The sequence below is a fragment of the Amorphoplanes friuliensis DSM 7358 genome (genome assembly GCF_000494755.1).
Taxonomy (GTDB): domain Bacteria; phylum Actinomycetota; class Actinomycetes; order Mycobacteriales; family Micromonosporaceae; genus Actinoplanes; species Actinoplanes friuliensis.
Genome location: NC_022657.1, coordinates 3868885 through 3984227, shown reverse-complemented (window position 1 = coordinate 3984227; position 115343 = coordinate 3868885). Strand labels below are relative to the sequence as shown.

Genomic DNA, 115343 nt, shown 5'->3' with positions numbered 1-115343 from the left:
GCGGGCGAGCCGGGCGTTGGTGGCGAAGACCTGACCGGCGTGCCGTCGTGTCCAGGCCGGGTCGGCGACGAAACCGGTGTCGAGGGCCGCCGCGGCGGCCACCGCGATGCCGGAGCCGGTGGTGGACCGGGCCAGCCGGAGGGTCGACGCCAGCTGGTCGGCGGTCGGTGGACCGGCGTGCGAGTAGATCTCGGCGATGCCGAGGTTGGCCAGCTCGAGGCCCTGCTGGTCGAGTTTCAGCCCGGACCGCAGCTCGACGACGAGGACGTCACCGAGGCCGGTGAGCCCGTCGAGGAAGGCCCGGGTCGGCCAGAGCGGCGAGACCAGCGTGGTGTCGACAACGATGATCCTCGGCCGGTCGGGTGCGGACCGCCAGGCCCGGAGCAGGGCACTGACGTCGAGCACGTCGAGCTCCCAGTTGTAGCGGACCGGCTCGATCAGCAGGACGTCGTGACCACCGCGCTGCAGAGTCTCAGTGAGGTCGCCGACCCCCACCTTGTCGTAACGCAGCACCGCCGAGCCGAGGTACTCCATCAGCAGGTCGGTCTCGAAGTAGTCACCCCAGTACGCCACCGACAGTGGCCGCCGCTCGTCCGGGCGCAGCATGTGCACGAGGCTCTGGAGCACGTGGCCGAGGCCTGCCATGCAGCTGTTGAACGTGACCACCGCCCCACTCCACCCGTCGGGCGGGGTCGACGCCAGGCGGCTCTCCAGGTGGGCGACCGGGAGTCCGCGCTCGTAGCTGTGCGGGAAAGCGAGTCCGCTGGGCAGACGCCGGTCGCCGGTCGAGTCGGGTGAGCGGAAGTGCTCCTCGTCGAGGCGGTGACCGCGGCGCAGGAGCAGGGCCCGGAGCTGCTCGGACGCCGTCTCCAGCCGGTGTTCGGCGGCGAGCGGGTCCGCCGCGACGTCGATCGCGGCGAGGCGGGCCCGGAAGCGGGCCCACTGCCGCTCGTCGCCGGCACTCTGGGCCTCGGCCAGGGCGGCCAGCCCCGTCAGCAGCTCGCGTTCCAGGCTCAGCTCGTCGCGGTGGCGGCGGCCCGTCGCGGGCGCGGCCTGCGTGCCGGCGGTCATGACACCGGCCGGATCCCGGTGCCGTCGTACGCCCACTCGGCCGGCGGCTCGATCCGGTTGAACCAGCGCTTGTTGGTCGACGTGTACGCCCCCGAGGCGGTCAGCACGAGCCGGTCCCCGGGCGTACAGGGGGCGAGGTCGAAGGTGGATCGACGGCCGCGGACGTCGGTGCCAAAGAAGTCGTTCTCGTAGAGGGTGTTGCCGGCCAGCAGCGTGGCGCGACCCTCCCCCGGCGTGGCGTCCGGGTCGGCCGGCAGGACGACGGGCCGGTGCCAGGGCGCGTAGTTCCAGGCGGAGGCGTCGACCGTCACCACGTCGGCCCCGAAGGCCGGGTGGTCGCGCTCGGACGACAGCACGGAGACGAAGAGGTAGCCGTGGGGTCCGAGCACCCCGCCGCCGGGCTCGAACTGCAGCGTCATCGCGCGCCCGGTCCGCTCGCACCATTGCCGCAGGATGCGGTCGACTGCCGCGAGCGCGCCCAGGGCGGCGCTGCGCTGGGCGTAGAGGCTGAAGAAGCCGCCGCCGAGGTCGATGGTGTGCAGGTCGGGGAACGCCTCGGCGACCGCGAGCAGGTAACGGGTCTTGTGGACGAGGTGCTCCGCCGTCATCTGCCCGGTGTGCGTGTGCAGCCGGACCAGGGGGTTGCCGGTACGGCCGAGCAGGTCGTGCAGGCGCGGGTCGGTGGCGAGCAGCCCGAACCGGCTCTGGGCGCCGAACGTGCTGTGCTCGTTCTCGATGGCCTCCGGCAGCGGCACCCGCAGGCGCACCCCGACGGGCTCACCCGGGAACGCCGCGCACAGGGCTTCGAGCTGCTCGTACGAGCTGGCGTCGACCAGGACACCGTCCGCGCGCAGCTTCTCGGCGTCCGCGATCGTGAAGGCCGGCCCGGTCGCGGTGATCCGCGTGAAGCCGGCCGCCCGGGCCAGGTTGTACTCGCCGAGGGAGGCCACGTCGGCGCCGAGGCCCAGCGCCGCCAGCTCGCTCAGGACCCCGACGGTGTGACAGGCCTTGAGGGCGACGTTGAGCTGCGCACCGGCCACCGTGGCGACGTCGGCGACGAGCAGCCCGACCGAGTGACGCAGCCCTTTGAGGTCGTAGACCAGGGCAGGTGTCGGCAGTTCCAGCGCGTGCCGGAAGATGGCGGTGTCCGGGAACCGCACGAGCGGCGGCACGGCCTGCGGTGTGGTCATCCCGGGGCTCCTCTCCAAGGGGACGGGCCGGTGCCGGGCGCGCTGTGATCGCGCCCGGCACCTCGAACGCACGGGCCTACTGCCCCAGCTCGCTCGTCTTCGGGCGGTTCATCGCCAGGATCGACAGGTCGGTCCGGATCTCCCGGACGTCCCCGCTGAGCACCTCGACGTCGTCCGTCAGACCCAGGTCCTCGACCTTCAGGCCCTGCGGCTCGGCGAACATGTCCGCGAGAGACCGCTCCAGCGCCTCGATGGATTCCATTAACACTCACCTCCTTTCAGCGTCACAGTCCCGAACGGTGTTGTGCGGGTATCAGGAGGCCACGGCCACACCCGAGTAGCCCTCGGCGTGGGCGCGCAGCACCGAGCCGTCCGCCAGCGGCACCCCGGCCAGCGCGTCGACCACCTCGGCCAGCCAGGCGGTCAGGCGGCGGCCGTCGACGCCGTACTCAGCGGCGAACGCGGGTGTCTCGGCCCCGCGCGCGAAGTGGTGCGCCCGGGCCCAGGACTTCACGAGGCTGCTGGTCAGCCGGGCCTCGTCACCGGCTCCGCGACAGAGCAGCGACAGGTAGAACAGGCTCTGGTGGGTGTAGACGTGGTACGCCGCCAGCGACCGGTCCGCGCTGAACAGCCGTCCCCGGCCACCCCACGGCACCGGCAGCAACTCGCTGCTCTCGTCGACATAACCGGCCCGCAGGATGTCGCGGGCCACGCCCAGATCGGCGAGCTTCTGGTGCAGGCTCTCGTGCAGGACGATCTCGGCGGCGCGGACCGGGTCGGCGAAGACGCGGTCGCTGACGTAGATGACCAGTGGCGTCCCGGCGTAGTAGCCGCTGTTCATGGCGCCGTCGTAGATCCCGACCGCGATGCCGTCGACGACGTCCGGCCCGATCAGCGGCAGCGCGGTGGTCAGCACCGCGGCCGCCTCGGCCAGCGCGGCCTCCAGCTCGGTGGTCACCGGCACCGTGGCGACCACCGAGGTGTCCGCCGTCCCGGCCATCGACGTGTTGAACCGGGCGACGAGCTCCTCACCGGCCGGGTTGCCGTGCCAGGCCTTCAGCGCCGCGGGCCGAGGCCCGGACGGCTCCGTGTCGGCGGTGAGCGCCGGGTCGTCCTGACGAGCCCGCCTGTACGCCGCGTGCTCCGCCAGCAGAGCACGGCCCTGCGGGACGTCACCGGCGAGCAGCAACCGCAAGGCGGCGTCCAGGACCCCGCGCCGCAGCGACTCGAGCTGCGGCGCTGCGGCCGGTGCCAGGTCGGCAGGGTCGAGGCCACACGTCTGGGCGCACAGCGCGCCGAGGCCGCGGTAGTAGGCCGTCCCGGTGCGGCGGATGTCGTCACCGCGGCCGAACGTGCCGCCGGCGAGCTTGCGTTCGAGAGCGGAGACCAGGGCGGCGGTCATCGCGGCGCTCCCGCGGTGATCAGCCCGTGCCGCCGGAGCAGGTCCAGCTTGCGGTCGACCAGGGCGCCGACCTGGTCGCCGGTGGCGCGGTCGCCCAGCAGCGCGCCGACCCGCTCGCGGATGCCCTCGGGTGTCCGGCCGTCGCACAGCTCCAGGACATACCAGGTCAGCCGGTCGAGAACGCTGACACCGAAGGGCTCCCGGGAGAAGACGAACGCGGCGGAATGGTCCGCGTACGGCTCGAGAAACCACGTCGACGTCTTGATCGGACCGTCCATGCTGTCGCTCCCGTCCCTCCGGCCGGCGTTACGCTGACCGATGGTTCAGCCGGGGCGTTGCAGCATGGTTGCAGCGCAGGTCAGCTCCGGTCCTCCAGCGCCGCCCGCGCCTCGGCCAGGACCGTCGCCGGGGCCGTGGTGGTGAGCACGTGGTCGAGCGCCCGGCGGTAGGCGATGTCGAACGCCTCTTCGGCGGGCACGTCGACGTCCGGGACGACACCGGTCCCCTCCCAGTTGCCGCCGGTCATCGGGTTGACCGACCGGGCGGTGGGCACGGTGATCTCCAGCGTCGGCGTGAGGGGGAAGAACTGCGTCGGGTGGGCGCCACCGCGGGTGGTACGGCCGATCAGGGTCGCCCGCTCCAGCACCTGGAGGTTGTAGCAGAACTCCTCACCGGCGGAGAACGTGACATCACTGATCAGCACCCAGACCGGCCGGTCGGGGTACCGCTCGCCGGGCAGGTACGCAAGACTCCAGAACTGCCGCGTCCCGCCGGACTCACCGTCGTAGATGTTGTTGAGGTGTGTCATGTCGTCCGCGAAGAGGTAACTGAGCCAGAAGGTGACGCCGTTCGGCGAGCCGCCCCTGTTCCTGCGCAGGTCGAGGATCAGCGCCTCGGTGTGCGAGACCAGCTCCATCGCGGCGGCGATCGCCCGTCCACCCACCGACGCATCGGCGATCTGGCGCAGATCCAGGTAGCCGATGTTGCCGTCGAGGCGCTCGACGCGGGCAATGCCGTAGTTGGCGGTCCTGACGCTCTCCTTGTAAGCGGTGATCAGTTCAGCCTCGGTCAGCGACGCGTGCATCTCGGGCGGGCGGGTCCGGACTCGCAGGTGTTTGTCCGCACAGACCTCGAACAGCTCGGCGGTCAGCCGCTCGGCGAGTTTCTCCTCGTCGAGCCCGTCGTATTCGCCGGCCTCCTGCCGCCGCCGGATCGCGACCGCCGCGGCCTGCGCCTTCTCCGGAAAGATGTAGCGGGTGGTGAGCAGCGCGAGGGCATCATCAATCACAGTGGACATGCCGCGAACCTAGCGGTTCCGGCACGACCGCGGGTGACACCCGGGAGGCCTCCCCCGGGCATCACCCGCTCGTTCTCAGGACGCCGGCGTGCCGGTGACCTCGAGGTCCCGGAGGCGGCCGATGTTGTCGAACGAGCCGAAGCCCACCCGTCCCGAGGAGAACGTCGTGTCCCGGGCGGTCATCAGCGGATCCTTGGCACCGTCCACGTAGACCGCGATCTCGCCCGTCGCCGGCAGGTGCTTCACCTTCACGTCGTGCCAGTCGGCGTCGACCACGGCCGGGTTCGCGCCCCGGGAGCGGCCGTTCCACTCGTAGTCGATGCGTTCACGGTCGGCGTTGTTGACCTTGAAGATGCCGTTGTGCGGGTAGATCGTGTTGTCGGTGGAGAGGTGTGCGTAGTAGAACTCCGTGTCGCTCTTGTAGCCGAAGACGATGATCACGTCGCGGTTCGTGATCTCGACCGGTTCGTCGAGGCGCACGCTCGCCTTGATCTCGACCGAGGACAGGACGGGTCCGGCCGTCAGCACGGCGTACTCGAAGGGCCGGCGGGGTCCGGGCCGGGCGACGCCGGCCTCGGCGAGGATCACCTGGCTGCCGGTGAACTTCCACTTGGACGGGGTCACGGGCGCCCAGTTGGTCGGCCGCATGGTGTCACGGACCTTGGTGGTGCCGGCCGGGGCCGACGCGAAGGTGCGCGTCCCGGTGACTTTCCAGACCTTGGCGTTGGCCTTGGCCAGGAGGTACAGCTCACCCTGGGCGTCGGTGCCGAACCGCAGGTCCACCCGGTTGGGATCGCCGGGCGCGCCCGGCGACGACAGATCCCGCAGGCGTACGGGCACACCCGCGTCGTCGAACAGGTTGAGCCGGTGGATCGTGGCCGGGGCGTGGCCGCGGCGCATCTCGTCGGCCTCGGTGTAGAAGACCCAGCCGTTGACCAGGTCGCCGAAGACGTACTTGCCGCGCAGCGCCGGGACGTCCTGGCCCCGGTAGACGAACCCGCCCGCGACCGCCACGCCGACGTCCGAGGTGCAGTTCCAGTCCGGCGCCGGGTTGTGGTCGTACTCGGCCACGGGGTACTGGTAGCCGGCGTCGTCGGCGGGCAGCGGGAAGAGCCGGTCGCACGGTGTCGTGGGTGTCTTGTCGAAGACGTACCGGCCCTCGCGCTCGCTCCAGCCGAAGTTGTCACCGGCGCGGACCTCGTAGATCGCCTCGACGGCGTGCTCGCCGATGTGGCCCAGGTAGAGCCGCCCGGTGGCCCGGTCCCAGCTGAACCGGTGCGGGTCCCGGAAGCCGTACGCGTAGACCTCGCCGAGCTTCCCGGCCTGCCCGACGAACGGGTTCGACGGCGGGATGCCGTACTTGCCGTTCGGAGCGTTGGTGCCGCGCGGGTCGATGCGCAGGAGCTTGCCGTGGGGCAGTGCGAGGTTCTGCGGGTCGGTGTTGCCGGCACCCTGGCCGCCGTCACCGACCGCCAGGTAGAGGTTGCCGTAGTCGGCCGAGCCGCGCTTGGCCGTCGGGTTGAAGTTGATCTCCTGGATGCCGTGGATCTGGCCGCCGAAGCCGATGCGCAGCACCTCCCGGTGGGTGCCCGCGAACGTGTCCGCGGCCGGGTCGGTGGCCTTCCACTCGGTGATGACACCGTGGTAGAGCACGGTCGCCTGCCGGTAGTCCGGGACCTCGGCCGTGATCGCCGCTTCCTCGGTGTGGATCGTGTAGAAGAGGCCGTTGCGCCGGAAGTCGGGGTGGAACGTCACGTAGCCGAAGCCCTGTCCCAGCCCGCGCCCGGAGAAGAACTCGGGCTGGAAGCTCGCGGCGACGTCGAGGTAGACGTGCGGGACGCCGTTCTTCACCAGGTAGAGGTTGCCGTTGAGGTCGGGGACCGCGCGCCGGCCCGAGCCGTCCGGCACCTCCATGATCGTGTTGATCCGGGCGACGCGGTTGAGCCGCTGGTCGACGAGCGGCGGGTCGGTCACCGACTGCGGGAAGCTCGCATATTCGGAGAGCACCAGCGCGAGCCTCGAGGTCTCCGGCTCGGTCGGTACGGGGTCGTAGACGGCGCCGTCAGCGGCGCGAGCGGCCGACGGGATGCCGACCAATGTGGACAGAACGAGGACTATCGGCAACAGCAGTCTGCGGATCATCATTACCCCCGGGTCATGAAGCGGTACTGGTTCGCGACGTCGCGCGCCGAGAGCGAGCGGTCGAGGAGCATCAGCGCGTCCATCCGGCAGTCACACGGGTTGCGGTCCGGCGAGCCCTGCCACGGGAAGCTGCCGCCGATCTTGATGCCACGGGGATCGGTGGCCGTGGTGACGTGCGGTCCGGGACCGTTGAGCAGCCACGGATCGTCCGTGCGGGTGTAGAAGCCCTCGACCGGCCTGCCGTCGCGGTAGAGCGCCATGGTGCCGCTGGTGAAGTCGAACGTCGCGGCCAGGTGCACCCACTGGTCCTTGGGCAGCAGCGTCTGCCAGTCCGCGTTCGCCGCGAAAGTCTGGGAGTTGCCGCCGTCGAGCCGCCGGCCGAGCGCGACCAGGCGCAGGGTGCCGTTGACGTCGATGAGCTCCAGCAGGGCGCGGACGGCGTGCCCGTCGGAGTCGCCGGTGAGCACGCCGGTCAGGCCGATGGCGTTGAACCCGGCGGCCGGGCCGTCCATCGAGCGCTTGAAGAAGCCCATCACCGTGCTGCCCTCGGCCGCGTTGAAGGCCCGCAACGTCCGCACGCCGCTGGCCGACCAGATCCCGGCCTTCCAGTCGTCGGTGGTCCCGGCCGCGACCGGCCCGGTCTTCAGCGCGTTCCGGCTCCCGGGATAGGCCCGATCCTGTACGCGCATGGCAGCGCCGCCGTTGACCAGCTCGATCTCGGTGCCGGAGCGCCCGAGGTCGGCTTCGAGGGCCGGGTCACCGGGCATCGGGTGGTCGAAGTTGTAGTAGGCGACCACGGACGATCGCAGGGACGGATGGATGTCACGTGGGCCGTTGCTGCCTGCCCGCGCCGGTGCGGCGGCGGCGCCGGTCACCAGGACGGCGGCGACGGCGACGAGCGCACGGCTTCTTCTGGTCATCGCTGACCTCCATCAATGCTTGGGTGCGACTGGTGGTTCGGCGGGACGGCCGCCGAGGTAGAGCTCGCCGAGCTGCGGGTCGGCCAGCAGCTCGGCCGCCGGCCCGGAGATGTGGACGCGCCCGAGGTCGAGCACGCAGCCGGTGTCGGCGGTCTCGAGGGCGCGCCGGGCGTTCTGCTCGACGAGCAGGACGGCCGTGCCCGCGTCGCGCATGCGCACGACCTGGTCGAAGATGATGCTGGTGGCCTTGGGGTCGAGCCCCATCGACGGCTCGTCGAGGAGCACCACCTTGGGGTCGACCATCAGCGAGCGGGCGAACTCGACCTGTTTCTGCTGCCCGCCGGAGAGCAGCCCGGCCAGCGCGTTCCAGCGTTCGGCAACGACCGGGAAGAGCTCCTTCACGAACGCCGTCCGCGCAGCGAGCTTGGACTTGTCCTTGAGGGTGTACGCGCCGAGCAGGACGTTCTCGGCGACGGTCATCTCGCGGAAGACGCTGTGGCCCTGAAGGACCAGAGCCACCCCGGCGGCCAGCATCTTCTGCGGGCCAAGGCCGGTGACGTCCTCACCACCGACCAGGATGCGGCCCGAGCGGGGCTTGAGCAGGCCGCTGGCCACCTTGAGCACAGTGGACTTGCCGGCGCCGTTCGGCCCGACCAGGCAGACAACGGACCCGGCGGGCACGGCCACGCTGAAGCCGCGCAGCACCGGCGCCGCCCGGCCGTACCCGGCCTGGACGTCGACGAGTTCGATCTCAGACGCCAAGGTATGCCCCCAAAACGCGCTCGTCGGTGCGGATCAGCGACGGTGGCCCCTCGGCGATCGGGCGGCCGCGGTCGAAGACCACGATGTGGTCGCTGATGCTCATCACCAGGTCCATGTTGTGCTCGACGATGACAAAGGTGCGGCCCTCGGCGTTGAGCTCACGCACGAGCGTGCCGATGCGGTCGAGCAGCGCCGGGTTGACGCCGCCGGCCGGCTCGTCGAGCAGCACCGTGGCCGGCTCGCCCATCAGGACCCCGGCGAGCTCCAGCAGTTTCTGCTGGCCCCAGGACATGTTGCGGGCCTCGACGTCGATCAGGTGCTCGATGCCGAGCCGCGTGAGCCACCCGCGGGCCCGGTCGACCTCGGCCCGGTGCCGCGCGCCGCGCAGCCCGCCGAGCAGACCTCCCGGGCGTACGGCGGCGAGCACGTTGTCGAGGGCCGACATGCGCGGGAAGACGCGGCAGAGCTGGAAGGTCCGGCCGACACCGGCGCGGGCGATCGCGTGCGGCGCCTTGCGGGTGATGTCCTGGCCCGCGTACGTGATCTGCCCGCTGTCGGCCCGGATCATCCCGGTGACGCAGTTGAAGAACGTGGTCTTGCCGGAGCCGTTGGGCCCGATCAGGGCGTTGACCTGCCCCTCGCGAAACTTCACGGTCGCGCCGTCGAGCGCCACCACTCCCCCGAACGCCTTCCTGACGTCCTTCGTCTCCAGGCTCATTGTTTGACCTCCTCGCGCTTACGTTCCTCCTGGAGTTCGGCGGCGGTGACCTCGCGGATCGAGCTCTGCTCGGACTTCCCGAAGCGCCGGAAGAGGCTGCCGATGGCGGGCAGGACACCGTCGGGCATGAACATCACGACCAGGCCCAGCAGCAGACCGGTCGCCACCAGGTGCAGCGGCGTGTTGCCGAACTGCCCCTTGAAGTATTCGAGCGCGACTCCCACGATCAGCGCGCCGGCGAGCGGCCCGAACAGGTTGCGCACCCCGCCCAGCAGCGCCATCAGCACCAGGTAGGACCCAGTGAGGATGGAGAACTGGAAGACCGGGTCGAGATCGCCGAACCACAGCGCGTAGAGCCCGCCGGCCAGCGCCGTGAACCCGGCCGAGATCACAAAGACGATCAGCTTGTACGCGAAGGTCGGCGTACCGAGGGCCTCGGCTTTGTCCTCGTCCTCCCGCACCGCCTTGAGCCCGAGCCCGAAGCGGGACCGGTCGATCACCCACCACACCAGCAGCGCCAGGGCGAGCAGCGCGGCGAAGAGGTAGAAGAACACCCGGTGGTGCTCGGGACGCAGCAGACCCGGGAACGGCCGTGGCACCACGAGACCGCGCGAGCCGCCGGTGAACGACGCCCAGCTCTGGAAGACCAGCAGCAGGATCAGCACCAGCGCGATCGAGACGATGACGAACGACGCCCCGCGTACCCGGAGAGCCGCGAGGCCGATCGGCACCGCCAGGAGAGCGACGAGCAGGGCGGCCACCGCCAGGGCCACGAAGCTGGGGAGGCCCGCCTTGGTGACCAGCAGCGCGGTGCCGTAACCGCCGAGCCCGGCCAGCGCGCCGTGCCCGAGGGAGATGTAGCCGGTGAAACCGCCGACGAAGTTCCACGAGGTCGACAGGACCGCGTAGTTCAGCACGACGATGCCGGCCGACAGGATGTACGGGTTCGGCGCGAGGCTGGGGAACGACAGCACGGCCGCGGCGAGGAGCACCAGTCCGGCGCCGGTCAGGACCTTCCTAGAAACGCTGGGCAAGACGACCTCCGAAAAATCCCTGTGGCCGGAACGCCAGCGTCGCGAAGAGCGCCAGGTAGAAGATCGTCTGCGCCCACGTGGTGCCCATCGGGATCTGCAGCAGGCTCTGCATCAGCCCGAGCAGGACCGCTGCGGCCGCCGCGCCCGGCACACTCCCGAGCCCGCCGACCACGATGATGGCCATCAGCGGGCCGATCCAGTGCCAGTGCAGGGACGGGTAGATGGTGGTGTCGAGCGACAGGGCCGTGCCGCCGATCGCGGCGGTGGCCAGTCCGAGACCGAAGCCGTACCCGGCGACCTTCTCGGTGTCGATCCCGACCAGCCGGGCCGCGTCACGGTGCTGGATCGTCGCCCGCAGCGCCCACCCGAACGTCGTCTTCTTCATGAGCAGGTAGAGCGCGGCCAGGGCGACCACGGCCAGCCCGAAGGCGATCAGTTTGACCACGGCGATCCGCGCGCCGAAGAGCCCGAAGCTCGCCGAGCCGTAACCGAGCTGGATGCGGCGCTGGGTGCCCGTGAACGCGTACCCGAGGAGGCCCTCGATGATGAGCGCGATCGCGAAGGTCAGCAGGACCGACATCATCGTCAGCGTGATCGGCCGCAGCCGGGACAGCAGCATCCGTTGCAGCAGTACCCCGGCGCCGAAGAACAGCGGGACCGTCACGATCATCGAGAGCAGCGGGTCGACGCCCAGCCGCTCGTGCGACCACCAGGCCAGATAGGCCGCGAGGATCAGGAACGCCGAGTGGGCGATCATCACCACGCGCATGATGCCGAAGTAGAGGGTCAGCCCCGCCGCCAGGAGGGCGTAGAGCCCTCCCAGCAGCAGGCCGAGGATGATGCTCTGGAAGAGCAGGCCACCGGACGGCATCGGCGACTCACCAGGCCGGTTTCGGGTAGAGGAAGCCGGCCTCCTTGACCGGCTCCGGCAGCACGATCTTGATGCTGCCGCCCTGCCACTGCTGGATCATGTGCGCACCCTGCGGCTTGCCGGCGGCGTCCCAGCTGAGCGGTCCCACCACCGTCTCGACCTTGTTGCCGTGCACCCAGTCGACCAGCTTCTGCTGACAGTCACCCTGCTCGGCACACCCCGCGGCGGTCACGGCGGCCGCGACGACCTGGCCGGTCGTGTACGCGTTCGCCTGGTCCTCCTCCGGCTCCTTGCCGAACTGCGCCTTGAACTTCTCGACGAATTCCTTGTTGCTCTCGTACGGCGCGTCGGGGCTGTAGCCGGTCGGCGACAGCACACCCTCCGTCTTGTTGCCGATGGCCGAGGCGAACTCGGGATTGGTCGGCGCACCCGAGAACGCGGCCAGCTTCGGCTGGTAGTTCAGCTGCTGCAGGGCGACGATCAGGTTGACGCCGTCCTGGTACTGCGAGCCGCCCACCAGCATGTCCGCCTTCGACGAGGCGATCTTCGCCGCGATGCTGCTGAAGTCGGTGGTGTTCGGCGGGTACACCTCGTCGACCACGGTCCTTATCCCCGCCGCCTCGAGCTTCGCCTTCAGCCCGTACGCCGTGCCCTGCGCGAACGGGTCGTCCATGGCGGCGTACGCCACGGTTTTGGGCTTCTGGTCCGCCGGCAACGCCAGCAGGTAGTCGGCCAGGTGGTTGTAGTGGTCGTTCGCCACCGCGGGGGCCGCGTAGAACAGGTTCTTGAAACCCTGCTCGAAGACCTCCTTGGCGGCGCCGGCGGGCTCGACAAAAAGCATGCCGTACTCCTCGGCCACCCGGGCCGACGGAACGACCAGGCGGGTCGAGAACGGGCCGACCACCAGGTCGACCTTGTCGCTGCCGATCAGCTGCTCGTAATCGGCGACGACCCTGTCCGCGTTGGACTGGTCGTCCAGAATCTTCAGCTCGATCTGACGGCCGAGCAGACCGCCCTTGTCGTTGGTGATCTTCGCCCAGGCCTCGTAGCCCTCCTGGACACCCTTGCCGGGCTCGGAGAAGTCCCCCGTGAGCGGCAGCGAGATGCCGACGACGATCGGATCATCGGCGGAGTCGGACCCGCCGCCGTCGCCGCTGCACGCGCCGAGAGCGAGGATCAGAGTCGTGCCAAGGGCCGCAGCCCCACGTGTACGCCTAAGTGATGAACGCATCCTCGGAAGCTCCTTTGCCCGGGACGTAAGCGCTTGCGAAAGCGCTTACGTAGCCTAGGCTCAGTTTTGCGTCACTGGCAATAGCCTCGTAACACCAGCCTGACGCTCAGTGATCAACTTTCGGGAGAGAGTGGACGGATGCCCAAACCCGGCCCCAGGCTCCGCCTCGTCGACGTCGCCGAACGCGCCGGCGTCTCACTGGCCACCGCGTCCCGCGCCCTAGCCGGCCGCGACGGTGTGAGCGAGGAGGTCGCCACCCGCATCCGCGAGATCTCCCGCGAGCTCGGCTACGTCGCCAACCCGTACGCCCGCACCCTCGCCGGTGGCGCCAGCTCCACCGTGGGCCTGGTCGTGCACCAGGTGGACGACCCGTACTTCTCCGAGATCGCGGGCGGTGTCATCCAGGTCGCCGACGAACAGAGCCTGCTCGTGCAGATCTGCCACTCCGGCCGCGACCCCGACCACGAGCTCCGCCAGATCCGCCACCTGATCGCCCAGCGGGTCGGCATCATCATCATCGCCGGCTCCGGATACAACGACCCCCGCATCGAGGCCGAGGCGAAGGCGGAGCTGTCCGCGTTCCAGAGCCTCGGAGGCCGGGTCGCGGTCATCGGCCGCCACTCCCTGGGCGTCGACGCCGTCCTCCCCGACAACGAGGCCGGCGGCCAGGCCCTCGGCGACCACCTGGTCGGCCTCGGCCACCGGCACATCGCGGTCGCGGCGGGCACACCCGGCCTGACCACGGTCGCCGACCGCCTCGCCGGCGTGGCGGCCGGCCTGCGCGCCCACGGCCTCTCCCTCGACGACCTCCCCGTCGTCCACACCGACTTCACCCGCGACGGCGGCCGCGCCGCCGCCGACCAGATCATGACCAACCACCCGGCGACCACCGCGATCGTCGCCCTCAACGACGCCATGGCCATGGGTGTGCTGTCCGCCCTGCGCGCCCGCCGCACCCCGGTCCCGGACCGCGTCTCGGTGGTCGGCTTCGACGACGTCTCGGTCGCCGCCGACCTGGCCCCGAGCCTGACGACGGTCCGCCTGCCGATGACCGACATGGGCCGGATGGCTCTGGAGCTGGCGCTCAAACCGCGCTCGGCCCGCCCCCGCCGCCGCGCCACCGGCCACCGCTTGATAGTCCGCGACTCCACCGGTCCGGTCCCGGCTGTGTGATCCGGCCGCTCAACGGGGTACGAGACCGCCATGACTGCTCGTATCAACATGATTGCCATCGATGCTGTTGATCCTCGGCCTGTGGCGGAGTTCTGGGCCGCCGTCCTGGGCTGGAGGATCACCGAGGAGGAGGAAGACGGCATCAGCCTGGCCCCGGCCGATGCCGCCTGGCCGACGATCGACGTGCTCAAGGTGCCCGAGGGCAAGACCGTGAAGAACCGGCTGCACTTCGACGTGCGCGCCGACGGCAGCAGCACCGAGGAGGAGCTGGAACGCCTGCTCGGGCTGGGTGCCCGCAAGGTCGACGTCGGCCAGGGGTCCGACGTGAGCTGGACCGTCCTGGCCGACCCTGAGGGCAACGAGTTCTGCCTGCTCTCCCGCACGGTCCAGGAGGTGCTGGACCACTGAGCTCAGGCGACGTGGGTGAGGTATCGCTGGATGGTCTCGTCGAGGACCTCGCGGCCCGGGCGGGACCAGACGTTCTCGGCGAAGACCTCGACCTCGACCGGGCCCGTGTAGCCCGCCGCGTCGACGGCCTCCCGGAAGCGGCGGAGCTCGACGCAGCCCGTACCCGGGAGGCCCCGGCCCAGCAGGACGCCGGCCGGGAGGGGGGTGACCCAGTCGGCGGCCTGGAAGCAGGAGATGCGGTTCTCGCGGCCGGCGCGGGTGATCTGGTCCCACACCGTGTCGTCCCACCACAGGTGGTAGGTGTCGATCACGACACCGACGGCTTCGGACGGGTACGGCGAGGCCAGGTCCAGGGCCTGCTTGAGGGTCGAGACGACGCAGCGGTCCGAGCCGAACATCGGGTGCAGCGGTTCGATCGCGAGCTGTACCCCGACGTCCTGGGCGTGCGGGACCAGGGTGCCGACGGCCCGGCCGACGTGGGCGCGGGCGGCGTCGAGGTCGCGGCTGCCCGGGGGCAGGCCGCCGGAGACGAGGACCAGGGACGGTGCGCCCAGGGTGGCGGCCTCGTCGAGGGCGCGCCTGTTCTCGTCCTGCCAGCCCGGCTCCTGGAAGAAGCCGCCACGGCACAGCGAGGTGACGGCCAGCCCGGCGTCGCGGACGAGGGCGGCGGTGCGCTCGACGCCGTACGCCTGGACCTCCTCACGCCACAGGCCGACGCCGGTGACGCCGGCCTCCACGCAGCCGTTCACGAGGTCGGGCAAGGGCCAGTGTTTGGTGGTGGCCTGGTTGAGGGAGAAGCGTTTCACGGCTGCACCACCCCGGCGGTCGTCAGCCAGGCGCGGGCCCGGTGGGCGGCGAGGTCGGCGTCGGGGAGCAGCCCGGCCGCGTCGGCCAGGCGCAGGAGTGTGGCCAGGTGGCGGGGCGACCGGCCGCTCTGCACACCGCCGACCATCGTGAAGTGGTCCTGGTGGCCGGCCAGCCAGGCCAGGAAGACGATGCCGGTCTTGTAGTACCAGGTGGGTGTCTCGAAGAGGTGCCGGGACAGGGTCACGGTCGGGGCGAGGATCCGGTCGTACTCCGCGAGGTCACCGGTGTCGAGCGCTCGCAGCGCCGCGGAGGCCGGTGGGGCGATCGCGGCGAAGACGCCCAGCAGCGCCTCGGAGTGACCGTGGTCGTCGCCGCGGATCAGGACCGGGTAGTTGAAGTCGTCGCCGGTGTAGAGGCGGACACCGGCCGGGAGGCGGCGCCGCAGCGCGATCTCGAAGTCCTCGTCCAGCAGGGACAGCTTGATGCCGTCGACCTTGCCGGGGTGCGCGGCGATCAGCTCGGCCACCGTGTCGGCGGCCCGGCCCTGATCGCCGGCTCCCCAGTAACCGGCGAGCAGGGGGTCGAAGGCCGGTCCCAGCCAGTGCAGGATCACCGGCCGGCCGGAGTCGTCGAGCAGCTGCCCGTAGATGTCCAGATAGTCCCGGGCGTCGCGGGCCGCGGCGGCGAGGTGGCGGCTGCACATCAGGACCGGTCCGGCGCCGGCCTCCTGCACGTCGGCCAGCTGTTCGCCGTACGCCTTGCGGATCTCGTCGAGGGTCGCGGGGCCCGGCGGGAGCTGGTCGGTGGCGACACCGGCGACCACCGTGCCGCCGGCCATTGCCGCCTCGCGGGCCGAGCGGCGGATCAGCTCGCGGGCCGCCGGATAGTCGAGGCCCATGCCGCGCTGGGCGGTGTCCATGGCCTCGGCCACCCCGAAGCCGTGCGCCCACAGGTGGCGTCGGAAGGCGAGCGTGGCGTCCCAGTCGAGGACCGGTGGCGCGCCGGGGACGTTCTCGGCGGCCGGGTCGGCGACGACGTGGGCCGCGGCGTAGGCGACCCGGCCGGTGAACCGCTCCCCCGGCGCCGCCCACTCCGACCCTGTGCCGGAAAGTGTCAGCGGGCCGTCGGGCAGGTGCAGGGTCCGGCTCATCGGTCCAGCTCCGGCACCTCGAGGCGACGGCCCTCGCGGGCCGACTGCAGACCCAGCTCGGCCAGCTGCACCCCGCGCGCTCCGGCCCACAGATCCCACGTGTACGGGGCGTCCTCGGCGACGTGACGCAGGAACATCTCCCACTGCGCCTTGAAGCCGTTGTCGAACTCCTCGTTGTCCGGCACCTCCTGCCACTGGTCGCGGAAGCGCTCGGTCAGCGGCAGGTCGGGGTTCCACACGGGTTTCGGGGTGGTGGACCGGTGCTGGATGCGGCACCCGCGCAGACCCGCGACGGCGCTGCCCTCGGTGCCGTCGACCTGGAACTCGACCAGCTCGTCACGGTTCACCCGGACCGCCCAGGACGAGTTGATCTGCGCGACCACACCGCCCTCGAGCTCGAAGATCCCGTACGCGGCGTCGTCGGCCGTGGCCTCGTAGGCGTCGCCCTGCTCGTCCCAGCGGCGCGGGATGTGCGTGGTGACGTGGGCCGTGACCGTGCGGACCGGCGAGAACAGCTGCTCCAGCACGTAGTGCCAGTGCGGGAACATGTCGACGACGATGCCGCCGCCGTCCGCAGCCCGGTAGTTCCAGCTCGGGCGCTGCGCGGCCTGCCAGTCGCCCTCGAACACCCAGTAGCCGAACTCACCGCGTACGGAGAGGATGCGGCCGAAAAAACCGCCGGAGATCAAGCGTTGCAGTTTGCGGAGGCCCGGCAGGAAGAGCTTGTCCTGCACGACGCCGTGCTTGACGCCGGCGGTGTCGGCGGCGCGGGCCAGCTCGATCGCGCCGCTCAGCGTCGTGGCCAGGGGTTTCTCGGTGTAGATGTGCTTGCCGGCCTCGATGGCCAGGCCGATGGCCTTCTCGCGTTCGCTGGTGACCTGGGCGTCGAAGTAGATCTGGACGTCGGGGCGGGCCAGCGCGGCGCCGAGGTCGGTCGTGTAGTCGGTGAGGCCGTGGCGGGAGGCGACGTCGCGCAGCTTCGCCTCGCTGCGGCCGACGAGGACGAGCTCGGGCCAGAGTTTCGATCCGTCGTGCAGGGGCAGGCCGCCGGCTTCGCGGATGGCGAGCAGGGAGCGGACCAGGTGCTGGCGATAGCCCATCCTCCCGGTGACACCGTTCATGACGATCCCGATCGGGACGCGAGCGGACATTGGGCCGACCCCCTCAGGTAAGCGCTTTCCTGGCAGGCTACCGGCGCGCGGACACCTCAGGCAAGCGCTTGCCCCCGGCTGCCGATGGGCTACTCTGCACCCGTGGCGACTCTCGCGGACGTCGCGCGGCGGGCGGGCGTCTCGACCGCGACCGTGTCCCGCATCATCAACAACAGCCCCAAGCCCGTGGCCGAGGCGCTCCGTGAGCGTGTCCTCGCGGCGGTCGCCGAGCTCCAATTCGTGCCGAACGCCAACGCGCAGCAGCTGGCCCGGGCCGACCGCACCGCCGTCGGCGTGATCGTGCACGACGTCTCGGACCCGTACTTCGCCGAGATCACCCGCGGGCTGCAGCGCGTCGCCACCGATCACGGGCGGCTGGTCATCATCTGCAACAGCTACCGCGATCCCGAGCGCGAGCTGGCCTACGTGGACCTGTTGCACGCCCACCAGACCGCGGCGATCGTGCTGGCCGGCTCGGGGTACCACGACGCGCCGATCACCGCGCGGCTCGACGCCAAGCTGCGCATCTACGAGAGCACCGGCGGCCGCGTCGCGGTGATCGGCCGCCACGAGCACAGCGGCGACGCGATCGTCCCCGAGAACGAGCCCGGTGGGTACCTCGCGGGCGACGCTCTCTACCGGCTCGGCCACACAACCATCGGGGTCATCGCCGGGCCGCGTCACCTGACCACGACCACCGACCGCCTCGCCGGGCTGCGGCGCGCGGCCAAGGAGCACGGGCACCGGCTGACCGCCCGGCAGGTCGTCTACGCCGACTTCGACCGCAACGGCGGCCGGGCGGCGGCCGCCGAGCTGCTCGACCGCTTCCCCGCACTGACCGCGGTGGCGGCGCTGAACGACTCGATGGCCGTGGGGGCGCTGGCCTGTCTGCGGGAACGCGGCATCGACGTGCCCGGGCAGGTCAGCCTGATCGGCTTCGACGACATGCCGATCTCGGTCGACGTGACTCCGCCGCTCAGCACCGTCCGCCTGCCGCTCGAGGACATCGGCGTCCGGGCGATGTCCCTGGCCCTGCGCGAGGGCGAGCGGACCACCCCGCTGGTGGAGCACGCCGCCGCCGAGCTGGTGCTGCGGGGCAGCACCGCACCCCCGTCAGACGGTTAACTGTTCGGCGTCACGGTCGTCGATCGCCCGGGTCGTGCCGCAGTTGGTGCAGGTCAGGAAATATCGCGGCCGGCGCACCGGGAAGAGCGGGATGAAGAACAGGCTGAACTTCGTCGTCCGCTTGATCAGCACCTGCGCGGCGGTCGCACCGCAATAGGCGCAGACCATGATCGGCGCGGCGAGCCGACTGTCGGAGGAACGGAAACCGAAGATGAGGAACACGGGTCGACGGTACCCACGACCGGCAACGACCATGCCTCCCCGCCGCCCCGAACTCGACACGCTCCGCATAACGATCGTCATCGGGCTGGTCTTCTTCCACGCCGCCCTGGTCTTCGACGCGAACGACGACTTCTACGTCAAGAACGCCGGGACCACCGAGGTGACCACGATCCTGGCCGGCCTGGGTGTGGTCTGGGCGATGCCCCTGCTCTTCCTGGTCGCCGGTGTCGGCTCGTGGCACTCCCTGGCCCGGCGCGGACCCCGGACCTTCGCGGTCGAACGCCTGCTCCGGCTGGGTGTGCCCCTGATCTTCGCCACCCTGACGATCGTGCCGGTCCCGCAATGGCTGAGGCTGCGCTCCCAGAGCGGGTACACCGGCAGCTACTGGGACTTCCTGCCGTCGTTCTTCGCCGTCCACCTGTCGCCGCCGGACTTCCCGTTCATCGTCCAGGGCGACCACTTCGAGACCGGTCACCTGTGGTTCGTCGTACTGCTGCTGACCTTTTCCCTGATGCTCGCGGCCGCGGTGGCCTGGCTGCCGCAGCCCGGGGAACGCCTCGCCGCGGCCGTGCGCCACCCGGGCGTGATCTTTCTCCCGGCGCTGCCGATCACCCTGGTCAACGCGGTGGCCGGGCTCGAGGAAGGCTTCGCGGCCTGGAACCGCTGGGTCTACCTCCTCTTCTTCCTGTACGGATATGTCCTCGCCACCGATCCGCGTTTCACCGAGGCGTTCCGCCGCCACGCCCCCGCGGCGGCGGTGCTGGCGTTCCTGGCGTTCGGCGCCTGCTCCCCCGGCTTTCTGAGCGACGGCGCCGACCCGTTCACCGGCAGGTCGGCCCTGGCCGTCACGACGCGGGTGTTCTTCAGCATCTCCGGGTGGTGCTGTCTCGTCGCGATCCTCGGCTTCCTCGAACGCCGCCGCCGGGTGCCCTCGACCGGCACCGGTCGCGGGCGCGCCTACCTGGGTGAGGCCGCGTTGCCGGTCTACGTCCTGCACCAGCCGATCGTGGTGGCGGTCGCCTACGTCGTGGTGTCCTGGGACGCGCCGATCGTGGTGGGATATGCGGTGATCGTGGTGATTTCGCTGGTCCTGACTTTCGCGGCGTACGACGTGCTGGTCCGGCGTACGCGGGTGACCCGTTTCCTGTTCGGGATGCGGGCGGGGGACAATCGGGCGTGAAGATCGAGATCGAGGCGACCGCGGACCTGTGGTTCGGTCCTGGACTGCCCGTCCGTGCGGCCTCCGCCGTCGCACCTTTCGGCGACGGCTGGCTCGTCGTCCAGGACGACGCGACGCACGCCGCCTGGCTGCGGCCCGGTGGCATCGAGGCGGTCCGGGTCGCCGACGCGGTCGACGGGCACGAGACGTTCAGCGCGGCCGACGGGACCAAACATCTCAAGCCCGATTTCGAGGCGGCGTGCCCGGTGCCGGGAGGTGTCCTGCTGCTGGGCTCGGGCTCGACCGGCGCCCGGATGCGGGCGTCGCTGGTCACTCCCGACCCGGCGGTCACGACGACCGACCTGACGGCGGTCTACCGGCGGGTCGCCGAGGTGCTCGGCCTGCGCCCGGACCGCCTCAACCTCGAGGGTGCGTGCCTGGTCGGCGACCGGTTGCGGTGGTTCCAGCGGGGTGGGTCCGCCGCCGTCGACCTGGACTTCCCCGGTCTGCTGGACGTGCTCACCGGCCGGGCCGAGCCGGACGCGGTGACCGTGCGCGCGGCCGGTCACTGGGACCTGGGCAGCGTCGCCGGTGTCCCGCTGTCGATCACCGACGCGGTCGCGCTGCCCGACGGCCGCATCGTGGTCTCCGCGGCCGCCGAGGACACCCCGAACCCCGTCGACGACGGCCCGGTGGTGGGGTCGGCCCTGGCCCTGCTGGACGACACCGGGGTCCTGGCGATCGCCCCGGTGCCGGACGGGCCCTACAAGATCGAGGGGCTAGCCGTGCGGCAGGCCGACCCCGCCGGTGTGTCACTGATCGCGGTGGTCGACGCGGACGATCCGCTGCTCCCGTCGACCCGCCTCGACCTGCGCCTGCACTGGTGACGTTACGACCGGCACTTCGAGGGGATTAGGACGACCATGGCGACGATTTTGGTGACGGGGTCCAGCGACGGCATCGGGCTGCAGACCGCCCGGACGTTGATCGAGGCGGGGCACCGCGTGATCCTGCACGCCCGCAGCGAGAGCCGGGCCGAGGGGCTGCCGTCCGAGGCCGCCGGAGTGGTGATCGGCGACCTGACGTCGCTGGACGAGACGAAGGCGCTGGCCGCCGCGGCGGGCGCCTGCGACGTCGTCATCCACAACGCGGGTGTCGGCGGCGGGCAGAGCGAGCCCGTGCTCACCGGCGACGGGGTGGAGCGGATCTTCCAGGTCAACGTGCTGGCGCCGTACGTGCTGACCGCTCTTGTCCCCTGGCCCGCGCGCCTGGTCTATCTCACCTCGGGGCTGCAGTCCGGTGGTGAGGTGCACTTCGACGACCTGTCGTGGCGGTCGCGGCGGTGGGACGGCATGCAGGCCTACAGCGACTCGAAGCTGTACGACGTCATGCTGGCGTTCGCGGTCGCGCGCCGCCGGCCCGGGACACTCAGCAACACGGTCGACCCCGGCTGGATCCGTACGCGGATGGGCGGCGCCGGGGCCACCGGTGAGCTCAGCGAGGGCGCCGACACACCGATCTGGCTGGCGACCTCCGACGAGCCGGCGGCCAAGGTCACGGGGCGGTACTTCAACCGGCGGCAGGAGCTCCGGGCGAACCCGCTGGCGTACCGGGAGGATCTGCAGGAGGAGCTGCTGGCGGCCTGCGCCGAGCTGTCCGGGGTCAAGCTGCCGGACTGAAAACTCAGGTCCCGGGGGAACGGGCCGATACGGGGTGAGTGCCGGACACCCGCCTGCCCGTTCCCGTGGAGCCTTACGGGGTGTTCGTCGCGCTCGCGCGTGAGGTGCACGACCGGACCATGAACGGTCACCACGACGAGGCGCTGGTCCTGGCCGACCGGGCCGAGGCGATCGCCGCGATCCTCGGCGACGAGCGGGCCCAGCTGATGATCCGCCAGGGCCGCATGTACGCCCTGCTCGCCCTCGGCCGCCTCAGCGAGGCACTGGTCATCGGGCAGACGCTCGCCGAGGACCGGCAGCTCGTCGGGCCGCGCGCGAGCCAGGCCAAGGCCCTCGCCGACCTGGCCGAGCTGCTGATCAAGCTGGGCCGCATCGACGAGGGGCTGCACTGGCTCGCGCGGGCCACGACCGCGCTCGACCTCGCGCCGCACGACAGCCTGCGGTACTTCTCCGCCATCTGCTCGGTCGGTGACGCCGCGCAGGCCGCCGAGCTCTACGAGCTGGCCGACGACTGCGCCCGGCTGGCCGCCGACGCACTGGCCGTCGACGAGCTGTTCCGGGCGGCCGGGCGGCTGCAGCACGCGGAGATGCTGCTCGAGTGGGCTCTGCGCCTCGAACAGGTCGGGCGGGCGACGGAGGCACGGCTGCGGCTCGACCGCAGTGTCGCTCTCATGCGGGAGCACCTCAAGGCACACCCCGACGCCCCGCTGGCCACGGCGATGCTCGCCCTCGGCCTGGCCCGGACGGGCCGGCCCGACGACGCGATCGTGCTGATCCGCCGGATGCTGCTGCCGTTGCGCGCCGCGGGTCAGACCCACGAGGTACGCCTGCTGCACCTCGCGTACGGGTCCGCGCTGCGGGCGCTCGGGGACCGCGCCGGGGCCCACCGGGAGTTCACGGCCGCGCAGGAGCTGGCCGGGCAGACCGGGCAACGGCTGATCATCGGGTACGAGCTGGCCGACCTGGCCGGGGAGCGGGCGCCGAGCGAGGCCACCCGGACGATGAAGGCGACCCTGCGGGAGCAGGTCGGGCACCTGTGGCGACAACGGCTCGACCGGCGGCTGATGCTGCAGCAGGCCCGGCGGCGCGCCGAGCTGGAGCTCGACCGGGAGCGGGCCGAGGGTGTCGCCGCCTCCGACGCCCTGACCGGGCTCGGCAACCGCCGCACCTTCGACCGCCGGCTCGGCGAGCTGCACGGCGGCACCTCGCTGATCCTGATCGACGTCGACAAGTTCAAGGGCATCAACGACGCGTACTCCCACGGTGTCGGCGACGGTGTGCTGCGCGGGGTCGCCGAGGTGCTGCGCGCGCACTGCCGCGAGGGTGAGGTCGCGGTCCGGTTCGGCGGTGACGAGTTCGCGCTGTTCCTGCTGGCGGACCTGCCCGCGGCGAGGCGGATCGCCGAGCGCATCCGCCGGGTCGTCGTCCGGCGCGACTGGGACGAGCTCGTACCGGGGCTGCGGGTGACGCTGAGCATGGGGCTGGCGGCGTACTCGGAGGGTATGACCGGCAGTGAGCTCTTCGACCGGGCGGACACGCAGCTCTACGCCGCGAAACGGCAGGGACGCAACCGCCTCGCCGCGTGAGTTCCACCCTGAGCGGGCACGACCGGCCGAGGTGACGGAGAATCAGCGACCATGAGCGATGCTGCGACTCCCCGCGTCCGTGACCTCGACATCGTCGTCTACGGCGCCACCGGCTTCGTCGGTGTGCTGGTCGCGGAGTACCTCGCCGGGCACTCCCCCGCCGGGACCCGGATCGCGCTCGCGGGCCGGTCGGCGGAACGGCTCGAGGCGGTCCGGGCGAAGCTCGGCGTGGACTGGCCGGTGCTGGTCGCGGACGCCGCCGACGAGCCCGCGCTCGAGAAGATGGCCGCCGCCGCGCACGTCGTGATCACGACCGTCGGGCCGTACGCCCGCCACGGCCGTCCCCTGGCCCACGCGTGTGCCGCCGCCGGCACCGACTACGTCGACCTGACCGGTGAAGTGCTCTTCGCCCGGGCGAGCATCGACGAGAACGACGACCTGGCCCGCTCGACGGGCGCCCGGATCGTGCACTCGTGCGGTTTCGACTCGATCCCGTCCGACCTCGGTGTGCACGTCCTGCACCGCCGGGTCTCCGACGACGACGCCGGCGAGCTGACCGACACGACCCTGGTCGTGACCAGCCTCAAGGGCGGGTTCAGCGGCGGCACGATCGACTCGATGCGGAACCAGCTGGACGTCGTCCGCAAGGACCGTGACCTGCGGCGGGTGGCGGCGAGCCCGTACTCGCTGAGCCCGGCGCGGGACCGCGAGCCCGACCTCGGCCGCCAGGACGACATGGCGTCGCTGAAGGCCTCGGACGTCGACCCGGCGCTGCGCGGCAGCCTCGCGCCGTTCGTGATGGCCTCCTACAACACCCGGGTGGTCCGGCGGAGCAACGCGCTGCGCGACTTCGCCTACGGCCGCAAGTTCCGTTACCGCGAGGCGATGAGCACGGGCACGTCCCCGCTGTCGCCGGTGATCGCCAAGGTCATGAAGCTCGGTCTCGGTGCCGTCGTTGCCGGGCTGTCGCTGCCGCCGACGCGGTTCGTGCTCGACCGGATCCTGCCCAAGCCCGGCGACGGGCCCGACGAGAAGGCCCGCAACTCGGGGCACTTCACCATGGACCTCTTCACCCGGACCACCACCGGCGCCCGCTACCGGGCCCGGGTCCGGGCCAAGGGCGATCCCGGGTACGCCGCCACCGCCGTCATGCTCGGCGAGTCCGCCCTGACTCTGGTCCACGACCGGGACAAGCTCCCGGCGTCCGGTGGCGGTGTGCTGACCCCGGCCACCGCACTCGGGGACGCGCTGGTCGAGCGGCTGCGCGCCGCCGGTCTGGAGATCAGCGCGCGGCCCTCCTGAGGACTGTCCGATAGGGGCAATACCCTGGTCATACGCTCCTCCCGGCGGTAACTTGCGCGGATGTTGCGCAGAGCCGCTGTTGCCCTCTCGGTCGTGACCACACTGGTCCTGGCAGGGGCCGCCCCCGCGGGCGCCCAAGCGCCGCCGTTCCGCCCCGGGGCCGCGGGCATCGGTGACCCGTACTTCCCGCTGGCCGGCAACGGCGGCTACGACGTGCGGCACTACGGGCTCGACATCACCTACACACCGGCGACCGACGTGCTGGCCGGTGTGGCCACGATCAGCGCGCGGGCCACACAGGACCTCTCGGCGTTCAACCTCGACTTCGACGGGCTGACCCTGCGGTCGCTGACGGTCGACGGCCGGCCGGCCGCGTGGACCCGGGCGAACGGCGAGCTGACGGTGACACCGCACCGCGGGCTGCGCCGGGGCACCGCCTTCACAGTGGTGGCGCGCTACGACGGCGTGCCGCAGGTCATCGACGACCCCAACCTCGGCGCCTCCGGGGTCTTCGCCACCGACGACGGCATGGTCATCGTCGGGCAGCCGGAGGTCGCATCGACCTGGTTCCCGGTCAACGACCACCCGCTCGACAAGGCGTCGTTCACCACCCGCATCACCGCACCCCAGGGCCTCGAGTCGGTGTCCAACGGCGTGCTGCTGAGCCGTTCCACCCGCCGGGGCTGGACGACGACCACGTGGGACGCCCGCGAGCCGATGGCGCCCTACCTGGCAACCGCCACCGTCGGCGAGTACGACGTGAAGGCGTACAAGTCCGGTGGCGTGAAGTACTGGGACGCGCTCGACCCCAAGCTGTTCACGCCGCCCGCCGCGCCGCGCACCGGCAGCCGGATGGCGCTGACCCAGGACGGCGAGCCGTCGTACAAGCGGCTGACCAGGAGCATCGCCGTCCCCGCCGGGGGCGCGACCCTCGGCTTCCAGGTCACCCGGGACACCGAGGAGGGCTGGGACTTCTTCTTCGTCGAGGCGCGGACGGCCGGCGCCGAGGACTGGACCACCCTGCCGGACACCGGCGGCCACAGCAGCGCGGAGACCGGAGCCCTCTGCTCCTACGCCCCCGAGCTGCACCCCTTCCTGCTGCACTACCTGACACCCGGCGAGGACGACTGCACACCGACCGGCACCAGCGGGACGTGGTCCGGGGCCTCGGGGCGCAGCGGTGGGTACGAGCCCTGGTCGATCGACCTCTCCGCGTACGCGGGACGCAATGTCGAGGTGTCACTGAGCTCGGTGAACGACCAGTCGGTCACCCTGCCGGGCGTCTTCGTCGACGACGTGGTCGTCTCGACCGGCGAGGGCACCACGTCCTTCGAGGACGACGGCAACACCCTCGACGGCTGGGTCCCCGGCGGCCCGCCCGCCGGCAGCCCGGCCAACCCCAGCACCTGGATCTCCGGTACGGCCGCAGACCTGCCGCCGACCGCCGGTGACATCGCGACCGGCTCGATCGCCCGCGAGCCGGAGATCGTCGGTTTCCTCGCCGACACCTTCGGCCGCTACCCGTTCAAGGCCTCCGGCGGCATCGTCGACAGCACCGACGCGTTCGGCATCGCGCTGGAGAACCAGACGCGTCCCGTCTACGCCCAGGGCTTCTTCACCACGCCGGAGAGCGGCGACAGCGTCGTCGTCCACGAGCTGGCCCACCAGTGGTACGGCGACAGCCTCGCGGTGGCCCGCTGGCAGGACATCTGGCTCAACGAGGGCTTCGCGACCTACGCGGAGTGGTTGTGGAGCGAGCGCGAGGGTCTCGGCACCGCCCAGGAGAACTTCGACAACCTCTACGGCATCTTCGCCGACGACCCGGACTTCTGGGCGCTGCCGATCGGCGACCCCGGCCCGGAGCACCTCTTCGACACACCGGTCTACGTCCGGGGCGGCATGACGCTGCACGCGCTGCGCAAGGAGGTCGGCGACACCGCCTTCTTCCGGATCCTGCGGACGTGGGCGGCCACGAAGCGCGGCCAGAACGTCACCACACCCGAGTTCGTCACGCTCGCCGAGCGGATCTCCGGCCGGTCCCTGGACACGTTCTTCCAGACCTGGCTCTTCACTCCGGTACGCCCGGAGGTGACGCCCGCACCGGTGCGCGCGAAGATCGCCGGGCCGAACCTCGTCGTCAAGCGCTGGCTGCGACGCTGACCGTGTCCAGCGCGGTCGTCGATGTTGTCATCGCCGTTGTCCTGACCCTGGCCCTGACCGCACTGGCGGCGTCGGCCGTCGTCGAGTGGATCGGCAACCTGACCCACAAGCGGGCCAAATATCTGCTGCGCGGCCTGCGCAACATGCTCGACGCCGCCGGTGACGCGGGCCGGACCGCCAAGTCGGGCCCGCTCGCCGGCGCCGAGGCCGAGAACGCGATCTACCGCAAGGCGCTGGCGCCCGGCGACGGCACGACCGGGGACCTGACCGCGCGGCTCTTCGACCACCCGATGCTGCGGGCGATGATGCAGCCCCGGCGGTCGGCTGCCGGCGAGCGGACCCGGGTGCCGCCGTACGTGCCCGCGGAGATGTTCTCGCGGGCGCTGGTCGACACACTGACCCCGGACGACGGTGACCCGCTGACCCTCGACCGGGTCCGGGCCGCCGTGGCCGCGCTGGACGAGTCGATGCCCGCGCGGAAGGCGCTGCTGGGTCTGGCCGTCAGGCCTGCACCGCCGGGCAAGCCGCCGACCGGGCCACGTGTGTCCGCGATCTGGTCGCCGCGGCGGACGGCACCGGGCGCACGCTCTGGTGGCCCGACGACTGCCCGGGGAGTTTCCAGTCCTGTGTGGGCCTGCCGGGTCAGGAGCCCGGTGCCCGTGACTGGCTCCTGAAGCTGCTCGGCCTCGTCCTCACGGCCGCGGCGGCGGCGCTCGGGGCGCCGTTCTGGTTCGACCTGCTCAACCGCTTGGTCAACCTGCGCAGCACCGGGAAGCGGCCGGATCCGGCGATCTGACTTCGTGGCATGCCGGAAACAACGAAGTCACATAGATTGATGTCCACAGCAGAGCGCGGCCCGCCGACGTCCGCCCTTCTCGCACGTCGGCGGCGCCGTGCCGCGACGAAGGGGATGTGGCGATGACGTACCGGAACACGGACGGACCACGGATCAGCCGTCGTGCCCTGCTGGCGCTGGGTGCCGGTGTGACGGCCGCGCCCGTGCTCAGCGCCTGTGGGGGCGTGTCCACCAGCGGCACCAGCGGCGAGGCCGGCACGGTCACCCTGATGTCCAACCAGTTCAGCCCCGTCGAGGAGAAGCAGCGCTTCGAGAAGATCCTCAAGGACCGCGTGACCGCCGAGAAGGTCGCGTTCAACCAGGTCGATACCGGCATCTTCTCGTCGACGATCCAGACGCAGGTCGAGGCGGGCAAGGTGCAGGTGGGTGTGGTCGGCGCCCTGCACGGCGACCTCGCGCAGCACACCTCGCGGCTGATCGACCTCGACGACGTCATCGGCTCGCTCGGCGACCGCGGGTTCGCCCCCGAGCTGACCGGCCTGGCCAAGCTCGGCGGGGGCACCACCAAGTACGTCCCGTGGATGCAGGCCAGTTACGTCCTCGCGGTCAACAAGAAGGCCCTGGAGTGGCTGCCCAGCGGCGCCGACGTGCAGAAGCTCACCTACGACCAGCTGCTGAGCTGGACGACGGCGGCGCGGCAGGGCAACGGCGGTAAACCGGTCTTCGGCATCCCGGCCGGTGTGAAGGGTCTCTACCACCGGTTCTTCCAGGGGTTCCTCCTGCCGAGCTTCACCGGCGCGCAGATCACCGCGTTCCGCTCCGCCGAGGCCGTGACCGCCTGGGAGTACATGAAGGACCTGTGGGCGCAGACAGCGCGCGGCTCGACGACGTACGACAACCTCCAGGAACCGTTGCAGCGCGGTGAGGTGCTGATCGGTTTCGACCACGTGGCCCGGCTCGTCGGGGCGCCCGCGGACAAGCCCGACGACTGGCTGATGGTGCCGGCGCCGACCGGGCCGAAGGGCCTCGGGTACATGCTCGTGCTGGCCGGGCTCGGCATCCCGAAGGGCGCGCCCGAGACCGACAAGGCCAAGGAGGTCATCAAGGCGCTGACCACCCCGGAGGTGCAGCTCGACGTGCTGCGGCAGAACGCGTTCTTCCCGGTGACCAACGCCCAGGTGCCCGCCGACCTGCCGGGTGCGATCGCGCTCGCCCAGCAGGCGATCAAGGCCCAGCGGGACGCGCCGAAGGCCCTCCTGTCGCTGCCCCCGGTCGGGCTCGGCGCCCGCGACGGTGAGGTCGGCCAGATCTTCAAGAACTGTTTCAAGGAGATCTGCCTGGACAACAAGCCGGTGCGGCAGGTCCTCGACGCGCAGGCCGGTCAGCTCAACGCCATCCTCGACGAGCTCAAGATCCCGTGCTGGCAGCCGGACCCGGCCGGCAACCCGTGCCGGGTGGCCTGATGGCCCGTCGAGTCCGGCCGCCCGCGGCGGTCCTGCTCATCGCCCCGTCCCTGATCTTCATGACGGCGCTGTTCCTGTGGCCCCTGATCGCCGGCATCGGGCAGGCCTTCACCGGACCGGACGGGCCGACCCTGGCGTACGTGCGGCGCATGGTCGACGACCCGTACTTCTGGGAGGCGACGCGCAACACGGCGCTGCTCATCGTCGTGCTGATCCCGCTGCAGTTCGTGCTGGCCCTGACGATGGCGCTGCTGCTGCGGCAGCGGCCGAAACTGGCCGGTCTGCACTTCTACATCTGGGTCGTGCCGCTGGCGATCAGCGACCTCGCGGCCGGGCTCGTCTGGCTGTCCATCTTCACCGACCGCGGTTACCTCAACTCCGTGCTCGACATGCTCGGCCTCGGCTCGTACGCGTGGCTGTCCTTCGAAAATCCCACGAGCATGTTCGTGGCGGTGGTGATCGCCGAGCTGTGGCGGGCCACCTCGCTGGTCTTCGTCATCGTGGTGGCCGGCATGCAGGGCATCCCCCGGGACTACGACGAGGCGGCCGCCGTCTTCGGGGCGACCTACTGGCAGCGGGTGCGGCACGTGATCCTGCCGCAGCTGCGGCCCAGCCTCCAGGTGGCGCTGATCCTGCGGACCATTCTTGCCCTCGAGGCGTTCGCGGTCGCGCAGGCGCTGACCGGGCGCAACCTGCCGCTGCTCGTCGGTGAGACCTACCAGTGGTACTACTCGCTGCAGAACCCGAACGTCGCCACGGCGATCGCCCTGGTGGTGCTGGCCCTGTCCATCGTGGCGGCGATCGGCTATCTGCGGCTGATGCGGCGAAGCCCGGAGATCAGCGGATGAGGGCCGGACGGATATGGGTGCAGATCGGCTGCATCGTCATCACGCTCTTCATGGGCGTACCGATCTATCTCATCGCGCTGGCGGCGCTGTCGAGCCGCGAGTCGCTGAACACGTTCCCGCTGCCGCTGCTGCCGACCGACGTGTCCGGCGAGACGATGACGACGTTCCTGCAGTCGACCGGCATCGTGGGCGGCCTGCTCAACTCCCTGACCATCGGCCTGAGCACGGTGGTGCTGGCCCTGCTCATCGGGCTGCCCGCCGGGTACGCCCTGGCCCGGTACGCGTTCAGGGGCCGGAACCCGTACCAGCTCGGGCTGCTGCTGACGCGGGCACTGCCGATCGTGGTGCTGTCGGTGCCTCTGGCCCGGATCTTCCTGGACACGGGCCTCTACGACACGACGTACGCGGTGACACTGCTGCACACGGCGCTGGCCCTGCCGACCACGATCCTGATCACCTCGGCGATCTTCCTGGGCGTGTCCCGCGAGCAGGAGGAAGCGGCGATGATCTTCGGCGCCTCGCCGCTGAAGGCCTTCGTCCGGGTGGTGGTGCCGCAGGCGCTGCCGGGGATCGCCGCGTCGGCGATGTTCACCTTCGTGCTCTCGTGGAACGAGGTGCTGGGCGCCAGCATCCTCACCCTGAACAGGCGCACCCTGCCCGCGCAGGTGCTCGCCACGCTGGCGGACTCCCCGCTGGCCTTCCGTTTCGCCGGTGGCCTCGCGCTCGTGCTGCCGGCCCTGATCTTCATCGCGGTGGTACGCCGCTACCTGCTCAACATGTGGGGGACCACGCTCCGATGACGGGGGACGACTGATGGCCGGTGTAGTGGTCAGCAACCTGGTGAAGACGTACCCGTCGGGCAACCGGCGGGCCACCGACGACGTCACCCTGGAGGTCGCCGACGGCGAGTTCCTGGTGCTGGTCGGCCCGAGCGGCTGCGGCAAGACGACGCTGCTGCGGATGGTCGCCGGTCTGGAGACGCCGGACAGCGGCACCGTGACGATCGGCGGGCGGGACGTGACGGGTCTGCCCGCCCGCGAGCGCGGCCTGTCGATGGTGTTCCAGTCCTACGCGATCTTCCCGCATCTGAAGGTGCGGCAGAACATCGGTTTCGGGCTCACCATGCGCAAGGTGGGCAGCCAGGAGTGGGAGTCGCGCGTACAAAAGGCGGCCGAGCTGCTGGACCTGACCGACTATCTGGACCGCTATCCGGCCCAGCTCTCGGGTGGTCAGCGGCAACGTGTGGCGGTGGCTCGCGCAATCGTCGTCGACGCCGACGTGCTGCTGATGGACGAGCCGTTGTCGAACCTCGATGCCCTGCTGCGCATGCAGTTCCGGGCCGAGCTGAAGAAGATCGTCGCCCGGCTCGGCACCACCACGCTGTACGTGACCCACGACCAGGCCGAGGCCATGTCGCTCGGTGACCGTGTCGCGGTCATGCGCGACGGCCGCATCGCCCAGCTGGGTACGCCCATGGACGTCTACGACCGGCCCGGGGAGAAGTTCGTCGGCAGCTTCCTCGGCGCTCCCCCGATGAACTTCTTCACCGCGGCGGTCCGTCAGGAGGGCTCCGGCGTCCGCCTGCGTGTCGGCGACGAGGAGCTCGCCGGGCCGGACCGGCTGGCGCGGTGGTCCGGCCGCGACGTGCTGGTCGGGCTGCGCGCGGAGAACATCGAGGTCTCCGCCACGGCCGAGGAGGGCTGGCAGAGCGCGGAGGTCGAGGTGGCCGAGCCGACGGGTGCCGCCGTTCTGCTCACCGTGCGCTGGGGGCCGCACGAGCTCAAGGTGCAGGCCGGGCCCGGTTTTGCCGCGAAACCGGGCGACCGGGTCTGGCTGCGGGGGCCGGTGACGGCGCTGCGGTTCTACGACCCGGAGACCTCCCTGGCGCTGCCGGCCGGCTGACGCCTCGGATGCATTTTCGTAACCGCACCCCTCTCCCGGCCGGGAATGGCGATAGTGAGGGTGCGGCAGGCGGGGGCTCGCCGCGTGAAGGCGGAAGAGGTTCCGATGGCTGCGCCACGCTCTCTCAACGATCTGAGTGTCAACATCAAGGTTGTCGCCGCGGTGGGTGCCGCCGCGCTGGTCGCGCTGGTGATCGGCAGCATGGGGCTGCTGTCCCTCAGCGACGCCAGCGCCTCGGCGCAGACGATCTACCGTGACAACGTCGCGAGCATCAAGGCGGTCGGCCAGCTGAAGGCGGCGGTGGCCCAGACCCGGGTCGATCTGGCCAATCAGGCGCTGTCGCAGGACGAAGCGGCCACGACGCGTTTCGCCCAGGGTTTCGCGGCGGATCTGCAGACGTTCGACGCGGCGATGGCCGCCTACCGGGCCGGCGGCCCGGCCGCGGACCCGGCGGTGATCGACGAGCTGGAGCAGACCTGGCGGGCCTACGCCGGAATCGCCCGCGACAAGATGCTGCCCGCCGGTACGCGCAACGACCTGGTCGGCTGGGCGAAGATCCGCGACACCGAGACGGTGCCGCTGCTCAAGGAGGTCTACGACACCGTGGCGGCTCTCGACGCGATGGAGACCGACGATGCCGCCGCGAACGCTGCCGCGGCGAAGTCGGGATACGAGTCCAGCCGGCTCACCTCGATCGTGGTGCTGTCGGTCGGGCTGGTGATCGCCCTCGGCCTGGGGGTCCTGGTGGCTCGCAAGATCGTGCAGTCGCTGGCCCGGGTCAGGAACGTCTGTGACGGCCTGGCCGAGGGTGACCTGACCCGGACCACCGGCCTGACCTCGCTCGACGAGCCGGGTCAGATGGGCCGTGCCCTGGACACCGCCATGGTCCGGCTGCGCGAGACGATCTCCACCATCGACGGCTCGGCCGCCACCCTGGCCAGTGCCACCGAGCAGATGACCGGCACCGCGGCTCAGATCGCCGCGTCGGCCGAGGAGACCACCGTGCAGGCCCAGGCCGTCTCCGCCGCCGCGGAGCAGGTCTCGCGCAGCGTCGATACCGTCTCCTCCGGCAGCGAGGAGATGGGCGCGTCCATCCGGGAGATCTCCCAGAATGCGACCGAGGCGGCCCGCGTGGCCGAGGAGGCGGTCAGCGTGACCGCCGAGACGTCGGCGACCATGGGCAAGCTGGGCGAGTCGTCGGCGGAGATCGGCAACGTCATCAAGGTGATCACCTCGATCGCCGAGCAGACCAATCTGCTCGCCCTCAACGCCACCATCGAGGCGGCCCGCGCCGGTGAGATGGGCAAGGGCTTCGCCGTCGTCGCCTCCGAGGTCAAGGATCTGGCGCAGGAGACCGCCCGGGCGACCGAGGACATCTCCCGCCGCGTCCAGGCCATCCAGTCGGACACCAGCGGCGCGGTGACGGCCATCGAGGGCATTTCGGCCGTCATCGCCCGGATCAGCGACTTCCAGACCACCATCGCGTCCGCCGTCGAGGAGCAGACCGCCACCACCGCGGAGATGAACCGCAGCGTGTCGGAGGCGGCCGGCGGCACCGGCGAGATCGCCCAGAACATCACCGGGGTCGCCGAGGCGGCCCGGCTGACCAGCCAGGGTGTCGGCGAGACCCGGCAGGCCACGGCCGAGATGGCCCGGATGTCGACGGAGCTGAGCGGGCTCGTGGCCGCCTTCCGCTACTGAGCGCAGCTCACACAGGTGACTGCGAACGGGCGGACGGCCAGCCGCTCGGCCGGGATGGCCTTGCCACAGCGCTCGCAGAAGCCGTAGGTGCCGGCCGCGGACCGTTCCAGGGCGGCGTCGAGGTCGGCGAGGCGCCGGCGGCCCGCGGCGAGCAGGGCGGTCAGCTGGGCGCGTTCGAAGGCGATCGTGCTGCCCTCGGGGTCGTGCTCGTCGTCGGCGTTCGACGACCGGGACGCCTCGAAGAGCTCGTGCAGGTCGGCGTCGAGCCGCTCGACCTGCGCCAGCGCCTCCTCACGGAGGCGGTGCAGCTCGCCGTCACGGTCCATGCCGCGACCGTACGCCGCTCAGGTGCGGAACGGGCCCCGCACGCAGTAGGTGATGCCGTCCGTGATCAGCCCCGACCGGCCCCGCTGCGACGAGAAGTAGAGCCGGTCCCCCTTCGGGTTGAACGCGACCCCGCACAGCTCCGACTTCTCCTGTCCCGTGACCGTCAGGAACCGCGACACGCGCCCCGACGGCGTGACCACGCAGATGTCCATCGAGCCGTTGTCCTCGGCCACGTAGAGGTCGCCGGACGACGAGCCGGTCAGGTTGTCGACACCGGTCAGGGGCGCCGGCCCGGGCTTGACCAGGTTGTCGTCGTAGGCGAGGCGGAACCGCCCGGCGCCGAGGTCGACCTCCCAGATGCGCCCGTCACCCTTGGTCGTGAACCACACCGTGCCACCGGCGTAGTAGCAGCCCTCACCGCCGTTGAACGGCTTGGCGGCGCGTACCTGGTGGCGGGTCCGGGCCGGCGCACCGCCCGGGTCGGGCACCTTTTCCCAGGTGAAGGCGCCGGAGCTGCCGTCACCGGCACAGAAAACCTGCAGCGTCCCGGCGGACAGGTCCGGCCAGCGGTCCGGCACGAAGCGGTAGAACCGCCCGTCGGGCTCGTCCTCGGTGAGGTAGACGACCTTGCGGTCCGGGTCCGCGGCGGCGGCCTCGTGCTTGAACCGGCCCATCGCCGGGCGCGCGATCGCCGGACCGCCCTTCGGGAACGTCTCGAAGACCCGGCCGCGGTCGATCTCCTCGCAGGAGAGCCAGGTGTCCCACGGCGTGCCGCCGCCCGCGCAGTTGCTGGTCGTCCCGGCGAGGATGCGCTTCGCGCCGGTGACACGGCCGTCGGCGTCGAACCTGATCATCGAGGCGCCGCCGCGCCCCGCCGGGGGCGGCACCTCGGAGTTGGAGGCGTAGATCCATCCGTCGCCGTCCGGGAAGGTCGCACCGCCGTCGGGCGCGTCGTGCCACTTGTACCCGGTGCCCGCGACGCGGTGGCCGGAGCGGGCCACGACGCTGCTGGTGAACCCGGCGGGCAGCTTGATCCCGTGGGCGTCGGCGGACCTCAGCGGCCCGTAGGGTCCCGCGCCCGGCTGGGCGGCCGCGTAGGCCGCCGACCAGCTCGTGAACGGCAACGCCACGGCGCCCGCGCCGAGCACGGTGGCGCGCAGCAGGGTCCGACGGTCCATAACTATCCCCAAATTCTGGACAAAACGCCATCATAACCGCAGGGCCTACCCTTGGGCGCTGTGAATGACCTCGTGATCGCCCGAGAGCTCAGTGCCGAGCTCGGGGAGACCTTCTGCCTGACGTTCGTGAAGAACGCCGACCCGTCCGAGGCGCTCCTGCGGATGGGCGGCTACCCGGACACGCTGCGCGAACGCACACCGGAGGAGTTGTCCGGCCCGCCGATCGCCGCGGCGCTGTCCCTCGGCACTTGGTCGGTGGTCGTCGAGCCCGCCGGGACGCTCGGTGCCGACCATGCCGTGCTCGAGGCGGTCTCCCGCGGCACCGCCGCCGTCTCGGTGCTGCGCAACGACGCGGCCGCGGCGCACTTCGGATATGCGGTCGACGGAACGACCGTGTCGGGCTTCGACCCGGGCTACCCGGCGCCGGAGACGACCTGGGGCTCCGACCCGGGGATGCTGCGCCACCTGATGGACGCGCTGGGCCTGCAACCGCCGTCCGACGAGTCCGAGACGACCTGGGAACACGCCGAGGCCAAGGCCCTCGTGCTGGCGCAGCGCATCACGGGCGTCCGGGTGCCGGCCGGACCGCTGCGGAGTGCGCGGCTCTCGGCCCGGCTCGAACCGTGGTTCGTCACCCCGGCCCGGCGTGGTGACCTGCTGCGCGCCGGGCGACGGACACCCGAGGCCGCCGAACTGGTCGCCGCGGCCGAGGCCGCGAAGCCCGAGGTCCAGCGGGCGGTCGCCGTGGCCGAGCTGCGCCGCCAGGCAGCGGTCCTGGGGATCACCGGCACTCCCGGCCTGGACGAGGCCCTCGCCGGTGGCAGCCCGGTGGCCATCGGCTCACCGCTGGGCCTGAGGGTCCGCGACTGGCTGGCGGAACCGCAGGACGATCCGCTCGGCTTCTTCGTGCGGGCGCTGCGCGGCGTGCTGGACACCGACTCCCGGGTGGCGGTGCTCGCCGCCCTGCGCCCGCTCGCGGACGGCCCGGAGATTCTGGCCGATGACGCGGCCCGGGACGCCGCACTGGCCACCCTCCGCGCCACGACCGCCTGAGCCGCGAGCAAGCGGACAGGCCGTGGTCAGGCGGTCAGGACGTCCGAGCGCTGGTCGAGGTGTTCGGCGATGCGCTGCAGGGCGGTGATCGTCTCGCGGTCGCGGGACGGGTCGTCCTCGTCGGGCCAGGCGCTGCACTTGACGATCACGACGTCGGCCACCGGGTCGACGAAGAGGTACTGGCCGTGGACACCCAGGCCGGTGAACGCCCGGTGGTCGCCCGCGAGGGTCCACCACTGCCCGGCGTACCCGTAGTGGTCGTAGCCGCTCGGGCCGAGCGCACCGACGGCCAGGTGCGGGACGGTACGGACATCGGTGCGGCGGACCCAGGAGCGGGGCACGATCTGTTCGCCGGCCAGCCGGCCGTCGTGGGCCATGAGCAGACCGACACGGGCCAGGTCACGGGCGGTCGCGTTGAACGAGCCACCACCGACCGCGGTCCGGGGGCGCGAACGGGTCAGCCAGTAGTACGCGTCCCGGTCGGCGCCGATGCGGCTCCACAGGTGCTCGGCGGCGTACTGGGCGAGGGTCCGGCCGGTGGCCGCCTCGAGGATCCAGCCGATGAGCTGAGCGTCCAGGGTGGAGTAGTTGAAACGCGTGCCGGGGATGGCCGTGCGCGGGGCCGTGCGGAGCACGTCGAGCACGGTGCCGCGGCCGAGGCAGGCCTCCTCGAAACGTTTGATGTCGGCGCCGGGGAGATCCCACTGCTCGGGGCCGCCGACACCGCTGGTCATGTCGAGCAGGTCGCCCAGCGTGGTGCCGTCGTACGCCGTACCGGCGAAGTCGGGCCGATAGGCCGTGACCGGATCACGCAGGCTGCCGATCGCGCCCTGCGCCAGGGCGATGCCGACCAGCATCGAGGTGATCGACTTCGACAGGGAGAAGAGCTGGAACCGGGCACGCGGCCCGGCGAACCGGCCCGGGTAGGACTCGTGCACGACCGCACCGCGGTGCAGCACCACGAAGGCCGTCGTGTGCGTGCGGCGGTGCAGGTCGGCCAGGGTGTGGTCGCGGCCGTCGAAGCGGTAGGTCAGGTCCAGCGGGCGGGACTCCCCCGGGAGCGGAAACCGGAAACCACCGCGGGAGACACGCTCGCTGGGCAGGAGCCAGTTCATGTGGGTGAAGGTCCACTCGTTGAACGGGCGGCTCATGATCAGGTCGCCCTGGCGCTCCTGGCAGGACTTGCCCGAATGCCGGGTGCCCTCGTGAAAGTGCTGGTCGGTCACGTTGGTCATGACAGTTCCCCGCCGTCCTCGCCGAGCCGGTGCACGTGGTGTGCCTGGTACGAGACGTCTCGGAACTGTTCACGGACAACGGGGCGAGTTGGTTCGATCAGTCTGGAGAACCGATCGAACCAACTCGATGAACGTCAGCTCAGGGGCAGGACGACCCGGGAGATGCCGAGCCGGACACCGACCTCGGTGCCGGCCGGGTAGCGCAGGGTGTGGTCACGTTCGGTGGAGATCAGGACCACCCCGATCCGGTGGCCCGGCGCGAAGACGTGGTCCTCGGTCTGCAGATCCCAGGTGAACGTGTACGCCTTCCCGGCCTTGATCGGCGAGGTGTGCGCCGCGGACATCCGGTTGCGGGCGTCGATCCAGCCCCGGGTGACGATCTCGGACGGGGTCTGCGCCGTCACGTACTCCCGGCGGGTGAAGCAGCCCGGGTCCTCCGGGATGCCGGGGCCGACACAGTCCTGGACCGGCAGCGACCGCAGGCCCGCATAGCGGTCGGCGACGCCGTAGTCGACGAGCAGCGCCGTCAGGTAGGGCGACTTGCCGGCCAGATCGGCGCGCACGGTGATCTTCGGCGTACCGGAGAGGCGGGTCTCGCGGGTGAGGGGCGCGGAGAGCCAGGCCAGCCTGTTCGGGTCGGTGCTGAGCTCGTTGTCGGCCAGCTCCTCGGCGGTCTGCGAGGGGTCGTCCACGAAGGACTGACGCTCGAAGGGCCAGGACGGCCGGGGCTGGAGGCCGGACTTCCCCAGGAACATCGAGGTCGCTTCGGTGCCGGGGACCGGCCAGGTGGTGGAGGTGCGCCACACGGTCGGGGCGACCTCGACGTCGGCCATCGGTTCCTGCATGATGCCGGTGTCGATCTTGTAGAGCCACTGGTCGAACCAGCGGTGCAGGGTCGTCAGCCACTCGGTACGGCGGACGTTGAACGGGTCGGTGTGCCCGGCCTGGTGCAGCCAGATCTTGCGCGGCACGTTGTTCTTGGCGAGCGCGTCCCACCACTGGCCCGCCTGGATGGTCCGGACGTTGTCGTCGTGCAGGCCGTGCACCAGCAGCACACTCGAACGGACCTTGCCGGCGTCCCGCACGTAGTCACGCTCGGCCCAGTACCTGCTGTAGTCGCCCGTGACGCGGTCCTGGTCCTGTTCCAGGTCGGCCATCACCTCGGCGCAGACCTCGGGGTTGTCGCGCGTCAGCACCGCCTTGGCGAGCACGTCCGTGTCCTCACCCTGATAACCGCCGGGTGCCACGACACCACCGTTGGCGCGGTAGTAGTCGTACCAGCTGGAGATCGCGGCGATCGGGACGATGGTCTCCAGGCCGCGCACGCCCGTGGCGGCGACGGCGTTGGGCAGGGTGCCGTTGTAGGAGACGCCGATCATGCCGGTGCGGCCGGTCGACCAGTCGGCCCGGACAGGCTTGCCCTCGGCGTCGAAGCCGGGCGCACGGCCGTTGAACCAGTCGACGACCGCCTTCATACCCAGGGTCTCGTTGCGGCCGCCCGAGGTGGGGCACCCGTCCGAGCCGCCGCTGCCGAGGCTGTCGGCGAAGACCACCGCGTAACCGCGCGGCACGAAGTAGTTGTCCAGGTAGCCCGAGAAGACGATGGACTCCGCGCGGTCGGCGCCGGGGGCGGCACTGCGGCGCGCGTCGGAGCCGTCACGGTCGATGTCATCGTGGTTCGGGACGTCGTTGAGCCCCGCGTAGTAAGGGCTGGCCTGGAAGATCACCGGCACCTTGGTCTCGGTGCGGGGACGGATGATGCGGACGGCCACCCGGTCGGGCTTGCCGTCGAAGTCGCTGTCGACCTGGGTCTGCACCCAGACCTGCTCCCGGACGGCCTGACTGTAGTCGTGGACCGGTTCGGTGCCGGCGGCGACGGGAGCCGCCTGGGCGACCGCGGCGGTGGCCAGGACCGTGAGGGCTGCGGTGGTGACGGCGGCGAGGGTGTGCGCCACACTTCGGACGGTTCGCATCCGGTGACACTATCGCCTGTCATCGATGTTCGAGACCCGTCCGACACGGCCTGGTAGAACTGGTCCGGTGAAGTCCTGGATCCCGGCGGTCGCCGCACTGGCACTGCTGACGGCTTGTGACAGCACGCCGTCACCCTCACCTTCCCCCTCTGCGTCGGCCTCCTGGACACCCCCGCCCTTGCGGCTGCCCACCCTCGCCGCCGGCGCGCCGTGCCCGGTCACCGTGCCGACGCCGGTGAGCCCGCCCGGTGATGCCGTGCTCGGGGACGCCCCGGTGCACCCGATCGCCTACTACTTCGGGCCGGGCACGACCCTCGCGCTGCGATCCGAGAACCGCCTGCCGGACGGCGCCTACGAGGCGAAAGTCCGCTGGACCAGCGCCGGTTACCTCGGACCGGTCCTGATCCGCGCCGGCCGCATCGACGGCCCGGGGACGGCACTGAGCAAGTTCTCCTACGTCGGCGAGGACCGCGACGGCGGCCACTACGCCGTCATCGAGAACGACCCGGGTGACCTGCCGGGCACCACCACGGTCGGCGGCCCCGGCTGTTACGCGATCCAGGCCGACGGCACCAGCTTCAGCACCACCATCGTCTTCCGGGCGCGTTAAGCGATCCTTCAGCGCCCGGCCCGACCATCGGGGCATGCTGAGCTCGGTCGTGAGGTCGATGATCACCGGTGCGGCTCTTGCGGCGGCGGTCATCGCAGGATGGGGAAGTCCGGCCGCCGCGGCGGATTCCGGAGTGCACCTCGACGTCACCACCCCCGAAGCGGTCCACGAGCCCGGGGCCGGGGTGCCGCTGCGTCTGGTGGTGACCAACCGGCACGACGAGCCGTGTGTCCTGGCCTCGGTCGCCGACGCCTCGGTCTCCGTTCTTGCCGCGACCCGGGACGGCCGGCCGCTCACCCCGTCGTTCGCCCGCGCCCTGATCGGGTCCGGCTCGGGCACGATCCTCACCCGGTACGCCCGCAGCATCGCACCCGGCGACACGGCGTCGTTCACGCTGGATGCCGTCCAGCCGCAGGGCCTGACCACGGTGACTCCCCTGCGCGACCAGTCGGCGCTGGAGACGACCTGGCCGACTGCGGACGCCGGCACCTACCGCGTCGACCTCGCCTACCAGGTCCCGGCGATCGTGGGCGCCGACGCCTGCACCGGCCGGAGCAACGTCGTGACCGTCGCGTTCGAGGTCGGGGAGCCGGGCCCGTCACGGCTGCTGCTCGCGCTGCTGACCGCCGGCGCCCTCCTCGTGATCCTGCTGCTGGTCGTCGTGATCCTTCTTGTCGTCCGCCGGCGTTCGACGGCCGCGCCGGTCCTGGTGCTCCTGCTGGTGGTGGCGGGGACGCTGACCCTGCCGGGGCGGGCGCGAGCGGACATCGTCTACAGCGGTGGCTCCGACACGGCGTCCAACGTGGTCTACGGCGGGTGCGCGGGTCTGATCGGGGACTTCAACCCGGACCTGTGGGAGCAGCTCGACGGCCGGGGCAAGGGTGCGCCGACCGTCCGGATCTACCAGTGGATCTACTCCGAGCGGGTGCAGCTCGGCGGTGACTCCCGCAGCTCTCTGATCAAGTGGGACTACCGCGACAAGAGCCATATCGAGGGTGAGGCCGCGGGGGTCAACTACGACCCGTGCGCCGAGCTCTACCACGAGCTCGTGCACGCGCAGGACGCCGCGAACAACAAGCTGAGCGACGCGAAGTGCGGCGACAGCAACGTCTTCGTCGACGAGATCCGGGCGACGTACGCCGAGAACGCGTACCGCACCTCCCACGGGCTCAAGCCCCGGACCGGGTACGGCGGTATCGCGCTGCCTGCGACCCTCGACGACTGCGCGCCCGGCAAGAAGACGAAGAAGGACAAGACCGCCAAGCCCGCGCCCGGTACGTCAGCACCGGCCAAGAAGGCGCGGCGGTGCGCCTCCGGCAGCTGTGCCGTGTCCAACGGTGATCCGCACCTGACCACGTTCGACGGTCAGCAGTACTCGTTCCAGGCGGTCGGTGAGTTCGTCGCGGCAGGGGATCCCGGCATCCAGGTGCGGCAGGCGCCGCTGCCGGGGTACCGGACGGTTTCGGTCAACAGTGCGGTCGCGCTGCGGGCCGGTGACACGCGGCTCGGTTTTTATCTGGTCGACGGGCACATCGTGGTCCACCGGGACGGCGACCCGGCCACGGTGGAAACGGGCGACACGCCCCTCCCCGGCGGGGCGGTGCTCGGTCGCAGCGTCGACCAGTACACCGGTGACATCTACGACGTGACCTGGGCGGATGGTGCGGTGGCCTCGGTCTGGCGGACCGGCGCCTACGGTCTGGTCCTCACCGTCGCGCCGGCCGCGAACCGCCGCGATGACCGGTCCGGCCTGCTCGGGGACTTCCCCGGTACGGCCCAGCTCTATACGGCGTTCGCCGACAAGTGGCGGGTCACCGACGACACGTCGCTCTTCGACTACGCGGACGGCCAGAACACTGCCACGTTCACCGATCGGGCCTTCCCCTCCGAATCGGAGCCCACGCAGTCGCCGGCACGGGCCGAGGCGGCCAGCGTGGCGTGCAGTGCGGCCGGGGTCACCGGCGCGACCGACCTGGCCAACTGTGTGCTCGACGTGTCGCTGACGGGGTCGGCCGACTTCGCAACGATCGCGTCCGACATCGCCGCCCTCGTCTCCGCACCGGCCGTCGGCGACCCGGCCTCTTCGGTCGCCTCCGTCGAGCAGGCCGGCGCGGTCGGCCATCAGACCTTCGCCGGGAAGGAGGGCGAACGCGCCTACATCGAGGTCGAGTCGTCGTCGTTCGACGACCAGTGCGGCTCCCTGACGGTGCGCGCACCCGACGGTCGCACCATCGGGCTCGGTTGTGTCAAGACCGGCGGCGTGATCGACGGCGCGGCCCTGCCCGTCGACGGCGAGTACAGGATCGACGTCGACCCGGACGGCGACGCTGTCGGCGAGGTGAGACTCGGCATCGTCGTGTCGAAGGACCAGCGGGAGAAGATCTCGATCGGCGGCGGACCGGTGACCGCGACGATCGGCGACCCGGGCGGGCTGGCCCGGTTCACCTTCACCGGGACCGCCGGGCAGACGGTCGCGGTCGACGCGAGCGGCGCCAGCATCCCCGACCAGTGCGGCGTTCTCCAGATCCAAGCCTCCGACGGCGCCGGCCTCGCCGAAGGCTGCCTGGCCCGGGGTGCCGGGCGCCTGGAAGACGTGACACTGCCGCGGGACGGCACCTACCGCCTGGTGGTCGACCCCGCGCGTGCGGGCACCGGCGAGGTGACGCTCCAACTGCACTAGATGCATCGACACACATCAGTAACACGGGTCGCGGGCGGGTGTAACCGGGCGGTCACAGAATCAGGCGTTCCGTGACCCCACATTCCGGAGGCAGCCGTGCGTGAAAGTGTCAGCCGTCGGCGGTTCCTGCAGTCCGTCGGTGTCAGCGGGGGTGCCGGCGCCCTCTTCGCCACCATGGGAGCACTCGGGCTGGCACCGGCCGCCGCGGCGCCCGCGCCACCGTTCGACCCGCCGCGGAAGTCCGACTTCAGTCTCACCGGGCGCAGCGCCAAGCGGGTGGTGATCCTCGGTGGCGGCATCGCCGGGCTCGCCGCGGCGTACGAGCTGGGCAAGGCCGGGTACGACTGCACGATCCTGGAGGCCCGCGGGGTGGCCGGCGGGCGCAACCTCACCGTCCGGGGCGGCACGACCGAGACCGATCTGGACGGGCAGACGCAGCGGGCGTCGTTCTCCCCCGGCATCTACCTCAACGCCGGCCCGGCGCGCATCGCCCAGTGGATGGTCACCCTCGACTACTGCCGCGAGCTCGGTGTGCCGATCGAACCCTTCGTGAACGCCAACGCCGACGCGCTGATCTACAACGAGGCGAACGGCAAGCCCGTCCGCTACCGCACGGCAAAGGCGGACGTCTACGGATACGTCTCGGAACTGCTGGCCAAGGCCACCGACCAGGGCGCCCTCGACGGTCAGCTGACCGCCACCGACAAGGAACGGGTGCTGTCGTTCCTGCAGAGCTTCGGCGCCATCGGGGGCCGCACCGCGGGCTGGGAGTACCAGGGCACCAACCGCCGCGGCTACGCGAGCTACCCCGGCGCCGGCAACGACGCCGGGACGCCCCTGGACGGTCCGGCGGCGCTCGCGGACGTCTTCGCCAGCAACGTCGGACGCTACTTCAGCTTCGAGTTCGGTTACGACCAGGCCATGATGATGTTCCAGCCCGTCGGTGGCATGGACCGCATCCCGTACGCCCTGAGCCGCGCGATCGGCGCGGGCAGGATCCGGCTCGGTGCCGAGATCACCGCCGTGACCGACAAGCCGGACGGTGTCGAGGTCACCTACCGCCGCGAGGGCCGGACCCGCACGATCGAGGCCGACTTCTGTGTCGCCGCGCTGCCACCGCACCTGATGGCCCGGATCCCGCACAACCTCGGCACCGCGGTGCAGTCGGCGCTCGGCTCCTTCCCCGTCACCGCCTCCGGCAAGATCGGTCTGGAGTACGCCGGCCGCTGGTGGGAGAACGACCTGCGGATCTACGGCGGCATCACCGAGACCGACCTGGACGTCTCGCACATCTGGTACCCGTCGACGGGCTTCCACGCCGACCGAGGCCTGATCGTGGGCTACTACAACACCGGTGCGAACGCCCGCGCGTACGGCTCGCTGACCCCCGAGCAGCGTCTGCTGCGGGCGGTCGAGCAGGGCGTGAAGATCCACGGCGAGAAGTACCGGTCGGAGCTGACCCACTCGTTCTCGATCGCCTGGCACCGTACGCGCTACCTCGAGGGCGCGTGGACCTCACCACCGTGGGGTTCGGCGGGTTACAACCTGCTGCTGCAGCCCGCCGGGCACGTGCACTTCGCCGGCGACTGGCTCAGTCACGAGGTGGCGTGGCAGCACGGGGCGTTCGTCTCGGCCCGTGCCGCCGTCACCGCTCTGCACCAGCGGGTGCTGGCGCACTGAATCAGTCGCAGGCGATCTTGTTGCCGTCGGTGTCGAGCTTCTGCCGGTCCTTGCCGGCCACGGCCAGCTTCTTGAAGCCGTGGTCGGCGAGCCAGGCGCACTTGTCCTTCGTGCCGGCCGGGAACGTCCACGGCACACACTGCGTGATCGTGCCGTAGTTGTGGTCGCACCCGTCGACGTTGGGACGCACGTAATGGGTGCTGGTCGGCGACGGGAGCGGCTTCTGCGGGCGTACCCCGGGCTGTCCGGCGAAGCTCTGGACGAACGGCTCGGCCTTTTTCGGCGGTGGAACCGCCCGTGTCGACCTGGTCGTGGGGGCAGCGGCGGACGACGTCACCGGCGCGGTCGCCCCGGGTGAGTCGAGCAGCGGCCAGGTGCTGTCGGTCGGCCGCGGGGCCGACGCGGCCGGCGGGGAGGTCTCGGACTCCCCCGCCGCCACGACGAACCAGGTCCCGGCGGCCACGACGCCGAGCACCCCGGCAATGATGGCGAGACGACGCTTGCCGGTCACTTGACCTGCACCCACTTGGCCACCGACGGCACGCCGTTGGTGCCGAGCACGTAGAGCATGTACCAGCCGGGCGGGGCCAGGTTGGGGTTGCTCGTCAGGTTCAGGCCGATCTTGTTGCCGGTGACGGTCATCGGCAGGTCGACGTAGCGCTGGTTCGGGTCGCTGGAGTGCGTCACGGCCTCCGGGCGGATCAGGGACGCCTTGAGGACCGGGCCGTCCACGGTGATCTGCTTCGTCGTGCCGTAGGCCCACGCCGTGCCGCCCGCCACGTCCAGGATCTGCGGCCGGCTGCCCTTGAACAGGTACGGCGGCGAGTAGACCGAGACCCGCATGTCGAACGAGCCGTCGCCGGGGTTGTCACCGACGGACATGACACGCCCGTCCGGCAGCAGGAACGCCGACGAGTGGTACCCGCGCGGCACCGGGTCGGTGGCCATGTTCGGGGTGAACGTGTTGGTCGCCGGGTCGAACATCGACGCCTCGAACACCGGGTCGGCGCGGTTGTGCAGGGCGCCACCGGTCTCGAAGACCTTGCCGTCGGGCAGCAGGACCGCGGAGACGTACATCTTGCCCTGGGTGGCCGTCTGCGGGACGCCGCCGGTCAGCTTGCCGGTCGGCAGCAGCGGGCCGGCCTTGTACGCCGGGCCGGCCACCTTGAGGTCGATCAGGTCGGTGAGGCGGTTGGCGTCGGGGTTGCTGTCGATGTTGCCGCCGCCGACGGTCAGGACACGCTGGTCCTGGGCCGGGGGCAGCAGCACGCTCATGGACTGGTCGCGCTCGTCCTTGCGCTGCAGGCCCGGCACCGGCGTGATGGTGGCGGCGTTGTAGTCGTAGATGGACGCGCCCGTGCCGGGCAGGCCGTTGCCGAAGACGTGGCTGCCGCTGTAGAAGAGACGGCCGTCCTGCATCAGGATCATCGACGGGTACAGGCCCCAGAAACTCCAGGTCTGCTTGGCCTCGTTCAGCGTGAGCCAGCGCTGCTGGGCGCTGTTGAAGTACTGCGTGGCGACGGTGCCGGACGAGTCCTCACCGAGGCCGCCGAGCGAGATGACGTCACCGTTGCCGAGCACGGTCGCCGACGGGTACCAGGAGCCCGACGACATGTCGTTGACCTTGGTGTACGCCATCGTGTCCGGGTCGAAGATGTAGGAGTCCTTCAGGCCCTTGTAGCCGTGGCTGCCGTCGGCCGCCGGATAGTCCTTGTTGCCACCCATGATCAGGACACGTCCGTCGGCCAGCTGGACGTGCCCGGAGCAGAACAGGTCGGCGGGCGTCGCGACGTTGGTGAACTTCCCCGTCGTGGGCGAGTAGACCGCCGTGGTGAAGGTGCCCGCGGCGAAGGCGGCCGGGTCGTTGCCGGAGCCGGCGACGAGCAGCACGTTGCCGTTCTTGAGCACCACCGCGTGGATGCCCCGCACCGGCGACTTGAACGGCATGACCTGCCACGCACCGGCGGTGCAGGCGGGACCGGCACTGCACGAGGTGCCGGGCGCGGCCTGCGTCGCGTCCACCATCGAGTAGTCGTCGGTCTGCAGCGTGCCCGCGCCGTAGATCGTGACGCCCCAGACGACCTGGTCGGTGCCGGCGGGCACGGGCGGCGTCCGGACCGTCTTCTGCTTCCAGGCGGTCGACGTGGTGAGCGTGGCCAGATCGGTCCAGTAGACCCAGCCCTGCTCGACGTCGTGCCGGAACATCGTCATCACGGTGTTCGGAGTCGTCGACTTGTACCAGGCGGAGACGTCGTACTGGTGTCCCGGCGTGACATTCGGCGCGCAGGACGGGTTCTCCAGCATCAGCGCCTTGCGGTCACCGCTGGTGATGGCCTTGACGGTGATCTTCATGGCGTTCGCACCACCGTGCGGCGCCGTCTTCGTGACCTCGAAGGTGTGCGTGCTGTCGCCCCAGCCGGACTGCTCCCAGCAGACCGGGAAGCCGTTGGCGCCGAGGGCCTCGAAGCCCGGGTTGCTCAGCAGGTTGGCACCGGCGAAGGACTTGCCGGGCACGGCCAGCACGAGCAGCAGGGTCAGGATCACCACCTGGCCGATGCGGACCCGGTCGCGCCGGCTGAAGAGCGGGCGGGGGTTGGTGCGGCCCCGCAGGTCGCCGAGGGCGCCGATCATGATTTCTCCTTGTCGACCCGGCGGATCTCGATCCGGCCGTCCACCGGCCCGAACGAGGCGACCGGTGTGGAATTTGCCAGCACCTTGGTCACGGTGGGCAGCGTGCTGAGGTCCTGGCGCAGCGCCGGTGTGGACACGATGTAGTCCACGTCGCGCCACCCGCCCGGCAGCCGGGCGGCGACCTCCGTGTCGAGGTCCAGCTTGTAGAACCAGATCACGTTCTCCCGGCTGTACCCGGCGTTGACCGCGTCGAGCCAGAGCACGTCGTCGAGGACGATCGTGGTGTCCGGCTGGTCCGGCAGGTCGTTCCGCAGATAGTTCGCCGCGGCCAGGTAGCTCGCGTTGTCGTCCGTGGTCAGGGCCCGCTCGACGCCGACGTACCAGCGGGGCACCACCAGGGCCAGTGCCGTCACCGCGGCCAGGCCGACGATCGACCAGCGCCACCAGGACCGCTCCGGCCGGAGCCGGCGGACACCCTCGTCGGCGACACCCGCGATGACCAGAGCGAAGAACGGCAGGACCTGCACGACGTACATGGCGGGGAGGTAACCGCCGGGCCGCAGCGCGACGACGGCCAGGATGGTCGCGGCGATCGCGGGTGCCCGCAGCCGGCGGACGGCCAGCGCGACCACGGTGGCGACCAGACCGGCGGCCAGGATGACCGCGTCGTAGTAGAGCCACGACGTGATCAGCGAGTGCGTGCCGGAACCCTCGTCGAGGACGGTGCCCGTGCCCGAGCGCGACATGAGCTGGAACTGCCAGGCGCCGATCAGCGACACGTGCCCCTCGCCGGGGAACAACTCGCCGCGCAGCAGCGCGTAGAGCGGGTAGAAGACGCCGACCAGGACGATGCCGCTGGTGTAACCGCCGAAGGCCCACGGTCGCGTCGACGTCCGGGCGGCGTTCTGCCACATGGCCACGAGCACGGCCGGCACGGTGATCAGCATCGTCTCCTTGGACAGCACCGACACCGCTGTCGCGGCGCCCGCGGCGGCGTAGTGCCACAGGTGCTTGCGCGGGGAGAGCGCCAGCGCCAGGGCGCCGAGCATCCAGGCGACCGCGAAGCTGTCCAGGTAGATCTGGCGGTTCATGGTGATGGCCAGCGGTGACAGGCCGAAGATCAGCAGGGCGGACGCGGCGGCCCAGCGGGAGAACTCCAGCCGGCGCCCGATCAGGTAGACCAGCAGCAGGCTGGCCGCCACGACCGGGATCATCGCGATGCGCCCGCCGGCGACCGCCAGCAGGTCCGGCGCCAGCACCGCCGGCACCCACGCCAGCCCGGCCAGCTGGATCCAGGCGAGCGGCGGGTGGTCGTACCAGTAGGTGTAGTGGGCGAGACCGTGGCCGTTCTGGACCGCCCAGGCCTGGGCCAGGTAGGTGCCCTCGTCGTCGGTCGCGGTCGGGAAGCCGGTGATGTTCCAGGCCAGGAAGAACAGGACCACGGCCGTCAGCCCGAGAGCGACGTAGAGGTCCGTCCGGGACCCGCGCGGGGGCGGGGGCGGCGCCTCGATCTGGTCCGGGACCGGGGCGAGAATGATGACCTGGGTGGGGGCCTCGGTTGCCATGCTCATGCGGCGGCACCACTCTCGGCCGGGACGTGCTTCTGATCGAGGTGCGCGCCGGTGTGGGCGGTCAGTTCCCAGTCGCGCTTGCCGGTGTACTCACGCCAGACCGCGCGCAGCGCCGCCACCGCGAGCACCACGGCGAACGGGAAGGCGCCGAGCAGCAGGCGGGCGTAGTGGTGCCAGCGGATGCGCAGGTCGTAGTGCTTGCCGAAGTCGCGGAGGCCGACCGTCTGGAAGACCAGGTTGAAGGCCCACGGGATGACCGGGACGAAGGTGATCATCGCCACGAAGACCGGAAGCCGGGCCCAGATGGCGATCGCGATGCCGATCGGGATGACGATGCCGGAGAAGCCCTGCAGGAACGGCTGCGTCAGCGTGTAACGGGCGAGCAGACGCTGGCCGAAGGCGGGCAGTCGGTGCCAGTCCCCCTTGCGGTAGACCTGCAGGAAGCCCTGGTTCCACCGGGTGCGCTGCTTGAGGAACGACGTCAGCGTGCCGGGGGTCTCCTCCTTGGTCACGATCGCCGAGTCGTACGCGACGACGACCCGGGCACCCTGGCTGGACAGCCGCACGCCCAGGTCACAGTCCTCGGCGAGACAGTTGCCGTCCCATCCCCCGGCCGAGCGCAGCACGTCGGTGCGGACGAAGACGGTGTTGCCGCCCAGCGGGATGAAGCCCTTGGCCGCGTGCAGGTGCAGCCGGCTGCGGAACCAGAAGTAGTACTCCAGACAGTTGTGCAGGCTGTACCAGCTGGAGTGGAAGTTGATGAGCTGCACACCGCCCTGCACCACGTCGGCGTTCGTCGACCGGAACGCGTGGTCCACATGCTCCAGCAGCAGCGGGTCGACCTGGTCCTCGGCGTCGAAGACACCGACCACGTCACCGCGGCAGTAGGGCAGCGCGGTGTTCAGCGCCCGCGGCTTGTTCTTCTGCTCGTTGGTGTCCGTCACGACGAAGATGCGGCCGGGCGAGCGCGCGGCCACCCGGTGTGCCACCTCGGCGGTCTCCGGGTCGTCGTGGCCGACGATGATGATGATCTCGAAGCCCTCGTGCGACGACTCGAGCAGCCGCCCGACAGTGTGCTCGAGCACCGCCTGCTCGTGCCGTGCGGGCACGAGCAGCGAGAACGTCAGCCGGTGCGCGCCGTCCGGCGCGGCGAAGCGGGTCGACGCCAGCGTCTCCGGCGTACGCCAGGCGTGCATCGTCCACCACAGAGTGACCGCCGCGAATCCGGCGAGCACCAGGGAAACCACAATCATGACGGCGGCAGCCAAAGCCGTTTGCCTTTCCGGGGTGAGGTGGGCCCCACTCCCACCAGCGGACCGACAATAGCCAATAGCGAGGCGATTTCAAGTTCGCGGATCTCTTTTTCACAACGACGCGGCAACGCTTCGCAAAAAGGGGTCGCCGACGGAAACACGGGCTTCATTTATGACCCGGGAAAAAGGCGAACACCGCCCCCATGTCGAGTCCCGTTCCGACATCTCGGGATTCGCCGGGTTGGGGGTGATTCGAGACTCATCCACTCACCGGCGTGACGACTGGCGCGCTCCGGGACCCGAAGGTACTACACGAACCGCCCGAACGGCCACAGTGGTCCGTGGTGGGAGCGGTCCCAAATCATTCATGTGAACCAATGGCGCGGGGCACACTCCGCAATCAGCACGTGACGGCGTGAACAAACCGCAGTTCAGGGCCGACCTGAAACATGCTATTCACAATAGTCGGAGTTATGAACGATGGTCGCCGTGCGCCCGGCCGGCATTGGCGGCGATGGCCTCGACGATGCGCGGCCAGACCTCTCGCGGCAGGTCATGGCCCATTCCGGGGATGACGATCAATTCCGCGCCGGGCACGGCGGCGGCCGTGGCCCGGCCCCCGCTGACGCCGATGAGCGGGTCGTCCTCGCCGTGGATGACCACAGTGGGGACTTTCACACCGTGCAGCGCCGCGGTGCGGTCGGGAGAGGCGAGGACCGCGGCGTACTGCCGCAGGGTGCCCAGCGGGTGATAAGCGCGGTCGTACTTGGCCGCCGCGCGACGCAGCAACTCCTCCTCGGCGGCCGGAAAGCCCGGTGAGCCGATGATCCGTGAGGACGCGACGGAGTTGGCGATGGCCGCCTCCCGGTCCGGGGCGGGCGGGCGGCCCAGCACGGCTGCCGCCTCCGGCGTGGGGCGGCCGACGGTGAGATCCCCGGTCATCGACATGATCGAGCAGAGGCTGAGGACCCGGTCCGGATGGTCGATGGTGAGCTGCTGGGCGACCATGCCGCCGAGCGAGGCACCGGCGACGTGGGCGCGTTCGATCCCGAGGGTGCCGAGCAGACCGGCAGCGTCGGCGGCGAGGTCGGCCAGCAGGTAAGGCACCGTCGTCCGGTCACCGGCCAGAATCGCCGGCAGATCGGGCACACCCCACTCCGGCCGCCGGGTGGACAGGCCGGCGTCGCGGTTGTCGAAGCGGATCACGTGGAAGCCGCGGGCGGCGAGCTGCTCGCAGAACTCCTGCGGCCAGTCGATCAGCTGGGCGCCGAGGCCCATGATGAGCAGCAACGCCGGGTCGCCCGGGTCGCCGAGCGTCTCGTGGTGCAGCCGGATGTCCTCGGAGGTCATGACTGCGTTCTTACACCACCGCGACCGCTGTCGGCTCGCCGAGGAAGTCCGGCTCGGCCACCGGCCGCCCGAAGTGGTATCCCTGGGCGAGACGGTAGCCGAGACGGTGCAGCTCGGCGGCCTGCTCGGCGGTCTCCACACCCTCGGCGACCGCCATCAGCCCGAGCCCGTGGGAGACCTGGATCAGGGCGGTGGCGATGACCGCCTCCCGGCCGGCCAGCGTGATGTTGTCCACGAACGACTTGTCGACCTTCAGCACGTCGACGGGCACGGTCTGGAGCAGACCCAGCGACGAGTGGCCGGTGCCGAAGTCGTCCAGGGCGATCCGGACACCCAGCTCGTGCAGGTCCTTGACCGCCTGAACGGCCTGACCGCCGCCGAAGACCGCCGTTTCGGTCACCTCGAGGATCAGGTTCTGGGCACCCAGACCGGTCCACGCCAGCACCGACGACACCAGCTCGGTGAAGCCCGGCTCGGCGAGCTGCCGCGCCGAGACGTTCACGCTGACCCGCTCCGGGGCGGCGTCACCCAGAGTGTTGCGCCACACGACCGCCTGGGCACAGGCCGTCCGCAGGATCCACGCACCCAGTTCGACGATGAGGCCGTTCTGCTCGGCGACGGGGATGAACTCGGCCGGGCTGACAAAACCGCGGTCCGGGTGGTCCCAGCGAATCAGGGCCTCGACGGAGACGATGCGGCCGTCGGGCAGCGAGACGATGGGCTGGTAGACGAGCCGGAACTGGCCGGTGTCCAGCGCGATCCGCACGGCGGCGCCGAGGCGGGCCTCCTCACCGGCCTCGTCGTCGAGGTCGGCGGAGTAGCGGCGCAGCTTGTCACCGTCGGCCTTGGCGGCGTACATCGCCACGTCCGCGCGGCGGAGCAGTTCGACGGCGTCGTCCGTACCGTCGGCGCCGGCGACGCCGATGCCGGCGCCGATGAGCAGCTCGTGCTCCCCGGTCTCGATCGGGACGCGCAGAGCGGCGCCGAGCCGCGCGGCCATCGTGTCGCCCTCGGCGGCGGTGGCGTCGGCCACCAGGACCGCGAACTCGTCGCCGCCCATCCGGGCCGCCAGGTCGCCGGGACGCAGGCCGGACCCGAGGCGCGCGCCGACAGCCGCCAGCAGCTCGTCACCGACGGCGTGGCCGAACCGGTCGTTGACCGCCTTGAAGCCGGTCAGGTCGAGCATCGCCACCTGCGGCGACCCCGTCTCGAGGGCCTCGCGGACCCGCTGCTCGAACCGGCGACGGTTGGCCAGCCCGGTCAGCTCGTCCCGCATGGCCAGGATCTCGAGCTGGCCCGCCTGGGCCTGGACCTGCGCGACAAAACCGGCCATCCGGATCAGGACCAGCACGAAGAGCACCACCGCGCCGACGCCGATCGCCAGCCAGCTCACCGGGCGGCCCACGTGCGCGCCCTGGAGGAACAGCACCGCCGGGACGACCAGTGTGGAGCAGGTCAGGATCGCCAGGCGGCCCCGGCCGAACTGCTCCCGGCCCGTCGCCCGCGGCCTGGCGCTCACCGACGGGTGCAGCGCCGCACCGGCCCAGTAGACGTACGCGAACAGGAAACCGGTGTAGACGAAGTCGCCGGCGACCATCAGCACGGCGGGCATCAGGGTGTAGACGACGTTCGCGGCCAGGGTCAGGACGCTGCCGATGATCAGCAGCCAGCCGCTGACCGTGGGGCGTCCGGCCCGGGTGACCAGCCGCGCGACCACCGCGATCATGAGCACGCTGGCCGTCGGGTAGCCGATCGTGACGAGCCGCCCGACCAGCGGTGACGCCGTGTCGCCGAGGATCGGGCCGATGACGAAGATCCAGTAGATCAGGCCGAGGCCCGCGGCGATGATCGCCGTGTCGACCAGGCCCGACCACTCCCGCCGGCGCCGGCCCCGCGCCAGACCGTAGAGACCGGCGATCAGCGGCGGATACGCGCTCAGATAGAAGGCGTCGGACCAGGACGGGTACGGGTGGAAGCCCCGCACCGTCTCGTCGATCGCGTACGCGGCGTCGCCGAGCACCCAGAGGACCTGGCCGGCGATGAAGACGTACCACGGGCGTACGTCGGTGGGCCGGTTGCGGCGCACACCGGCGACCATGACGAGCAGCGCCACGAGACCGAACAGCCAGGCGGCGACAGCCCGGCCACCGCCCGGGGGCAGGAACGGGTAGCCGAGGCACGCCACCGTGCCCAGCCCCATCCACAGCAACCACGCGCGTTCGGCATTCCTGGTCAGCACGACTCGTCCATCGGCCGCCGGATGCGGCACCTGAGGTTCCCGGAAGTTCTTGACCGCGGGCCATCGACGGGAGTTGGCTGGTCCATACAGCTACATCAGTGGCTGAGAACGGGAGACTCCGGTGCAAATCCTGTCCACCACGAGGGTCCGGCTCACGGCGGCCGTCGCCGTCGGCGCGGCCCTCGTGTCGGTTCTCGGCGCGGCGCCCCCGGCCGCCGCCCGCCCCGGCCGGCACACCATCAACGGCAGCAAACCGCGGTGGCTCGGCCGCGCGAAGAAGGCCGGCACCCCGGCCGCCGCCGGCACCATCAACTTCGGCCTGCTGCTGACCATGCGCGACCGCGCGGGCGCCGAGGCAGCCCTGGCGGCGATCTCCGACCCGGCCGCCGCGGACTACGGCAAGTGGCTCAGCGCCGGGCAGTTCGAGGCCCGCTACGCCCCTGCCGCCGCGGACGTGCGGGCGGTGCGGACCTGGCTGAAGGACCAGGGCTTCACGCTGCGCGGCACCCTCGCCGGCGGCATGTACGTCGAGACCTCCGGCACCACGGCCCAGATCAACAAGACGTTCGGGACGACCGTCGAGAACTACACGTACCAGGGACACACGGTGCACGCGAACAGCACCGAACTGTCACTGCCCGAGAACACCCCGGCCGCCGTGACCGGGCTGGTCACCGGGGTCATCGGCGTCGACCAGGGCAGCTCGCTCAAGACGCCCGGTGAGACGCTGCCGCCGCCCGGGCCCGGCTTCCGCGCGGGCACACCCTGCTCGTCGTACTACGGCGAGAAGAAGGCGACCACGCTGCCCACGAAGGCGCCCTGGGTCGTCTGCGGGTACGAGCCGAAGCAGTACCAGTCCGCGTACGGGGTCAGTGACCAGCTGAAACGAGGGCTGGACGGACGCGGGGTAACCGTGGCGATCACCGACGCGTACGCATCGCCGACCATCACCCAGGACGCCCGGCAGTACAACCGCAAGCACGGGCTGCCGGCGTTCAAGAACCGGCAGTTCCGGCAGATCACCCCGCCGGCCGACGGCTACGCCAACACCGAACTGTGCGACGCCCAGGGCTGGTACGGCGAGGAGACGCTCGACGTCGAAGCCGTGCACGCCATGGCGCCCGGCGCGAACGTCGTCTACGTCGGCGGCAGCGACTGCGTCACCGGGCTCGACGAGGCGTGGGCCGAGACCATCGACAACCACGTCGCGGACATCATCACCAACTCGTGGGGCAACGCGACCGACGACATCGAGCTGCTCGGCGAGGACGTGGTCGCGTTCTACCAGCAGTTCTCCCTCGAGGCCGCGCTGACCGGCATCACCGTCGACTTCTCCAGCGGCGACTCCGGCGACCAGACCTCCGGCGGCACCGACGTGGCGTCGAAAACCGTCGACTTCCCGGCCGACCTGCCGTACGTCACCGGTGTCGGCGGGACGAGCGTGGGCATCGACAAGCACAGCAAGCGGGTGTGGGAGCACGGCTGGCAGAGCGCGTACCAGACCCTCGAGAACGGCGTGTGGGGCCCGTCGGCGTACGTCTCCGGCGGGGGCGGCGGCACCAGCGTGATCTTCGCGCAGCCGTTCTACCAGCGCGGCAAGGTCCCGGCGGCGATCTCGAAGTACTTCGGCAGCACCCCCGCGCGGGCCGTGCCGGACATCTCGATGCCGGGCGACCCCAACACCGGCTTCCGCGTCGGCCAGACGCAGGAATTCCCGGACGGCACCTACTACGACGAATACCGCATCGGTGGCACCAGCCTGGCGTCACCGCTGCTCGCGGGCGTCCAGGCCATTGCGAACCAGAAGGCGCACCACGCGCTGGGCTTCGTCAACCCGCTCTACTACAGCCTGCTCGGCACATCGGCGCTGACCGACATCCGCGCACCGCGCACGCCGATCTACCAGGCGCGCGCGAACTACGTGAACTCGCTCGACCCGAGTGAGGGACGCACGTACATCCTCCAGCAGGTCGACGTGCAGACCTCGACGATCCACAGCACCCCCGGTTACGACGCCGAGACCGGCGTCGGCAGCCCGGGCCCGCGCTTCTTCGCGGCCATGCCCGGTCACCGCTGATCCTCCGGCGGGCGGGGCCTTCCCGGCCCCGCCCGCCCTCTTTCTGTCGGACCCGGCCGCTAGCCTCCCGGGCATGATTTCCGGTACGCCCACAGCAGCCCGCTCGGGCGCCCTGGCCACCCTCGTCAGCAAGGGCGACATCGGGGCCGTGCTGGGCGTCCTGGAAAGCCTCGACGAGCCGGGGCGCCGCGCGCTCGCCGCCGCCGTGCGGGCGCTGGAGGTCGACCGCACCCAGCAGCCGGGCGCCTCCTGGCACACCGAGCAGCGGGCCGCCCGCCGCCAGGAGGGCGCGCTGCGCGTCGCCGGAGCCGGCTGCCTTCCCCGCGCCGCCGACATCGTCTCGTGGCTGCGCTCCGACCGCTTCTGGTACGAACCCACCCGGCAGACGATCGACGCTCTGGCCCGGATCCTGCGGGCACCAGGGCGGCCGTCACTCACCGCGGTCGCGCAAGGGCTGGCGACCAAGCTCCGCACCGCACAGGTCGACCAGCAGTGGCCGATCGTCGCCCGTCTGCTGACCGAGGCCGAGCTGCCGTTCCCGCCCACCGAGGCGGTGCTCCGCGGCTGGATCCGCGAGCTCGGCGCTGCCCCTTCCCTGGCCGACGCGGTGCACCGCGATGCCAGGACACCGCTGCTGCTGCCCCACCTCTTCACCGAGCCCGGCCTGGGCAGCGAGCTCGACGACCGCTGGCCACCGGTCCTCGCCGGCCTCTCCCCCGGCATGCTCGACGGCTGCCTGCTTCGCCTCCACGCGGGCGACCGGCCCGCGGCGATCCGCCCGTTCGTGACCCTGCACCGGCTGCTCGATCCCGGCCTCGACGAGTGCGCCGCCCGCCGCCAGGACTATCTGGGCCTGCTGTCCAGCCCGCACATCGCCGTCGCCGAGCTGGCGATGACCGCGTTGCGCCGCCTCGACGAGGCCGGCCTCCTCGGCACCGAGGCCCTCACCGAGGCAGCCCGCACGGTCCTGCCCCGCCCCGAGAAGAAACTGGTCCGGGCCCAGCTCGCCTGGCTCGGCGACGCCCTCGGCCGCGGCCCGGTCCTGCCCCTGCTCGACGCGGTCACCGCGGGCCTGTCCAACGACTCGATCGACCTCGCGGAGAGCGCCCTGAAGGTGCTGGCGCAGCACCTCCCGGAGAGCCGTACGCTCCTGGCCGACGCCGCAGCCGCCCTGGAGGGCGACCTCCGCCGCCAGATCGACCAGCTCCTCGACCGCGAGACACCGGCCGCCGCCCCGGCTGTCACGGTCCTGCCACCCGTGGCCCCGAGCGAGCCGATGCCCGGGCCGATCACCACCCTGGGCGAGCTCAGGACGGCCGTGAAAAGCCTCCTGCTCCGGGACCCGGACCAGCCCGTCCTGCTGGAACGCACCTACGCGGCCCTCGTCGCCCACGCCCACGCCGACCGCGCAGCACTGGCCCGCATGCTCGAACCCCTGATCCCCGGACACTGGACGTCCCCGTTCGTCAACGTCCTCCGCGCCGCAGCCGGTCAGGAGTGGACCGAGTGGCAGGCCGAGGACTGGCGGAAACCGACACCCCCGTTCTGGATGCTCGTCGCCCGCGCCCACGAGCTGTCCACCCAGCTCAGCGGGGACCTGCCACCCGCACTGCTGGCCACCCCGGCCACTGTGGACGGCCACGTCGATCCGCTACGCGTAGTGACCCTGCTGGCCGGCGACTGGGAGCCTGGGCCGTACGACCTGAGCCAGGCCCTGCTCCGCCTCCCGCGTACGGTCGACCCGGCCGTGCAGGAGGCCGCGGATCGGCTCACCTCCGCAGCGGGCCGCGCCGTCGCCCGGTGGCTGCACGACGGCGGCCTGCCAGACCCGGCCACCTCGACCATCACCGCCACCCTGCGGCCGTGCACCCACCTGCCCCCGGACGCGGACTACGAGTGCTGGTGCACGGAAGGACCAGGCCTGCGCCGCGTGGCAACAGTCGCGCCGGTGTCCCACCCCGCACTGACCGTTCCCGACGGGCTGCTCGACCTGCCCGGCGGGGACGCCGCCTACGACCGCGCCCACGGCCTGCACCACGGCACCCCGATGGCGTGCTGGCCGATGATCCTCCCCGGCCACCGCGACATCATGGCCGCCCACATCCAGCCCCTGATCGCCGAAGCAGCCAACGGCACCCGCCGAGCGGGCGTCGACATCCTGCCCGCCCTGGCCGACTCGTCAGGCCCGTTCGGACCGGCGACGGCACTGTGCCTCGCCTACGGCCTCGCAGCCGGCCACCCCGCCTCCCGCCTCGCGGCGACGGACGCCTTTCTGATCCTCGCCGCCACCCCGACCTTCGACGGCGCCCTGATCGGCCACGAGCTGGCCGCCCTCACCACCGGCGGCGTCGTGGTCCTCAAGAGAGTGTCCGAAGCACTGACCGAGGCGCTGCGCTCGGGGGCGGCCGGCGCGGTGTGGAGCACGGTCCGCCCTCTGGTCGAGTCGATTTTGGTCCCGCCGCCGCCTGCCCGAGCTGCGGAGGTGCTCTCGCTCGCGGCCGCCGCAGCCACGGCCGCCGGCGCCCGCGGGGAACTGCCAGGTCTGGCCGACGTCGCCTCCCGGGGCGGCACCAGTCGCCTCGTCACCGAGGCGGCCCGCCTCCTGCGCACCCTCACGCCCTGAATACGACAGCCATGAGCCCGAAGCCCAGCCCTAAATGCCTTTCGCAATCCCCGGAGCGCCACTGACCGCAACCGGAATCAGCGGTCCCGCCCCGCCTCGCCCTGCACCGCACCGCACCGGGCCGCGCCGCTTCGCCCTGGGGCAGGGCTGCATCGCCCCGCACCGGCTGCGCCGCGGCGCCGCGGGCCGCCCCGCACCGCGCCGCCCGGCACAACGCCGCAACGCTTCGCCCTGGCCGGGCCGGGCTGCACCGCGCCGCGCCGGGCCGCTCCGTGCCGCCGCGGGCCGGGCAGCTTCGCCCCTGGGCCGGGCCGCATCGCCCCGCGCCCACCGCGCCGCCCGGGGCCGCCCCGCACAAGGCCACTTCGCCCTCGGCCGCACTGCCCGCACCGCGCCACCCTGGGCCGGGCCGCATCGCCCTGGGCCGAGCCGCGCCGCGGCCGATCGCCCAGCCGGCACGCGAAGCGTCACACCTGCCTGCTTGGAGGGGCCACAAGGTCTGGCCCCGGGACACTTGCGACACCCCCGGGCGGCGGCTGGACGGGTGCAGCCAGCCGCTGCGTGGGGAGGCCCGGCGCGGACCAGCTACGTGGTCGGCGGCCGGTCGGGGTTGGGGGTGCTGTAGGAGGCGATGTAGCTCAGGGCGGCGTTCATCGCCGCGCGTAAGGCCTTGGTGTTGCGCAGGGTCTGGGTGAGCAGCGTGCCACCCTGCAGGGCCGTGAGCAGGGCCAGGGCGAGTTCGTCCAGGTCGGCGTCCGGGGACAGTTCGCCGCGGTCCTGCATGGCCTGCAGGCCGGTGTGGAGGAGCTCCTGCCAGCGGAGGAAGCCCTGGCCGATCTGCTCGCGGGAGGCTTCGTCGCCGGCGCTGAGTTCGCCGGCGAGGGTGCCGAGGGTGCATTCGCCGCCGAAGCCGATGGTTTCCTGGCGTTCGATGCCGGCGTCGGCCCAGGCGCGGAGGGCTTCGAGGCTGTCGAGGGCGCCCATCATGGGGCGGCCCGGGATCGGGACGGCGTCGGCCTGGCGGGCGATGACGGCCCGGATCAACGCCTGCTTGCTGTCGAAGTAGTGGTAGAGCTGCGAGCCGCTGATGCCCGCCGCTTTGCGGACGTCCTCGGTGCTGGTGCCTGCGACGCCGCGGGCGGCGATGAGGTCGACGGCGGTCTGCAGGATGCGGTCCCGGGTCGCCTGGCCCTTGCGGGTCAGCTTGCGGGGTTCGGGCGGCGCGGTCACCACCTCACCGTACCGCGGAATGGGTTGAACCGTCCAAAAACCGTGCTACGTTTTTGGACAGGACGACCCATAAATGAGGAGCTCGCATGTCTGACACCACCGACCTCACCGGCCGCACCGCGCTCGTGACGGGAGCAACCGCCGGCATCGGCCGCGCGGTCGCGCTTCAGCTGGCCGCTCGCGGGGCGAAGGTCGTCGCCCACGGACGTGACGCCCGGCGCGGCGACGACCTGGTGGACGAGATCACCCGTGGGGGCGGGACGGCGCGGTTCGTCACGGCCGACCTGACCCGGTCCGACGACGTGCTGCGGCTCGCGGCCGAGGCCGGTGACGTCGACATCCTGGTCAACAACGCCGGGATCTACGCCTTCACGAGCACGGCCGGCACCTCCGCCGGCAGCTTCGACGAGCATCTGGCCATCAACACCCGGGCGCCGTTCCTGCTGGTCGGGGCGCTGGCGCCGGGCATGGCCGAGCGTGGGTACGGGTCGATCGTCAACATCACCTCGACCGCCGCCACCTCACCCGCCCCGGTCGGTGCGGCCTACGGTGCGTCGAAAGCCGCGGTGGAGCTGCTCACGCGGTCGTGGGCGACCGAGTTCGGTGCTCAGGGCGTACGCGTGAACGGTGTCTCACCCGGACCGGTCCGCACGGCCGGGACCACCGAGATGCTGGGTGACAACATCGACGTGCTCGGGCAGGCCAACCTCCGCGGGCGCGTCGGCGAGCCGGAGGAAATCGCCGAGGTCGTCGGTTTTCTGGTGGGCGACGGAAGCAGTTACATCAACGGCTCGGTGATCGTCGCCAGTGGTGGCGAGCGCAGCTCCCTCCCGGCCTGACCGCCCACCATGGACATCTTCGTCATCGGCGCGACCGGTTTTGTCGGCGGCGCCGCGGCCCGGCACCTGGCCGCACGCGGGCATTCCGTCAGCGGGCTCGCCCGCTCGGACGCGGCGGCTCGAGCCCTGAGCGAGCAGGGAATCGTCGCTGTCCGTGGCGACCTGGAGGAGGGCCGGGCGGCCGTGGTCGCTTCGGTCGCCGACGCCGTGATCGTCGCCGCGCAGCTGGATCCCACCGTCGAGCAGGTGCTGGTGGACGAGCTCCTGGACGCCCTCGCGGGCACCGGCAGGACCCTGCTCCTCACCTCCGGAACGGGCGCCTTCCTGCAGCGCACCGGCGGCGCCTGGAGCGAGGACGTGTACGCCGAGGACGACCCGTTCGAGGTCGAGCCCCTCGCCCGGCAGCGGTTCGCGGTCGAGCAGGCCGTGCGGCGGGCAGGCCGTCACCCGCGACCTCGGCGTTCCGGTACGCAGCCTGAGCCCGTCCGAGGCGAACCACGTCTGGGGTGAGTTCGGGGCGCTCATCATGGGCGCGTCCAGCCGCGGGCGCGCACCCCGGTCACGGCACGAGCTCGGCTGGACGCCGACGGTGACCGACATGCTGTCCAGCGTCGGCGAGGCACGACTCCGGGAGCTCGCGGGGCCGGGTTGACCTTCATCGTCCGGCCGGGCGCGTGGGGCGAGCGTGCACGCGATATTGTGCCCTCGGCGTGCCGTGAAGCGTGGGGAGAACAAGTTGCCGAGCCTCCCCCTGCGTCCCGGCGACCCCGAACGCCTCGGCGAGTACGAGCTGACCGCGCGTCTCGGCGCCGGCGGGATGGGCACCGTCTTCCTGGGCCGGGCACCGCAGGGCCGGCCGGTCGCCATCAAGGTCGTCCGCAGCGAGTTCGTCCGGGACGAGGAGTTCCTCGGGCGGTTCCGCAGCGAGGTCAACCGGGCCCGCCAGGTGCCACCGTTCTGCACCGCCGAGGTGCTCGGGGCCGATCTCGACCACGACCCGCCCTACCTGGTGGTCGAATACGTCGACGGGCCGACCCTCACCGACGTGATCCGCGAGCACGGGCCCCTCTCCCCCGCCGGTCTCTACAGCGCGGCGATCGGCATCGCGACCGCCCTGACCGCGATCCACGGTGCGGGTGTCATCCACCGCGACCTCAAACCCGGCAACGTCCTCTTCGCCCTGGGCGGCGTCAAGGTCATCGACTTCGGCATCGCCCGGCCGCTGGAGGCGACGAGCGCTCATACCCGTACCGATCAGATGGTCGGGACCGTCGCCTACATGGCGCCGGAACGCTTCGACGAGGCACCCGGCCCCCGGGTCAGCCCGGCGGCGGACATCTTCGCGTGGGGCGCGGTGGTCACGTTCGCGGGCACAGGACGGACCCCGTTCGCGGCCGACTCGGCGCCGGCCACCGCGATGCGCATCCTGACGCAGCCGCCGTCGCTGGGCGATCTGCCCATGCCGCTGCGCACCATCGTCGAGCGGACCCTGGCCAAGGAGCCCTCCGAACGCCCGACCGCCCGCGAACTGCTCGATCTGCTGCTCGCCACCGGTAGCCCGGCCGCGCTGCCACCGCGTGCGGTCCCGGACGACCCAACCCATGTGCTGCCGCAGTACGCAGCAGGATCGACACCCGCCGGCGCGACAACGGCCGGAGACGGACAGGGCCTGGACGATCCGCACCGCCCGGCCGGCCAACCACAGGCCGGGCCGGTGCAAGCCGGCCAGCCACAGGCCGGGGCGGCGCGAGCCGGGCAGCCGCAGGCCGGCCAACCACAACCCTGGCAACCGCAGGCCGGGCAACCGCACGGCGGGCAACCGCAAGGTGGGCAGCCACAGACCTGGCAGGCGCCGGGCGGGCAAGCGCCGGGCGGGCAGGCGCCGAGCGGTCGGAAAGGCCGTCGGAAGGGTCGTGTGCTCACGACCGCGGCGCTCGCGCTGGCCGCGGCCGTCGCGCTCGGTGGTGTGGTGCTGTTCAGTAAGGCGGACAGCGAGACCACCGGCGAGGGCCGGAACCCCGCGACGGGTATCGGCGGCCCGAGCAGCGCTCCGGCCGTCTCCCCGTCGGCGAGCCGGCCCGCCCCGGGCCCGACCGGGAACGCCGGGGTGCTCGCCGGGTCCCGCAAGACGCTGATCCACTTCGTGGAGATCGACCGCGACCTGGCCATGCCTTTCCAGGACGAGGTGATCGCCTCCGACGGGACGGGCAAGGACGCGCTCTTCGCGCTGATCCCGCTGGGGGTCGACTTCCTGATCCAGTCGGTGCAGCCGACCGAGGGCGAACCCCCGTGCCTCGGGGTCAAGATCGTCCCGGACGACTCGGCGGAGCTGGTCGCCACCGAGTGCGCCGGGACGAAGGCGACGCTGTTCTCCATCTCGCCGACCGGTGCCAAGGACGACAAGGGCCGGCCGACCTACACGATCTACAACGACTCCTACGGTCTGGTGCAGTACTACGAGACCGAGAAGCGGGTCTACGTCGAGCAGCTCGGCGACGCCCCGCCCGACACGACGTTCAGCTTCGTCGACCGCGGCCCGCTCTGACGATGCTGGTGCTCGATCTTCTCTCCGTGACGGAGGGTGTGAACGTTTCCGGCGACCAGGCCGGTTTCCACGCCCTGGCTGTGCTCGTGGCCGGTGGGGGTGAGCTGGCGCTGTCCGACGAGGGTCAGCTGCTGGGCGTTCTGGTCGAGGCGACGGAGGGTCCGGTGGTCGCCGGGCTCCACGACCGCCGTCTCACTGTCCGCGGCGGCGACGAAGGCCGGTCGATCCTGGCCGACGAGCTCCGCGCCGTCGGTGACATGGATGACGGCGGCCACGCCCACATCGAGTATTTCGAGGGCCACTTCTACCTCGGCGCAGGCAGCCTGCCGCTCATCCTCATCAGCCCGCACGGGGGAATGCCGCGGCGGTGAGCCGGTCGTACTGGTCCGGGCTCAAGCGCAGGCCTTCCGCCGCGAGGTTCTCCTCGAGGTGGGTGATCGAGGCGGTGCCGGGGATCGGGAGCATGATCGGCGAGCGGGCCAGCAGCCACGCCAGCGACACCTGGGCCTGTGTGGCGCCCAGCTCCGCGGCCACGGCGGCGATCTCGGTGCCGGTCGTGGTGGTGGCGGGGTGGACCGGGCGCCACGGCAGGAAGGCGATGCCCGCTTCCGTGCAGGCGTCCAGGACCGTCTCGTGCTCGCGGTCGAGCACGTTGTAGCGGTTCTGGACACTCGCGACGGTGATGATCGTCCGGGCTTCGGCCAGCTGGGCGGCAGTGATCTCGGAGAGCCCGAGGTGGGCGATCTTCCCGGCCGTCTGCAGGTCGCGGAGGGTGCCGAGCTGGTCGGCAAGCGGCACCGCAGGGTCGATGCGGTGCAGCTGGAGCAGGTCGAGCCGGTCGACGCGGAGCCGCCGGAGCGCTTCGTCGACCTGTTCGCGGAGGAAGGCCGGGCTGCCGTCGAAGGCGGCCTCGCGGTCCCCGCGCGGCGGTGCCACGCCGACCTTGGTGGCGAGGATCAGATTCTCCGGGTACGGGTACAGCGCCGCAGCCAGCAGCTCCTCGTTCGCACCCCAGCCGTACAGGTGGGCGGTGTCGATGAGGGTGACGCCGAGCTCGACCGCGCGCCGGGCGACGGCGATCGCGGCCCGGCGGTCCGGTTCGGGTGCGGTCGGCAGGTGCATCGCCCCGAAACCGAGGCGGCCGACGGGGATCGGGTCAGCGGGTACGGACGGTGAGGTCATCGAGAACCATGGTGCCCGGGTCGAGGCGGAGACCGACGGCCGGGGACCAGCTCGCCAGGGTGGTGGCGTCCACGGCCGCGCCGACGGGTGCGGTGTGCAGCAGCCGCCAGGTGTCGTCGTGGTCGAGCCAGGTGGTGAGGGTGCCGTCGCGCAAAACCGCCGCGAAGCGATCGCCGGGCTGCCAGCGGACGTCCGCACAGCAGCCGCCGGCGGCCTCGGGGCGGTTGACGCCGGCCCGCCGCACGTCGGCCCCGGACGTCCCGAAGTGGTTGTTGTACCAGGCCAGAGCGTTGTTGTCGACGCCCGCCGACTGGCCCGCGAAGAGACTGTCCTCGGGCGACGCCCCGCTGAACGACCGTGGGGTGACGATGACGGCCGTGCCCTTCTCGGAGCCCCGGGCCGGCACGGCAAGGACGCCGAACGAGCGTGTCGTGGCCCGGGCGGTGAGGCCGCCATCGGCGACGGAGAGCGCGGGCAGCGCCTCGCCGGAGACCTGCTGGTCCAGCCGGTAGCCGGCCGTACGGTCGGTGCTGAAGTCGTCGGCCCAGGCGGTGACGGGGAAGTCGGCCGGGTCGAAGAAGTAGCGGGTGGGGGCGACCGCCGTCGTCACGCCCCGGCCGGTGGTGGCCAGGAGGCGGATCGGCGGGCTGTTGCCGAGGTCGGCGCCCTCGGGGATCCGGACCTGCCAGGTGGTGTCCGTGGTGGTCCCGCGACGGGTCGTGGCGGCCGGGGTGGCGGTCCAGCCGCGCGGCACCTCGAGCGACGGGCGGACCGTGCGCGGGCCCCTGACCCGGGTCCGGACGGTCACGGTGCTGCCGGAGTCGGCCGGGACAGCGCCGTCCCGCAGATCCAGGAACGTGGCGGTGACCGCCGGGTCGGGCCGGCGCCACAGCTGGAGGTTCGTGATGCCGACCGCGCCGCCGTCGTCGCGGACGGGCGTGATCCGTAGCCGGTCGGTGAGCAGCGGCGGGTCGATCAGGACGCGGTTGACCGCCCGCAGCGCCGGGGTTGCCGGGTCGCGGGTCTGACCGGGAACGTCCTGCCAGGTGCCCGCACGGTCCTGGTATTCGACCGTGAACGACTGCGGGGTGCGGACGCCGCCACCGTCGTCGTAGAAGACCACGCGCAGGTCGGAGACGCTGGTCGCCGCGCCCAGGTCGACGTCGAGGTGGTCGCTGCGGTTCGGGGACTGCCAGGTGGTCCAGCGGGTGGCGGGCACGTCGAGGTGGAAGTCCTGGCCGTCGATCGCGTCGACGGCCTTGTCACCCGGCCACGTGTACGACGCGGTCGCGAGCGGATAGCCCGACTCGGCCACGTTCGCGGCGTCGTCCACGAGCACCGGCAGGTTGGAGTCGCGCGTGGGCGCGAGCGCCACCGTCGTACGGGAAAGGGTGGTCTGGGTGTGCCGGAGCTTGCCGTCGACCCACAGGCGCAAACCCGCGCCCTGCCCGTACCGGGTGCCGTCGCGGTCCCAGAGGATCGTCAGGTTGTGGCCGTGGTAGGCGAGGTTCTCGACCGCGAAGTGGTCCCAGTCCGCCGGGACGAGCGGTGCCAGCTCGATCGAGGCGCCGGGCTGCGGGCGGATGCCGAGCAGGCCGGAGAGCACGTTGTCGGTGAACGTGGAGTGGTTGTAGTCCTCGCTGTGACCGCGGCCGTCGTAGATCCAGCGGTCCTCGTCCGGGTGGTGCGCCTCGGCGACGTACGGCTTGCCGTTCTTGCGCTGGGTCAGGGCGTACCCGCGGAGCACGTCGTAGTAGTCCTGGCGGTCGACGTAGCTCTGCGCCGGGTAGTCGATCAGCTGGTTGGCCAGGGCGGTCAACGTCTGACTGGTCGCGTACGGCCAGCTCGGGCCGTCCCACCGGCAGCACCCGTCGAGCGCCTGGTGCATGAACCACGGGCTGCGCCGCTCGGTGGTCGTCGGGCCGTACGGGGCTGCGAAGCCCTGCGGGTCGGTGAGCTGGGCCCACGCCGCCGCGTTGCCCGCCGGTGGCATGTGGAAGTACCAGGGGATGAAGCCGATCTGCTCCCGGTCGGTGATGCGGGTGCCGTCGCGCATCACGTGCTTGTAGAAGGAACCGTCCCAGAGGTCCTTCTCCTGGTTGGTGCGCAGGGTCGCCGCTTCTCGCTCGTAGCGGGCGGCCTTGCGCGGGTCACCGGCGCGACGGGCGAGCAGGGCCAGCGCGCGGGCGTCGCCGTACTGGTAGGCGTTGAGGGTGGGCCGGAAACCGTCGCCGCCGTGATAGGGGTCGTCGCTCTGATAGGAGCTCGCCGTGAACTCCATGGCGTCCCACACCGGCGTCTGCCAGTAGAGCCCGCGGGCCGGGTCGAAGTTCGTCTCCTTCCAGCGCTGGTACTGCCGCTCGAGCTCGGGCAGCCGCTGCAGCAGGAACTTCCAGTCGCCGGTCACCTCGGCGCGGGCGACCGCGGCGTCGACCGCCCAGAACGAATACTGGTGGGCCCAGTCGGTGGAGTTCTTGCCGAGGCCCTCGGTCGCCGGCTTGGCACCGGCGCCGGAGCCGCGCAGCCAGTAGTCCAGGTAGTCGTCGAGGTAGCGGGTGTCGCGCAGCCAGCGGCCCTCGTAGAGGTGGTGCCCGGCGGCGGCGCTGATGCCACCGTTCGGCGCGGAGTAGCCGACCGGGCCGAGGAACTCCGAGACGATCCAGCCGTCCTTCGGCCCGGTGTACTTCAGCGCCTCCTTGAAGGTGCGCCAGCGGTAGTAGTACGTGTCCTGGATCGCCGCGTCCGGCAGGTCGACGAACGGGATGTTCGCCTTGTACCAGCCGGGTTCCGGGGTGTCGCCGAGCAGCCGTTCCTGGTCGAGGAAATGCGTGGTGGGCCCGACGGCCGGATAGACCGGCGGCGGCTGCGCCTGGGCGGGCGTGCCGACGAGGACCAGACCGACGACCAGGGCGGCACTGCGCAGCATGGGCGTTCCTCAGCGGTTGTAACGACGGTCGAGAGCGGGGTTGTACGCGTCCAGCACCGGATCGAACGCCGTCGCCTGCCGTGCCTTCGCGGTGACACCGGCCCAGCGCTGCAGCGCCGCGGTCGCCGTGGCGGCTTCCTCCGGTGTCAGCAGGCTGATGTTCGCGCCGTGGTTCGCGCCGGCGGCCACGTAGGACAGCGAGTCCCGAGTGCCGGGCCCGAGGTGGAACGGCTCCGCGCCCCACGGGTCGTTCTGCCCGTACACGAAGAGGAGCTCACGGCCGGCGAGCCGGACCCAGAGGTCGATGTCGGTCATCGCCAGGGGGTGGAAGCGCGGGTGCAGGTCGCTGGGGACGTACGACTCGGCGCGGTCCTCGCCGGGGTACCGCTGCAGCTTCGCGAGGTGCTTCAGCTTGATCACGGGGTAGCCGAGCTGCGCGGCGGCCTGGAAGTAGTAGGGCACGTACCCGCTGATGCCCTGGTCGGTGTTGGCGTCGAGCCCGAAGACGGCGTCCAGCCAGCCGAGGATCGCCTCGTCGGACGCCGTCGTGGCCGGCACCGAGCCGCACTGGCTCTGCCCGCTGTACTGCCAGAACGCCCAGGGTGCGCCGTTGACGAGGAACTCGAACGCGCGGTCCGCGGACTCGACGATGGTGAAGGTGCGGTTGTTGGCCGTTGCCCAGGCCTCGTAGCGGGCGACCAGCGCCGACCGCCGTTTCAGCGCCTCGATCTGCACGTTGTCGAGCGCCGCCCGGCAGGCCGCGTCGGTGCCGACGGTAGTGAAGAACTTGTCGTACGCCGAGTCCTCCCGGTTGACCACGTCCTGCGGCGCGACGTAGGCGACCGTGCCGTCCACGTCGGACGGATAGAAACGGCGGTGGTAGATCGAGGTCATGCCGCCCTTGCTCGCCCCCGTCGAGATCCACTTCGCGGGGTAGAGCGGCGCGAGCGCCTCCACGATCCGGTGGTGGTCGGTGGCGGCCTGCCAGATCGTCAGGTCGGACCAGTCGGCGGGCGCGGGCCGCGACGGCGTGAAGAACCGCTGCTCGACCGAGAGCTGGTTGCCGTCGATCAGGCGGGTGGGCTCGGCGCGGAAGACGTAACCCGGGACGCCGTACCCGGTGGTGTGCAGGACCGTGGGCCGGTCGGTGCCGCGGTGGAGCAGGGTCATCCGCTGCTCGAACGTGCCCGCCGACGGATCCCGGTGATCGGCGGCCTGGGTGATCGTGAGGACGAAGAACCTGTACGGCGCGGGGGCTGTCTGTTCCTCGACGACGGTCAGTCCGGGCACCTTCCGCAGCTGGTCGAGGATGTCCTCCTCCTCCACCGCCGCTTGAGCGGGACCGGCCACCACCACCGAGCCGGCCAGCAGAAGCAGAACTGCCCAGAGCCGTTTCATGCGGTCCCCCGTCGCCGACGTCAAGCCATCGAGGACTGACCATATCTTGATCCGGCCGGTCAGTCTCCCCGTTGTTCCAGCATCAGCTCCAGGCCGTCGAGGAGCCGGTCGAGGCCGAACCGGAACGACCGCCCGGGGTCGGCGACGGCGTTGTACTCCTTCCCCGCGACCGTCCCGACCCGGCCGGAGAGCGGATAGCGGTCCGGTGGCATGACCCGCTCGAGCACCGCCGCGTTGACCTCCCACCACTGCGCGTCGGTGATGCCGGAGCGCTGCTCGGTGCGGCGCGAGTCGATCGACAGCCGGGCGGAGCTCGCCGCGAACCCGGACAGCAGCGTCACCACCTGGTCCATCTCCAGGTCGGTGAAGCCCGCGCCCTCGATCGCGGCCAGCTGCCACTCGTAGCGGTCCGAGCCGTTGGGGCCGATCCACGGACGGGTCTCGTCGATCTGCAGCAGCCAGGGGTGCCGGTGGTACTCGTCCCAGAGCAACCGGGCGACCGTGGCCATCCGCTCCCGCACCGGGCCGGTGTGCGGCGTCAGGTCCGCCTCGCCGTAGACCTCGTCGACCATCAGGCCGATCAGCTCCGCGCGCCCCGGCACGTACGTGTAGATCGACATCAGCTTGATCCCGAGGCGGTCCGCCACCTTGCGCATCGAGAAGGCCGGCAGCCCCTCCTCGTCGGCCACCGCGACGGCGGCAGCGACCACCTCGTCGACGCTGACGCGCTGCCGCGGCCCCCGGCTGCCCTGGGGCACGCCGAGCGTCCGGCGCCAGAGCAGCGTCAGGGTCCTGTCGACGTCCGCTTTTTCCATGTGCACAGATTACCCCGTGAGGTGTACGGAGCCCGGAAGGCGACGCGGGCGTTCGGGTACGTCCGCGTAACCACCCATTCGCAGCCGCCGTACCGTTCGGTGACCTGTCTGACGTTGCCCGCGGGATTTTCCGTAAGGCATACGGAGTTAGGGGAACCGTGACAACCGAGCACGCACTCGTCGCGCAGGGACTGCGCAAGCGCTACGGCGACCTCCACGCACTCGACGGCTTCGACCTCACCGTCGCGGCCGGCACCATCCACGGACTGCTCGGCCCGAACGGCGCCGGCAAGAGCACCGCGGTCCGGGCCCTGGCCACCCTGATCGACCTCGACGGCGGCACCGCCCGCGTCGCCGGGCTCGACGTCCGGCGCCAGCCCAAGCAGGTACGCACGCGCATCGGCCTCGTCGGTCAGCACCCGGCCGTCGACGAGATCCTCGGCGGCCGGCAGAACCTGGTCATGTTCCGTCGCCTGTACGGCCTGTCCACCGCAGCCGCGAAAACCCGCGCCGGCGAACTGCTCGACGCGTTCGGGCTGGCCGCGGCGGCGGAACGGGCCGTCTCCACGTACTCGGGTGGGATGCGCCGCCGCCTGGACATCGCCGCCGGGCTGATCCTGCGCCCGGCCGTGCTCTTCCTCGACGAACCGACCACCGGGCTCGACCCGCGGGCCCGCAACGAGGTGTGGGAGACCGTGCGGGAGGTCGCCGGGCTGGGCACCACGGTCCTGCTGACCACGCAATTTCTGGACGAGGCCGACCAGCTCGCCGACGGGATCTCGGTGCTCGACCACGGCCGGGTCGTGGCGTCCGGCTCCCCCGACGAGCTGAAACGCCGGCTCGGTGGCGACCGGGTGACCGTCACGTTCCCCCGGCACGAGCCGCTGCGGACGCTGATCGACGGACCCGTCTCGATGGACGAGGAGGCGCACACCGCGACGTACGCGTCCGGTTCCGGTGTGGTCCTGCTCGCCGAGCTGGTCCGGGCCCTGGACCGGGCCGGGATCACCCCCGACGACCTCGTCCTGCGGCGCCCGACCCTGGACGAAGTTTTCCTCAGCCTGACCACCGAGGAGGCGAACCGGTGACCGCACTCCGGCACGGCTGGATCATCACGCAACGGGACCTGGCCCACTGGGTCCGCCAGCCCTGGGCGCCGATCTTCGGGCTGCTCTTCACGATCATGTTGCTGCTCGTTTTCGGTTTCCTGTTCGGCGGCGCGATCGAGGTGCCCGGCGGCGGCGACTACATCACGTTCCTGCTGCCCGGGATGCTCGCGCTGTCCATGATGTTCGGCATCGAGGCGACCACCACCGCGATGGCCGCGGATTCCCGCAAGGGCGTGACGGACCGGTTCCGCTCGATGCCGATCAGCAGCGCGGCGGTGACGCTCGGCCGGGCCGGCGCGGACCTGACCAACTCGGCGGCCGAGTTGCTCGTGCTGATCCTCGGCGGTCTGCTCATCGGCTGGCGGATCGGCTCGGACCCGGCCTCGGCGCTGCTCGCGGTGCTGCTCCTGCTGTTCCTGCGCTTCGCGATGCTGTGGATCGGCATCTTTCTCGGACTGGCGATCCGCGGTGAGGGCGGCACCCAGGCGGTGCAGGTGCTGATCTGGCCGATCGGCTTCCTCTCCACGGCGCTCGTCTCGGCCGAGACGATGCCGGGCTGGGTGGGCGCGATCGCCGCCTGGAACCCGGTGTCAGCGACCGCGACGGCGGCGCGGGTGCTCTTCGGCAACCCGACCGGCGTGACCCAGGGACCCCTCGCGGACCACGCGGTGCTGCTGGCCGTGGCCTGGCCCGCCCTGATCACAGCGGTGTTCCTGCCGCTGTCCGCGCGGGCCTACCGGCGGCTCCGCGCCTAGGGAAAGAGCAGGTCGAGGTGGGTGTCGAGGGCACCGATCGCCCGCTCGGGCGTGAAGTGGCCGGCGAGCAGGTGGACACCCAGGCCCTCCATCACGGCGAGCAGCCCGGCCGCGGCGCCGGCCGGGTCGCTCGCCTTCCCGCCCGCGCGGATCAGGTCCGTGACAAAACCGAGCAGCTCCTCGGTGTCCTTGCGCAGCGGGTCGCCGGCGGCCGGGCGCACCGCCGTGTACGCGAGAAAGGCCAGCGCCACCCGCCCGTACGCCCGGCTCTCGTCGTCGAGCGGGAGCACCCCGGCGATCAGCGTCCGCAGGAGCTCCCGCGGCCCCGGTTCCGGGCCGAGCCGGCTCATCCGCCCGGTGATGCGCTCCTGGTTTCGTTCGCGGACCACCGCCATCGCGAAGCCCATCATCTCGTCCTTGGTGCGGAAGTAGTGCTGCACCATGCCCGTCGACACGTCCGCGGCCGCCGCGACGTGCCGCAGGCTGACCGCTTCGAGCCCCTGCTCGGCGGCGACCCGGACGAGGGCGTCGGCGATCTGGGTCCGCCGCGCCTGATGGTCGACCTGTTTGGGCATGCCGACAATGCTAAGAGGTGAGGTGCGGTCCGAGCAGCGTCAGGTCCGCGGGTGAGAGCCTGTCACTGGCGGTCTTCGCCTGGTGCCAATACGGGTACAGCAGCGTCGGCGCGCTCACCTCGTCGAGCCGCGCCCGTTCCTCGGCGGTCAGTGTCAGGTCGGCCGCGGCCAGGTTGTCGGCGAGCTGCTCGGCGGTCCGCGCGCCGATCACCAGCGAGGTCACCGCGGGCCGGCCCAGCAGGTACGCGAGGGCGACCTGCGCCGCCGAGACACCCCGGTCGGCGCCGATGGCGACGAGCACCTCGACGGTGTCGTAGAGCTTCTCCCGGTCGTGCACGGGTGGCTCGTTCCACTCGGTGAGCTGACGCGAACCGCCGGACGGCTGCGCGTCCCGCCTGTACTTGCCCGACAGCAGACCACCGGCCAGCGGGCTCCACACGAGCACACCGAGGCCCTGGTCGACCGCGGCCGGGATCAGCTCGTACTCGGCGTCGCGGGCCTGCAGCGAGTAGTAGATCTGCTGGCTGACGAACCGCGGCAGCCCGGTGCGGTCGGCGGTGCCGAGCGCCTTCATCAGCTGCCAGCCGGCGTAGTTCGACGCGCCGACGTACCGGACCTTGCCCGCCTTGACCAGCAGGTCGAGCGCCTCGAGGGTCTCCTCGAGCGGCGTCAGCCCGTCCCACTCGTGCACCTGGTAGAGGTCGATGTGGTCGGTCCGCAGCCGCCGCAGGCTGTCCTCGCACCCCTTGATGACGTGGTGCCGCGACAGACCGGCGTCGTTCGGCCCGGACCCCATCGGCATCCGCACCTTGGTCGCGACGAGGACGTCGTTGCGCCGGCCCTCGAGGACCTCACCGACGATCTCCTCGGAGACCCCGCCGGAGTAGACGTCCGCGGTGTCGATCAGATTGACCCCGGCGTCGAGGCACTGGTCGACCTGGCGGCGGGCCTCCGCCACGTCGGTCGAGCCGACGTCGGCAAAACCGCCCTTGCCGCCGAACGTCATGGTGCCCATCGTGAGCACCGAGACCCGCAGACCTGACTTACCGAGCGCGCGATATTCCATGAACCAACCCTAGAGCCGGTTGATCGCCGCCACGACCTGAGCGCGAAGCTTCTCCGGCAGCGGCGCGTAACCCAGGCGGGCGGCCGCGGCCTGCCCGGCCGGGCTCGCGGCGTAGGCGAGAAAGCTCCTGACCAGCGCGGGCGAACCCTTCCCGCAGACCACCTCGTACGTGACGAGCACGATCGGGTACGCCCCGGGCGCCGCGACGCGGTGGTCGACGGTGAGGCGCAGGTCCCCGCCCGTACCCGAGACGCGCGCACCGGCAATCGTCAGCGCGGCGGCCTCGTCGGTCAGCACGGCGAACTCCCCCGCACCGTTGCCGATCCGCGCCGTCGCGAGCTGGTGGAACCGCGCGTAGGAGCCCTCGACGTACCCGATCGCGCCGTCGGTGCGGGCGATCGCGGTGGCCACGCCGTTGCTGCCCTGCTCGGCGGAACCGCCCGGCGCGGACCAGACGCTCCCGGCGCCGAACTTCCAGTCGGCACCCCCGGCCGCCGTCAGGAAGCGGGTGAAGTTGTCCGTCGTGCCGGAGTTGTCCTTCCGGTGCACCGTCCGGATCTTCGTGGACGGCAGCGTCACACCGGGATTGTCGGCGACGACAGCCGGGTCGTTCCAGACGGTCACCACGCCCGCGAAGATCTTCGCCACGGTGGCCGGCCGCAGCTGGAGTCCACCCACCCCGGCCACGTTGTAGGCCAAGGCGATCGGGCCGACCACCAAGGGCAGGTGCACGGCCGGGCAGCGCGCGCCCACGGTCCGCCGGCCTTCCCCCGAAAGCACCGAGTCGGTACCCACGAAGTCGCCGGTCCCCGCACCGAAGGCACGGACGCCGGCGCCCGACCCCGTGGACGCGTACGCGATCGTGGCTTCGGGGCAGGCGATCTGATAGCCCTTGATCCAGGCGCTGACCACGGTGGTCTGCGCCGACGACCCCTGCGCCGTGATCGACCCGGCCGCGCACGAGATGCCCTCGGCGCCGGTCGCGGTGGCGGCGCTCGTGCCACACCCGGCGACCAGCGCCACCAGCAGTACGGGCAGAAACCTCATGACGCCCCCTCAGCGGTACTCGTTCAGGCGCCGGCGGACGCCGAGCGGCACGAGCAGGATCACGAGCCCGAGCAGCAGCACCGGGATGAGCGTCCACCCGGCCAGCAGCCGCTCCGTGTCACCGAGCGAGCGGTCGAAGTCACGCTTGTGCCCGGCGGCGATCTCGTCGACCGCGGCATCGAAGTACGAGAAGTCGAACGCCGCGTCACCCCGCCGGATCCCGGTCAGCGTGTCGATCGCCGCGCCGGTCCGACCCGCCCCGGCCAGCGCCACGACCTTCTCGTGCCCACGCTCGTACGCCAGCCACCGATCGACCACCTGCTTGTCGGCCACGGCGTCGACCAGCCGCTCCGACTTCCTGGCGAAGTCGTCGCGATAGAGCGGCAGGTTGGCACTGATCAGATAGCGGCTCGTGTCGGCCGCCGCGTCGTAACTGAGCGCCCGGGCCTGCGACAACGCCAGATAGGGCCGCAAACTGTCGTCGCGCGCCGCACCGAGCTCCTGCGCCTGCCGCACGAACACCAGCCCGGCCGCGGCCGCGAGGACCGCCGTCAGCACGGTCGCCGCGGCCAGCGCCGGGTTCAGCACCCGCCGGAACCGCCGGGCCATCCACACCTGCAGAGCCAGCAGCAGCACCACCAGCCCGGCACCCAGCACAACGGTCAGGACAACACCCCAGACCTGGGTGCTCCGCTTCCCCGCGTACGCCCGGTCGAGCCGCATCTCGCCGGCGTCCCGCAACCGCTGCGCGGTGGGCAGTAGTTCGAGGTGCAGGACGTTGGTCGCCTGCGTGTAGTAGCCCAGAGCGTCCGGCGGCAGCTTCCCGGGCGGCTGCGGCGGCCCCTGCGACTGGGCCGTCAACGTCTGCCACACCCACTGCCGGTAAACGGCCAGCTGGTTGAGCAGGTCCAGAACGATGGCCCGCTCGGCGTCACCGGTCGCGGTCGTCAGCGATCGCTGCAGGTCGGCATCCACCTGCAGACTCCGTTCCCTGTACGTCCCGAGCGCGTCGATCTGCCCGCCGTCCCGGATCAGCAGCATCCGAGCGACCTGCGCGTCCAGATCACTGAGCGCGAAGTAGAGGTCGGCCGCGGTGGCCGCCTGCGGCGCCGCCTCTTCCCCGATGACCCGCACCTGCTGCTGCACGCGGCCCATCAACAAACTGGTCGAAGCCAGCAGAGCCACCGCGGTGACCACAACGGCAGAAGCCCACAGCCGCAACCGCACCGGCGTTTTGTTGCTCAACGCTTTTGTCACCACTGACACACCGCACACGGTAATACACGAATGCCATTCTCAATTGTTCAGCTCATGTTCCCTCGACGTCTATTTACAAAACGCATTCCGACTTCAGGTTGCCGGGCGATCGTCGGTTGCAACCACGTGAGGTGGGGTACAAATCCACCGTTCCCCATCGTGGAGGTCAGTGGATGCGCCGCATCGTCGTCACGCAGAACATCACCCTGGACGGGATCGTCGACAACGCCAGGTGCTGGTTCGATCCGACCGCGGACACACCACAGAACCGCGAACTGCAGCAGGTGACCGCCGAGCACAGCGCCGCCTCCGACGGTTTCCTCGTCGGGCGGGTCACGTTCGAGGAAATGCGCGGCTTCTGGCCGCAGCTTCAAGACGACCGGACCGGAGTCACGGACCATCTGAACCGTGTGGCGAAGTACGTCGTCTCGCGCACGATGAACGACCCGGGCTGGAGCGGGACGACCGTCCTGCGCGGCGGTACAGAACTGGCCGGGGAGATTACCGCACTGAAAGCGCAGGACGGCACCGACATCGTCCTCACCGGCAGCATCACCCTGGCACAGGACCTGTTCCGCAACGAGCTTGTCGACGAGGTCCGGCTTTTCGTCTATCCGGTGCTACTCGGTGAGGGACGCCGGCTGTTCCCGGAAGGCTATTCGCCGCCCGAACTCACCCTCGTCGAATCACGCACATTCAGCGCCGGTTGTGTCCTCCTCCGTTACACGCTTTGACAGCCGGGCAACCGAATCGCGCCGGCGGGGTCAGTCGAGGTAGTCGGCGAGGGTGGGTGAGGAGCCGGCGTTGTGTTCGGTCAGGAGGTCGGCGAAGCGTTGCGACGCCATGATGGGGACGCCGAGGGTCTCGGCTTTGGCGGCCTTGCTGCCGGCGCCCTCGCCGACCACGACCAGGTCGGTGCGGGCGGAGACCGAGCCGGACGACTTGCCGCCCATGGTTTCGACGGCCTCGTTGCCTTCGTTGCGGGTCAGGCCCGGGACCGAGCCGGTGACGACGACGGTCATCGGCTTGCCGTCCTCCTTCTGTAGAGGCAGAGGCAGAGTGGCCGGCCGGGCGGAAGAAGTGGGCGCGCCGGGTTCGGTCATGGTGATGCCGCGGGCCGTGAGTTTGGCGATGACCGGGGCCAGGTCGGTGAGCTCGGCGGCGATGGTGGCCGCGCGCTCGGGGCCGACCGCCTCGACCTCCTGAAGTTCGTCGACGGTGGCCGAGGTCAGGGCTTCCATGGAGCCGAAGTGGCGGGCCAGGCGGCGGGACATCGAGCGGCCGGTCATGCGGACGCCGAGGCCGGTGAGGACGCGGGACAGGGGCTGGGCCTTGGAGGCTTCGATGTTGGCGACGAGTTTGGTGGCCGAGGTGCGGCCGAGGCGGTCGAGCCGGGACAGGGCTTCGACGTCCAGGTCGTAGAGGTCGGCCGGGTCGGTGACCAGGCCGGCGGCGACGAGGCCGGCGATGACCTTGTCGCCGAGGCCTTCGATGTCCATGGAGTCGCGGGCGGCGAAGTACGACAGGGACTCGCCCGCGCCGCAGGCCCGGCCCTGGACGCAGCGCCAGCGTTTCTGGGTGCGGTCGATCTCGCCGCCGCAGCGGGGGCAGACCTCGGGTGGGGTGAAGGGCCGGGCGTCGGCGGGGCGTTCGTCGAGCTTGGCACCGGTGATCTCGGGGATGACCTCGCCGGCGCGGCGGACGAAGACGGTGTCGCCGACGCGGACGTCGCGGCGGACCAGGTCGTCGAAGTTGTGGAGGGTGGCCGAGGTGACGATCACGCCGCCGACCTGGACGGGCTCGAGGACGGCGACCGGGGTGATGACGCCGGTGCGGCCGACCTGGACTTCGATGGCCGCGAGCTTGCTGGTGCGGGTGTCGGCCGGGAACTTGTGCGCGATCGCCCAGCGGGGTGCGCGGCTGGACGAGCCGGCCCGGTCGCGGTCGGTGGGGTCGTCGGCCTTGACCACCGCGCCGTCGATGTCGAAGCCGAGGGTGCCGCGGGCCTCGCCCATCGCGGTGATCGCGGCCAGGAGGTCGTCGACGGTCGCGCACTGCGGCATGCCGGCCGGGGAGCCCGCGGTGGTGGCCACCCCGAGGCCGGCGATCGCGGCCATGGCGGCGGAGTGTGTCAGGCCCTCGCCGCCGGGGAGGTCGTGCACGGCGTAGGCGAGGAACGACAGGGGTGCGTCGTAGGCGCGGTCCTGGGCCCGGAGGGTGCCGGCGGCGGCGCTGCGGGGGTTGGCGAAGGCCTGGCCGCCGTGGGCGACACGCAGCTCGTTGGCCCGGGCGAAGTCGGCGTCGGTCATGAAGACCTCACCGCGGACCTCGACAGTGACCGGGCGGGTCAGCTCGGCGGGCAGGCCGGCGACGAGGCGGGCCTGGGTGGTGACGTCCTCGCCGGCGCGGCCGTCACCGCGGGTGGCGATCTGGCGCAGGCGACCGTCGGTGTAGCGGGCGGCGATGGCCATGCCGTCGATCTTCGGCTCGACGGTGTAACCCTGGGCCGGGCGGCCGAGGACACGGTCCAGGCGCGCGGCCCAGGTGCGCAGCTCGTCGGCGTCGAAGACGTTGTCGAGGCTCAGCATGGGGGTGCTGTGCTCGACGTCGCCGCCCGCGACACCCGCCCCGACGGTGGTGGTCGGGGATCCGGCCTCGGCCCAGCCGGGCTCGGCCTGCTCGGTGGCGGCGACACGCGCCAGCAGGGCGTCGTAGGTCGCGTCGTCCATGGCCAGGTCGGTGCCCGCGTAGTAGGACTCGGCGGCCGACCGGATACGGGCGATCGCGGCGCGGTAGTCCTCGGCGGTGCCGAAGGACGCGGCCTTCGCCGCGTCGACGACCGGCGCGACCTCGTGGCCGGTGAGCTCGGGTGAGGCGGAGGTCATGCGGGACTCGCTTTCCTGGAACCGGTGTGCGGTGTCTTTGATATCGCACGGGTCCGACAAAACTCGGCAGGCAGGGAATCTCGCGCTGCGTGTCCGACTCATCACCACGTGCAGTGGTGACCGGACGGAAAGGTTTAGCTTCGGCATAATTCTGCATGGGGGGTGAAGGTTCGTCCGAACGTCCCTGGCGATCGGATCTTCACCTGCGGACCATGGAGCGCGTGTCCGGACGCCATCGCAGAAACTTCAGCCTGACCGGAATCATCCTCGCCTCGGCCACGGCCGCCGTTGTGGTGATCGGCGCCGGCTCCTGGGTCGGTTACGAACAGTTGGCCGCGCAGGACTGTTCGGGGCAGGTCAAGCTGAACGTGGCGGCGGCCCCCGAGATCGCCGGTGCCGTGCGCACCACCGCGCAGAAGTGGATGGAGGGCGAGGACGCCCAGGTCGGTGGCGTCTGCGTGGCGGTCAGCGTCGAGGACGTCGAGTCCGCCGCCGGCGCCGCGACGATCGCGCAGCGGCACGGCGTGACCCTCACCGGGCTCGGCGCGGGGCAGGGCAAAGGCACCGTCCCGGATGTCTGGCTCCCCGACTCGTCGATGTGGCTGCTGCGGGTGAGTTCCGAGGCGCCCGGTTTTGTCCCGACCGACCGGGAGCCGATCGCCGAGAGCCCGGTCGTGCTGGCCATGCCCGCGCCGATCGCACAGAAGCTCGGCTGGCCGAAGAAGAAGCTGCAGTGGAAGGACATGCTGGCGACGATCACCGGGGGCGGCAACGCCCTGCGTCCGGGCATCGTCGACCCGACCCGGGACGCGGCCGGGCTGGCCGGTCTGCTCGCCCTGGGTGGTGCGGCCGGCAGTGACGCCGCCGGTACGCAGAAGAAGGTCTTCGCGTTGCGAGCACTCGCCGCCAACAGTTCGAGTATCCGGCAGGACCTGCTGGAGAAGTTCCCGCGGTCGGTCGAGGACGTGACGACCGCGCTGAGCGCCGCGCCACTGTCCGAAGAGGACGTGGTGGCGTTCAACGCGGGGAAGCCGCCGATCCAGCTGGCGGCGCTCTATCTCGATCCGGCCCCGGCCGCCCTGAACTACCCGTTCGCGGTGATGCCGGAGACCGATCCGCAGAAGCAGGCCGCGGCCGGCGCGTTCCACGACGTGTTGCGCGGGCAGGGTTTCCGTGACGCTCTCGCGGCGGCCGGTCTGCGGGGCCCGGACGGCGCGGCGGGTGCCGGTTTCATCGCACCCGCCGGTGCTCCCGCGGTTGCCGCGCCGGTGAACGTGGTGCCCGCCGATGCCGCCGGGCAGGCGGCTGCCGCGACCAGGGCGGTCACCGGGATCAACCAGGTGCTGGGCAGCTGGGCGGCGATCACGCTGCCAGGCCGGGTGCTCGCGGTCTTCGACGTCTCGGGCTCGATGCTGGAGAAGGTGCCGACCGCCGGGAACATCACCCGGGCCGAGGTGACCCAGCGGGCGGCGGCGCAGGGGCTGGCACTCTTCGACGACCGGTGGGCCGTCGGCACCTGGATCTTCTCGACCGACATGGTCGGCAGCCGGCCGTGGAAAGAGCTCGTGCCGATCACCCCGTTGACCTCCGGCCGGACGGAGCTGAACGGCGCCATCTCCCAGATCATCCCGAAGCCGGACGGCGACACCGGGCTCTACGACACGGCGCTGGCGGCGTACCGGAACGTGCAGGACAGCTGGCAGCCGGGCCGGGTGAACTCGGTCATTCTCTTCACCGACGGGGCCAACGAGAATCCCGGTGGTCTCAAGCGGGGTGAGCTGCTGGCTAAGCTCAAGAAACTGCGGGACCCGAAGCGCCCGGTCCGCCTGGTCTTCATCGGTATCGGTACGGGCGTCGACCGGAACGAGCTCACGCAGATCGCGAGCGCCACCAGCTCCGGTGGGGTGTTCATCGCCGAGGACCCGGCGCGGATCTCCGACATCTTCCTCGAGGCGATCGCGACGCGGTCGGGCGCGTGACAACCGCCTGAAGCCTGCTGCCCCGGCTCACCCGGTCCGGGACAGCAGGCGGTCATCAGGCGATCACGCAGGCGACGCCGTTGAGCGTGAACGCCCCCGGCTTGCCACTGTCGCCGGTGTGGGTGGCCTGGAGGCCGATGGAGGTGGAGGCTCCGGTCGCCAGTGCGCCGTTGTAGGAGACGTTGCGGGCGGTGACCGCCCCGCTCGACGGCGTGTAGGTGGCATTCCAGCCGGACGTGATCGTCTGTCCGGCCGGCAGGGTGAAGCCCAGGGTCCAGCTGGTCAGGGCCGGTCCCGTGTTCGTGATGGCGATGGAAGCGGTCAGGCCCGAACTCCAGGCGTTGACCGTGTAACCGACCCGGCAGTTACCGGCAGGCGGAGAGGTCGGCGGGGTCGTCGGCGGAGTGGTCGGCGGAGTGGTCGGCGGATTCGTCGGGTCCGGGACGGTGCCCGAGTCCAGGCCGAAGAACGCGATCGTCCGCTCCGCCATGCCCGCGGCGGGCAGCGAGTGACCCACTCCGGCGGCGCTGATCGCCTCGACCGGAGCCTGCGTACCCGCGGAGCCGTACCGTGTCCGCGTCCAGCCGGACTGGGGTGAATCGGTCAGCACCGGTGTCTGGCTGACACCGAGCACGTTGGTCCACTGCTTGATCTCCTCGGCGAAGTTCGGGTAGCGCAGTGTTGCGTCCTCCGTGCCGTGCCAGACCTGCATCCGGGGACGCGCGCCCGTGTATCCCGGGTACGCGGCCCGGACCAGGTCGCCCCAGGCCTGCGGTGTCTTCGTGATCTGGCCGTTGGCGCAGGCGCTGTTCCAGCTCGAGCCGTCGGTGGTCGCGAAACAACCGAACGGCACACCCATGAACGCCGACCCGGCCCGGAACACGTCCGGGTAGTCGCCGAGCAGCACGTTGGTCATCATCGCGCCGGACGACGCACCGGTGACGAACGTGCGGGCCGGATCCGTGCGGTACCGGTCCTGCACGTAGCGGACCATCGACACGATTCCCTGCGGGTCGCTGTTGCCGTCGTGGCGCAGCGCACCCGGTGAGGACACGTCGAAACAGTTGCCGGAGCGGGTCGCGGACGGGTAGATGACGATGTATCCGTACCGGTCGGCCAGCGAGGCGAACTGCGTACCGGAGTAGAACGCCGGCCCGGATCCCGTGCAGTAGTGCACGGCCACGAGGACCGCGGGGTTGGTGGGCAGACGGTCCGGGACGTAGAGGTGCATCCGGAGACCGGTGGGGTTGGCGCCGAAGGCGGTGACCTCCTGGAGGGAGGCCGCGGCCGCCGGGGCCGAGGTCACCCCGAGGAAGGTGACCACGGCGACCAGCGCGAGGAAGAGCCGTTTCATGCGGTGGCTGCGCAGGACGGGGTGCCGGACGGGCCGGTTCCGGTGCCCTGGAAGCCGAACTCCGTGCTGCCTCCGGGGGCGATCCGCGGGTTGTACGCGGCGTTGCCGAAGCGGACCGAGCCGCTGCTGCCGGTGGCCACGGCGTTCCAGGTGTTGGTGACCGAGGTGCCGGACGGCAGGGTGACGGTGACGGACCAGCCGTTGACCGCGGAGGCACCGGCGGTGACCTTGACGGTCGCCGTGAAGCCACCGGTCCACTGGTTCAGCGTGACGCTCGCGGAGCAGGCGCCGCCACCGGCCGGAGGAGGCGTGGTGGGGCCGGGGCTGGACGGCGGCGGGGTGGTGGGATCAGTCGTGCCGCCACTGTTCAGCGCCTCGAGCACGGCCGTGTAGGCAGCCTTCTTGTTGCCGCTGCCGTCGAACAGCAGCGGGGTCCCGCTGGCACGCCACGAGTCGGTGTCCCGGATGCCCCAGACCGTGATGCCGTTGCACCGGGCGACCGCGAGGCAGTCGTTCACGACGTTGCGGTACGTGTTCGCCTGCGTCGTGCCGGACCCCTCGATGTCCAGTTCGGTGATCTGCACGTCGACACCGAGCGCCGCGAAGCTCGACAGCGTGGTCCGGTAGTTGCTCGGGTACGGGGACCCGCTGTTGAAGTGCGACTGGAAGCCGACGCAGTCGATGGGGACACCGCGGGCCTTGAAGTCGCGGACCATCGAGTAGACGGCCTGCGTCTTGGCCTGACCCCAGTCGTCGGTGTTGTAGTCGTTGTAGCAGAGCTTGGTCGCCGGATCGGCGGCCCGGGCGGCCCGGAAGGCGGCCTCGATCCAGTCGTTGCCGGTGCGCTGGAGGTTCGAGTCGCGGCGGGCGCCGCTGCCGCCGTCGGCGAACGCCTCGTTCACCACGTCCCAGGCCGACAGCTGGCCGCGGTAGTGGGTGGCGACCTGCGTGACGTGGTTGAGCATGGCGTTGCGCAGGGCGGTGCCGCTCATGTTCTGCATCCAGCCGGGCTGCTGGGAGTGCCAGGCGAGCGTGTGACCGCGTACCTGCATGCCCTGCGCCTTGGCGTGGCTCACGATCCGGTCGGCGTTGGCGTAGCTGAACTGGCCCTGGGTGGGCTCGGTCGCGTCGATCTTCATCTCGTTCTCGGGGGTGACGCTGTTGAACTCGCGGTTGAGGATGCCCACGTAGGTCGAGTCCGAGAGCTTGTTCGCCGAGACGGCCGCACCGAAGTAGCGGCCCGACGCGGCGGCCGAGGCGCCCAGTGTCGTGGCGGCGTCGGCGGAGGTCGCCAGGGCGACAGCCGTGCCGGCGGCGACGAGGCTCGCGGCGATCAGGGTGGTGGCCAGCCGGAGCGGGGATCTCCGGGCGACGGGTGGCTGATTCATGCGGTGTGCCTTTCTCACTTGGGAGCGCTCCCACTTGACAGCGGAAACCTGGGGGGATCAGGACGGGCGGGTTACAGGGTTCGGGCGATCGCCGCGGCCGCGGCCGCGCCGTGGTACTTGCGGACCAGATGCAGGCACAGGTCCAGACCGGCCGGCCCGTCGGCCGCCGTGAAGATCGGGTCGTCGTCGACGTACCGCACACCGGGAGCGATGCGGACGCGCGGGAAGCGCCGCCGCAGCTCGTCGGCGTGCGCGGGACACGTGGAGGCCGCCCGCCCGTCGAGCAGCCCGGCGGCGGCCAGGGTGAGCACCGCCTCCCCCACCGCCAGGATGCGGCAGTTGCGGCGGGCGGCGTCCCGCAGCGCCTCGGCGACCTCCGCGCCGTTGTCACGGGCACCGCGGGCCAGCGGCGCCACGGCCAGGATGTCGGCCCGGGCGAGCAGATCCTGCCCGGCGAACGGCAGGCCACCGGCGGCGAACGACAGGTCGAAGACCGGGCCGCCGAAAACGGCACGGTACGTCGACAGCCGCGCCCGTCCGTTGCTCGGCGGCACCAGCACCGCAACGTTGGTCATGGTCGTCACGGGCGGAACAACCGATCGGGTACGGCCGCGGCGATCGCCCGGTAGCCGGCCGGATTGAGGTGCAGGTGGTCACCCGTGTCGTACGCCGGGAGCAGGTTCCGGGGTGCGGCCGGGTCACGAACGGCGGCGTCGAAGTCGAGGACGGCGTCGAAGCGTCGTGAGCGCCGGATCCAGTCGTTGACCGTCCGGCGGATGCCCTCGCGCACACCCTCCGGGTCGTCGTACCCCGTGTTGCCACCGAACGGGGTGATCGTCGCGCCGTACACCTCGAAGCTCCGCGCGTGGGCCCGCGTGACGATCTGGTCGTACGCCGCGATCAGGTCCTCGGCGGCTGCGCCCGTACCGATGTCGTTGACGCCCTCGAAGACGATCAGCCGGTCGGCGCCGCCCAGGGCGAGCACGTCCCGGTCCAGGCGGGCCAGGACGTTCGGGCCGAGACCGTCCTGGAGCACCCGGTTGCCACCGGCCGCCTGGTTGAGGACCGCGACGTCGCGCAGCCGTGCCTTGAGGACGTCCGGCCAGCGGTCGTTGCCGTTGGTGGTGGAGCCCCGGCCGTCGGTCAGCGAGTCGCCGAGGATCACGGTTGCCGTGCCGGTCGTGCGGACCTCGACACCGCTGAGGAAGTACCAGTGGTCGACCGGTGTGGCCCCCGGCAGGTCGTCGTCGCCTCGGTGGTCACCGCGCAGCAGGTGCGAGGTCGTCCGCGAGCCGGGGTGCGAGGTGATCGCCGTCGACGCCTGCCCGGTGGCCAGGTAGGCGGTGACGGTGAGGTTGGTCAGGGCGGGCAGGTCGAGGTCGACCGGGTCGGAGACGACCTGGGCGCCGACCGGCACCGAGACCGACGTCCGGCCCGAGAAGGTGACCGGTCGCGCCGACCCCGGCTCGATCGCGCTGACTCCGGCCCGCCCGCCGAGCGGCAGCGCCACGGTCACGCCGGTGATGGGCAGGACCGCGCCACCGAAGGCGTTCGAGAAGCGGAGCCGGACCGACGACCCCGCGATCGAGGTCTGCACGGTCTGCCGCAGGGTGGTGTCGGCCAGCACCACACCGTCGGCGGTGAACGGCGCCGGTGGCAGGTTGCCGGGCTCGGTCAGCTGCGGCATCGACACCCAGGTGTGCAGCCAGGCCCGGGTGGGACGCGGCCGGCCGTGATGGACCGTGGCGGCGGAGACGGCTGCCGCACCGCCGAGGCCGAGGAGCTTTCTGCGGTTCATCGGCCCGCCCTCCGGCTCTCGGGCGGTCCGAGGTAGCTGTACTTGACGCCCCCGGTGTCGACGACGAGGCGCTGCACGATGACGGTCGGGTCCACCATCCAGAACTTCAGCGTGTGCGTACCGGCTGATCCGACGGTGTGGGTGGTGGTCGTGACGTTGACGTTGTCGGAGGTGTTGCGCTCCCACTGCTTGTTCATCGTCGTGTCGTTGGCACCGGTGGCCGTCGTGACGTTCACCGTCTGCGGCGTGTCACCGTCGATCGAGACCGCGTACTTGAGGCCGTCGGTGGGCCGGACGTTGTTGCGCGGTGACAGGACGGCGGTGACCTCGACCGGGCCGGTGCTGGTCAGCGTCATCGCGTATTCGAGGCGGGCGCCGGTGCCGCCCAGCGGTGTCAGGCCGTTGCCGGTCTTGCCGATGCCGGGCAGCAGCTTCCAGTCGCCGACCTTGCGGGTGTAGTGGTCGGCCTCCATCGCGACGTATCCGTTGGCCTCGACGAAGCCCTTCGGCTTCAGCACCGGGTTGTCGATCGGCGCCTGCACCACCACGCGGGAGCCGCCGGGACCGGTCACCGTGATCGGGACGGTCGTCCGCCCCTTCGGCGCCCGGGACCAGTCGACGCGGACGGTCGCCCGGACCTCCTTGCTCACCTGCCCGGCCGCCGGGGTGACGTGCACCCACGGCACCGAAGGCGTGATCCTGTACGCGAACGGCGCCGCACCCTTGTTGAACACGTCGACGTACTGCGCGGGCTGCGCCTGGTACGGGCTGAACGCCGGCAACGTCACCGGATCGCCCCCGTCCAGCGCCACACCCAGCTCGGCACCCGCGGGCACCTCGATGCGCTTCAGGTACGGGTAGATCTCGTCGGGCAGGGCGACGTTGTCCTGCTCCGGCTGCTGCCACGGCGCGTTCGGGCCGTAGCGGGCCACGTTCCCGTACCCGATCTTGGGCTGGAGCTGCCAGTTCTTCCACTTCCCGCCGGCCAGTGCGGTGTTGTAGTGCGCGTTGAGTGCCTGGTCGTCGGCGAAGCGTGCCTCGGCCACGTCGGCCAGGTCGTTGGTGGAGGCGCGGCCCTGTCCGGCGTACAGGATGTTGGTGAACTCGGCGCGGCGCAGCGCGTACAGGTTGGCCGTGCCCTTGACCTGGTACCAGACGAGCTGGAAGTAAGCGTCCTGCCAGGCCGCCGGGATCGCCGCCTTGATGCGTTCGGCGCGGGCGGCGAGGGCCTGCCACTGCGCGGTGACGCGGTCGAGTTCGCCGTAATCGGTGAGGCTGAACGGGCTCGCCTCGTCGTCGTAGGTGATCACGCCGGTCTCGTCGTCCTTGGTGATGCGGCGGTTGAGCAGCTCGGGCTTGCGGCGCGACTGCAGGTGGCCGTAGTCGGCGAGCACCTCGGCGATCGGGCCGGCGAGCTTCGGGCCGAAGTTCTGGGCGGCGTACTGCCGCTCCCACTCCCCGAGCTTCTCGACGGGCCAGGCGTTCGGGTTCCAGGCGTAGTCGAGGAAGAACTGCGTCGGCAGCTCCTCGTTCTTGAGGTCGCCGACGTTCACCATCCACAACCGGTCGACCCCCGACCGGTACGCGAGGTTGAGCTGCTCCCACGTGTTCGTCAGGTTGACGGTGTCGACCCACTTGTAGTTGCGGCCGCCACCGACGTAGTCGAAGTGGTAGTACATGCCGTAGCCACCGCTGCGGGCCGGGAGCGACGCGTCCGGGAGCTTGCGCAGGTTGCCCCAGTTGTCGTCGCAGAAGACCACGGTCACGTCGTCCGGCGGCCGGTAGCCCTCGTCCCAGTAGCGCTGGACCTCCTTGTAGAGCGTCTGCACCTGGGGCGCGCCGATCAGTCCGGTGTCGCGCAGGATCTGCCGCTGGGTGTCGATGATCGAGCTCATCAGGTCGATGCCGTCGCCGTCGGGGAGGCTGACGTCGCCGTTGCCGCGCATGCCGAGCGTGACGACACCCTCGATCTTCTGGTCGGCCATCCGCTGGGCGCCGTCCCGCCAGTACGCCTTGATCGCGTCGGGGTTGCGGCGGAAGCTCCACTCGCCCGTACCGGCAGGGTGCCTGTTCCACTCCTCGATGCCGCGCATCATCGGCGCCTCGTGGGAGGTGCCCATGACCACGCCGTAGAACGAGGCGGTGGCGTGGTTCTGCGGGTCGTCCTCGGCGAACGCCCGGCCCCAGACCGCCGGCCACAGGTAGTTGGCGCGCAGCCGCAGCATCGTCTCGAAGACCTGCGCGTAGTACTGCGCGTTCAGGCCACCGGGGTAGCCGGGTGCCTTGCCGGGGCCGAAGTACCCGGGCGCCCAGGTGCCGGTCGCGGGGTTCTCGTCGTTGATGAAGAAGCCGCGGTACTTCACCGCGGGTGTGCCCTGTGTGTGCCGCCCGGGCAGCACGTAGACGGCGTCCTGGTGGCGCACCGGCACGTCGTCCCAGAACTTCCAGGGTGAGACGCCGAGCCGCTTGGACAGGTCGTAGGCGCCGTAGATCGTGCCGCGCTGGTCGCTGCCGGCGATGACAAACGCGCGGCGTACACCCGGCAGCGGGTGGTCCACGATCTGCTGCACCGTGGTCTCCCACTTGCCGGCCAGACCGCGCACGTCGAGCTTCCCGGTGGCGACGAGCCGGTCGATCAGCGGGCTCTTGCCGACGGTGCCGACCAGCACGGGGTCACGCCCGCCGGGGATGCGGTCGTGGGCGACGACCGGCGTCACCCCGGTGACCGCCTTGATGTCGGCCTGCAGATCGTCGAGCACCCGGATCACCCCCGCGTGGTCGCCGGTGCTGACCACCAGGGGCGCCGCACGCCCGCCGGCCACGACGGGGAAACGGCCGCGGCCGGGCAGCGCGGAGACGTAGTTGCCGCGCTCCGCCGAGGCAAGAGCATCATCCGGTACGCCGTGAGCACCCGCCGGCGCCGCCACGAACAGCGGTGCGACGAGCGCCACGAGGGCAAGAAGGGCCTTCATCGGTCCACCTGTCGGAAGAATCGCAGTGGCACGGCGGCGGCCAGCACCGCCATACCCGCGTCGTTGGGGTGCAGATGGTCACCGCTGTCGTACGCGGGTTCCAGCCGCAGAGGGTCGGTGCGGTCGCGGATCGCGGCGTCGAAATCGGCGACCGCGTCGTACTCGCCGCCGGTGCGGATCCAGTGGTTCAGGGCCGAGCGCTTGCGTTCGTTGTCCGCGGAGAAGAAGCCGAAGGTGTCGCCCTTGAACGGCAGCACGGTCGCCCCGCAGGCCCGCAGTCCGGCCTGGTGCGCGCGGGCGATCAGCTGCCGGTGACCCGCGATCAGGTCGTCGGCGCTCACCACCTCGCCGGCCGGTGCGGTCGTGCCCGGGTGACCGAGGTCGTTGACGCCCAGGAGCACGACGAGGAACCGTGCACCGGGCTGGGCGAGCACGTCGCGGTCGAAGCGGCGCAGCGCGCTCTGCCCGAAGAACGCCGCGTAGGCCTCGGCGTCGCTGCCCGCGGGCGGGTTCGGGTCGTGCAGCAGCCGGTTGCCCGAGACACCGGCGTTGGCCACTCCGAGGTTTCCCCGGGTGGTGCGCAGCCGCGCGGCGAGGAGATCGGGCCAGCGGTGGTTGAGGTTGGCGACCGTGTTGGCGCCGTTGGTGATGGAGTCGCCGAGCGTCACGACGGTTCCGTCCCCACCGGCCACGCTCACACCGGAGAGGAACAGATTCTGCGAGACCACCGAGGTCGGTGTGACCTCCGGCGCGGCGGTCACGTTCCCGGCCGCGACCACGTTCTCCTGGTACGCGAACGCGGCGAGTGTGGTGACCTCGGTGCGCCGTGGCAGGTGAAGGCTGACCGTCAGATCGGTGCCCGCTGGGACCCGCAGGCGCACCGGGTCGCTCACCAGCGGCGCGCCTGCGGGAATGGTGGTGGCGGTCCGGCCGCCGAAGGTGACCCGGCGATCGGTGCCGGGCATCGTCCGGGTGCTCGCGCCGGCACCGGCCCGCCGGGCGATCCGCACCTCTCCGAGCTCGAGGGGCTGCTCGCCGAACTCGTTCGTCAGGCGGACGCGGACGTGGTCGCCGCCGGCGCTGACGTGCACGACGTGCCGCACGGTCTCGTTCTCGAGGACGGCCGGCGGGCCGGGCGGGACCGTGGTCGGCACGGCCGCCCAGGTGGCGGTCCAGACCTTGTCACCCTGGCGGCCACCCGCCTCCGCGGCCGCCGCCGGTGCCGCCGCGGCGAGCGCCGCGCCTGAGGCGAGGGCGATGACTTCGCGTCTGGTGGACATGCGGCTCCCTTGTCGCAAAGACCTGATGACGCTGCGCGGTTCCGGAAGTTTCGGTAACCCTCGCGGCAATTTCTCGTAACATAGAGCCCGGTCGAAGTCCCGTCAAGGCACTGCCGCGTCCCAGATCACCGCGTTTTGACATTGATCTTCACCGCTATCTGGCCACCTTGTGAACGGTTGACCGCGCCCCGGAGCTGGCCTATCTTCCGGACACGTAACGGAAATTCTCGGAATCTCTGGGAAACATACGCAGGTCTGGGAAGGACAGTCCGAGATGAGAGTCCACAAAGCTTGGAGCGCGGCCGCTCTGGCCTCGCTCGCCCTGCTGGCCGGCTCCCCCGCCGTGGCGGCGGAGGACCCGGCGGCGGCTGCCGTGAAGCCCGCCTCGCCGCGCGAACAAAGTCTGCGGGTCCTCGCCGACCGCGCCGGGGTGCGCATCGGGACCGCGGTCGACACGACGGCTCTGGCCGCCGACGCCCCCTACCGTGAGACCATCGAGCGCGAGTTCAGCTCGGTGACGCCCGAGAACGTCATGAAGTGGCAGCTCGTCGAGCCCCAGCAGGGTGTCTACGACTGGGCGGCCGCCGACCGGCTGGTCGACTTCGCCCGGGCCAACGGCCAGACCGTCCGCGGCCACACGCTGGTCTGGCACAGCCAGAACCCGGACTGGCTGACCGAGGACGCATTCACCCCCGCCCAGCTGCGCGCGCTGCTGCGCAAGCACGTCATCGATCAGGTGACCCACTTCAAGGGCCGGATCTGGCACTGGGACGTCGCCAACGAGATCTTCAACGACGACGGCACCTGGCGCGACACCATCTGGCTGCGCAACCTCGGGAAGGGCTACGTCGCCGACGCGTTCCGCTGGGCCCGCCAGGCCGACCCGCAGGCCAAGCTCTTCCTGAACGACTACAACAACGAGGGTGTCAACGCCAAGAGCGACGCGTACTACCGGCTGGTCCGCGAGCTCAAGGCGCAGCGGGTGCCCGTCGACGGCTACGGCATCCAGGGCCACCTCGCCGTCCAGTACGGCGTACCCGGCGACACGCTGGCCAACCTGCGCCGGTTCGAGGCGCTCGGCCTGCAGACCGCCTTCACCGAGGTCGACGTACGCATGCCCCTGCCCGCCGACCCGATCAAGGTCCAGGCGCAGGCTCAGGGCTTCACGGCGCTGCTCCAGGCCTGCCTGCTGGCCCGGCGCTGCGTGTCGTACACGCTGTGGGGCTTCACCGACCGCTACTCGTGGGTTCCGGACGTCTTCGACGGTGAGGGTTCGGCGACACCGCTGGACGCCGATCTGGTCCCCAAGCCCGCGTGGTTCGCGATGCGCGACACCCTGACACTCGCCGGGCGCTGAGTCCACCGCCGCCTGTGCCATACTCCCGGAACCGGGTCCGAAACTTCCAGCCCGGAGTGCCGGCGAAGCGAGGTTGATGTGACGGCGCAGGACGGCAGACGGGTGACCATCGCGGCCATCGCCGACGCGGCCGGAGTCTCCGTGCCGACGGTGTCCCGCGTGCTCAACGGGCGTACGGACGTCTCGTCGGAGACGCGGGAACGCGTCGAGCAGCTGTTGCGCGACCAGGGCTACCGGCGCCGGAACTCTCGGCAGCCCGGTCGCGCGCAGCTGATCGACCTCGTCTTCAACGACCTGGACAGCCCGTGGGCCGTCGAGCTCATCCGCGGCGTCGAGGACTTCGCCCACGCGGCCGGCGTCGGCACCGTCGTGTCGGCCGTGCACGAGGACGCGACGGCGACCCGGCACTGGCTGACCAACCTGCGGACCCGGACCTCCGACGGCGTCGTGCTGGTGATGACCGACGTCAACTCGCCGATCTTCACGCAACTGCACCGCCTGCACGTCCCGGCCGTCGTGATCGACCCGGCGAACGGCGCCGCCGCCGAGGTGCCGACCGTCGGCGCCACGAACTGGGCGGGCGGGCTCAGCGCCACCGAGCACCTGATCTCCCTGGGGCACCGCCGGATCGGGCTGGTCGCCGGTCCGCGCGACCTGCTCTGCAGCCGCGCCCGGCTCGACGGGTACAGGGCGGCCCTCGACGCGGCCGGCATCGACCTCGACGACAAGCTGATCATGCAGGGCGATTTCCGCCACGACTCCGGATTTGCCGCCGGTGACCGGATGCTCGACCTCGACGACCCGCCGACCGCTGTCTTCGCGTCCAGCGACCAGATGGCGCTGGGGGTCTACGAGGCCGCGCGCCGCCGGGGGCTGCGGATACCGGCGGACCTGAGCGTGGTCGGCTTCGACGACCTGCCCGAGGCCCGCTGGTCCTCGCCGCCGCTGACCACCGTGCGGCAACCGCTGGCCGAGATGGGCGGGCTCGCCGCGCGCACGATCCTGAGGATGGCGCGCGGCGAGACCCTGGCGACCCCGCGCGTCGAGCTGGCGACAGAACTCGTCGTGCGGGACAGCACCGCGGCTCGGGGTTCTACTTCCCGAAGCCCGCGGTCAGACCACTGAGCAGCTGACGCCGGCCGATGGCGTAGCAGATCAGCACGGGCAGCGTGGTGAGCACGACCGACGCGAGCACGGCCGGCACGTTCACGCCGTACTGCCCCTGGAAGCTCCACAGTCCGAGCGGCAGGGTGCGCTGCTCGGGGCTCTGGGTCAGGATCAGCGGCAGGATGAAACCGTTCCAGATGCCCAGACCCTGATAGATGATCACCGTGACCAGCGCCGGGCGGGTCAGCGGGAACGCCAGCCGCCACAACGTTCCCCACTCGGTGGCGCCGTCGAGCCGCATGGACTCGAACAGCTCCTTGGGCACGTCCCGGATGAAGTTCGCGAGCACCAGCACCGAGAGCGGGATGGCGAACGCGATCGACGGCAGGATGATCGCCAGCAGGGTGTCGTACATCTGCAGGCGGATGATGATCAGGTAGATCGGGATGATCACCGCCTGCAGCGGGATCGCCAGCCCCATCAGGAACACACCGTTGGCCGACCGCAGGAAGCGGCTGGCCCCGCTGCCCCGGACGATCGCGTACGCCGCCATGAACGAGATCAGCACCGCCGGCAGTGTCGCCCCGGCCGTGACGATCACGCTGTTCGCGAAGTACCGCGTGAAGTCGGCCTCGATGACCTGGCGGTAGTTCTCCAGCGTCGGCTGGGTCGGCGGTGCGAGCGGGTTCTCGGCGTAGTAGTTCGCCCGCGTCTTGAAGCTGGTGATGACGATCCAGTAGATCGGCACCATGACAACAACCAGCCACAGCCACCCGAAGCCGCCGCCGAACCAGTTCCAGCGACGCGCCGAGGACGGTTTGGCGTGCGAGCCTCCCGGGGAGCCCGACACCGAGGTGGCGGGTCGCGGCAGTGCCGGCCGGGTCGAGATGGCCATCAGGCACCTTCCAGTTGGCTGTCGGAGGCGCTACCGCCGCCGAGCCTGCGCAGCAGCAGCGCGAGACCCAGGCCGACGAGCACCAGGATCACGGCAATGACGCTGGCCGGGCCCATGAGGTTGGCCCGGAAGCCGGTCTGGTACATCTCCAGGGCCAGCACCCGGGTGGCGTCGCCGGGACCACCGGCGGTGAGCACGAAGATCAGGTCGAAGAACGTCAGCGACCCCACCACCATCAGCGTCGACGACGTGATGATCGTGTACTTGAGCTGCGGCAGGGTGATGCTGAAGAACGTGCGGACCCGCCCGGCGCCGTCGATCTGCGCTGCCTCGTACATCGAGGTCGGGATCTGCCGCACCCCGCCCTGGTAGATCAGCGAGTGGAACGGGATGAACTGCCAGGACACCACGAAGATGAGTGTCGCGATCGCGAGGTTGCTCTGACCCAGCCAGTCCTGGTTGAGGAACTCGACACCCAGACCCGCGCCCAGACCGAAGTTCGGGTTCAGCAGCGCGCTGAAGGTGATCGCGATGGCCGCCGAGCTCAGCAGGAGCGGGATGAAGTAGAGCACCGCGAGGAACCCGCGGTATCGCTTGCGCGAGGCCAGGAAGACACCGATCAGCAGGCTCACCGGCGTCTGGAAGACCCAGGACAGCGCCATGATCAGGAACGTCACCCACAGCGCGTGCAGCAGGCCGGGCTCGCTCAGCACCGAGAACCAGTTGTCGGCGCCGGCCGGGTTGATCGCGCCGATGCCGTCCCACTGCGTGAAGCTCAGGCCGAGCACACCCAGGAGCGGGATGATGCCGAACGCCGCGAACATCACGAGCGCGGGCAGCACCATCCACACCACGGACTTGCTCCGCCCGCCGGTCGAGGTGGAGCGGTCCGCCACCCGGACCGGGGGCGGAGCAAGAGCCGTCATTTGCCGATGACCTGGTTCATGTTGGTGACCCACTGCTGGGGCGACACCTGCTTCTGGAACAACTTGGCGATGTTGTCCAGCAGCGCCTCGGCCGCGGTCGGGCTCAGCGCCTGGTCCCAGGACTGCGCGAAGACCTTGGCGTTGACCGAGGTGTCGTAGACGAACTTGAGGAACGCGGCGTCGGGGGACGCGGCCAGGACACTCTCGGTGCCCTTGACGACCGGGACGGAACCGCCGTCGTTGATCCACGCCTTGGTCTCGTCGGCGTCGAGGACACCGGTCTGGAAGAACTTCTTCGCGGTCTCCTTCTGCTCGGCCGTGGCCTTGGAGGAGATCGCGAGGTACTGGCCCGGGTTGCCGACCGTGTCGGTCGGGTCGCCCTTGCCACCCTCGACACCGGGGAAGTTCATCCAGCCGAGGTTACCGTCGGCCACGAACTTGCCACCGTCGTTCTTCATGCTGCCGTAGGTCCAGCCGCCGTGCAGCATCATCGCCGCCTTGCCGGTGTAGAGCAGGGCCTGGTCGGCGTTGTTGCCCGCGTCGACCGAGGAGTAGCCCTTGCCGAAACCGCCGGCGTCGATCAGCTGCACGAGCTTGGTGAGCATGTCCGTCACGGCCGGGTTGGACCAGGCGTCCTTCTCACCCTCGAAGACACTCTGGAAGACCTCCGGGCCGCCGATGCGGTCCAGCAGGAACTCCAGCCACATCATGTTGGTCCAGCGGGACTTGCCGGCCAGCGAGAACGGCGTGATGCCCTTGCCCTTGAACGTCTCGACCAGCGCCATCATCTCGCCCCAGGACTGCGGCGGCTTCGCGCCGGCCTGGTCGAAAACCTTCTTGTTGTAGTACAGGACGATCGGCTGCACGGTCTCGCACGGCATCGCGTAGATCTTGTTGTTGATCGTGGCGGGGCCGAACGAGGTCGGGAACAGCTTGTCCTTGATCGGGGCGTTCTGGCCGAACCAGTCGGTCAGGTCCTCGACCTGGCCGGCGTCCACGTAGCTCTTCAGGCCGCCACCGCCCCAGCCCCAGATCAGCGTGGGAGCCTGGCCGGCGCCGATCGCCGTCTTGATCTTCGCCTTGTAGGCGTCGTTCTCGAACGCCGTGAACTGGAGCTTGGTGTCGGGGTTGGCCTTGTTGAACCGCTCCGCCGCGGCCTGCCGGATGCCCTCGCCGGGCTGGCCGGTGAGGAACCAGTAGCTGGCCGTGCCGGCCTTGCCACCTCCGGAGCTGGTGCCGGGGCCGGAGCTGCCACAGGCGGCCAGGGCCGCGCCCGCACCGGCGGCGGCCGTGAGGCTCAGAAGGGTGCGACGGGATATCGGGCTGCGTTCCACGCTGATCTCCGTACTCGAGGCCGCAGGAGCGCGGCGAGTCGAATGAGCTAGAGGGAAAAGACGGTCGACCGTCGGCCCCAGGGTTCTGGAACTTTCGATCGACAACCGCAAGTTACCGAGAGATTTTGTTAACGTAGGATTTCGGGATTGGCGTGTCAAGGCCCTTGAAAGACTCGTGCTTTACCAGCGAGAGTGGACCCCATCGCAGCGCTTGGAGCACCGAACGAGGGCACCGCAGGTCACGATCCGGTCGCGGCCGGGTCTCACCAAAAGCCCGAAAGTTTCGGAATCCTCGCCGTCCGGCTCGTAAGGAGAACCATCGTGACGACACCTGACTGGCACGACACCTCGTTGCCCGTCGCCGACCGGGTCAGCCTGCTGCTGGCGGAGATGACTCTCGAGGAGAAGGTCGCACAGCTGGGCAGCCGGTGGGTGAACAACGACCTCGAGGACACCGGCGAGAGCGATCCGGACCCCGACACGAACCACAACGTCGCCCCGATGCAGGACGTCTTCGCCGCCTCCAGCTCGATCTCGCTCTCCGACGCCAGCCGGCACGGGCTCGGCCACCTCACCCGCGTCTACGGCGGCGTGCCCGTCACCGCGGAAGAGGGCGCGGCCGAGGTGATCCGCCAGCACCGCATCGTCCTGCAGGACAACCGGCTGGGGATCCCGGCCATGGTGCACGAGGAGTGCCTGACCGGCTTCACCACGTACGGCGCGACCGTCTACCCGGCCGCCATCGCGTGGGGCGCCACCTTCGACCCGGAGCTCATCGAGCGGATGGCCGCGGCGATCGGCCGGGACATGGCCGCCGTGGGTGTGCACCAGGGCCTGTCCCCCGTCGTCGACGTCGTCCGCGACTACCGGTGGGGCCGGGTCGAGGAGACCATGGGCGAGGACCCGTACCTCGTGTCGATGCTGGGTTCGGCGTACGTCCGGGGTCTGCAGAGCTCCGGGGTCATCGCCACCCTCAAGCACTTCGCGGGCTACTCGGCGTCACGCTCGGCCCGCAACCACGGCCCGGTGCCGATGGGCCGTCGTGAGCTCATGGACGTGATCCTGCCGAGCTTCGAGACCGCGGTGACCGTCGCCGGGGTCGGCTCGGTCATGAACTCCTACTCCGATGTGGACGGTGTCCCCGCCGGCGCCGACCCGTGGCTGATGACCGAGGTGCTCCGCGACCAGTGGGGCTTCACCGGCACCGTGGTCTCGGACTACTGGGCGGTGCCCTTCCTCGCCACGATGCACCGCGTCGCCTCGGACACCGCCGACGCCGGCGTGCAGGCCCTCACGGCCGGCATCGACGTCGAGCTGCCGGACACCCTCGGCTACGGCTCCGCCCTGGTCGAGCGGGTGCGCAGCGGCGAGGTGAGCGAGGAGCTCGTCGACCGGGCCGCCCGTCGCCTGCTGACCCAGAAGGTCGAACTGGGCCTGCTCGACCCGGACTGGACCCCCGAGGCCTCGGTGGCCCGGGCGGCCGGGATCGACCTCGACTCCCCCGCCAACCGGGAGCTCGCCCGCGAGCTGGCCGAACGCTCGATCGTGCTGCTCGAGGCCGGCACCGCCCTCCCGGTGCTCGGCGACGACCGCCCGCCGCTGCGCCAGGTGGCTATCGTCGGGCCGTGCGCCGACGACCCGCGTACGTTCATGGGCTGCTACGCGTTCCCGAACCACGTCCTGCCCCGCCACCCCGGTCTCGGGCTCGGCATCGAGGTGCCCACGGTCGTCGAGGCGCTCCGGGAGGAGCTCCCCGACGTGAAGATCGTGCACGAGCAGGGCAGCCAGGTGCAGGGCACCGACCGGACCGGTTTTGCCGCCGCCGTCGCCGCGGCCCGCGACTCGGACCTGTGCGTGGCGGTCGTCGGTGACCTCGCGGGGCTGTTCGGCCACGGCACCTCGGGTGAGGGCTGCGACGCCCAGGACCTGCGGCTGCCGGGCGTCCAGGCGGAGCTGCTCACCGAGCTCCTCGAGACGGGTACGCCGGTCGTCGTCGTGGTGGTCTCCGGCCGCCCGTACGCCCTGGGTGAGGTGCACGGCCGCGCGGCCGGCCTGGTCCAGGCGTTCATGCCGGGCGAGGAGGCGGGCGGTGCCATCGCCGGCATCCTGAGCGGCCGCCTCCAGCCCGGCGGCAAGCTGCCGGTGCAGATCCCGCGCCACGCGGGCAGCCAGCCGGGCACCTACCTGCAGCCGCCGCTCGGTGCGGACCGGACCGACATCAGCAACCTCGATCCGACACCGCTGTTCCCGTTCGGCCACGGCTCGTCGTACACGACGTTCGAGCTCGGCGACTTCGCGATCGACGCCACGGAGGTCCCCACCGACGCCGAGTTCACGGTGTCGGTGAAGGTGCGCAACACCGGGAGCCGGGCCGGTGACGAGGTGGTCCAGCTCTACCTGCACGACACGGTCGCGCAGGTGACCCGTCCGGTGAAGCAGCTGACGGGCTTCGCGCGGGTCCACCTGGAGGCGGGCGCCGACGCGGAGGTCCGCTTCCAGGTGCACGCCGACCGCACGGCTTTCACGGGCCGCGACCTGCAGCGCATCGTCGAGCCCGGCGAGATCGAGGTGCTCGTCGGAACGTCGGCGGGGAACCTCCCGTGCCAGGGCTCGGTCCACCTGACCGGCCCGCTGCGGACGGTCGGCGCGGACCGCCGGCTCATCACCCCGGTCGAGGTGATCCAGAACGCCCGGTGAGAGGGGCAGTAGCGGTGGCGCCGGCCGGGGCCGGCGCCGCCGCTGCCCGTCACGGCACCGGTTGCGGCAGGGGCCGGCCCGGGCCGTAGGTGGTGCCGGCGCGGTCGCGCTCGAGCCAGCCGGTGTCGACGAGCATCCGCCGGGCACCGGCCACGTCGTCGGTGACCTCGGCCAGCCGGCGGTTGATCCGGTCCTCGTCGCACAGCCCGTCGAGGTCGAGGAACCGCGCGAGCAGCTCGCCGAGCAGCGGGGTGCGGTCGCTCAGCGTCGGCGGCATGGCGGTCAGCCGGCCGTGCGAGAAGTTGGACCGGAGCTGCGGGTAGTCGTCGAGCAGGGCGGCGATCGGTTGTGTCCGGTCGACGGCGGCAGCCGCCTCCCGCAACCCTTCGGGCCGGGCCCGGTAGGTGCCGCTGCCCGAGCCCGTGGCCAGTCCGAGGCCCACGAGCCGCGCGAGCGCGTCCCCGGCCACCGGTAGCGAGAGATCCAGCGTTTCGCGCAGCTCCGCCAGGGTGGCACCGTCCTCACCGCGCCGGACCAGCTCGGCCAGGGCGAGCAGGCGCACCGGGCTGGACAGCTGGGCGAGGACATCGGCGGCACGGGCGGCTTCGAGGGACATCCCGCCACCGTAAGGACATCAGGCCCGGGTCCGCACCCCTATTCCGCCGGGGCTTCGACGATCGCACCGGCCTTGTCGATCATGTGGGTGTTCCAGTACAGGTCCCACTCGTCGCCGACGTGCTCCGGGACCTTGCCCTCGGGAAAGCGGACGTACCCCGCCGGAGGTTCCTGGCCGTCCGGAACACAGTCGCGGCCGGTCGAGCCCACCGCGGCGACCGGGTAGTGGTCGCTGCTGCAGATCGCCTCGTTCAGTGAGCAGCCCGCGGTGAGCAGAGCCGCCGCCACGGCCGCCGCCGCGAGCAGTGTCAGGGTCAGGGCCCGGGTGCGGTTCGTCGTTCGCATGACGGCCAGTCTTTCCGAGCCGGCGCGATCTGCCATCCGTACGCGTACTCAGGGAACCGGCCCCGTCACCGTTATCGATCCGTTACCTGGTGGCTGTCGCCCGGCCGGAGGGGATCCGGCGTCCTAGCTACGCGAGCCGCACACGCAGGGCGGCCGGAAGGGGCTTCGACGACGAAGACGGTGTCGCACACCTGACACCTTTCCGTGTGATCACGGAAAAAGGCGCTCGGAAAAAGACACGATCAGGGGACTGCATTCCCTTGATCGTCATTCAAGCACGCCCGGACAAGAAACAATTCCGGGCTGCCGAATGCGGTTGCCCATCGCCTTGACCTGCTCTTTTGCCATTCTCTTCATTCATCAGAAATCATCCGTTCAGCCACTGTTAACCTGCGGCATCGATGACGACGATGGCCCGACACACCATTCGTGATCGCGATCTTTTCGGGGGAAAGGTTGTTCACGCAATTGATCAGGAATTGCCGCACCGAGCAGGAGGAACGGGCATGATCGCGCACAAGCTGTACCGCCTGCTGCCGAAGAGCCGCCGCCTGCAGATGCTCGAGATCCTCCCGCCCGACCGTCGCCTGTGGCTCGTCCGCCGGCTGACCCGGCAGCGGGCCCTGGGGTCGGCGGCGCCCGCGGGTGATCTCGTCCGGGCCCGTGACCGGGGTTCCGCCGTGCAGGCGCGCGTGGCGGTCGCGGGCACACCCGCCGAGGCCTGGCACCGCAACCTCGACGCCGTGGTGGCTGTCCTCGACACCGCCGGGATCGACTACTTCTGCGTCCGCCCCACCGGCTTCCAGCACAGCGCCGTGGCCGTCGGCGTCAAGGACCGCGCCCGGACGATGGCGGCGCTGCGCGGTGCGGAGGGTCTGCGTGAGGCCAGGATCCGCGTCGGCGACCTGACCGACACCGGTTTCCGGCCGGGCAAGACCGCACGCAGCGGCGTCCAGGTCTACTTCCCGGTCACCGATCCCCGCGGGACCACGGTGCTGGGCAGCGGTTCGGCCTGCGAGATCGAGTTCTGGCGCACGGTGCCCGGCGAGGCCGGCGCACCCGCCACGATCACCGGGCCCCGCGGCAACCAGGTCGCCTCGGCCCTGCCCGCCGAGGCCGAGATCCGGCACGTCGGCGCCCTGGCCCTGAACCCGTTCCTGGCGCTCACCGAGACCGAGCCGCGCTACCGGACACGGGCCGAGTTCGCCCCGGACGCGGCCGAACACGTGCGCTTCCCGATCGACGCCGTCTACACCTGGGTGGACGGTGGCGACCCGGACTGGTTGCGGCGCAAGAACGCCGCGCTCGCGGCGCTGGGCCACCAGCAGATCAACACGATCGCCACCAACCAGTCCCGGTTCATCAGCCGCGACGAGCTGCGCTACTCGTTGCGCTCGATGGCGGCGTTCGCACCCTGGATCCGGCGGATCTTCCTGGTCACCGACGACCAGATCCCGCCCTGGCTGGACGACAGCGACCCGCGGCTGACGGTGGTCAGCCACCGTGAGCTGTTCGGCAGCACCGGGGCGCTGCCGACCTTCAACTCCCACGCGATCGAGTCGCGCCTGCACCACATCCCGGGGCTGGCCGAGCACTTCATCTACTTCAACGACGACATGTTCTTCGGCCGCCCGGTGCTCCCGACCGCGTTCTTCCACGCGAACGGCATCGCCAAGTTCTTCCCGTCGACCGCACAGCTCGCGGCCGGACCGGCCACCGTGTACGACGCACCGGTCACCGCCGCCGGCAAGAACAACCGCCGCCACATCGAGGAGCGGTTCGGCCGCAGCATCGCGCAGAAGATGCAGCACGTCCCGTACGCGTTGCAGAAGAGCGTGCTGGAGGAGATCGAGCAGACGCTGACCAAGGAGGTGCTGGAGACGGCGGAGCACCAGTTCCGGCACCCGGGCGACCTGTCGATCCCGTCCTCGCTGCAGCACTACTGGGCGTACCTGACCCAGCGGGCGGTGCCCGGCTCGATCAAGTACACGTACGCCGATCTGGCGCACCCGTCGACACCCGTGCAGCTGGCGTTCCTGCTGGCCAAGCGGCACTGCGACGTCTTCTGCCTGAACGACACGGACTCGGCCGAGGTGGCTCTGGCCGAGCAGGCGGCGATGATGGCGGACTTCCTGCCGCACTACTTCCCGTTCCGCTCGCCGTTCGAGCTGCCCGACGACGTGGCCGCGGAACGGTCCGCGTTCAGCGCCACCGAGCTGGCACTGGCCGCGTCGCAGCCCGGCAAGCGACTCGTCCCGCGGCAGTCCACGCGGGAGTTCGTGCGGGACAACCATGGCTGACGGGCGCGTACGCCTGACGATCGACCTGGTGCCGCGCACGGTCCACGTGCACGCGGGGCTCACACCCGTACAGGTGCGGTCGCGCAATCTGACCGCGGTGACCGGCGCGCTCACCGCGGCCGGGCTGGAGCACTTCGTTGTCCGGGGGATGGAGGACTGCACACCGGTCGTGGCCGTCCGCGAGGATCAGCGGGCCGGCGTGCTCACCGCACTGCAGGAGCTGGGCCGCGAGTCGGCGGCCTACGTCGCCGCGGTGCTGCCCCGGCCGACGGCCCGGGACCTGCTGGGCGAGGCCGGTAACCCGGGATCGTGGCGCAAACCGGGCCGGGCGCGGGTGCTGCGGCTGATCTGGTTCCGCACCGACCCGAGCCACCGCCTGGTCCACGACCGCGACTACGGCTGCGACGTCGAGTTCTGGGAGCCCGGCGACGACGGCCTGCTCGTCGCGCCCCGCCCCAACCGCGTGACCAGCTTCGTCGATGTGGACGCCGAGCCGGTCGAGGCGCCGGCGGAGCAGTTCACCCGTCTCGGAGGTGACCGGCAACCGCTGCCACCGGTCCGCACCCGCGCCGAGATGACCGCGGTGCTGCCCGACGACATCGTCTTTCCCATCGACGTGGTCTACACCTGGGTCGACGGCACCGACCCGGAGTGGCAGCGACGCCGGGCGCAGGTGACCGGCGAGAGTTACCACGAGGAGTCGGCCAGCGAGGCGCGCTTCCTGAGCCGCGACGAGCTGCGCTACTCACTGCGGTCGGTGCACGCGAACGCGCCGTGGGTGCGGAACATCTACCTCGTCACGGACGACCAGACGCCGGAGTGGCTGGACACGAGTCGGCCCAACCTGCACGTGGTCAGCCACAAGGAGATCTTCAGCGACCCGAGTGTGCTGCCGGTCTTCAACTCGCACGCCATCGAGAGCCAGCTGCACCACATCGACGGGCTCGCCGAGCACTTCATCTACTTCAACGACGACATGTTCATCGGCCGGCCGCTGAGCCCTCAGGCGTTTTTCCTCGCCAACGGCCTCTCGCGGTTCTTCCTCTCCCAGGGGCAGGTGCCGTTGCGGCCCGTGGCGCCCGGCGACACCCCGGTCGACGCGGCCTGCAAGAACAACCGGCGGCTGCTCGCCGCGAAGTTCGGCGTCACCATCACGCAGGTCTTCCAGCACGTCCCGTACCCGCTGCGGCGCAGTGTGCTGAGCGAGATCGAGGCGGAGTTCCCGCAGGAGTGGGCGGCCACCATGGGGTCGCGGTTCCGCAGCCAGCAGGACCTCTCACCGGTGTCCAACCTGCACCACTACTACGCATATCACAGCGGGCGGGCGCTGCCGGGCGCCGTGCGTTACGGGTACATCCAGCTGGCCGTGCCCGATCTGGCGGCCCGGCTGAGCCGCGTGCTGGCCCGCCGCGACTGGGACGCGTTCTGCCTCAACGACGCCTACTCCACGGAGGAGGAGCTGGCCTACCAGCACGCCGTCCTGCTCCCGTTCCTGGAGAGCTACTTCCCGGTCCCCTCCCCGTACGAGCGGAGCTGACGTGCGGATCTCGTTCCTGGTCCACAACGTGTACGGCGTCGGCGGCACGATCCGTACCGTGATCAACCTGGCCGAGGAGCTCTCCCGCCGGCATCAGGTGGAGATCGTCTCGATCCTGCGCCGGCTGGACAGCCCGATGCTGGAGATCTCGCCGCGCATCTCGGTGGTGGCTCTGGCCGATCTGCGCCCGGGCTCGGCCGACTCGCAGGATCCCCGTGCCCGAGAGATGTCCGCCCTGGTGCCGGTCGAGGAGGAGTTCTTCCGCTTCTACAGCCGGCTCACCGACGAGCGGATCACCACCTACCTGCGGCGGACGAGTGCTGACGTGGTGGTCGGCACGCGGTCGGCGCTGAACCTCTGTGTCGCCCGGCTGGGCCGCACCGATCAGGTGCGGATCGCCCAGGAGCACATGACGCAGGACTCGATCCCGGAGTCCGTCCGCAACGAGATGCGGCGGCACTATCCGCGCCTGTCCGCGGTCGTGACCGTCACCGAGGCCGACGCCCGGTCGGTGCGTGACCGCCTCCGGGCCGGCGACCTGCCCATTCTCTCCATCCCCAACAGCGTCCCCGAGCCCGACGTCACTCCCGCGGACACCCGGAGCAAGATCGTCGTGGCGGCCGGCCGCCTGGCCACCGTCAAACGGTACGAGCTCCTGGTGCGCGCCTTCGCCAAGGTCGTCACCGAGCGCCCCGACTGGAGTCTGCGCATCTACGGCGCCGGTGGTGAGGCCGCGGCGCTGGCCGGCCTGATCGCCGACATGGAGCTGCACAACCACGTCTTCCTGATGGGCACCTACGCCCCGCTGGAGGCCGAGTGGGTGAAGGGCTCGATCGCGGCGGTGACCTCGAGCAAGGAATCGTTCGGGATGACGATCGTCGAGGCGATGCGCTGCGGTGTGCCGGTGGTCAGCACCGCCTGCCCGGTCGGACCGGCGGAGATCATCGAGGACGGCGTCGACGGGCTGCTGGTGACCCCGGGCGACGTGGACGCGATCACCACCGGCCTGCTACGGCTGATCACCGACGACGGTCTGCGGGAGTCCTTCGGGCGGGCGGCTCTCCGCAACTCCCGGCGGTACGACCCGGCCGTCGTGGCAGGCCGCTACGAGGAGCTCTTCACGCGCCTGCGTAGCGGTGGTGGTGGGCTGAGCCGCCTGAGGCCCCGGGCGCCACGGTCCGTCCCCCGGGGGCTGCTCCGGGTGCTGCCGGGACGCTGGCGGCCGGTCCGCGACCACTACCGGGCCGACTGCCGGATGGAGGGCAGCCGTGTTGTCGTCGAGGTGCCGCACGACCCCGCCGGGCGCGACCTCACCCACCTTGTCCTCCGCGCCCGGGGCACCGGGCCGGAGCGAGCTCAGGTGCGGCTGCCGCTGGCGGGCGCGCAGCCGCACCTGAGCGCCTCGTTCGCCGCCGACGAACCGCTGCTCGCGGAAGGCCGCTGGGACCTCTTCGCCGAGGACGGGCGCGGCAAGCAGCACCGGGTGCGGGCGGGGCGCCTCGACGTGCGCGGGCTGCTGGGCGGGTGTGCGGAGACCACCCCCTTCGTGCGCAACGTCCCGTACCCCACCACGGACGGGTTCCTCGCGGTGGCCGCCTGGCAGCGCGAACGCCATGCCGAGGCCGGCCAGCTCTGGTACGGCTCCGGGACGGTGACGATCACCGGGCGGCTCATCGGCGCCACCTTCGGGGACGCCGTGCCGCACCTGCGCCTGATCCGCCGCGGTGACCGGCCGGCCGAGCTGACGGTGACCGGCTGGAGCACGGGCAGCGCCGTCTTCAGCTTCGACGTCGATCTGCACCGGCTGGCCGCGCACCGGCAACTGCGGCTGGAGGACTGGGACGCCGAGGTCAGCGCCGGTGCGGACGGCCCGCCGGCCCCGCTGGCCCGGCTCCTGGATGACATCGTCGAGCGCAAGAAAACCTACGTCTATCCCCCGGTACGCGTCGACGACGAGGTGCCGGCCGCACTCTACGAGGAGTCGCCGACCCCCGAGGTCTCCGTACGGCCGTACTTCACGGTGCAGAGCGGACTGGCGTTCGCCGTCTCAGACCGGTGACAGCAAACGCAGAGCGCGTGCTGCGGGCGTACCAGGGTCGGCGGTCACGAAGACGACCTGCTGGTCGTCGTCGGGGACCGTGAGCACGTCGCAGTTGACCTTCAGGGGGCCGGCCACCGGGTGCTCGATCGTCTTCGTGCGGTGACCGGGCACCCGCACGGGGTTGGTCTCCCAGACCGCGCGGAACTCCGGGCTGCCGTCCCACAGCTCCGTCAGCAGCCGGGACAGACCCGTGTCGTGCGGGTATCGCGCGGCCGAGCTCCGCAGCCGGGCCACGGCGATCTCGGCGAAATCCGCCGCGCCGGGCCCGTACTCACGGCCGGGTTCGAGGAACCGCCGCCGGGCGAGGTTGGGGCGGCTGCCCAGATCGCCGAGCAGGGCCTCCGCGAGCGGGTTCCAAGCGATCACGTCGTAGGTGGCATCGGTGACAATCGCGGCCGACCCGGGCAGGCGCCGCAGCAGATCGGCGACGTACGGCCGCACCTGCCTCGACGGCGCCCCCGGCGGCGCGGGACTCGCCCCGGCCAGCCGGAACAGGTGGTTGCGTTCCGCGGTGGTGAGCCGCAGGGCCCCGGTCAGCGCCTCAAGGATCCGGCCGGACGGGTGCGGGCCGCGGGCCTGCTCGAGCCGGACGTAGTAGTCGACCGAGATGTGGGCGAGGCCGGCGACCTCCTCGCGGCGCAGCCCGGGTGTCCGGCGCCGCGGGCCGGCCGGCAGCCCGACGTCGGCGGGGCGCAGACCCTCGCGCCGGTCCCGCAGGAATCGGGCGAGTTCCTGACGCGCCATGTCACGCACCCCCTCTGCCAGGTACAGGTCGTACCTGGATGCGGCGTCCCGGCGGCGGCACCGTCGACACCATGAACAATTCCACGGCACTCGTCACCGGTGCCAACACGGGCATCGGTCTGCACATCGCCCGGCAGCTCGCCGCGGCCGGCCACACGGTCCTGGTGGGCTCCCGCGACGCCTCACGCGGCAAGCTCGCGGTCGAGGAGATCGGCGCCGGCGCCCGGCTGCTGATCCTCGACGTGACCGACCCGGCGAGCATCGCCGACGCCGCGAGTCAGGTCGCGGAGCTGGACATGCTGGTCAACAACGCCGGGATCTCCCCCGACTCCGAAACCGCGCCGGAGGCGGACCTGGACAGCTTCCGGCGGACCTACGAGACCAACGTCTTCGGGGTGCTCGCGGTCACCAACGCGTTCCTGCCCGCGCTGCGGCGGTCCGCGCACCCCCGGATCGTCAACGTCTCCAGCGGTACGGGTTCACTGACGTGGAGTGTCGACGGCCACTTCCCGCCGGAGGGCTCGGCTGCCGCGTACCGGTCCTCGAAGACGGCGCTGAACGCGCTCACGGTGTTCTACGGCCAGGCGCTGCCGGACTTCAAGGTCAACGCGCTGGCGCCGGGGCTGCGGCGTACCGGCCTGAACGACCGGGCCGCGGCGGCCGACGGGGATCCCACCGAGGCCGCGGCGGGCGCCGTCCGGCTGGCACTGCTGCCGGACGACGGCCCCACCGGGCAATTCATCTCCTGGGACGGCTCAACCGTCCCCTGGTGATCTAGGCGAACTGCGGGATGACGTCCTGGGCGAAGCGCAGCATCGGCTCGTGGTCGTAGGCGACCCGCGGCACGTAGACGATCACGTAGTCGGCGCCGGCCTCGACCATCTGCTCGATCCGGCCGATGGTGTCCGCCTTCGACTCGGTCAGGTCCAGCTCCAGACCGGTGGACTTGATGATCCGGTTGTAGTCGCGGCCCAGGTTGTCGCAGTGACGGCGCAAGACCTCGAGCTTCTGCTTGATCACGTCGGGCTTGCCACCGCCGACGTTGCAGGCGTCGGCGTACTGCGCGACGAGCTTCAGGGTGACCTTCTCGCCACCACCGCCGAGCCAGAACGACGGGTGCGGCTTGCGGACACCCTTGGGCTCGTTGATCGGCTTGTCGATCGAGTAGTGCTTGCCGGAGAACACCGGCTGCTCCTCGGTCCACATCTTGTGCACGATCTCGACGGCCTCGCGGAACTCACCCATCCGCTGCGGCACCTCGGTCCACTCGTAGCCGTACGCCTTCCACTCGTGCTCGTACCAGCCGGCACCGAGCCCCGCGTAGAGGCGGCCGTGGCTGGCCACGTCGACGGTGGACGCGATCTTGGCGTACAGGGAGGGCTGGCGGTAACCGTTGCAGCCGACCATCTGACCGATGTTGATCCGGGACGTGTCCCGGGCCAGCGTCGACGTGACCGTCCAGCACTCGAAGGTGGTGTTGATCGTCGGCTCGGGGACGGTGTGGAAGTGGTCGTAGACCCACACCGAGTCCCACGGGCCGGCGTCGGCCGCCTTGGCCACGTTGGTCATCGCCTCGTACTGCTCGACCGGGTCGGCGATCTCGACCAGGTCCATCTTCCATCCCTGCGGCACGAACACACCGAAACGCACGCTCATGACAAGCAACGTACCGGATCTTGGTGAGTCCGCTACCCGGCGCTGCGGCCCTCGACGACGGCCACGTTCCCGGTGGCGTGATCCTGGTCCAGGAAGCCGAGGTACGCCTTGGCCACGTCCTCGGCATCGACCGCACCGGCACTCGCGAAGAGCCGCTCGCGGGCGTCCCCGGGCAGGTCGGCCCAGAGCGGCGTCCGCACGACCCCCGGCGCGACGGCGTTGACCCGGATCGGGGCCAGCTCGATCGCGAGCGACCGTGCCGCCGCGATCACCGCCGCGCTGACGGTGGACCCGAGCAGGCGGCCCGCACCACCGTGGTACGCGGCGGCGCCACTCGTGAGCGTCACCGACCCGGAGGCGTTCAGCGTCGGCAGGGCGAGACGCACGGTGGTCAGGGCGGAGAAGAGCCGGACGTCGAAGAAGTCGCGCGCCTGCCGCGCGTCGTAGTCGCCGATCGGGCCCCGGACCAGCGCGTCACCCGCGGTGTAGACGAGGTGGTCGAACGGCCCGGCCGCGGCGAAGAAGGACTCCAGCGAGGCGGGTGAGGTCACGTCGACCGCCCGGCCCTGGACGGTGTCGGGAAGCTCCGCCAGGGCCCTTTTCACGGACTCCTCCGAGCGGGAGCCGATGGTCACCCGGGCGTGAGCCGCGGCCGCCCGGGCCACGGCCAGCCCGATACCGCTGGTGCCACCGACAACAACAACACGGGACGAGGACAGGAGAGTCACAGGAATGCCTTTCGGAGAAGTCACCCCCGACCCTCCTGCCGCCCGGATCGGTCGTCAAAGACCGATCGAGCATCAACTCATTCCTGTACGGCCTCAGCACTGCCGGCGAACCGCACGAGTTCCCGAAGGACCGCGGAATTCCGGCGGGCCTCGACGACCAGGCAGACCCGTGAATGCGGCAGATCGGCAACGGGAACGAATGACAGATCGGGACGGCGGCAATAACCCGCGACAGAATCCGGAACGATGCTCGGGGAACCGCTCCTCCAGGTGGCGGACCACCGGGGTGACGATCAGGCCGGGCGCGAAGCCGATCGTCACCGTCCGGCCCTCGCGGACCCGCCGTTTCAGCGTGTCGGCCGAGCGCAGCAGCTGTCGTGCCTCGTCCCGCAGAATTTCCCCGGCGGGCGCCAATCGGGTGCCGGAGCGCGAACGGTCGAAAAGCACCACTCCGAGCTCGCGTTCCAGCGTGGCGATCGAGCGACTCAGCGCCGGTTGCGCAAGGTGCAGAATCGCGGCGGCCCGCCCGTAATTCAGCTCCTCCGCGAGCGTCAGGAAGTGCCGCAACCGCCGGAGGTCGAGATCAGCCATGCCCCTATTGAAGCAGGCCCGCCGATACGCACATCCACCTGCGATACGGACATGAATGTTCGTTTTGTAAGGCCTCGGAAACTGACGCATGATCTGGCTCATGACCTATTTGCTGCACCTCGATGCCACGTCCTTCGACGCCGAGTCGATCTCGCGGAGCGTCGCCCGTTCCTTCCTGGACACCTGGCCGGGCGAGGTCGTGCACCGCGACCTCGCCGCCGCGCCGGTCCCGCATCTGACCGCGGCCGGCATCTCGGCCCGGCTCACCGATCCCGCCCGGCACAATCCGGACGAGGCGGCCGCCGCGGCCCTCCAGGACGAGCTGATCGACGAGTTCCTCGGCGCATCCGCCTACCTGTTCACCGTGCCGCTCTACAACTACGCGGCGCCGTCGTCGTTCAAGGCCTGGCTGGACCAGATCGTCGTCACGGGGCGGACGCACGCACGACCCGACGGGCCGCCCGCGGCCGGGCGGCGCGCTCTGGTGATCTCCTCGCGGGGTGGTTCCTACGGGCCGGGTGCACCGCACCACGGGCGTGATCATCTGGTGCCGCACCTGCGCGAGATCATGGGCGGCGAGCTCGGCCTCGAGCTGGAGTTCATCACGCCGGAGTTCAGCCTGGCGCCCGTCGTACCGGCCCTGGCGCAGTTCCTCGACTTCCACCGGGCGTCCCTGGGTGATGCCCACGACCAGGCCCGCAAGCTCGGCGGGAGCTTCACGCCCGGCCGGAAGGCCGCTTGAGCCGGTTGTCGCGGATGGCCGCGTGGTTGGCCGTCGCCCAGTCGATGAGCGCGGTGGCGGTGTCGAGCAGGCTCGCGCCCAGGGACGTCAGGGCGTACTCGACGCGGGGCGGCACCTCGGCGTAGGCGGTCCGGGTGACCAGGCCGTCGTCCTTGAGCTGCCGCAGCGTCAGGGTGAGCATCCGCTGGGAGATGCCGGGCACGAGCTGCTGCAGCTGCGAGTACCGGCGCGGGCCGTCCCTGAGGTTGGCGATCACGAGCAGCGTCCACTTGTCGCCGACACGGTCGATGACCTCACGGACGAAGTCGCCGTGCTCGACGGGAAGCTGCCCGCAGGCTTGGGCACGGGTCTGGCCGGCGGTCTCCATGGCGCCCAATACTGACGAGAAGTGCGGTTACGAACAAGTGGTAAGTCTCACCGGTCGAGCAGCTGGGCCAGGTGGACGGCCGGGCGGTCGCGGAGGTCGGCCACCTGGGTACGGCACGAGAACCCGTCGGCCAGCACGACGGCACCGGGCGCGGCGTCGAGCGCCGGCAGCAAGTTCTGTTCCGCGACCGCCACGGACACCTCGTAGTGGCCGATCTCGACACCGAAGTTTCCGGCCAGCCCGCAGCACCCGGCCAGACGCTGCACCTGCGCACCGGTGGAGGCGAGCAGGTCGGCGTCCGCCTTCCAGCCCAGGACGGCGTGGTGGTGGCAGTGCGGCTGGGCGACGACCTCGACGCCGGACAGGTCGGGCGGGGTCCAGCCCGGGGTCTTCGCCAGCAGCTCGGCCAGGGTGTGCACCGAACCGGCCACCACCTTCGCGTCGTCGTCGCCGGGCAGCAGCTCGTGGACGTCGGAGCGCAGCACGGCCGTGCAGGACGGCTCGATGCCGACGATCGGGATACCTGCCCGGGCGTCGGCGGCGAGTGCTGCGACCGTACGGGAGAGGATCTTCTTGGCCGCGTCGAGCTGACCGGTGGTGATCCAGGTCAGGCCGCAGCACACGGACCCGGACGGGAGCTGCGGCTCGTAGCCCGCGGCGCGCAGTACGCGGACGGTGGCCTCCGCGACCTCGGGTGAGAAGGCGTCGGAGAAGGAATCGGCGAAGAGCACGACGGGTTTGCGGGCCGGCTCAGCGGCCGGGGTGAAGGTTCGCCGGAACGGGCGGCGCGCGAAGGCGGGCACCGACCGCCGCTTGTCGACACCGGCGACCCAGAGGGCGATCGGCCCGAGCACCGGCAGCCGGACGGCCAGGTTGGCCAGCCGCGGCGTCCACCCGGCCAGGCGGGCCCAGAACGGCAGCTTGCCCAGGGTGTAGTGCGAGCGGGGCCGCAGCCGGCGCCGGTAGGTCTGGTGCAGCACCTCGGACTTGTAGGTGGCCATGTCGATGCCGGTCGGGCAGTCGGACGCGCAGCCCTTGCAGGACAGGCACAGGTCCATGGCGTCGTGCACGGACGGGTCCGAGAACGCGAGCTCGCCACGGACGACCTCCTGCAGCACGCGGGCCCGGCCCCGGGTCGAGTCCTTCTCCTCGCGGGTGGCCAGGTAGGACGGGCACATGACGCCGCCGGCCGCCGAGTTGTCCGCGCGGCACTTCCCGACGCCCGTGCAGCGGTGCACGGCCTGGCCGAGGTCACCGGCGTCGTGGGGGTACGCCATCGCGAGCTGCTTCAGGGGGAACCGGCCCGCCGGGCGTACGTCGGCATCGACCGGGTCGGGGTCCACCAGCACGCCGGGGTTGAGCAGGTTGCCCGGGTCGAAGGCGTGCTTGATGCCCGCGAAGAGCGCGATCGCCTCCGGGGAGTACATGTGCGGCAGCAGCTCCGAGCGGGCGCGTCCGTCGCCGTGCTCCCCCGACAGCGATCCCCCGAACTCGCCGACGAGGCGGGCGGCGTCGGTCAGGAACTCCCGCATGATCTTCGTCCCGCCCGGCTCGTCCAGGGGGAAGTCGAGGCGGACGTGCATGCAGCCGTCGCCGAAGTGGCCGAACGGGGCGGAGCTCAGGCCGTACGAGGCGACCAGCTCGTCGAAGCGAGCCAGGTACGCACCGAGGCTCTGCGGGGGCACGGCGGCGTCCTCCCAGCCGGGCCACGCGGGCTTGTCGGAGGGGGCGCGACCGGCCAGTCCGGCGCCGTCCTCGCGGATGCGCCAGAGCCGGGCCTGGGTGGCGGGGTCGGTGACGACCAGCCCGTCACCGATGCCGTCGGCGGCGAGCCGCTCGGCCCGCGAGGTCACCTCGCCGAGGTCGTCGCCGGCCAGCTCGACGAAGAGCCAGGCGCCACCGGGCGGCAGCGGCGGGACGGCGTCGGCGCCGCGGCGGGCCCGCAGCACGTCGAGCAGCCGCGAGTCGAGGCCCTCGCAGGAGGTCGGGCCGTGCGCGACCACGGCCGGAGCCGCCTCACCGGCAGCGACGATGTCCCGGAAGCCGAGCACGACCACCACGCGCACCGGCGCGTCCACCACCAGCTTGACCGTTGCCCGGGTGATGACGGCGAGCGTTCCCTCGGAGCCGACGAGCGCCCGGGTGAGGTCGAAACGCTCGGGCAGCAGGTGCTGGACGGCGTACCCGGAGACCTGACGGCCGAACCGGTCGAACTCGGTGCGGGCGGTGGCCAGGTGGGCGCCGAGCACCTCGCGCACACCCGCCAGCTCGGGGTCGCCACCGCGCACGTAGGCCGCGCCGGCTGCGTCGTACCCGGTGGTGACCTGCTCCCCCGCCGCGGTCAGGAACTCCAGGCCGGCCACGTTGTCGGAGGTGCGGCCGTAGGCCAGCGAGCGGGAGCCGCAGGCGTTGTTGCCGATCATCCCGCCGATCGTGCAGCGCGGGTGGGTCGACGGGTCCGGGCCGAAGCGGACGCCGTGCGGCATGGCGGCCTTCTGCAGGACGGCGTGCACGGTGCCGGGCTCGACCACGGCGGTGCGGGCCTCCGGGTCGATCTCCAGCACGCGGTTCAGGTGCCGGGAGAAGTCCAGCACGATGCCGCGCCCGACCGCGTTGCCGGCCACCGACGTGCCGGCGCCACGCGACGTCAGCGGCACACCGGTCTCGCGGGCGACGGCGAGTGCGACGGCCACCTCGTCGACGTGCCGGGGACGGACCACGGCCAGCGGCGGGATCCGGTAGAGCGACGCGTCGGACGCGTACATCCCGAGGGTGCCGGCGTCGGAACGCACCTCGAGACCGGCCCGTTCGAGGGCCGGTACCACTCCACTGGACTGCTCAGCCATGCGTAACATGTTACTCATGCCTGAGCTGGTCCTGCCGCCGGAGGCGCCCTCCCTCGCCGAGGCCGTCGTCCTCGCGGTGCGCAACGGTGTCGCCGCCGGTGAGCTGGTCCCCGGCCGGACGTACTCCGTCTATCAGCTGGCCGACCTGCTGCAGGTGTCGCGCAGCCCGGTCCGGGAAGGTCTGCTCCGGCTGGAGGAGGCGGGACTGATCGAGATCCTGCGCAACCGCGGCTTCCGGGTGCTGCGGCCGAGCGTGCACGACATCGAGGAGATCGTCGGCATCCGGCTCGCTCTCGAACCCCCCGCCGCACGCCGGGCCGCCGAGCACGGCACCGACGAGCAGCACGCCGCCCTGCGATCAGCTCTCGACACGATGGCCGACGCGGCCGACCGCGAGGACGAGGCGGCGTTCTGGCCCGCGGACCGCGCCCTGCACGACCTGCTCCTGCGCACCTCGGGCCGCCCCCGCACCGCCGCCATCGTCGAACGGCTGCGCACCACGACCGCCCTGCTCGGCCCGCCCACGACGGCCAGCGGCCGCACCCTGGCCGAGATCCACGCCGAGCACGAGCCGATCGTCACCGCCGTCCTGGCCCGGGACGGCTCCGGCGCCGAGGCGGCCATGCGCGCCCACCTCGAGGCGACCGCCGGCCTGCTCGTCACCAACCTTCAACCCCTCAGCGACCGGGCCTCCGCATAGGCCGCGAGCAGCTGCTCCAGGTATCGCTCCGGCGAGCGGTCACGGGCCGCCGCCAGCCCCGCCGCTCGTGCCCGGTCCCGCAGTCCGGGGTCGTCCAGCACCCGCACGATCGCCGCGGCGAAGGACTCCGGGCCGGGCCCGCAGGTCAGCCGGCCCAGCTCCGGATCGGCCGACACGACCGGCAGACCCGCGGCCTCCGCCTCCCCGATCACCAGGCTCTGCGTGTCCGTCGTCGACGCGAACGCCAGCACGTCGGCCATCCGGTAGAACGCCGCCACCCGGTCGTGCGGCACCGGCGGCACCAGCAGCACCGCGTCCTCCAGCCCCAGTGTCCCGGCCAGCGCGCGGACCGCGCGACGTCGCTGCCGGGCACCGAGCAGGACCAGCTTCGCGTACGGACGCAGCCGCCGAACCCGCGCGAACGCCTCCAGCAGCAGCACCGGGTTCTTCTCCGCCGTGACCCGCCCGACTGACAGCACCACCTCCGCGTCGTGCGGGATGCCGAGCACCGCCCGCAGATCCTCCCCGCCGTCGGGTGGCAGCACCGCGGGGGTCGGCAGTACGCGTACGGGAGGCAGGGTCCCGAAGGCTCTCAGGCCCGCGGCGGTCTTGGCCGACGGCGCGATGACCAGGCTCGACGCCGCCATCATCGCCTGCCCGAGGACCAGCAGCCGCGTGTGCCGCCGCCGTCCCCGGTGCGCGAGCTCGAGGGTCTCCCGGGCGCTCCAGCCGAGCCCCAGCCGCACCGCGCACCAGGCAGCACCGATCGGGATCTCCGGGAAATGCTCCGCGTACGCCAGCAGGTCGGTGTGCCAGGTCAGAACCAGCGGGATCCGGTGCTTCGCGGCGAGCCGGAAACCGGCCAGGCCCACCGGCCCGGTCGTGTGCACGTGCACCAGATCGGCGGGCGGGCCCGCCCGCGACCACGGCATCGCCATCCGCACACTGCGCCCCGGCACCGGGACCGACCGCAGCTCGACCGGCCGGTCACCCCGGAAGAACGGGCCCGGACGGTAGTCGTCCACGTGGTGACCGGCCTCGCGCAGCAGCGCCACCGCCAGCCCGGCCGAGGCCGAGATCCCGTCCGCCCGGGCCGGTTCGCAGTCGCTGAAATGCGCGATCCTCATGGACCCGTACGCGCGCGGAGCGCCGCCTCGATCCTGTCGCGGGCGGCGTCCCGGAGCGCGGCGACATCGGCGTGGTCCGCCGGCAGCAATGCAGGCAGCACTTCGACCCGGGCGTCGACGTGGTCACGCAGGATCAGGCCGTGTTTCGGCAGCGCCCGGCCCGTGCCGTGCACCGCGATCGGGAAGACCGGCACGTCGTGGCGGACCGCCAGATCAAAAGCTCCGTCCTTGAACGCCTTCAGCAGCCCGTCGTCGGTGCGCGTCCCCTCGGGGAAGAACAGCACCGGCGACCCGGCCGACAGCAGCTCCGAGCAGCGATCCAGCATGCGCCGGACAGACGCGCCACTGCCCCGCACCAACGGCACGTACCCGTTGAGCCGCATGTTCCAGCCGATCACCGGCACCCGGAAGATCTCCGCCTTCGAGACCCACTTGAACGGCCGGAACAGGTCGAACAGCACCAGGATGTCGATCAGCGAGGCGTGGTTGGCGACCAGCACCGCCGCACCCCGCCAGGGCAGCAGCTCGCGGCCCGAGGTGCGCAGCCGCCACAACGGGTTGAGCCGGACGTAGAACACCGCCCACGCCGACGAGTACAGGTGCAGGGCGACCTTGCGCCGGTCGAACGGCAGGCACACCGCCCACACCACCAGCGCCCCGAGGAAAAAGACGGGACAGGTCACGACGATGACCGTCCAGAAGAGAACGGAGAGGGCGCGCAGCATCCCGAGAATTTAGCGTGCCCGCGACAGCAGCAGGCCGACGCCGCCGATCCAGCACAACCCGGCGCCCAGGGCCACCCGTTCGAGGAGCCCGCTCGGCGTGCCGGTGACCGTCCCCGTGATGTCCAGGGTGACCAGCACACTCGCCGCGACAAACGCGAGCACCATGACCGCGGCGACGGCCACCCCGGCGGGCGCCGCGAGCGGGAAACGGGGGCTGAGGCAGCGGCCGAGGAGGACCGCTGCGGCCGTACCGGAGACGAAGAGCAGCAGCGCCCCGGCCTGGTGGAGGTAACCGGTGACCGTGTGCACGGCCGGAACACCGGGTGGATAGTCCAGCCCGGGATCGATCGGTACGGCCGCGACGACCAGCATGGCCGTACCGGCAACGAGCACCGACCGGGCCGCCCACCGGCCGGCGCGGGACAACCGGAGATGGTGGCGCAGGGCGAGGCCGAAGGCGAGCAGCCAGACCGCGCAGAGCGCGAGGTTGGCGACACCGAGCGGCCCGCCCGGGCCGAGGGACAGCTGACTGACCCAGTTCCTGGACGAGTCGTAGCCGGCCCGGGTGGCGCCGTCGAGCCCGGCGACGACGATCATCTGAACTGCGGCGACCGCCCCGGCTGCAAGCCACCGGCGAGGCGGATCCACGGTCACATCGTGCGGCCCGTCAGCTGGGCGACCGTGGTGGCAAACATGCTGCCGGCCGGGCAGTGCGCGGCGACCGGCCGCACGTCCGCGCCGCTGCCGAGACCCCGCAGGGTCGGCAGCATGGCCACCCGCAGGCCGAGGCGCAACGCGGCGACGGTCAGCGACCCCAGACCGTTGAGCAGCCCCAGGCCGGTCAGCGGGCCCAGCGCGACCCGGGCCGGCTCCCGCAGGCCGAACGCCCACCAGCCGTCACCGGTCGTCGGCCCGAGGACCGCGTCGAAATCCCGGAGCAGGTCGGTCGCACAGACCAGAAGATCGGGGCCGAGCTGCGGGATCTCGGTCGCGATGAGCAGCACCGGGCCGGGCCAGCGACGGTCGCCCGCGAAGACCTCGGCGAGCGAACCGGTGGCGGCCGCCCAGCCCGGCATCGCCTGCACGGCCCGGATGGTGTCGGCCGCGGCGGCGAGAGACAGCATCGTGGCCTGCTCGGCCGAGAAATCGGTGCAGAGCCGCCCGGCCGGCCCGGCCAGATCGGTCACGAACTCCACACTGACCTGTCCGGCGCCCGGCCCCCGGCGGCTCCGGCACGGCCGGACCCGGCCCGCATCGGGGCGGCGGCCCCCGGCGTGACTGTCCCGGGTACGCCGCCGGGCGGGCCCGCCGGTGTGCGGCGCGCGAGGTGGAGTCATGGCACATCCATTCGCCAGATCGGACGGTCCCCCCGCCCACCCCTCAGTGGCCGCACGATGACAAATGGTTGCCACCCGACGAAAACTTTTCCGTCCGTCACGCGACGCCGGTGACTGTGCCGTCCGGGCCGGTGACGTAGCGACCCTTGCTCAGGTCCAGGATCGTCAGGTCGTTGCCGAACGGGTCGGCGACCACCGCTACACGCCCCACGGGGATGTCGAAGGGCTCCACGCGGACCGATCCACCCGCCGCGACGACGCCGGCCACCGCCCGCCCCACGTCGTCGACGAGAAAGTCCACCTCGAGGCCGTCGCGTTCGGTCGTCAGGACCAGCTCGGTCCCGGCGCCGGGCAGACGCAGCCCGGCCGCCGTCCCGGTACGCCAGATCAGCTCGTGCCCCAGCTCGTCGCGGTAG

At 71.2% G+C, this 115343-nt stretch carries 99 protein-coding genes (2 of these 99 only partly in view); 40 read left to right on the top strand and 59 right to left on the bottom strand.

The genetic code is table 11. The annotated features are described in order from the left end of the window. The 13 genes from AFR_RS18515 to AFR_RS18455 form a co-directional block, all read right to left on the bottom strand. Positions 1-1071, bottom strand: the 5' portion of a protein-coding gene (locus AFR_RS18515) for a hypothetical protein (protein WP_148308000.1). 396 nt of this gene lie to the left of the window's left edge; 1071 of the gene's 1467 nt are visible here — the first part of the coding sequence; it begins with the start codon at positions 1069-1071; the stop codon falls past the left edge of the window. Next, the gene (locus AFR_RS18510; protein ID WP_023362324.1) at positions 1068-2261 is read right to left on the bottom strand and encodes a diaminopimelate decarboxylase family protein; all 1194 of its coding nucleotides are present in this window, start codon (positions 2259-2261) and stop codon (positions 1068-1070) included. The genes AFR_RS18515 and AFR_RS18510 overlap by 4 nt, the downstream gene beginning before the upstream one ends. Positions 2262-2337: 76 nt before the next feature. Next, complete coding sequence (locus AFR_RS18505; protein ID WP_023362323.1) at positions 2338-2523, bottom strand: hypothetical protein; 186 nt, start codon at positions 2521-2523, stop codon at positions 2338-2340. 51 nt (positions 2524-2574) lie between these two features. After that, entirely contained in the window at positions 2575-3663 is a 1089-nt protein-coding gene (locus AFR_RS18500) for a hypothetical protein (RefSeq protein WP_023362322.1), read from the bottom strand. Beyond that, entirely contained in the window at positions 3660-3941 is a 282-nt protein-coding gene (locus AFR_RS18495) for a hypothetical protein (RefSeq protein WP_023362321.1), read from the bottom strand. Before AFR_RS18495 ends, AFR_RS18500 begins: the two co-directional genes overlap by 4 nt. An 80-nt stretch (positions 3942-4021) precedes the next feature. Continuing rightward, positions 4022-4960 carry a S41 family peptidase gene (locus AFR_RS18490; protein WP_023362320.1) on the bottom strand — a complete coding sequence of 313 codons (939 nt, stop codon included), beginning with the start codon at positions 4958-4960 and terminating at the stop codon, positions 4022-4024. A 75-nt stretch (positions 4961-5035) separates the two neighbouring features. Continuing rightward, positions 5036-7102, bottom strand: coding sequence for a PQQ-dependent sugar dehydrogenase (locus AFR_RS18485; protein WP_052359746.1), 2067 nt, complete (start codon positions 7100-7102; stop codon positions 5036-5038). A 2-nt stretch (positions 7103-7104) separates the two neighbouring features. Further along, positions 7105-8022, bottom strand: coding sequence for a LamG-like jellyroll fold domain-containing protein (locus AFR_RS18480; protein WP_023362318.1), 918 nt, complete (start codon positions 8020-8022; stop codon positions 7105-7107). Positions 8023-8034: 12 nt separating this feature from the next. Continuing rightward, complete coding sequence (locus tag AFR_RS18475; protein ID WP_023362317.1) at positions 8035-8784, bottom strand: ABC transporter ATP-binding protein; 750 nt, start codon at positions 8782-8784, stop codon at positions 8035-8037. Beyond that, on the bottom strand, positions 8774-9502 hold the full coding sequence (locus AFR_RS18470; protein ID WP_023362316.1) for an ABC transporter ATP-binding protein: 729 nt from the start codon (positions 9500-9502) through the stop codon (positions 8774-8776). The genes AFR_RS18475 and AFR_RS18470 overlap by 11 nt, the downstream gene beginning before the upstream one ends. Then, on the bottom strand, positions 9499-10536 hold the full coding sequence (locus tag AFR_RS18465) for a branched-chain amino acid ABC transporter permease (RefSeq protein ID WP_052359410.1): 1038 nt from the start codon (positions 10534-10536) through the stop codon (positions 9499-9501). The genes AFR_RS18470 and AFR_RS18465 overlap by 4 nt, the downstream gene beginning before the upstream one ends. After that, positions 10520-11407 (bottom strand): branched-chain amino acid ABC transporter permease, encoded by an 888-nt coding sequence (locus AFR_RS18460; protein WP_023362314.1) that lies wholly within the window; start codon positions 11405-11407, stop codon positions 10520-10522. Before AFR_RS18460 ends, AFR_RS18465 begins: the two co-directional genes overlap by 17 nt. Positions 11408-11414: 7 nt before the next feature. After that, a complete protein-coding gene (locus tag AFR_RS18455; protein WP_023362313.1) occupies positions 11415-12638 on the bottom strand; it encodes an amino acid ABC transporter substrate-binding protein in 1224 nt (407 codons plus the stop codon). A gap of 138 nt (positions 12639-12776) precedes the next feature. Between AFR_RS18455 and AFR_RS18450 the strand changes: the two genes are divergently transcribed. Then, positions 12777-13811 carry a LacI family DNA-binding transcriptional regulator gene (locus tag AFR_RS18450; RefSeq protein ID WP_023362312.1) on the top strand — a complete coding sequence of 345 codons (1035 nt, stop codon included), beginning with the start codon at positions 12777-12779 and terminating at the stop codon, positions 13809-13811. A gap of 81 nt (positions 13812-13892) precedes the next feature. Beyond that, positions 13893-14219, top strand: a complete 327-nt coding sequence (locus AFR_RS18445) for a VOC family protein (RefSeq protein WP_023362311.1) — start codon at positions 13893-13895, stop codon at positions 14217-14219. A 2-nt stretch (positions 14220-14221) separates the two neighbouring features. Here AFR_RS18445 and AFR_RS18440 read toward each other — a convergent pair whose 3' ends face one another. From AFR_RS18440 to AFR_RS18430, 3 genes are read right to left on the bottom strand one after another with little or no spacing between them, the layout of a single operon-like run. Then, entirely contained in the window at positions 14222-15025 is an 804-nt protein-coding gene (locus AFR_RS18440; protein WP_023362310.1) for a sugar phosphate isomerase/epimerase family protein, read from the bottom strand. After that, on the bottom strand, positions 15022-16176 hold the full coding sequence (locus AFR_RS18435; RefSeq protein ID WP_023362309.1) for a DUF993 family protein: 1155 nt from the start codon (positions 16174-16176) through the stop codon (positions 15022-15024). The genes AFR_RS18440 and AFR_RS18435 overlap by 4 nt, the downstream gene beginning before the upstream one ends. Next, positions 16173-17327, bottom strand: a complete 1155-nt coding sequence (locus AFR_RS18430; protein ID WP_023362308.1) for a Gfo/Idh/MocA family protein — start codon at positions 17325-17327, stop codon at positions 16173-16175. Before AFR_RS18430 ends, AFR_RS18435 begins: the two co-directional genes overlap by 4 nt. A 102-nt stretch (positions 17328-17429) precedes the next feature. On the opposite strand from AFR_RS18430, the gene AFR_RS18425 reads away from it, so the two are divergent. Beyond that, positions 17430-18452, top strand: coding sequence for a LacI family DNA-binding transcriptional regulator (locus AFR_RS18425; protein WP_023362307.1), 1023 nt, complete (start codon positions 17430-17432; stop codon positions 18450-18452). Here the strand turns inward: AFR_RS18425 and AFR_RS18420 are convergent. After that, a complete protein-coding gene (locus tag AFR_RS18420) occupies positions 18441-18674 on the bottom strand; it encodes a zinc ribbon domain-containing protein (RefSeq protein WP_023362306.1) in 234 nt (77 codons plus the stop codon). The genes AFR_RS18425 and AFR_RS18420 overlap by 12 nt on opposite strands. Before the next feature lie 31 nt (positions 18675-18705). Between AFR_RS18420 and AFR_RS18415 the strand changes: the two genes are divergently transcribed. From AFR_RS18415 to AFR_RS18355, 13 genes are all read left to right on the top strand, one after another. Beyond that, positions 18706-19854 (top strand): acyltransferase family protein, encoded by a 1149-nt coding sequence (locus tag AFR_RS18415; RefSeq protein ID WP_023362305.1) that lies wholly within the window; start codon positions 18706-18708, stop codon positions 19852-19854. Beyond that, positions 19851-20720: a DUF6910 family protein gene (locus AFR_RS18410; protein WP_023362304.1), complete on the top strand. Its 870-nt coding sequence runs from the start codon at positions 19851-19853 to the stop codon at positions 20718-20720. The genes AFR_RS18415 and AFR_RS18410 overlap by 4 nt, the downstream gene beginning before the upstream one ends. Before the next feature lie 36 nt (positions 20721-20756). Beyond that, entirely contained in the window at positions 20757-21512 is a 756-nt protein-coding gene (locus AFR_RS18405) for an SDR family NAD(P)-dependent oxidoreductase (RefSeq protein WP_023362303.1), read from the top strand. Between the two features lie 38 nt (positions 21513-21550). Further along, positions 21551-23098 (top strand): GGDEF domain-containing protein, encoded by a 1548-nt coding sequence (locus AFR_RS18400; RefSeq protein WP_023362302.1) that lies wholly within the window; start codon positions 21551-21553, stop codon positions 23096-23098. 51 nt (positions 23099-23149) lie between these two features. After that, positions 23150-24400 carry a saccharopine dehydrogenase family protein gene (locus AFR_RS18395; RefSeq protein ID WP_023362301.1) on the top strand — a complete coding sequence of 417 codons (1251 nt, stop codon included), beginning with the start codon at positions 23150-23152 and terminating at the stop codon, positions 24398-24400. Between the two features lie 60 nt (positions 24401-24460). After that, positions 24461-26560 carry a M1 family metallopeptidase gene (locus AFR_RS47460; protein WP_202964005.1) on the top strand — a complete coding sequence of 700 codons (2100 nt, stop codon included), beginning with the start codon at positions 24461-24463 and terminating at the stop codon, positions 26558-26560. 2 nt (positions 26561-26562) lie between these two features. Continuing rightward, on the top strand, positions 26563-27234 hold the full coding sequence (locus AFR_RS18380; RefSeq protein WP_023362299.1) for a hypothetical protein: 672 nt from the start codon (positions 26563-26565) through the stop codon (positions 27232-27234). Then, positions 27189-27356 (top strand): hypothetical protein, encoded by a 168-nt coding sequence (locus tag AFR_RS46785; protein WP_023362298.1) that lies wholly within the window; start codon positions 27189-27191, stop codon positions 27354-27356. The genes AFR_RS18380 and AFR_RS46785 overlap by 46 nt, the downstream gene beginning before the upstream one ends. Before the next feature lie 122 nt (positions 27357-27478). Further along, complete coding sequence (locus AFR_RS18375; protein WP_023362297.1) at positions 27479-28819, top strand: ABC transporter substrate-binding protein; 1341 nt, start codon at positions 27479-27481, stop codon at positions 28817-28819. Continuing rightward, positions 28819-29667, top strand: coding sequence for a carbohydrate ABC transporter permease (locus tag AFR_RS18370; RefSeq protein ID WP_041842376.1), 849 nt, complete (start codon positions 28819-28821; stop codon positions 29665-29667). The genes AFR_RS18375 and AFR_RS18370 overlap by 1 nt, the downstream gene beginning before the upstream one ends. A 17-nt stretch (positions 29668-29684) precedes the next feature. Further along, positions 29685-30467 (top strand): carbohydrate ABC transporter permease, encoded by a 783-nt coding sequence (locus AFR_RS18365; protein WP_023362295.1) that lies wholly within the window; start codon positions 29685-29687, stop codon positions 30465-30467. Positions 30468-30480: 13 nt separating this feature from the next. Then, complete coding sequence (locus AFR_RS18360; RefSeq protein WP_023362294.1) at positions 30481-31569, top strand: ABC transporter ATP-binding protein; 1089 nt, start codon at positions 30481-30483, stop codon at positions 31567-31569. Positions 31570-31674: 105 nt separating this feature from the next. Then, complete coding sequence (locus tag AFR_RS18355; protein ID WP_023362293.1) at positions 31675-33270, top strand: methyl-accepting chemotaxis protein; 1596 nt, start codon at positions 31675-31677, stop codon at positions 33268-33270. Here the strand turns inward: AFR_RS18355 and AFR_RS18350 are convergent. Together AFR_RS18350 and AFR_RS18345 are read right to left on the bottom strand one after the other, a co-directional pair. Continuing rightward, positions 33264-33596: a TraR/DksA family transcriptional regulator gene (locus AFR_RS18350; RefSeq protein ID WP_023362292.1), complete on the bottom strand. Its 333-nt coding sequence runs from the start codon at positions 33594-33596 to the stop codon at positions 33264-33266. The two genes, AFR_RS18355 and AFR_RS18350, sit on opposite strands and share 7 nt — an antisense overlap. 18 nt (positions 33597-33614) lie before the next feature. Next, positions 33615-34775: an alkaline phosphatase PhoX gene (locus AFR_RS18345; RefSeq protein WP_023362291.1), complete on the bottom strand. Its 1161-nt coding sequence runs from the start codon at positions 34773-34775 to the stop codon at positions 33615-33617. Between the two features lie 60 nt (positions 34776-34835). Between AFR_RS18345 and AFR_RS18340 the strand changes: the two genes are divergently transcribed. Then, complete coding sequence (locus tag AFR_RS18340) at positions 34836-35828, top strand: DUF6461 domain-containing protein (protein ID WP_148307999.1); 993 nt, start codon at positions 34836-34838, stop codon at positions 35826-35828. A 26-nt stretch (positions 35829-35854) separates the two neighbouring features. Here the strand turns inward: AFR_RS18340 and AFR_RS18335 are convergent, their stop codons facing one another. Together AFR_RS18335 and AFR_RS18330 are read right to left on the bottom strand one after the other, a co-directional pair. Then, entirely contained in the window at positions 35855-37063 is a 1209-nt protein-coding gene (locus AFR_RS18335; RefSeq protein ID WP_023362289.1) for a serine hydrolase domain-containing protein, read from the bottom strand. A 134-nt stretch (positions 37064-37197) separates the two neighbouring features. Then, positions 37198-39036, bottom strand: a complete 1839-nt coding sequence (locus AFR_RS18330) for a Xaa-Pro dipeptidyl-peptidase (protein ID WP_023362288.1) — start codon at positions 39034-39036, stop codon at positions 37198-37200. A gap of 67 nt (positions 39037-39103) precedes the next feature. Between AFR_RS18330 and AFR_RS18325 the strand changes: the two genes are divergently transcribed. The 3 genes from AFR_RS18325 (at position 39104) to AFR_RS18315 (ending at position 44006) form a co-directional block, all read left to right on the top strand. Continuing rightward, positions 39104-39646, top strand: coding sequence for a hypothetical protein (locus tag AFR_RS18325; protein ID WP_148307998.1), 543 nt, complete (start codon positions 39104-39106; stop codon positions 39644-39646). A 34-nt stretch (positions 39647-39680) separates the two neighbouring features. Then, positions 39681-42326 carry a hypothetical protein gene (locus AFR_RS18320; RefSeq protein WP_023362286.1) on the top strand — a complete coding sequence of 882 codons (2646 nt, stop codon included), beginning with the start codon at positions 39681-39683 and terminating at the stop codon, positions 42324-42326. Positions 42327-42422: 96 nt separating this feature from the next. Continuing rightward, positions 42423-44006 carry a flavin monoamine oxidase family protein gene (locus AFR_RS18315; RefSeq protein ID WP_023362285.1) on the top strand — a complete coding sequence of 528 codons (1584 nt, stop codon included), beginning with the start codon at positions 42423-42425 and terminating at the stop codon, positions 44004-44006. A 1-nt stretch (position 44007) separates the two neighbouring features. Here AFR_RS18315 and AFR_RS18310 read toward each other — a convergent pair whose 3' ends face one another. The 6 genes from AFR_RS18310 to AFR_RS18285 form a co-directional block, all read right to left on the bottom strand. Continuing rightward, positions 44008-44517 carry a hypothetical protein gene (locus AFR_RS18310; RefSeq protein ID WP_023362284.1) on the bottom strand — a complete coding sequence of 170 codons (510 nt, stop codon included), beginning with the start codon at positions 44515-44517 and terminating at the stop codon, positions 44008-44010. Beyond that, on the bottom strand, positions 44514-46637 hold the full coding sequence (locus AFR_RS18305) for a galactose oxidase early set domain-containing protein (protein WP_023362283.1): 2124 nt from the start codon (positions 46635-46637) through the stop codon (positions 44514-44516). The genes AFR_RS18310 and AFR_RS18305 overlap by 4 nt, the downstream gene beginning before the upstream one ends. Beyond that, positions 46634-48208 carry an ArnT family glycosyltransferase gene (locus AFR_RS18300; RefSeq protein ID WP_238547302.1) on the bottom strand — a complete coding sequence of 525 codons (1575 nt, stop codon included), beginning with the start codon at positions 48206-48208 and terminating at the stop codon, positions 46634-46636. The genes AFR_RS18305 and AFR_RS18300 overlap by 4 nt, the downstream gene beginning before the upstream one ends. Next, positions 48205-49461: a glycosyltransferase gene (locus tag AFR_RS18295; protein ID WP_041840960.1), complete on the bottom strand. Its 1257-nt coding sequence runs from the start codon at positions 49459-49461 to the stop codon at positions 48205-48207. The genes AFR_RS18300 and AFR_RS18295 overlap by 4 nt, the downstream gene beginning before the upstream one ends. Before the next feature lie 471 nt (positions 49462-49932). Then, positions 49933-50811 (bottom strand): alpha/beta fold hydrolase, encoded by an 879-nt coding sequence (locus AFR_RS18290; RefSeq protein ID WP_023362280.1) that lies wholly within the window; start codon positions 50809-50811, stop codon positions 49933-49935. Between the two features lie 10 nt (positions 50812-50821). Continuing rightward, positions 50822-53050: a putative bifunctional diguanylate cyclase/phosphodiesterase gene (locus tag AFR_RS18285; RefSeq protein ID WP_238547301.1), complete on the bottom strand. Its 2229-nt coding sequence runs from the start codon at positions 53048-53050 to the stop codon at positions 50822-50824. Positions 53051-53171: 121 nt separating this feature from the next. Between AFR_RS18285 and AFR_RS18280 the strand changes: the two genes are divergently transcribed. Further along, positions 53172-55127, top strand: a complete 1956-nt coding sequence (locus tag AFR_RS18280) for a S53 family peptidase (protein WP_023362278.1) — start codon at positions 53172-53174, stop codon at positions 55125-55127. Positions 55128-55200: 73 nt separating this feature from the next. Then, on the top strand, positions 55201-57750 hold the full coding sequence (locus tag AFR_RS18275) for a hypothetical protein (RefSeq protein ID WP_023362277.1): 2550 nt from the start codon (positions 55201-55203) through the stop codon (positions 57748-57750). A 585-nt stretch (positions 57751-58335) separates the two neighbouring features. Here the strand turns inward: AFR_RS18275 and AFR_RS18270 are convergent. After that, positions 58336-58980: a TetR/AcrR family transcriptional regulator gene (locus AFR_RS18270; RefSeq protein WP_041842371.1), complete on the bottom strand. Its 645-nt coding sequence runs from the start codon at positions 58978-58980 to the stop codon at positions 58336-58338. Between the two features lie 86 nt (positions 58981-59066). On the opposite strand from AFR_RS18270, the gene AFR_RS18265 reads away from it, so the two are divergent. The 5 genes from AFR_RS18265 to AFR_RS18250 all read left to right on the top strand — a co-directional run bounded on the left by AFR_RS18265 (position 59067) and on the right by AFR_RS18250 (position 62735). Continuing rightward, positions 59067-59819 carry an SDR family NAD(P)-dependent oxidoreductase gene (locus AFR_RS18265; RefSeq protein ID WP_023362275.1) on the top strand — a complete coding sequence of 251 codons (753 nt, stop codon included), beginning with the start codon at positions 59067-59069 and terminating at the stop codon, positions 59817-59819. 9 nt (positions 59820-59828) lie between these two features. Next, a complete protein-coding gene (locus AFR_RS18260; protein WP_023362274.1) occupies positions 59829-60329 on the top strand; it encodes an NAD(P)H-binding protein in 501 nt (166 codons plus the stop codon). 16 nt (positions 60330-60345) lie between these two features. After that, positions 60346-60471: a hypothetical protein gene (locus tag AFR_RS48425; protein WP_274519530.1), complete on the top strand. Its 126-nt coding sequence runs from the start codon at positions 60346-60348 to the stop codon at positions 60469-60471. 84 nt (positions 60472-60555) lie between these two features. Then, positions 60556-62364 carry a serine/threonine protein kinase gene (locus tag AFR_RS18255; protein ID WP_023362273.1) on the top strand — a complete coding sequence of 603 codons (1809 nt, stop codon included), beginning with the start codon at positions 60556-60558 and terminating at the stop codon, positions 62362-62364. 26 nt (positions 62365-62390) lie between these two features. After that, complete coding sequence (locus tag AFR_RS18250) at positions 62391-62735, top strand: Imm32 family immunity protein (RefSeq protein ID WP_148307997.1); 345 nt, start codon at positions 62391-62393, stop codon at positions 62733-62735. Here the strand turns inward: AFR_RS18250 and AFR_RS18245 are convergent. The 4 genes from AFR_RS18245 to AFR_RS18230 are packed head-to-tail and all read right to left on the bottom strand — an operon-like array spanning position 62704 to position 68685. Further along, positions 62704-63546, bottom strand: coding sequence for an aldo/keto reductase (locus tag AFR_RS18245; protein ID WP_023362271.1), 843 nt, complete (start codon positions 63544-63546; stop codon positions 62704-62706). The genes AFR_RS18250 and AFR_RS18245 overlap by 32 nt on opposite strands. Then, positions 63521-66472, bottom strand: a complete 2952-nt coding sequence (locus AFR_RS18240) for an MGH1-like glycoside hydrolase domain-containing protein (RefSeq protein ID WP_023362268.1) — start codon at positions 66470-66472, stop codon at positions 63521-63523. Before AFR_RS18240 ends, AFR_RS18245 begins: the two co-directional genes overlap by 26 nt. Before the next feature lie 9 nt (positions 66473-66481). Continuing rightward, positions 66482-67870 (bottom strand): S28 family serine protease, encoded by a 1389-nt coding sequence (locus AFR_RS18235; RefSeq protein ID WP_023362266.1) that lies wholly within the window; start codon positions 67868-67870, stop codon positions 66482-66484. 59 nt (positions 67871-67929) lie between these two features. Further along, positions 67930-68685, bottom strand: a complete 756-nt coding sequence (locus tag AFR_RS18230) for a TetR/AcrR family transcriptional regulator (protein ID WP_023362264.1) — start codon at positions 68683-68685, stop codon at positions 67930-67932. A 158-nt stretch (positions 68686-68843) separates the two neighbouring features. Here AFR_RS18230 and AFR_RS18225 point away from each other — a divergent pair, with 158 nt between their 5' ends. Next, a complete protein-coding gene (locus tag AFR_RS18225) occupies positions 68844-69773 on the top strand; it encodes a daunorubicin resistance protein DrrA family ABC transporter ATP-binding protein (protein ID WP_023362262.1) in 930 nt (309 codons plus the stop codon). Further along, positions 69770-70549, top strand: a complete 780-nt coding sequence (locus tag AFR_RS18220) for an ABC transporter permease (RefSeq protein ID WP_023362260.1) — start codon at positions 69770-69772, stop codon at positions 70547-70549. Before AFR_RS18225 ends, AFR_RS18220 begins: the two co-directional genes overlap by 4 nt. Here AFR_RS18220 and AFR_RS18215 read toward each other — a convergent pair. Genes AFR_RS18215 through AFR_RS18200 form a run of 4 tightly spaced genes read right to left on the bottom strand, consistent with a single transcriptional unit; the run spans position 70546 to position 74503 of the window. Further along, positions 70546-71124 (bottom strand): TetR/AcrR family transcriptional regulator, encoded by a 579-nt coding sequence (locus AFR_RS18215; RefSeq protein ID WP_023362258.1) that lies wholly within the window; start codon positions 71122-71124, stop codon positions 70546-70548. The genes AFR_RS18220 and AFR_RS18215 overlap by 4 nt on opposite strands. A 10-nt stretch (positions 71125-71134) precedes the next feature. Next, a complete protein-coding gene (locus tag AFR_RS18210) occupies positions 71135-72190 on the bottom strand; it encodes an aldo/keto reductase (protein WP_023362256.1) in 1056 nt (351 codons plus the stop codon). A gap of 9 nt (positions 72191-72199) precedes the next feature. Beyond that, positions 72200-73237 (bottom strand): phosphate ABC transporter substrate-binding protein PstS, encoded by a 1038-nt coding sequence (pstS, locus tag AFR_RS18205; RefSeq protein WP_023362254.1) that lies wholly within the window; start codon positions 73235-73237, stop codon positions 72200-72202. Between the two features lie 9 nt (positions 73238-73246). Continuing rightward, positions 73247-74503 (bottom strand): GlnX family signal transduction membrane protein, encoded by a 1257-nt coding sequence (locus AFR_RS18200; protein ID WP_238547300.1) that lies wholly within the window; start codon positions 74501-74503, stop codon positions 73247-73249. A 164-nt stretch (positions 74504-74667) separates the two neighbouring features. On the opposite strand from AFR_RS18200, the gene AFR_RS18195 reads away from it, so the two are divergent. Next, positions 74668-75228: a dihydrofolate reductase family protein gene (locus AFR_RS18195; RefSeq protein WP_023362247.1), complete on the top strand. Its 561-nt coding sequence runs from the start codon at positions 74668-74670 to the stop codon at positions 75226-75228. Between the two features lie 30 nt (positions 75229-75258). Here AFR_RS18195 and ligA read toward each other — a convergent pair whose 3' ends face one another. Next, on the bottom strand, positions 75259-77379 hold the full coding sequence (gene ligA, locus AFR_RS18190; RefSeq protein WP_023362245.1) for an NAD-dependent DNA ligase LigA: 2121 nt from the start codon (positions 77377-77379) through the stop codon (positions 75259-75261). 221 nt (positions 77380-77600) lie between these two features. Between ligA and AFR_RS18185 the strand changes: the two genes are divergently transcribed. Then, positions 77601-79358 (top strand): VWA domain-containing protein, encoded by a 1758-nt coding sequence (locus AFR_RS18185; RefSeq protein WP_238547299.1) that lies wholly within the window; start codon positions 77601-77603, stop codon positions 79356-79358. Positions 79359-79413: 55 nt separating this feature from the next. On the opposite strand, the gene AFR_RS18180 is transcribed toward AFR_RS18185, so the two are convergent. From AFR_RS18180 to AFR_RS18155, 6 genes are all read right to left on the bottom strand, one after another. Continuing rightward, positions 79414-80712 (bottom strand): extracellular catalytic domain type 1 short-chain-length polyhydroxyalkanoate depolymerase, encoded by a 1299-nt coding sequence (locus AFR_RS18180; RefSeq protein WP_023362242.1) that lies wholly within the window; start codon positions 80710-80712, stop codon positions 79414-79416. Then, positions 80709-82100, bottom strand: coding sequence for a glycoside hydrolase family 10 protein (locus tag AFR_RS18175; protein WP_023362240.1), 1392 nt, complete (start codon positions 82098-82100; stop codon positions 80709-80711). Before AFR_RS18175 ends, AFR_RS18180 begins: the two co-directional genes overlap by 4 nt. Positions 82101-82171: 71 nt before the next feature. Then, on the bottom strand, positions 82172-82675 hold the full coding sequence (locus AFR_RS18170) for a DJ-1/PfpI family protein (protein ID WP_148307996.1): 504 nt from the start codon (positions 82673-82675) through the stop codon (positions 82172-82174). 5 nt (positions 82676-82680) lie between these two features. Beyond that, positions 82681-83898 carry an SGNH/GDSL hydrolase family protein gene (locus AFR_RS18165; protein WP_023362236.1) on the bottom strand — a complete coding sequence of 406 codons (1218 nt, stop codon included), beginning with the start codon at positions 83896-83898 and terminating at the stop codon, positions 82681-82683. Continuing rightward, positions 83895-86870 carry a glycosyl hydrolase 115 family protein gene (locus tag AFR_RS18160; protein ID WP_041840957.1) on the bottom strand — a complete coding sequence of 992 codons (2976 nt, stop codon included), beginning with the start codon at positions 86868-86870 and terminating at the stop codon, positions 83895-83897. The genes AFR_RS18165 and AFR_RS18160 overlap by 4 nt, the downstream gene beginning before the upstream one ends. Next, complete coding sequence (locus tag AFR_RS18155; RefSeq protein ID WP_023362232.1) at positions 86867-88150, bottom strand: SGNH/GDSL hydrolase family protein; 1284 nt, start codon at positions 88148-88150, stop codon at positions 86867-86869. Before AFR_RS18155 ends, AFR_RS18160 begins: the two co-directional genes overlap by 4 nt. Positions 88151-88424: 274 nt before the next feature. Here AFR_RS18155 and AFR_RS18150 point away from each other — a divergent pair, with 274 nt between their 5' ends. Beyond that, on the top strand, positions 88425-89507 hold the full coding sequence (locus AFR_RS18150) for an endo-1,4-beta-xylanase (protein ID WP_023362230.1): 1083 nt from the start codon (positions 88425-88427) through the stop codon (positions 89505-89507). Positions 89508-89585: 78 nt separating this feature from the next. Further along, entirely contained in the window at positions 89586-90632 is a 1047-nt protein-coding gene (locus AFR_RS18145) for a LacI family DNA-binding transcriptional regulator (protein WP_023362228.1), read from the top strand. On the opposite strand, the gene AFR_RS18140 is transcribed toward AFR_RS18145, so the two are convergent. Genes AFR_RS18140 through AFR_RS18130 form a run of 3 tightly spaced genes read right to left on the bottom strand, consistent with a single transcriptional unit; the run spans position 90601 to position 93769 of the window. Beyond that, positions 90601-91509 (bottom strand): carbohydrate ABC transporter permease, encoded by a 909-nt coding sequence (locus tag AFR_RS18140; RefSeq protein ID WP_023362226.1) that lies wholly within the window; start codon positions 91507-91509, stop codon positions 90601-90603. The two genes, AFR_RS18145 and AFR_RS18140, sit on opposite strands and share 32 nt — an antisense overlap. Continuing rightward, complete coding sequence (locus tag AFR_RS18135) at positions 91509-92435, bottom strand: carbohydrate ABC transporter permease (RefSeq protein WP_023362224.1); 927 nt, start codon at positions 92433-92435, stop codon at positions 91509-91511. The genes AFR_RS18140 and AFR_RS18135 overlap by 1 nt, the downstream gene beginning before the upstream one ends. Continuing rightward, positions 92432-93769, bottom strand: a complete 1338-nt coding sequence (locus AFR_RS18130; RefSeq protein ID WP_023362222.1) for an extracellular solute-binding protein — start codon at positions 93767-93769, stop codon at positions 92432-92434. The genes AFR_RS18135 and AFR_RS18130 overlap by 4 nt, the downstream gene beginning before the upstream one ends. Positions 93770-94090: 321 nt before the next feature. On the opposite strand from AFR_RS18130, the gene AFR_RS18125 reads away from it, so the two are divergent. Next, entirely contained in the window at positions 94091-96466 is a 2376-nt protein-coding gene (locus AFR_RS18125; protein WP_023362220.1) for a beta-glucosidase, read from the top strand. A gap of 49 nt (positions 96467-96515) precedes the next feature. On the opposite strand, the gene AFR_RS18120 is transcribed toward AFR_RS18125, so the two are convergent. Further along, positions 96516-97082, bottom strand: a complete 567-nt coding sequence (locus tag AFR_RS18120; RefSeq protein WP_023362218.1) for a DUF2087 domain-containing protein — start codon at positions 97080-97082, stop codon at positions 96516-96518. 38 nt (positions 97083-97120) lie between these two features. Then, a complete protein-coding gene (locus AFR_RS18115; protein ID WP_023362216.1) occupies positions 97121-97426 on the bottom strand; it encodes an SCO0607 family lipoprotein in 306 nt (101 codons plus the stop codon). Between the two features lie 506 nt (positions 97427-97932). Between AFR_RS18115 and AFR_RS18110 the strand changes: the two genes are divergently transcribed. The 3 genes from AFR_RS18110 to AFR_RS18100 are packed head-to-tail and all read left to right on the top strand — an operon-like array spanning position 97933 to position 103322. Continuing rightward, positions 97933-99726: a stealth family protein gene (locus tag AFR_RS18110; protein ID WP_023362215.1), complete on the top strand. Its 1794-nt coding sequence runs from the start codon at positions 97933-97935 to the stop codon at positions 99724-99726. Further along, positions 99719-101263 carry a stealth family protein gene (locus tag AFR_RS18105; RefSeq protein WP_023362213.1) on the top strand — a complete coding sequence of 515 codons (1545 nt, stop codon included), beginning with the start codon at positions 99719-99721 and terminating at the stop codon, positions 101261-101263. Before AFR_RS18110 ends, AFR_RS18105 begins: the two co-directional genes overlap by 8 nt. 1 nt (position 101264) lies before the next feature. After that, positions 101265-103322 (top strand): glycosyltransferase family 4 protein, encoded by a 2058-nt coding sequence (locus AFR_RS18100; RefSeq protein ID WP_023362211.1) that lies wholly within the window; start codon positions 101265-101267, stop codon positions 103320-103322. On the opposite strand, the gene AFR_RS18095 is transcribed toward AFR_RS18100, so the two are convergent. Further along, positions 103311-104108 (bottom strand): helix-turn-helix transcriptional regulator, encoded by a 798-nt coding sequence (locus AFR_RS18095; RefSeq protein ID WP_023362209.1) that lies wholly within the window; start codon positions 104106-104108, stop codon positions 103311-103313. The genes AFR_RS18100 and AFR_RS18095 overlap by 12 nt on opposite strands. A 71-nt stretch (positions 104109-104179) precedes the next feature. Here AFR_RS18095 and AFR_RS18090 point away from each other — a divergent pair, with 71 nt between their 5' ends. Continuing rightward, positions 104180-104881 (top strand): SDR family oxidoreductase, encoded by a 702-nt coding sequence (locus tag AFR_RS18090; RefSeq protein WP_041842362.1) that lies wholly within the window; start codon positions 104180-104182, stop codon positions 104879-104881. Between the two features lies 1 nt (position 104882). Here the strand turns inward: AFR_RS18090 and AFR_RS18085 are convergent, their stop codons facing one another. The 3 genes from AFR_RS18085 to AFR_RS45155 all read right to left on the bottom strand — a co-directional run bounded on the left by AFR_RS18085 (position 104883) and on the right by AFR_RS45155 (position 107083). Then, positions 104883-105764, bottom strand: a complete 882-nt coding sequence (locus AFR_RS18085) for an LLM class F420-dependent oxidoreductase (protein WP_023362205.1) — start codon at positions 105762-105764, stop codon at positions 104883-104885. 32 nt (positions 105765-105796) lie between these two features. Further along, complete coding sequence (locus AFR_RS18080; RefSeq protein WP_023362203.1) at positions 105797-106492, bottom strand: SDR family oxidoreductase; 696 nt, start codon at positions 106490-106492, stop codon at positions 105797-105799. A 93-nt stretch (positions 106493-106585) separates the two neighbouring features. Continuing rightward, on the bottom strand, positions 106586-107083 hold the full coding sequence (locus tag AFR_RS45155) for a LysR family transcriptional regulator (RefSeq protein WP_084298072.1): 498 nt from the start codon (positions 107081-107083) through the stop codon (positions 106586-106588). Positions 107084-107183: 100 nt separating this feature from the next. Here AFR_RS45155 and AFR_RS18075 point away from each other — a divergent pair, with 100 nt between their 5' ends. After that, a complete protein-coding gene (locus AFR_RS18075; protein ID WP_041842361.1) occupies positions 107184-107825 on the top strand; it encodes an FMN-dependent NADH-azoreductase in 642 nt (213 codons plus the stop codon). Here AFR_RS18075 and AFR_RS18070 read toward each other — a convergent pair. Beyond that, positions 107800-108192 (bottom strand): winged helix-turn-helix transcriptional regulator, encoded by a 393-nt coding sequence (locus AFR_RS18070; RefSeq protein WP_023362197.1) that lies wholly within the window; start codon positions 108190-108192, stop codon positions 107800-107802. The two genes, AFR_RS18075 and AFR_RS18070, sit on opposite strands and share 26 nt — an antisense overlap. A 47-nt stretch (positions 108193-108239) precedes the next feature. Then, positions 108240-111038, bottom strand: a complete 2799-nt coding sequence (locus tag AFR_RS18065; RefSeq protein ID WP_238547298.1) for an FAD-binding and (Fe-S)-binding domain-containing protein — start codon at positions 111036-111038, stop codon at positions 108240-108242. Positions 111039-111054: 16 nt separating this feature from the next. On the opposite strand from AFR_RS18065, the gene AFR_RS18060 reads away from it, so the two are divergent. Next, complete coding sequence (locus tag AFR_RS18060; protein WP_023362193.1) at positions 111055-111738, top strand: GntR family transcriptional regulator; 684 nt, start codon at positions 111055-111057, stop codon at positions 111736-111738. Here AFR_RS18060 and AFR_RS18055 read toward each other — a convergent pair. The 5 genes from AFR_RS18055 to AFR_RS18035 form a co-directional block, all read right to left on the bottom strand. Beyond that, positions 111708-112865: a glycosyltransferase gene (locus AFR_RS18055; protein ID WP_023362191.1), complete on the bottom strand. Its 1158-nt coding sequence runs from the start codon at positions 112863-112865 to the stop codon at positions 111708-111710. The genes AFR_RS18060 and AFR_RS18055 overlap by 31 nt on opposite strands. Further along, positions 112862-113590, bottom strand: coding sequence for a lysophospholipid acyltransferase family protein (locus tag AFR_RS18050; protein ID WP_023362189.1), 729 nt, complete (start codon positions 113588-113590; stop codon positions 112862-112864). Before AFR_RS18050 ends, AFR_RS18055 begins: the two co-directional genes overlap by 4 nt. A gap of 9 nt (positions 113591-113599) precedes the next feature. Then, complete coding sequence (locus AFR_RS18045; protein WP_148307995.1) at positions 113600-114238, bottom strand: DUF998 domain-containing protein; 639 nt, start codon at positions 114236-114238, stop codon at positions 113600-113602. A gap of 2 nt (positions 114239-114240) precedes the next feature. Continuing rightward, positions 114241-114927 (bottom strand): DUF2064 domain-containing protein, encoded by a 687-nt coding sequence (locus AFR_RS18040; RefSeq protein WP_148307994.1) that lies wholly within the window; start codon positions 114925-114927, stop codon positions 114241-114243. A 97-nt stretch (positions 114928-115024) separates the two neighbouring features. Then, positions 115025-115343, bottom strand: the 3' portion of a protein-coding gene (locus tag AFR_RS18035; protein WP_023362183.1) for a VOC family protein. The gene runs 71 nt beyond the window's last position; 319 of the gene's 390 nt are visible here — the last part of the coding sequence; its start codon lies off the right edge, out of view — the gene reads right to left on this strand; its stop codon occupies positions 115025-115027.

Coding starts and splice junctions, on each gene's coding strand:
- AFR_RS18095 (WP_023362209.1), bottom strand. CDS start 104,108: ATGGCGCGTCAGGAACTCGCCCGATTCCTGCGGGACCGGCGCGAGGGT.
- AFR_RS18075 (WP_041842361.1), top strand. CDS start 107,184: ATGACCTATTTGCTGCACCTCGATGCCACGTCCTTCGACGCCGAGTCG.
- AFR_RS18105 (WP_023362213.1), top strand. CDS start 99,719: ATGGCTGACGGGCGCGTACGCCTGACGATCGACCTGGTGCCGCGCACG.
- AFR_RS18360 (WP_023362294.1), top strand. CDS start 30,481: ATGGCCGGTGTAGTGGTCAGCAACCTGGTGAAGACGTACCCGTCGGGC.
- AFR_RS18405 (WP_023362303.1), top strand. CDS start 20,757: ATGGCGACGATTTTGGTGACGGGGTCCAGCGACGGCATCGGGCTGCAG.
- AFR_RS18395 (WP_023362301.1), top strand. CDS start 23,150: ATGAGCGATGCTGCGACTCCCCGCGTCCGTGACCTCGACATCGTCGTC.
- AFR_RS18330 (WP_023362288.1), bottom strand. CDS start 39,036: ATGCGAACCGTCCGAAGTGTGGCGCACACCCTCGCCGCCGTCACCACC.
- AFR_RS18290 (WP_023362280.1), bottom strand. CDS start 50,811: ATGACCTCCGAGGACATCCGGCTGCACCACGAGACGCTCGGCGACCCG.
- AFR_RS18375 (WP_023362297.1), top strand. CDS start 27,479: ATGACGTACCGGAACACGGACGGACCACGGATCAGCCGTCGTGCCCTG.
- AFR_RS18430 (WP_023362308.1), bottom strand. CDS start 17,327: ATGTCCGCTCGCGTCCCGATCGGGATCGTCATGAACGGTGTCACCGGG.
- AFR_RS18210 (WP_023362256.1), bottom strand. CDS start 72,190: ATGGAATATCGCGCGCTCGGTAAGTCAGGTCTGCGGGTCTCGGTGCTC.
- AFR_RS18215 (WP_023362258.1), bottom strand. CDS start 71,124: ATGCCCAAACAGGTCGACCATCAGGCGCGGCGGACCCAGATCGCCGAC.
- AFR_RS18170 (WP_148307996.1), bottom strand. CDS start 82,675: ATGACCAACGTTGCGGTGCTGGTGCCGCCGAGCAACGGACGGGCGCGG.
- AFR_RS18195 (WP_023362247.1), top strand. CDS start 74,668: ATGCGCCGCATCGTCGTCACGCAGAACATCACCCTGGACGGGATCGTC.
- AFR_RS18275 (WP_023362277.1), top strand. CDS start 55,201: ATGATTTCCGGTACGCCCACAGCAGCCCGCTCGGGCGCCCTGGCCACC.
- AFR_RS18090 (WP_041842362.1), top strand. CDS start 104,180: ATGAACAATTCCACGGCACTCGTCACCGGTGCCAACACGGGCATCGGT.
- AFR_RS18345 (WP_023362291.1), bottom strand. CDS start 34,775: ATGGACCGTCGGACCCTGCTGCGCGCCACCGTGCTCGGCGCGGGCGCC.
- AFR_RS18235 (WP_023362266.1), bottom strand. CDS start 67,870: ATGAAACGGCTCTGGGCAGTTCTGCTTCTGCTGGCCGGCTCGGTGGTG.
- AFR_RS18450 (WP_023362312.1), top strand. CDS start 12,777: ATGCCCAAACCCGGCCCCAGGCTCCGCCTCGTCGACGTCGCCGAACGC.
- AFR_RS18265 (WP_023362275.1), top strand. CDS start 59,067: ATGTCTGACACCACCGACCTCACCGGCCGCACCGCGCTCGTGACGGGA.
- AFR_RS18040 (WP_148307994.1), bottom strand. CDS start 114,927: ATGACTCCACCTCGCGCGCCGCACACCGGCGGGCCCGCCCGGCGGCGT.
- AFR_RS18300 (WP_238547302.1), bottom strand. CDS start 48,208: ATGAGCATGGCAACCGAGGCCCCCACCCAGGTCATCATTCTCGCCCCG.
- AFR_RS18470 (WP_023362316.1), bottom strand. CDS start 9,502: ATGAGCCTGGAGACGAAGGACGTCAGGAAGGCGTTCGGGGGAGTGGTG.
- AFR_RS18505 (WP_023362323.1), bottom strand. CDS start 2,523: ATGGAATCCATCGAGGCGCTGGAGCGGTCTCTCGCGGACATGTTCGCC.
- AFR_RS18490 (WP_023362320.1), bottom strand. CDS start 4,960: ATGTCCACTGTGATTGATGATGCCCTCGCGCTGCTCACCACCCGCTAC.
- AFR_RS18110 (WP_023362215.1), top strand. CDS start 97,933: ATGATCGCGCACAAGCTGTACCGCCTGCTGCCGAAGAGCCGCCGCCTG.
- pstS (WP_023362254.1), bottom strand. CDS start 73,237: ATGAGGTTTCTGCCCGTACTGCTGGTGGCGCTGGTCGCCGGGTGTGGC.
- AFR_RS18260 (WP_023362274.1), top strand. CDS start 59,829: ATGGACATCTTCGTCATCGGCGCGACCGGTTTTGTCGGCGGCGCCGCG.
- AFR_RS18320 (WP_023362286.1), top strand. CDS start 39,681: ATGCTGAGCTCGGTCGTGAGGTCGATGATCACCGGTGCGGCTCTTGCG.
- AFR_RS18295 (WP_041840960.1), bottom strand. CDS start 49,461: ATGATTGTGGTTTCCCTGGTGCTCGCCGGATTCGCGGCGGTCACTCTG.
- AFR_RS18510 (WP_023362324.1), bottom strand. CDS start 2,261: ATGACCACACCGCAGGCCGTGCCGCCGCTCGTGCGGTTCCCGGACACC.
- AFR_RS18175 (WP_023362240.1), bottom strand. CDS start 82,100: ATGAATCAGCCACCCGTCGCCCGGAGATCCCCGCTCCGGCTGGCCACC.
- AFR_RS18165 (WP_023362236.1), bottom strand. CDS start 83,898: ATGAACCGCAGAAAGCTCCTCGGCCTCGGCGGTGCGGCAGCCGTCTCC.
- AFR_RS18155 (WP_023362232.1), bottom strand. CDS start 88,150: ATGTCCACCAGACGCGAAGTCATCGCCCTCGCCTCAGGCGCGGCGCTC.
- AFR_RS45155 (WP_084298072.1), bottom strand. CDS start 107,083: ATGGCTGATCTCGACCTCCGGCGGTTGCGGCACTTCCTGACGCTCGCG.
- AFR_RS18435 (WP_023362309.1), bottom strand. CDS start 16,176: ATGAGCCGGACCCTGCACCTGCCCGACGGCCCGCTGACACTTTCCGGC.
- AFR_RS18355 (WP_023362293.1), top strand. CDS start 31,675: ATGGCTGCGCCACGCTCTCTCAACGATCTGAGTGTCAACATCAAGGTT.
- AFR_RS18150 (WP_023362230.1), top strand. CDS start 88,425: ATGAGAGTCCACAAAGCTTGGAGCGCGGCCGCTCTGGCCTCGCTCGCC.
- AFR_RS18485 (WP_052359746.1), bottom strand. CDS start 7,102: ATGATCCGCAGACTGCTGTTGCCGATAGTCCTCGTTCTGTCCACATTG.
- AFR_RS18455 (WP_023362313.1), bottom strand. CDS start 12,638: ATGCGTTCATCACTTAGGCGTACACGTGGGGCTGCGGCCCTTGGCACG.
- AFR_RS47460 (WP_202964005.1), top strand. CDS start 24,461: ATGTTGCGCAGAGCCGCTGTTGCCCTCTCGGTCGTGACCACACTGGTC.
- AFR_RS18305 (WP_023362283.1), bottom strand. CDS start 46,637: ATGATCGGCGCCCTCGGCGACCTGCGGGGCCGCACCAACCCCCGCCCG.
- AFR_RS18415 (WP_023362305.1), top strand. CDS start 18,706: ATGCCTCCCCGCCGCCCCGAACTCGACACGCTCCGCATAACGATCGTC.
- AFR_RS18055 (WP_023362191.1), bottom strand. CDS start 112,865: ATGAGGATCGCGCATTTCAGCGACTGCGAACCGGCCCGGGCGGACGGG.
- AFR_RS18230 (WP_023362264.1), bottom strand. CDS start 68,685: ATGGAAAAAGCGGACGTCGACAGGACCCTGACGCTGCTCTGGCGCCGG.
- AFR_RS18500 (WP_023362322.1), bottom strand. CDS start 3,663: ATGACCGCCGCCCTGGTCTCCGCTCTCGAACGCAAGCTCGCCGGCGGC.
- AFR_RS18245 (WP_023362271.1), bottom strand. CDS start 63,546: ATGACCTCACCGTCCGTACCCGCTGACCCGATCCCCGTCGGCCGCCTC.
- AFR_RS18240 (WP_023362268.1), bottom strand. CDS start 66,472: ATGCTGCGCAGTGCCGCCCTGGTCGTCGGTCTGGTCCTCGTCGGCACG.
- AFR_RS18065 (WP_238547298.1), bottom strand. CDS start 111,038: ATGGCTGAGCAGTCCAGTGGAGTGGTACCGGCCCTCGAACGGGCCGGT.
- AFR_RS18480 (WP_023362318.1), bottom strand. CDS start 8,022: ATGACCAGAAGAAGCCGTGCGCTCGTCGCCGTCGCCGCCGTCCTGGTG.
- AFR_RS18160 (WP_041840957.1), bottom strand. CDS start 86,870: ATGAAGGCCCTTCTTGCCCTCGTGGCGCTCGTCGCACCGCTGTTCGTG.
- AFR_RS18180 (WP_023362242.1), bottom strand. CDS start 80,712: ATGAAACGGCTCTTCCTCGCGCTGGTCGCCGTGGTCACCTTCCTCGGG.
- AFR_RS18370 (WP_041842376.1), top strand. CDS start 28,819: ATGGCCCGTCGAGTCCGGCCGCCCGCGGCGGTCCTGCTCATCGCCCCG.
- AFR_RS18495 (WP_023362321.1), bottom strand. CDS start 3,941: ATGGACGGTCCGATCAAGACGTCGACGTGGTTTCTCGAGCCGTACGCG.
- AFR_RS18140 (WP_023362226.1), bottom strand. CDS start 91,509: ATGGCCATCTCGACCCGGCCGGCACTGCCGCGACCCGCCACCTCGGTG.
- AFR_RS18335 (WP_023362289.1), bottom strand. CDS start 37,063: ATGACCAACGTGACCGACCAGCACTTTCACGAGGGCACCCGGCATTCG.
- AFR_RS18070 (WP_023362197.1), bottom strand. CDS start 108,192: ATGGAGACCGCCGGCCAGACCCGTGCCCAAGCCTGCGGGCAGCTTCCC.
- AFR_RS18115 (WP_023362216.1), bottom strand. CDS start 97,426: ATGCGAACGACGAACCGCACCCGGGCCCTGACCCTGACACTGCTCGCG.
- AFR_RS18135 (WP_023362224.1), bottom strand. CDS start 92,435: ATGACGGCTCTTGCTCCGCCCCCGGTCCGGGTGGCGGACCGCTCCACC.
- AFR_RS18120 (WP_023362218.1), bottom strand. CDS start 97,082: ATGTCCCTCGAAGCCGCCCGTGCCGCCGATGTCCTCGCCCAGCTGTCC.
- ligA (WP_023362245.1), bottom strand. CDS start 77,379: ATGACCTCCGCCTCACCCGAGCTCACCGGCCACGAGGTCGCGCCGGTC.
- AFR_RS18060 (WP_023362193.1), top strand. CDS start 111,055: ATGCCTGAGCTGGTCCTGCCGCCGGAGGCGCCCTCCCTCGCCGAGGCC.
- AFR_RS18050 (WP_023362189.1), bottom strand. CDS start 113,590: ATGCTGCGCGCCCTCTCCGTTCTCTTCTGGACGGTCATCGTCGTGACC.
- AFR_RS18085 (WP_023362205.1), bottom strand. CDS start 105,764: ATGAGCGTGCGTTTCGGTGTGTTCGTGCCGCAGGGATGGAAGATGGAC.
- AFR_RS48425 (WP_274519530.1), top strand. CDS start 60,346: ATGGGCGCGTCCAGCCGCGGGCGCGCACCCCGGTCACGGCACGAGCTC.
- AFR_RS18350 (WP_023362292.1), bottom strand. CDS start 33,596: ATGGACCGTGACGGCGAGCTGCACCGCCTCCGTGAGGAGGCGCTGGCG.
- AFR_RS18460 (WP_023362314.1), bottom strand. CDS start 11,407: ATGCCGTCCGGTGGCCTGCTCTTCCAGAGCATCATCCTCGGCCTGCTG.